Raw genomic sequence first — 115,343 nt, 5'->3', positions numbered from 1 at the left:
GGATTATTGATTCAGAGGGGAAATTTAGAGGTACTGGTGATAATAGATTTACGAAAGGTATTCCGATTAAGATAGGAGTAGAGGAAAGTACCCTTGGTTGTGTTACAGGTGAGATTCCCCCAGGAGAGTGGAAATTAATATTAGAAGTAAAGCAGATTTTAAAAAGATGTATATTAAATATAGTGGTCTTTTTGAATAGGGAGAACACTACAAAAATAGCTGATCCTATTCTTCCTTATACTTCTGTTTTGCGTGAATGGGAAAGTAAAGAGGGTTGGGTAAAAGGTGATTTTCATCTTCATTCTAACCATAGTGATGGAGATCTTTCTATAGAAGAGCTTATTAAATTTAGCATTAAAAGGGGTTTGGATTTTATTTTCTTAACTGATCATAATAAAATTTCAGGATATCACACTATAGAAGATGAAGGGTACCCTATATTTGGAGGCATAGAGTTTACCACTTTTTGGGGACACTTTTTAGGACTTGGGATCTATGATTATATCTCTTGGGATCTTGTAAATCCTGATGTGGGGATAAGGAGATTAGCTGAGAAGGTACATTATCAAGAGGGAATCTTCTGTATTGCCCATCCTTTTACCTTATCTTATCCTATATGTCCTGGTTGTAGATGTGAAATATCTATAGATTATGATTACGTGGATGCCATGGAGGTATGGACAGGTGCCTTTAGTCTTAGAAAATTTGAAATAACCGAGGGAATAAAAGAATGGAGAAGGGTTTTAAAAGAGGGATATAAAGTTACGGCTATTGGAAGTTCTGATATGCATAAAATAGAAGATATAAGAGATGATACTCCTGTAAGTTATGTTTATGTAGATAGTCTTACCCTTGAAAATGTTATAAGGAGTGTAAGGGAAGGTAAAGTATATGTTACTTCTGGACCTAAAGTAGAATTCTATATGAATGATAAAAATATAGGTGAGACTTTAAGAATGGATGATGATATAATTTTGAAATACTCTTGTGAAGAGGAAGCTGATGTGAAGATTATATACAACGGAGAAGAATTTATTAAGATACCTAAAACAAAGAAAGGAGCTTTTCAAATAAGATTTGAGGATAAAGGTTACGTGTATTTAGAATTTTGGCAGGGAAATAGACTTCTTGCCTTTACAAACCCTATATATTTAATATAAAGAGAGGAGCGCCTTTGCTCCTCTCTTTTTTATACGCCTGAAAAAGCATTAAATCCACCATCAATTGGGATTATTGCACCTGTTACAAAAGAACTGGCTGGAGAAGCAAGCCAAATAATTGTGCCAATTAGTTCTTCAGGCTCTCCAAATCTTCCCATTGGTGTATGATCTATTACTGCTTTTCCACGGGGAGTTAAAGATCCATCTTCATTTAGAAGTAAATATCTGTTTTGATTTGTAATAAGGAAGCCTGGGGCTATAGCATTAACTCTGATCTTAGGAGAAAATTCTTTTGCTACATATACTGCAAGCCACTGAGTAAAGTTTGCAACTGCTGCTTTTGCAGCTGAATATCCTACTACCCTTGTAAGAGGTCTAAAAGAGGACATGGAAGCAAAGTTTATAATTACTCCACCATCTGGATTTTCTAACATCATCTTGCCAAAGACTTGACTTGGAATTATAGCTCCTGCAAATAGGTTTATGTTTACAACTTTTTGTATTGATTCTACTGGAAGATCCCAAAAAGTTACCTTATCAGATGTAACTGCTTCTGGTATATTTCCTCCTGCAGCATTAAGAAGAATATCTACTCTTCCAAAGATGCTTTTTACTTTTTCGGCTACTTCCTCCACATTCCTTTTATCTAAGGCATTCATTTCGTATCCTTCTGCAGTAATTCCCATACTTCTTAATTTCTCAACCTGATTCATAAGAGCTTGTTCATTGATATCTGTAAGTACAATTTTAGCTCCTGCTTTTCCTAAACCCTCAGATATGGCAGAGGCTAATATACCTCCACCCCCTGTGAAAAAGGCTACTTTATCTTTTATATTGAAAAGCTCTTCCACATAACCCATTTTATTCACCTCCTACTCTAATTTTTCCCATTCAGTATGGAAGATGCCTTCTTTATCTGTTCGTTCATAGGTATGGGCTCCGAAGAAATCTCTTTGAGCTTGAATAAGGTTGGCAGGAAGATTCTCAGAAGATAAAGCATAATAGTAGTCAAGAGTAGAATTTAGAGCAAGGAGAGGAATAGATAGAGATCTTCCAATTTGAGATATTCTTTTTACTGAGGAAATTTTATCTTTTATAAAATCTATGGCCAAAGGAGATAGTAATAGATTAGCATTAGCAGGATTTTCTTTTATTATTTCCCTTAAGAAATTTAAGATTTTTGCTCTAATTATACAGCCCCCCTTCCATATTCTAAGCACCTCAGAGAGATCTATTTCGTATCCAAAGGTTTTTGAAGCTTCGTCAATTAGCCAAAGACCTTGAGAAAAGGATATAAATATTCCAAAAAGTAAGGTTTTTTCTAAATCTTTTATAACCTCTGTTTTATTTAAATCTATATTCTCCATCTCTTTATAGGCTATTTGAGATAGTTTTACTCTAACTTCTTTAAAATGAGAGATGATTCTTCCTTCTACAGCAAGATTTAAGGTGGGGGTTGGTATACCTAAATCTAAAGCAGTTTGAGCTGTCCATTTTCCAGTACCTTTTTGCTCAGCTTTGTCCAGTATAAGCTCAACCAAAGGTCTTCCTGTTTCTGGATCTTTGTATCTCATAATCTTATAGGAGATTTCCATAAGAAATGAGTTAAGTTCTCCTTTATTCCATTCCTCAAAAAGGACACCTATTTCTTCTGATGTCATCTTTAATCCTTTTCTCATAATATCGTAAACTTCAGAAATGATCTGCATAATTGCATATTCAATTCCATTATGGACCATTTTTACAAAATGACCTGCTGAATCATGTCCTACATATGTACAGCATGGACCATCTTCAGTTTTTGCTGCTATTTTGAGAAGCATTTCCTCTACTAAACTATAGGCTTCTTTTGTCCCACCAGGCATTAAAGAGGGACCATATAAAGCTCCATACTCTCCTCCTGAAACCCCCATACCTAAAAATAGAATATTTTTTCCTCTTAATTCTTGGAGTCTTCTTGAAGAATCTTTATAATGAGAGTTACCTCCATCTATAATAAGATCTCCTGGTTCTAAATAAGGAAGAAGTTCATTTATAACATCGTCTACTGGTTTTCCTGCCTTTACCATAAGAATTATTTTCCTTGGTTTTTCTATTCCTTCTACAAAACTTTTTATGTCATAATATGGAGAAATTTTTTCATCTTTTACTCTGTTTTTTATAAATTCCTCTGTTTTATCAAGTGTTCTGTTATAAACAGCCACAGTATATCCTTTTCTTGCTATGTTTAAAGCAAGGTTTTGTCCCATTACAGCAAGCCCTATAAGCCCCACAAAACTTTTCATTTTAAGAACCTCCCTTTTTTAATTGAGTATGGATTGAAAAAGCTTCTTTTAAATTTTTTGTAAGATATACAAAAAAGTCAAATCTTTTCTTATAATATTCAACCTTTTCTTCCTCTGGTTTATAAATCTTTTTGATTCTTACCATTTTTTCAGTAGCTGATCTATATGAAGGATATTCTCCTATTATTGTGAAACCTAAGATAGCTGAACCTAAAAGAGCAGGTTCAGCAGTATCAACTACAGCTACATCCATACCCATTATGTTTGAAAGAGTCTGCATCCAGGTATCTGATCTTGCTCCACCCCCACCAGCCCTTACTTCTTTTATCTCTATTCCTAATTCTTTTAAGGTTTCGTATAGCATCCTTATAATATAGGATACTCCTTCCATACCTGCCTTTATTACATGGGCTTTATTGTGATGGGGACGAAGTCCAAATAAAACACCTGAGGCTATGCTTCCTATGTCTGGATTTCTTTCTCCTGTAAGATAAGGAAGGAAGAAGAGGTCATCAGAATCAACATCTTTTGTCATATTAGTTTGCTCCTCATAACTCATATTAAACATATTGTCTCTAAACCATTTTAGAATAATTCCTGCATTGTTTATTCCTCCACCTGGAAACCACTTATTATCAAAGAAATAAGGTACTTGTATTCTCATTTTTTCTGGGTTATCAAAGATAGCCTTAGGATATGGTACTCTAAACATGGCGGTAGTACCAATATTTATTATTCCTATTCCATCTCCAGCTAATGCGCCTATACCTGTACCTACAGCACCACCATCATAAAGTCCTACTCCTAAAAGTACATCTCCTTTTAGACCAAGAAAATCTAAGGTCTCTTTGGGGAGTTTACCTAATATTTTATCTCCTGGTACTACAGTGGGAAGGTTTTCCTCTTTTATACCTAAAAAATCTAAGACATAAGGATCCCAGTTTAGGGTATGAATATTTAGAAGCTGAGTTGAGGAATCTATACTTGGTTCTGTATAGGCTTCTCCTAAGAGTTTATATATGAGAAATGATTTAGAACCTAAATAATATTTAGCAGAATCAAAAATTTCCCTATATTTCTTTTTTAACCAATATATTCTTACAAAAGGATAATAAAGAAGAGGGGGACAACCAGTCCTTTTATATATCTCCTTAAAATCTACCTCTTTTAAAAGTTCATCAAAGATTTCTCTGGATCGGGTATCAAGGAGAGTTATTATTCCTGTAAGAGGCTTTTTGTTTTTATTAAGTGGTAGAAGACCAAACATATAGGAAGAGGTCATTAAGATACTAATTCTTTCTTCAAAACCTTTTACTATTTCTCTCACAACTTCTACAAATGTATTAAATATGGTCTCTGGATTATGCTCTGCCTTTCCTAAAGCATCCTTTTCTAAAGGTAATTCTTTTTGTATAAGGGCTAAAATCCTACCTTCCTTATCAATAATTCCACTTTTTATATTTGTAGTTCCTAAATCTACTGCTAAAACTAAATCTTTCTCCATGGCAATTTCTCCAATACATCTTTATTTATGATTTCATCGGGAATTTCTTTATTGACTATTTTTTCTACATCTAAAACTACTTTGTCTCCCATACCTTTTAAGCACTCATATGTATATGCAGCAATATGGGGTGTTACTACTACATTATCCATATGTAAGAGAGGATTTTGAGGATCTGGTGGTTCGTCCTTCATTACATCCAGGCCTACTCCTGCAACTTTTCCTGATTTTATAGCTTTAATCAATGCTTCTTCATCCATTAATTCTCCTCTTGCTGTATTTACTATAATTACTCCATTTTTCATCATATTAAATTCTTTCTCTGATATCATATACCTACTTTTTTCATTTAAAGAGGCATTAAGAGAGATAATATCTGATCTACTTAATAATTCTTCAAGGGATACTGGCTCTATCCCAATTTGTTTTAATTTTTCATCTGGGATATTGGGGTCATAAGCTATTACTTTTGCATTAAAACCATTTTTAAGGATTTCTCCTACCCTACTTCCAATATTTCCATATCCTATAATTCCTACAGTCTTATCTTTAATTTCCCAACCTATAAAGTTGGCCCTTTCTTCCCATTTACCTTCTCTTGCTTTTAGAGATGCTTCTCTTATTTTCCTCATTACCGCCATTAATAAGGCAATAGCTGTTTCTGCTACAGCTTCTCTTTCTACTACTCCTGGTACTTTAGTTACGATTACTCCCTTCTCTGTAGCAGTTTTTATATCAATGTTGTTATAACCTATACCATGGCGCGTTATAAGCAGGGTTTCATCTTTATATTCAAAGAATTCTCTATCATAAAATGGGGTCACACTTGCTATAATAATATTAAATCCCATAAGTTTTTCTGCCAATTCCTTACCATGCATATCGCCAGGAAGGGTGAATCTTTCTATGTTACCTATCTTTTTGAGTCTTTCTATATGTTCAGGAAAATATTTACCAAAACTACTTGAATTAACGATGGCTATTTTATACATTTTTTCCCTCCTCAAAAAGTTCCTGAAGATGTCTTTTTATATTTTCATATACAAATTTATAATGATCTTCCTCATATTTATCTAATATGGAATATATCTCTTCCCTCTTCTCCTCCAAGAGAGTTCCATATGATATATGGAAAAGTTGTCTTACTTCTTTTTTGGAAAGAAAAGCTAATAGATCTTCTTTTATTTCCTTTGGAAAATCTTCCTTCTTAATATTTACTTTATAGGCTTTTTTGCTTTCTTCTAAACTTTCAAGAGCAATGTTATATAGCTCTAAGAATAAATCTGGCTTAAATTTGGCTATTACTTTAACTGCCTCAAGCCAACTGGTACCTGATGTCTTGATATGGAAATTTTCCTGAGTAATTTTATAAAAGATCTTATAAATACTGAATTTATCGCTTCCTGAATGTAGACTTAATCTATATCCTTCCAAGTTTTTAGCTAATGTATAATGTTTTATAAGAGATTCTTCAAACTCTTTTATATTGCCTTGATAATCAATTCCTTTTTGAAATTCTCCTGGAAATTTAGGAGCAAGACTCTTAAAGTCAATTCCCTTTTGATGTAGGTATTCAACCACAAATACATGATCTTCTGGAGTGGTATCCCTTTCTCCTTCATCAATGGAAATCTCTATATCAAATTCAGTTAGTTTACTTCTTAGGATATCATATACCATTTCTATAAAGGGCATAGCATTTTCGTAAATAATAGCAGATTTGCAAAGTTCATCATAAGAAAGTTCAAAGTAGTGATCTTCAGAGATCTTTACTTTTCTACTAGCATATTTTTCAATTATCCTTTTTGAGATACACGATATTTTTTCAAATTTTTCTTTTAATTCTTTTTGAGAAAGGGAGGATATTTTTTGTATCAGATCACTTATATCTAAGGTATACATAGTGTATCCAGCGTCTATTGCTTCTAAAAGATATTTTTCATCTTTTATGTGATCTGCATCTACACCATATTCTCCTTGATAATTTGCTTCCAAAATTCCTAATACACTTTTAAGCAGTACATCTTTAAAATCTCTATGGGTTTTGATAAGTTCTCTCGGAGATTGTTGGGCAACTATAGGGAAAAGATTATATTCTTTTAGGGCAGAAATTTGAGCTGAGGTTACTAATCCTAATCTATCTCCAGTACCAAAGGAAGTTTTTCTTTTACATATGGAAGGAGATATTTTTATAAAATTATTAATTTTTTTGTAATTGTCAAAATTCAATGGATATAGATTTACATAAAGGTTAAGTTCTTCTATCTTTTTATTCTCAGGAAAATAAGGATCTTGTAGGTAGAAAGAATTAGAATCTGTCAAAAAACCAACCCTTTTTTCCTTGTTTGTTTTTGCTACAAAAATATAAAAACTTTCATTAATTCTTCTTAAAGAGGAAGGATATACAATGATTGAAAGAGATTTTAAAAAATCTTCTAAAAGGTTGGTTGTCATCTTATATGCCCTCCAATTTTTTCATAATTATTAAAAAATAAGCTATATTTTGATTAAATTCTACCATATTTTTACGTACTATACAATAAATCTATTTAAAGAATAAATATAAGATTTCACCTATAATTCCAGAAACAAGCAAGATTCTTGTTAAACTCCATTTTGCCTTATACCCTAAAAATAATGAGATAAAAAATAGAAGTATGCTAAAAGGATCAGATATAGAGTCTTTTAATATACTATAAGTCCCAGACATAATAAGGGCAAAGGTGAGAGGTGAGAGGAGAGAAAGATATAGATCTACTTTTTCTTTTCCAATATTATGGACAAAATAAGATGCCAGATACACTAAGATAAAGGGTGCTAACACAGAGCTAAAAGTTGCCACTAAGCTACCCAATATTCCCCCCATTTTATAACCTATAAAAGTTGCTGCATTTAGGGCAAGAGGACCTGGCGTTACTTGAGATATAGCAACCACATCTATGAATTGAAGGTTAGTAAGCCATTTTGTCTCTTCTACAACTAAATGCCTTATTAGGGCAATGATAGCATATCCACCCCCAAAACCAAAAAGACCTATTTTAAAAAAGACTTTTGCTAATTCTTGAAGTATACCCATAAGATTATTACTATAAGAGATGGAATGATTATATAAATAGGATTGATTTTAAATACAATCAAAATTAATGATAGAAAAAGAAAAGAAAGAAAGCGTAGAGTATTCCACTTTCTTTTTTTGAAAATTTCAAATACTGCAAGAACCATAGCAGAGGCAATGGCAGGTCTTAAACCATAAAAGAATCCTTGTACTATTTTTAATTTTTGAAAATTTAAAAAGAAGATAGCTATGACAAGAATAGATACAAAGGAGGGTATAACTACAGCTAACGCAGATATGATAGCTCCTTTTATTTTTCCTAATTTATATCCTACAGAAACAGCAAGATTAAAGGCTATAGGACCTGGAAAAAGTTGAGCTAGGGTAAGGGTTTTTATAAATTCTTCTTCATCCATATAATTTCTTCTCTTAACAATCTCCTCTAAGAATAGGGGGATCATTACATATCCACCGCCTAAGGTTAACCATCCAATTTTTAAGAATATAAAAAAAAGATCTGTAATTTTCATGGTTAAATATTATATTACACATCTTATTCTGTGGTAAAATATATTAAAGATTAAATAAACACTAAAATTCTTAATTTAAGGGGGCATAGAAATGAAATTTCCAAAAGGAAAGCCTATATACGAGGATACGCCTTCAGCACTAATTAATGTAAAAGAACTTGTAGCGTGGATTCATATGGAAAATTTTAATGGGGTATTAGAGGGAAAAGTTGGAGATATTACTACTCAAATACTTATTACAGATGGTGATCCTCGAAAGGCATTTACCTATACTGATAGTACAATTTTGGTTCAAGATGATGAAGCTATTGAGACTTTTGTTACTGATGCTATGATGAGGGTTTCCTCAATATCTTTATATGTTCTTGAAGATGAAATTATAAAAAGTTTACTTATTAGATTATTTATTAATCCTGTTTTAAGTGGTGATGCTAAGATATTTGATTCTATGGGTATGATAGAAAAACTTATGGAAAGGGAGCAGATAGGGCATATCTTTTTAGATTTTAATACTGAAAAACTTCACTTTCTCTTTTATGATGGGAGATATTTAGGATATTATTCAGAGAAAGATGGTAAGATGCGTCAAGATGAGGATAAGATAAATCTCATAAATTATTTAAATAGTAAATCAGGATTTTTGATGCTTCACATTGTCTCTCTAAAAGATTTTAAAAATTTAAAACTTCCCTCTTTAAGATTTGGTGAGATCGAGAGAAATACAGAATTTATAGCTGAAATTCTTACTTCTTTTCTGAATTATTTGGTCAGAGCCTATACGGGAATTGGAATTTATCCTGAAAAGATAAGGAAAATTATAGAGAGGATATATAATGAAAATGAGGGATTGTGGAAAGATATTTTAAATATAAACAATGGTGAATTCTTACTAAGTAATAACCCCAATGTGAGCTGGTATGAATTAGTTAGCAATTTTGTAATATTGATAAAAAAAATAAATTCAGAGGTTTCAAAACTTTGGGGAAAGAAAATGTCAGATCAAAAATACATAGATGTTTATAGAGAGTTTTATGAAAGTATAAAAAGTAGTCCAGAGATGTCTCAAGTATTTTCATATTTGAATCCTGAAAATCTTGAGAGGGTAGGAGGGTGATATGAAAGACAAAGTGAGACTGGTAGAGATTTTGTTCTTTATAGGGCTTCTTCTTGTTATTCTCTTTTCGACTATTCCCTTATTTAACATTAATATTCCTGAAAATATTTATAATATGGTTTATCTTTTTGTGGAATTTTTAGCTTTTGTTGTGGCTTTATTATTCTTCTTTAAGATTGATAGGAAACAGAAATTGTGGTTTGGTTGGCTTTTTATCCTTTTAGGTTTTTTTATCTATCTTTTAAGTGATTTTCTCGATATAATTTTTAAATTTGAAAATGCTCAAATGTTAAAGCTTTTGTCATTTATACTAAATTTTGTTGCCCTTTTACTTTTTATTATATTCCTAAGCAGTTCTTTAAGGGTAAGATTGAGCTTTAACGAGAATTTTCTTCTTGTAATTAATGCGATTCTCCTCTTTATCTTGATTTTGCAGGTAGGTATATTACCTACTCTACTTAATAGCACAATGCTTCTCGAAGATAAAATTATTAATATATTGTTTTTAATAGGAGACTATATGCTACTTGTTGTTTTTATGATTCTCTTTCTAACTATTACTACTAATTTCTGGGGTGGAGAGATCGCTAAAAATTATTACCTTTTAACTTTAAGTATTGCTCTTCTTTCGGTTGCTAATTTGATATTTTCATATATACTTAGTTCCTATGAACTTTTTAAAATAAATAGGATAATCTATTTAGGAGGGTATATGGTTATAGCCTACTCTATAGTAAAGGAAGGAGTGCTTCATGAAGCATGATTATACGCATATTAAAAGGAGGGAGAATTCTCCCTCCCTTTTTATAGTATTGGTAGATAGGTTTCTAACTCGTAGGTAGTCACTTGTCTTCTGTAATTATCCCATTCAATCTTCTTATTCTCTATAAAGTTTGTAAATACATGATCCCCCAATGTTTTTCTTACTAGCTCACTTTTTTCAGTTATTTCTATGGCTTCAATCAGGCTTCCAGGAAGACTCTCTATTCCTCTTTTTCTTCTTTCCTCTTCTGTCATATGATAAACATTTTCTTCTACAGGATCTGGAAGAGGATATTTCTTTTCTATTCCTTCAAGTCCTGCGGCTAACATTACAGCAAAGGCGAGATAAGGATTACAAGCTGGATCAGGAGCTCTATATTCAATTCTTGTAGCTTCTTCCTTTCCAGGTTTATACATGGGTACTCTAATAAGATCAGACCTATTTCTCATAGCCCAAGATATATAAACTGGTGCTTCATAACCAGGTACTAACCTTTTATAAGAATTCACCCATTGGTTGGTGATTAATGTAATTTCTTTTGCATGTTTTAAAAGACCAGCAATAAAATGTTTGGCAATTGGGGATAAATGGTATGGATCGTTATGCTCAAAAAAGGCATTTTTTCCATCTTTAAATAAGCTCATGTGAACATGCATACCTGAGCCATTTTGTCCAAAAAGAGGTTTGGGCATAAATGTTGCGTATACTCCATTTAGATAGGCTACTTCCTTTATTGCTAATCTTGCGGTCATAACTGTATCTGCCATTGTGAGAGCATCGGAATATCTAAAATCAATTTCATGTTGAGAGGGAGCTACTTCATGATGATTATATTCAACTGTAATACCCATTTCTTCAAGTATTTTAACGGTTTGATTTCTTAAGTCTATAGCTTCATCCCTTGGTATTAAATCAAAATAACCTCCCCAATCTAATACCTCAAGGGGTGGGTTTGGAGATTTGAAATAGAAAAATTCTAATTCAGGACCAACATAGTAAGTAAATCCCATATCTTTTGCTTTCTTTAGCATCTTTTTAAGTACATTTCTTGGATCTCCGTCAAAGAGTTTTCCATTTGGTTCTACTATTGTGGCAAACATTCTTGCTACTTTTATCTCTTTTTGTCTCCAGGGAAGAATTGTAAAAGTTTCTGGTTCTGGAAAAGCAATCATATCACTCTCATCAATTCTTGTAAATCCTCTAACAGATGAGCCATCAAATCCCAATCCTTCTTCAAAGGCTTTCTCAAGTTCGTGGGCTGTTATAGTGAAACTTTTAAGATATCCCAATACATCTGCAAACCAAATCTCCACAAAATAAATGTCATTGTCTTTGATATACTTTAAAACTTCTTCTTTAGTTTTAGGAAAGCTGTTTGTCATTTTTTCCCTCCTTCTAAGATTTATTTACCAAAATTCCTTCATACGTAATTTATTATATGAAATAATATCACATACCACCCTTTCTAATAGTTAATAGAATTTTAAAATTTTTGTAATTATTATCAAAAGTATGTCAATGTTTGATCTTTAGTATGTTATATAGTAAAGAAATGCCTTTTAATTAAAATTCTTGAAAAAATTAATAGGTTGATGTATAAAGATATGTTATGGAGAAAAAAATTTAGTAATAAACTAAATAATGTTAATCTTGAGATTTTGGGGTTAATCTTATCTACCTTCAGTTATATTTTTCAATTACCATATGCTATCTATTTATCCATAGGTTTAAAGGTCAAAGAAGCATTGAGAAATATCTTTTCTGATAAATTGGATAAGGTTCTTATTTTAGGATTTATTCTATCAGGATTTGTTAGCTCTTTAATCTCGGGGAGAAAATTAGAAGCCTTATTGGTCTCCTTTATACCTATTATATTTCTTTGGTTTTATACGTTAGGTAAATATAGAATATTATATCCCCAAAAAGTTATAGATTCTATTTTTAAGGGCAGTTTTTTTGGGTTTAATCTTAACTTTATCTTATGCATTTAAAATTTCTATCCACATTGATAATTTTGGGGTTGTAGGTGGGAATTTTAGTAGGGGACTAGTTTTAGGTGTAGGTGAACAAGGGCTTTCCTTATTCTTGAATTTGGCATTATGGCTGGATTGGGAATTTTAATAAAAGATGGTTTTAAATTGAAAAAATCTTGTTTATTTATTGTTTTGTTTCTTAGGACTTTTTATTACCCAAACGAGAGGAGCCTTTTTAGGGCTTATATTTGGTTTTTTATTTTTGTTTTTTTCAAAGAGTTTTTTTATTTTCTTAAGAAATACTGGTAAATATTTTGGGTTATTCTTTTGATAATTTTTATAAGATTTAACCTTTTTATTCCAAATCTTAAGTATATGTTTTTGCATGTCTTTTCAAAAGGGAGCGAAAGTTCTATTTATGAAAGACTATACATATATAAAGGGATAATAAGAATGGTTAGGGATAATTTATGGTTTGCTGTAGGGCCTGGATGTTTTTTATATTATTTTCCTAAGTATGCTTTAAAAGATGAGCCTAATATTAAAAAGGAAATTTTAGAAATTCTAAGACATGCAGTAACCCCTTGAACAAATTTATAAGGGAATAAGAAGGGATTTTAACCTCGAGAAGAGAATAATCTTATCTATATTAATGGCATATTTTGGACATGTGCTTGTTGACGATTTATTCTCTATACATATTCTTCTTTTAATTGGGATATTACGAAACTATGGTATTCATAGCCATAAGTAATAGGATTTTCTATAACACCAACTCTCCTTTCCATATCTTCTATTTACCCTACATTCTTCAGACTCCTTGACAAAAATTTTTATGGATATATAATATATATAGAAAAAGTTAATATATATCAAAATCTAATGAGGAGGTGAGACTATGTTAAGAAGATATTGGGATCCCTTTGAGGAAATAAGACATCTTCAAAGAGAAATGGATAGATTGTTCTCCGAATTTTTTGGAGAACCAGGAATTGTTGAGGAAAGAAGAGGGAGCTTTACCCCTGCTATAGATATGTATGAGACCAACGAGAATATAGTATTAAAAGTTGAACTCCCTGGCTTCAAACCAGAGGATGTAGATATTAGCGTAACAGAAGATAGTGTAGTTATCCAGGGAGAAACTAAAGAAGAGGAAGAAGTAAAGAAGGAGAACTTTTATAGAAAAGAAAGAAGGCTTGGAAGGATCTATAGAAGAATAGATCTACCAAAGCCTGTACTACCTGATAAGAGTGAGGCTGTATATAAGAACGGAGTACTTACCTTAACATTACCAAAGGCTAAACCTGAAAAGATTGAAGGAATAAAAATTAAGATTAAAGAAGAAAAGTAATTAATAAGACATTAGTGAGGGGAGAGAGAAAAATCTCTCCCCTATATTTTTTTAAAATTCTGTTTTTCCAGTAAAATTAAATTCTAAAACCTTAATTGCAGGTACTCTTGCAAAACCTATATTGGGTACTAAATAGGTTTCTTTTGAGATCTCTTCTACATTACTAAGGACTTCAATAAAACTTTGGGTAAATCTTAAATTTTTAAGGGGTTTTGTAATTTTTCCATTCTCTATGAGAAATGTACCATCTCTTGTCATCCCAGTTGCCAAAACTCTAATAGGATCTAAGAAGGCATTGACATAATGAAATCTTGTAACGAGTATTCCTTTTTCAGTTTCAGATATAATTTTGCTTAATGGTTTTTCTCCTGCAACAAAGAAAAGATTAAAAGGTAATGGATAGGTAGATGGTGGAGGAAGGGCATGTCCTGTAGAGTTCTTTCCTTCTTTTACTGCGGTTGCAGTGTCATATACAGGTCCCATTACTATACCATTTTTAATAAGATCTACGTGTTTTTTAGGCACTCCTTCAAAATCTATAGGAAATATTATTCCGTTAGGATCGTAGCCATTATCATAGATAGTTATATTATCTTTAAATATTTTTTGTCCTTGATATAAGGATATAAAAGATCTTTTTTCTTGTACTGCTTTAGCTGAAAAACCAAAATAGGCTATTTGTTCTAAAAGTTCCCCTACTGCTAAAGGCTCAAGGATCACAGTATAAATTCCTGGATCTATTTCTTGAGGATTTTTGCTATCTATACATTTTTGAAGGGCTCTTTCCGATAGGGATTCATAGTCTATACTATCTACATCTTTCCCTATTTCTTCTTGGTATCCAGATCCATCCCCCATATACATAACCTTACCATGAGAATAGGCGTAAGTACCATATGATTCTAAACCTTTTGAGTTTACTACTGCTATTTCTCCTATTTCTTCTGATATTGCTCCAAAAGTATTTAAATTATGTTTTTCAGCTTTGTCTATAAGTTTTTTAACAATGTCTGCTCTTTTTTCTGGTGAGGGATCAAAAGTCTTTTTCTCATAACTTGGGATAGGTTCTGGATCTGGCAGATATAATTCTTCTGTATCAGGTTGACTTTTTAGTAAAGTATCCAAATCTTTGATAAGATTTTCTAAACTTTTTCCTTCTAAATTACTGGTAGATATAGCAACCTTCTTATTTCCCTCACCTACTCTTATATATAGGTTTAAATTTTCTTCAGCTACATTTTGATGGATAATATTATTGGCATATCTTGTTAATTCTTGGGAATTTATATGTAAACATACTTCTTTTCTTTCATAGGGTAGCTTTTTAATTAAATCTTTAAGAAAACTTAATGCTCTATCTTCTCCCCACATTATTTACCACCTACCTTTACTTTACGAAATCTTGCAGGAGATACACCATGTCCAACTCTGGCTACTTGCATAGGTTCTCCCTTTCCACAATTTGGTACTCCCCAGACTCTCCAAGATTTTTCATCAGCTATAGCATCACAACTTCTCCAAAATTCATAGGTAATACCTGTATAATATGGATTTTTATAAATCTTACCTATCTTTCCATCTTTTATTTCATAAGCTATTTCGCACCCAAAATGGAAATTTAATCTTTTATCATCTATCGACCAATTTTTATTTACTGCCATGTAAACTCCTTCTTCTGTGGAGGCTATTAAGTCCTCAAAAGGTATATTTCCGGGAAGAAGATTAATATTTGTCATTCTTATAATAGGAATTCTATTCCATCCATCCGCTCTCATAGTACCGTTTGATTTTTCTCCTAATATGGTTGCTGTTTCTCTTGAAGTTAAGTATCCTACAAAAATACCATCTTTCACTAAATAACTTCTTTGGGCAGGTATTCCTTCATCATCATATCCAAAACTTCCCAGACCATAAGGATGAGTAGCGTCGGCTACAATATTTACAATCTCTGATCCATATTGGAAGTTGCCTCTTTTTTCTAAGGTTAGAAAGCTTGTTCCTGCAAAACTTGCTTCCATCCCTAATACTCTATCAAGTTCTGTTGGGTGTCCACAAGATTCATGTACCTGTAATGCTAATTGGGTTCCATCTAAAATAAGAGTAGTTACCATTTCGGGTAAGGGTTCGGCGGAAAGGAGGCTAACTGCTTCTTTTGCTATTTTTTCTGCATGTCTAACCAGGTCCAAATCTTCAATAAATTCCCATCCCCCTTTTCTAAAATCACCTCCAAAAGAATTAGGATAGGATCTTCTTTGTATGTCGCTTCCTTCGATTGCATAGGCAGTAATTCCACCACCACTTTCTAATATACTCTGCTCTATTTCTGTTCCTTCGCTACTTAAGAAAACCTTATCTTCTCTAAAAAATGATAGAGAAGATTCTGTAAGGGTGATGCCTTTAACTTCTCTCATAGTTTTATCAGCTGTAAAAAGTAGATCCAATTTTTTTTCAAAAGGTACTAAAAATGGATCTATTTGGTAGCTATTGCTCCATTTGGCCTTTATGATTTCTGCAGGAGCTAAAGTTACCCTTTTTTTATTGGTTTTGGCACTTGCTTTTGCTATTATTAGGGCTTTTTCTGCTACTTTCTTGTATTGGGAGAAGTCAAAGGAAGATGCAAACCCCCATGCTCCATTATAGAGTACTCTTATTCCATATCCGTAGGTTTCGTTTTTTACTGCTGTTTCTAAAATTCCATTTTTAACTTCAATCTCCTCTTTGAGTCTTTTTACAATTCTTACATCTGCGTAATCTACGCCAAGACGAGAAAGGTAATTTAATATTTCTTTCCCGGTTTCAATCAAATTTCTCACTCCTTTCATCATAGATCTATTAAAATTTTTTTTCTTTTCTCAAAGATAGATATTTTTTTAAAACCTAAATCTTTTGCAATCTGGTAAGCTTTTTCTATATCTCTTCCTGCATCTTCTGGGGTATGGGAATCAGCTCCGAAGGTTAGAGGTATATTATATGAAGATATAATTTTTAAAAATTCAGGGGATGGATACAATTCTTTGACTGGTTTTCTCCAGCCAGCAGTATTTAGTTCTAATGACATTTGAGAACTTATAATTACTTTTGAAATCCTTTCATATATGGATGAGATATTCTTAGGAATTCTTCCACCCCAAAGTTTTACAAGATCTAAATGGGCAATTACGTCATAAAGATTACTTTTTATCATCTTTTCTACTTTATCAAAATAATCCTCAAAAATTTCTTCTATATCCTTTTCAGTCCATCTTGGATCGCTGGGATCTATATCAAATCCAAAACCGTGATCAATAAAATGTACCGATCCTAACACATAATCAAAAAAATTATATTCTTCAAGAAGTTCTTTTATCTCTTTTTCTTTTTCAGGGAAGTAATCCATCTCAACTCCTACCTTGATCTTGTATTTCTCTTTTAAAAAAGTGGTAAATTCTCGATATTCTTCTAAGTTACTATCACACCATGGGGCAGTAATAGGAATGTGATCATAAATAGGTCTAAATTCTTTAAATCTATGGCCATGTTCTGTTATGCCTATTTCTTGTATATTTTTCTTTTTCTCTTCTTCCCAAAATTTTAACCACCAATTTTCATCAAAAGGTCCTCTTTCAAGATGCATGTGGTAGTCGATCATCATTTTTTAATCTATTACCTCCAATCTTTTTTATTTTTTTACATAACATCTTTTATTTTATAACAATATATGTTAAACTTTCATTAGGGATTTTTTTTAATTTAGGTGGGGGAAGACTATGAAAGAGTTTATGTATCTTTTAGAAAAAGTGAAGCCTGAGTTTGAGAACCTACCTGCTGCTCTATTAAATGCGGAGAGATTTATTAAAAAGTTGAGAAAGGAAAACTCAACAGGAGTAATTCTCTACACTGATGAGGAGTACAAAGGAGCAATTTTTGTTTATGAAGGGAAGGCATTTTTTGCAAAGGTACAAAACAATAGAGCTATGGAGGGAATAGAGGCAGTAGATTTTATTATGAGGCAGATTCAGCAGGGATTTGGTAAAATTACCTACTACCCTACTGATAAAGTTCTTATACTTGTTCTTTCTGCTGTATATGTGGGAAATCCTCTATATATAGATCTAGATGCTAATACTATAATTCCTGCAAAGTTTTTCTCTGCTCTACAAAATAGGGAATTTAGTGGTGTGGTTTTATACCGAAGTGCAGAAGAAATCAAGTTTTGGATATTTAAAAAAGGGAAGCCTACAAATCCACCTCCTGTAATTTTACCTCCTTATGGATTTATAAGCGTCTATTCTCTTGATACTATTGAAGTTAAAGATTATTTAGAGCTTTGGGAAGAGGAAGCCAGAAAGAAGATTATAGAGTTTTCAGAAAAATTACTTTCTGCTATAGCAAGAACTTTGGCAGAAAAATGGGGACAAAATACTGCAGAACTTATGCTTATTCCATTGGAGAGTTATCAGGGGCCATTAAGTATTAAATTTGATAGAAAGACCTGGAATTGTAAAATAGAATCTAACGAGGAGCTTTATTTCCTTGCAAAAGAGATAGAAAGGGTTTATGCAAGACTTCTAAGGGCAATAAGAGAAAGAGAAGAAAGAGTTGCAGAGAACTTAGAGCTTTACACTTTTAATTTATTACAAGAAGAAAATGTACTTTGGCCCCCAACAGAAGAAAATATATTTAGAAGAGATTAATCAAAAAATAAAATAAGGGGGGAAGATTTACCCCCCTATTTTTTATATTTTCTTATATTTCTTTTAGTATGGTTTCAACTACAGAATCTACATCTAATCCTTGTATCTTGTAAAGAGCATCTGGTTTTCCAGATAGTCCATATTCTTTTACTCCAAATTTTCTAAATTTTATCTTGAAGCCTCCTTCTAAGAGAGCTTCTGCAATTATACTTCCAATTCCAGTATTTACATTGTGATCCTCATAGGTGATTACAAATCCCGTTTTAGCTGCTTCTTCTAAGGCTTTCCAATCTATCTCCTTTGGAGATGTGAAATTAAATACTTTAACTTTGACTCCTTTTTCCTTTAATTTTTCCCATGCTTGTACTGCTCTAAAGACCATAGGGCCACAAGCTATGATTGCCGCTTTATCTCCATCTCTTACTTTTTCCATCTTTCCATATATGAATTCATAGTTCCCACCATATAGAGGATTTCCTTCCTCATCAGTAATTATAGGTGTTACAGATCTTCCCATAGCTACTAAGAAGTTTCCAAATTCTCTTGCCACATATCTTATTACTCTATCTGTTTGATTACCGTCTGCTGGAATTATAATTTTAAAGCCAAAAAGATTTCTAAATGTACCGATATAATCTATACATTGATGGGTTTTTCCATCTTCTCCTACATCGAGTCCACAATGGGTTACTATAACTTTCAAATTTGTATAATTAATATCGTTTAAGCGATGCTGATTATAAGTCTCATCAACTCCAAAGACTCCAAAGTCTGCAAAGAAGGTTATAACTCCTTGAGATGAAAGAGCTCCTGAGAGAGTAGCTGCATTATGTTCTTGTATACCTATCTCAAAGAAGTTTTCTGGAGCAATTTTTCCAAATTCATGGGTTCTTACCGATTCCATAAGATCGCAATCAACTACTGCAATAGGTGTCTTTCCTTCTTTACCAATGTTTAATTTGGCAAGATCTGCCAATGCTTTTCCAAAGGCTCCTCTGTTATCAATCTTTGCATCCTTATCATAGGTGATAGGTGTACCAGTATCAACATTAATAGGATATGGCTCAACAATGTGTTTATCTTTTGGTTTGAAATTTTCCCTCATAACTTTATATTTTTCAAGATCATCTTCAATTCCGAGTTCTTCAATGGCTTTCTTGTATTCATCTGGTTTTAAAGCTCTTCCATGAAATTCAAATTTATTCTCCATAAAGGAAACACCTTTACCCATAACTGTATGGGCTAATATGGCAGTTGGTTTTTCGTCATATACAGCTTGTCTTATAGCTTTATATAACGCTTGTAGATCGTGTCCATCTACCTCTATTACTTCCCATCCATCAGAGAGGTAGTTTTCTTTTATATTTTGAGGCATGATTTCAGATAATGGTCCTGAAAGCTGTAGCTTGTTATAATCAATTAAGACTGTTAAATTTGATAGATTATATTTTTTAGCAAATCTTCTGGCCTCGGATATTTGTCCTTTTTGTTGTTCTCCGTCTCCCATTACTACAAATACATGGAAATCTTTTTTAAGAAGTTTTGCAGAAAGTGCCATTCCACAACCAGCAGAAAGTCCTTGTCCTAAATTACCTGTGCTCCATTCTACTCCTGGTACATATCTTTCCACATGTCCCTCAAATATACTTCCAGCGAGCCTAAAATACGCAATAGCCTCATCTATATTGAAAAAACCAAGATTACCTAAGGCTGAATATACTCCTGGAGAGGTATGACCGTGACTGATAATAATTCTATCTCTGTCAGGATTCTTTGAATTTTGAGGATCTACATTTGCAAAATAATAAAGGGTTAAATACATTTCAATTGATGACATGGAGCCTCCGGGATGACCAGATCCAGCTAATGTGGTCATTTTTAGTATGTCGCCTCTACATTTGTGGGCTAATTGTTTTAGGTATTGTAGATCTTTCTCATCCATTTGGGGTTCGGTAAAACGATTTCTTCTCATTAAAATTAGCACCTCCTTTTTAGTTAATCTAAAGAATTATATCATATTATTTTATAAACTAAGGGTAAGACCCTTTCTCTTAAAGGATTTTTGGATCTAATTCTCAATACAGGTGGGATTTGCCTTCTCTTATATTCACTTTTCTCTACTTTTTCTATAACATTTCTTACTATATTTTTAGGAAACCCCAAATTTATAATTTCTTCTTCTGATTTGTTTTCATCTACATATGCAGTAAGTATAGGATCTAATATGGAATAGGGTGGAAGAGAATCTTCATCCTTTTGATTTGGGTGTAATTCTGCAGATGGTGCTTTTGTAATAATATTTTTGGGTATAACTTCTCTTTCCCTATTTATATATTCTGCCAATTTATATACTGTAGTTTTGTAGATATCACCGATAACCTCTAGACTTCCTGCTGTATCTCCGTAAAGAGTACAATAACCTGTAAGAGCTTCGGATCTATTTCCTGTTGCAAGTACAATGTAATTTTCTCTATTTGATATGAACATCAGCAGATTTCCTCTTATACGGGATTGTAAATTTTCTTCTGCTATATCTATGATAGGAGATTGGGAAGGATTTAATTCTTTTATGTATGAATAAAATATGTCTTTTATGGATAGAATCCTAAAATTTATGTTTAAATTTTTTGAAAGTTCTTTAGCATCTTCAATGCTTTCTTTTGAAGAATATATGGAAGGCATACTTACTCCTAATACTTTTTCCTCACTTAGGGCTTCCTTGGCAATACAAGCTACAACTGCAGAATCTATCCCTCCTGAAAGTCCAATTACAGCTTTTTCAAAACCAGATTTTCTAAAGTAATCTCTTACTCCTAAAATTAAACCATTATATATAAAAGAAATGTCTTCTTCTTTATAAGAAGTTACCGATAGATTTTCCAAATTTATGGTTGTTATATCTTCTTCAAAATTTTTGCCTTCAAAAATCAAATCTCCTTTTTCTGAAATTATAAAACTACCACCTTCAAAGATTAATTCCCCATTTCCCCCTACTTGATTTAAATATATAATTTTTTTATTAAAGTTTTTTGCTATATTTCTTGCATTTTCAATTTTTTCCTTTCTTTTTCCTAAATAATAAAAAGAAGAGGAAATTATAATAATTAGGTCGACTTGATATAGATATTCTTGCAAAGGCGTTATATCATTACACTGTAAAAGATCATCCCCTATAAAGATGCCTATTTTATGGTTATTAAACTCTATAAATTCTGAATTACCACATTGAAAATAAAGATTTTGGTGTAGTGGATCTTTTGTGAAAAGGAATTTATCAACTCTTTTTAAAGTATTTTTATAAAATAAGTAGGCACTATTATAAATGCCATGAGAAGTATAATAAGGAGATCCTATTAAAATACCTATTGGATAATTTTTTCTTAGGATTTTCTCTATACTATATTCTAATTTTTCTTTTATATTTTTCCTTTTTAGTAAATCAAAGGGGGGAAATCCTAATATGGACATTTCTGGAAATATAATTAAATCAGAATTATCTTTGATCCCCTTCTCTATGGTTAATTCTATTTTATTAAAATTTCTCTCAACATCTCCTATGGTGGGGTTAATTTGGGCTATTGTTATTTTCATCTTTTTGTACCTCCTTTTCTAAGGCTAATAAATGGTAAATTCTTTCTGAAGGAGTTGGATGGGAGTAATACCAAGTCCTATATAGTGGATCAGGATAAAGATTTGAAAGATTTTCCTTCACTAATCTTTTTAAGGCATTTATTAGGGGGTAGGAAGTTCCAAGAAGCTCTGCAGAGAATCTATCAGCTGAGTATTCCATTTTTCTTGACAAGAAATTTATTAATGGATTTAAAAAGTAAAAGAAAGATGAAACAAAGATAAAGGCATAGGTAAGGAGTGTAAATTCCTTCTGTATGCCAAAGTATTTACTTAGGGAAGCAGATTTAAAGACAACAAAAGTTAGATAGATATAGAAAACATAAAATATTATTGAAGAAAGCATTAGGATAGTAATATGTCTCTTTTTGTAATGACCCAATTCGTGGGCAAAAATAGCAAGAATTTCCTCTTGAGGATATGAGAGTAACGTATCATAAAGTACTACTCTTTTGGATTTTCCAATTCCTGTAAAATAAGCATTTTGTTTTCTTGTTCTCTTTGATGCATCCATCACAAATACTTGTTTTACATTGAAGCCTACTCTTTCTACAAGCTCTATAATCTTTTTTCTCAAATCCTCATTTTCTAAGGGGGTAAATTTATTGAAAATAGGTGCAATTAATATGGGATAGATATATACCATTATAATTTCAAATATTATTATTACTAAGGCAAATTTCCACCAAAAATTGGGATCAGATTTAATAATGTAAAGAAGTAAAGAGAGTATAGGTGTGCCAAGAATTATAGAAAGGATAATTGATTTGATAAGATCAAGAATAAAGATTTTAGGGGTCATAGTATTAAATCCGTACTTGTTTTCTATTACAAAGATGTAATATATGTCAAAAGGTATTGAAATGATAAGATTTATGAGACCAAATATTCCAAAAAATAGAAGACCTTGAAGAATAAAGGATGATGTTATTGATGAAGCAACTTTTTCAATATATGGATAAAGAAGGAAAATAAATATTAGGTTAAAGATAAAATCAAAGGTTTTAGACCATAAATTGAATATAACCCTATCTTTCAAATAAATTTGTGATTTTTTAAAGTCTTCATCTGTAATAATATCCTTGAATATTTCAGGGACTTCTTTATGAGAAAGGGCATATTTTAGATTTCTTATGTCTAAATAAAAGCTTATTATCTCTTTTAAAAATAAAACTAAAAGAAAGACTGCTAAAAACATGTTTGATCTCACCTCCAATTAAAAAAATCTTTTAAAATTATATAATGAAAGTATAAATATTAATATATTGTTCTTCGTTTTTGCCGGGTATTCCTTACTTGACAAATATTTAAATGGTATATATATATTAAAAGTAGATATAGAATATATGGAGGAATGGAGTATGAAAAGATGCAATGTAAGATCTACAGGTCTTTCTCCTACCTTCTGGTTGAGAGCTTGGATAATAATTTCTTTATCAGATAGAGAGCTTCATGGATATGAACTCATCTCAAGTCTTACCGAGGCTTTCCCAGGTATTATTACACCAGGTATAGGTGGTATGGGAAGAGGTTATAGAATTTTAAGGGAGTTGGAAGAAGAAGGTATTATTATTGGTAGATGGAGCATGGAAGAAACGGGCCCTGCTAAGAAGGTATATCGTCTAACGGATGAGGGAGAGAAGCTTAGGGAAGAGATTATTAAGCATGTAGAAGGTATGAAGAGTTATATAGATAAGTTTTTAGCGCTTGCCTCAAAGCTTTAATTAAAATTCTTCTAATATGGCTATATATGGTAGATTTCTATATTTTTCTTTATAATCAAGACCATATCCTATAACGTAGTAATTTGGTATTTCAAAACCCTTATAATCTACCTCTATATCTATTATTCTTCTCCCTGGGCAATCAAGGAGCGTGCATACTTTTATAGAATTTGGGTTTCTTGCTTGAAGATTTCTTATTAAATAAGATAAAGTTAATCCAGTATCTACAATATCCTCTATTATTATTACATCTTTACCCATTATATTTATATCCAGGTCCTTAGTAATTCTGACAATTCCTTGATTATTCTTAGATGAACCATAGCTTAATATGGAGATAAAGTCTAAAATAAATGGTATTTTAATATTTCTTGTAAGATCAACGGTAAAATATACTGCTCCTTTTAAGACGCAAGCGAGTATAAGATCTTTGTCTTTATAATCTGTGCTTATTTCTTCTCCTAATTCTTTTAGCCTTTTCTCAATATCTTCTTTTGTAAAAAGTATTTTTCCTATTTTTTCCATATTTCTATCTTATTTCTTTAATTCTATATTTTGATAAAAGTTTTTCATATTCTTTACCATAGAATAATTTTATTTTTATATCTGGATATAAATTTTTTAGTTTTTTTATTTTTTTTAGTTTTTCCCCCATAACCCTTGGTCTCTGTAATGTGAGTTCAATATATAGATCAAAATCGGGTAAATAAAAATCTGGGGTAAAGGATTCTATTACATTCCCATCATTATCCCATTCCAATGGAAATGTTCTTGGTTCGTATTCCCACCTTATTTGATAAAAGGTTAATATCTTTGCAAATTCTTCTTCGGTTTTGTTAGCAAATTTAGGCTTTTGGGGAAGAGATAGTTGTTCTGGAGTATATATTTTTGATTCTTGCCTTTCTATTACCTTTTCAATGATAGATTCTATCTCCTCTGCAGTAAAAAAAGATCTGTCAATAGTTAAATGGTATAAAGATGGGTCTTTCCAACTGTTTAAAAATAACGTTTTATAGAAAATCTCTCTTGAAAAGTCTTTTTCTTTTATTAGTTCCAATGCTTTTTCCTCAGAAAGGAGAAATTTATTAGTTAAGAATTTTATTCTATAGCCTAAGGGTGCGATAACGTTAATATGAAAGGAATAATTTTCGTCTTTAAAGAGAAATTGGCCCCCTCTTCCTAATAAAAAAATGATATAATCCTTTTCCATATACTTTTTAACAATCATTCTTACCTGTTCTTTGTAAGTTTCTATGAAATTAGGATCTCTAATTCCTTTTTCCAGTTCTTTCTCTTTATTCTCAAATTCTTGTATATTAAAACCTTCAAGGGCTAATTCTTCATGAATTCTTCTACGGTCTAAAATTTCCCCATTAAATTTCTTTGATATTTTATTTATGATTTCATCTATATCTGTACCGAAATCTCTTGATATGGTTATGAGCCTTATTTTTACCATTTCTACATTACTTCTTGGAAAAGATAATATATATCTTCCTCCCTAACAGGCCTAAGATTGTTTTCTACATTAAATTTTGCTTCTAATGTCCTCTTTACAAGAAGGTCTAAATCAAGAGGTTGAGAGGTAACTTGATTAATTCTGGTTGGTAGATTGAGAGTTTTAAGAAAGTCTTCCATTTTTTCAGCAGGATCTCCATTAAAAAGATTTTTTAGAAACTTTAATTTTTCATCAGGAATAAAAGGGGCATTAAATCTTAAATAAGGAGGAAGTAAAATTCCATTTGCTATTCCGTGGGGTATATTATAGATTCCTCCCAGGGATCTTGACATAGCATGTACTAAAGTGGTTTTTGTATTGTTTATGGCAATACCGGCCCAAAAGGCAGCGTAAGCCATTCTTTCCTTGGCATATGTGGAATTTTCAAGAACTGATTTCGGTAAAAAATTATATATATCCACCAAAGCTGATCTTGAATAGCATTCTACCATGCAATTAGAGTTTCTAGAGAGATAAGATTCAAGGGCATGAGAAAAGGCATCTATTCCTGTAGAGGCAGCTACGAGAGGAGACATGGTAAAGGTAAGTTCAGGGTCTATTATAGAAAGAGTAGGAATTAAAGCTTTTCCCATGAGAATAAATTTATCTTTTTTCTCTTTATCGGTAATTACTGCGAATCTTGTAGCTTCACTACCTGTTCCAGCTGTGGTAGGTACTGATATAATAGGAAGTGCTTCTTCTATTTCCTTGCCCTTATATTCTAAAAGATTAGCTTTTGTTTTTATTCTGAAAGCGATGATTTTAGCCATGTCCATTACACTACCACCACCAATTCCAATTATTCCATCAAAGTTGTTACCTACAATATTATCGCAGAGTTGATGTACAATTTCTAAAGATGGTTCTGGAGGAATTCCTGTAATAAGGATTACATTCAACTTATGCTTTTTGATATCTTCTAAAATCTTATCTAAGACTCCACTTTTTTTAAGAGAATGCTCTCCAGTAAGAAGTAGAAATTTTTCTCCAATTTTTTTAAGCTCTGTGCCAAGAGAATCTATTGAGCCTTTTCCGTAGATTATTTTTTGAGGTAAATCTAAAGAATATATCACAATTCCCTCCTCTTTTAATTTGCAACCTTTATTTATTATAATATACTCTAATGAAATGTAAAGGAGAGGATAGAAATGAGGAAAATAAAAGAGAAGTTTGGAGAAATTATATTATTGCTTAGCTTAATTTTAACTTTTGTTACCTTTTTTTATGCCTTTATATTTTTTGTGACTTATAAGGTGTAAAAAGTGGAAGAAGAGATTTACTTAAATCCACCTACTGAAAGAGAGGTTATAAATAGAGCTCTTTGTCTTTCTATTTTGTTTCTGAGGTCACAGGCAGAGGCAATTTATCTTTCTTCCCCTGTTAAAGAAATTTTCAATATTGAAAGTAATTTTTTCCAAGAAGTATATAAATGGATTGAAGAGGAAAATTTAAAAAATTCTTTTACAGAACAAGAAAGAATACTTCTTGGAAAAGATATAGGAAAATGGGATGAGAATGAAACCTTACTTTCCTTTACCTATCTGGAATCCTTAGGTGTACTTTTCTGGGCTTTATCTCTTATTGATAAACTTCCCCCTTATGATATAGGTTTTAGATTAGGTGATGTGATAGATGTGATTCCAGTATTAAAAAGTAGAGATGAGTTTTTAGGAAAAGTTAAATTAAGACCATTTAAAGAGCTAATAAAGGAAAGAGATATAGCTGAGATATGGTATTTTAGGTGGAAGCTTGGGAGAATGGAAAAGGAAAATTATAAATTAGGAGAAGGAAAATCATATAAAGATGCCTTAAGGCTATTGGTAGAAAAAGCTCTTTCCTCTGGTGCTATCTCTTATACTATAGAAGGTGATTTTCCAGTACAAGGAAAGCCCTTTTATCTTATTACTGGCGAAGATCATCTCTTTCTCTCAGGAATTATTCTTGAGAGGTTTTTAACTCTTAATTGGCTATGTGGTAGCTATAAAAGTTGGGACGAAAGAAAGGAATATTAACCTATCACCTCTATTTTTACTGGTGAAAATAATCCATAAGAATGGAATACGTATGACTTTGTATATTCTTCACCCTCTGGTCTAAAAGAGAGAGCACTTACAAAGTGGATTTTCTTTGCTCTATTATGAAGAGGACCAAGCATATTCCTTAGGCTACCTACTACTTCTAATTCTAATAAATTATTACCGTTTTGTAAGTAATTAGTGATATCTAATTTGTAAAATCTCCATGGGATAAATCCTACTGTTTCTCCATTTAGATTTACTTTAATAACTCCTGCAGAAAAATCCTCAATAGTTAGTAGATATTTTTCATTAGGATCTTTATGGAAAGGTAGTATCTGTTTGTATATAAGGCTTCCTGCATAGTGGGGATATCCTTGAAGAACCCAATCTCCTAAGGTAATTCTATTATTTTCTTTAATTATTTCTCTATCTATATTTACAGCAAAATCACCTATAATATAGAAATCTTCAAGCTCTGTTGAATTTCTATAGTTCAAGAGTATCTCTATAATATTTTCCCCTATCTTAAATTCCTTTAATGGAATCTTTCTTAAAGATCTATCTATAAACCATCCTCCATCTATTATAGGTATCTCTTTATTATTTAGCTTTAAGCTGATCATTTCCTTTATATTTTCTGTTAAAAGATATAAGTCTTTTTCTGGCAGATCTTTTATATTAAATCTCGTTTTTAATTCAATCTTAGTATTATCCTTAGGATGAGGTATATTAACCCATTTCCATCTTTGAATTCCACCATTTAGATCGATATTTTTCATTCCAAGGGTATCTCTAATTTTTCTCTGAATAATCCAGATAGGTGTCTCTTCAGACCATTCTCCATCTAATTTAAATTGAGCAGTATCTATAGTGAGTACATTAGGGTCTAATCTTTTAACCTCGAAGGTAGGTTCTAAAAAGATGGTCCTTTTTATTTTCTTTGGCCTTTCTATTTTCTTGTATTCTCCTTTATATAGTATGTATAATTTGGATTCTGAGGGAGCAAAAGTAGTACGAATATGTTGATATCCTTCAGTTTCTATTGAAAATACATCTTTTATCTCTCCTGTAAGAAGATCCCATTCTTCTATTCTTCCTTTTCCCTCTAAGTATAGATCCACATTATAGGATCTTTCCCTATCATTATTTACTATAAAGAAAATCTTTTTACCATCATAATTTCTCTCCATATATAGAAACTGTTCTACTTCTTGTCCTACCACATCTCTTATGGATATTCTTCTTGGAATTATATTTTTAATATTTTCTGCAAGTTCTTTTCTTCCCTTTACTCTTATTACATTTGGATGATCAAAAAGTTTTTTCAATTCTTCTTTCCCTTTTTCTCCTTCCACATATTCTGGTAATGGCTCCATAATAATTACTTTCCCATCATTATTTAGAAATTCTAAAAGTAAGGAAAGAGTACTTTTTCTTAGGGTAATTACTGGTGGCACTATTACTAATATATATTTGGCTTCTCCTAATATAAACTCTTTTCTTTCCTTATCTATTTTCCCATATTTTTCAATAATCTTTTCATCTCCCAAATCAAAATCATAATGAATTCCTAAAAGGGCATTTATAATCTCTTTAAATTCTTCTCCTCTTTCTTGGGGTACAGATTTATCTCTTCCATTAAATTCACACCAACTACTTTCAATGGGGTGAATAAGAAGAATATCCCTTACAGGTTTACCTAAGGTTAGAATATAGGAAAGTCTTGCAAAATAACCTTCTATAAGATGTTGATACTTCCAAGAAGGGTTGTGATTGAAAGAGGGTGGATAGTCTCTTTTTCTACAACCTCTAAGAGAATACAAAAAAAGATGTTGGCATCTCATATTTACTCCAAGAGCATATTGCCAGTCTGCCACATGTTTTTGCCCTTCAAAGGTAAATTCCCATCCAGTACATCCATAAGTTTCGGAAATAACTCTACTTTTTCCTAATTGATTTGCCACGCTGGTTGCTTGTTTTGCTGTAAGGTATTCATATCTTACCTCGGTTAATATATCTATTCCTGGAATATCCATGTATTCGTAATGAGGCATTATAGATCCACTACATAATATTACATGAGGGAAATTATCTTCTTCTAAATAATGCCCAGTAAATAATATATTATGCTCTTTACACCAATTATAGATATTTTTAGTGTAACTTTCTAAGAAAAGCTCTGAAATGGTTCTCCAATAGTCATATCTTGCCTTTATGGACTTTTCTCCTGAAAAGAATACAAAGGGGGCTATATCAAAAAAATCATATCCTCTTTTTTCTTTAAAATATTCAGGAAATATATCAGTCCAAGGTAATGCATAATATTCTAAATTTCCTCCCCAAAGAAAAGGAAATATATTGGGTTCATCAGTAAATATACCCTTAACTTGTTTTCCAAAATCTGCCTTTAGTCTTTCGTAATATATCTCATGGGTAACTTGTATAAATGTTTTCACACTTTTAGGATTTAGATTATCTGGTGGTGCATCACCATTATACCAATCAGATTTTCCAGCAACGATTCTATATAATGCTAAAATGTTTTCATCTTTACAAAGTCTTAAATTCTCGATATTATTTACTCTTTCTATACTCTTTATGTTTTCACTTTCTATTTTCCCTTTGTAAATAGCCAATTCTTTTCCATTAAGTTCTTTTGCATCTTTCAATATTTTTAAAGTGAGAATTTTAGCTCTTCCTTCATCTCCAATTTTTTCTGCAACCTTACCTCCTGCAAAGCCAGAAGGCCATCTATCTTCATCATAAAGCCATGGATCTATGTCTATTATCTTGGAATTTTTTACTACTTCTTCTACTAAATCTAACCATTCTTCTCCCATATATTCAGTCTCTAAACCTACCCTTGAATGCATGAAGAACCCACCAATACCTTTTTCTTTAAAATCTTTTATTTGGTTTGTTAGTTCTTGAGCATTAAGCTTATCATTCCATGACCAAAAAGGTATCGCCCTATATATTTTTTCAGGATTTTTAAAATTCTTCTTTATCTCTTCCATTTTCCTCCCCCTTTAAACTTTAATAATTTGATAAATCTTTTCTGCTATCCTTTTAGAAGCTCCTTTTTCACCCATTCTTTTTCTTCCATTTATGGATATCTTCTCTAAAAGTTCTTTGTTATTGTGTATCATGGAAAATATTTTAGGAATTTCTTCTGCATTTTTGGCTAAGAAAAGAGAATCACCTAAGAGTCTCTTCTGTAAAAGAGCAAACTTTTTGGTAAATTGAGGCCCTTTACCAAATATGGCAATGGCTGGTTTACCAAGACCTACAAACTGTTCTGTTGCTGTTCCTGCCATGCAAAGTCCTATCTGGGCATTATGAATACAATCGGAGAAGGCATGGGTAAGAATTAGTGCATGACTGTTATTTTTGAAAAGTATATAATCTTTTGTTTCTATATACTTTTTAAAATTTTTGGAAAACAAAATGTTTTCTAATTCCTTTATGGGAATATTAGGAGATATAGCAGTAAGAAAAAGAAATTTTTCCTCTAACCTTGATCTCAAAAGATGTAATATACCCTCAGTAAGGAGCTGAAAATTATAATAAGCTTCTGGTATTTTAGATCCTGGAAGAATCAGAATTTTTATGTAATTGTAAAAATTGTTAATGGGTATTTTGTTTTCAGGTTCTAAGCCATCCATCATAGGATTTCCTAAGTATTCGGAGTTTATTCCTGTTTTTTCCAGAATTAAGTGAGAGAGAAGATCACGTGGAAAAACTTTTAAAAGATTTTCTGATTTCATAAGAAAATATTCCAACAGGTAAGTTCTTATAGCAATTTCCATTGCTTTATTCTTGGAAAGTTTTTGTATATTTACCTTTTTATCATCTTTTAATGTGTAATATACTGATTTTTGAATGCTTACGAAGAAAAATTTTTGGGGGGATAATCTTGCTAAAAAGAGGGGTATAATATCGCCTACTGCTATAATATATCCATTTTTTTTAGACCACTTTTTAATTTCTCCCCACTGTTTCCGATGAAGATTCAATAATCCTTCTTTTAAATCTTTATATAAAATTCTTAGATTAGTTATAAATCCACCTGATGGTAATTTTTTATGAGGTCCTAAAAGAGGTATTTGATTTTTTTTATATAAAAATCCTTCCCCTACAATTGGCAGGGCTTCTATTTCTATTGAACTGTCGATTTCTCTTAACTCTTTTATGATATTGACTGCTACGTAATCTTCTCCATAGCCATTACTAATAAATAAAACTCTCATGTTTTAGATTTTAAGTCTATGAAAAACAATATGTCAATTTTATTTTTACATAAGAAAACGTTTACAAATATATAATATTTGATAAAATAAATATTAGAAATAGAAAAGGCAATAAATAGAAAGGGGAGTGTATTAATGGTAACAATAAAAGATGTGGCAAAAGAGGCTGGAGTTAGTATAGCAACAGTATCAAGAGTACTTAATAATTCTCCAAGAGTAAATGATGAGACAAAAAAGAAGGTATTAGATGCAATAAAAAAATTAGGATATTCTCCTAATGTAGTGGCAAGAAGTTTGGCAAAAAAGTCTTTAAAAACCAATGTTATTTCTATTGTAGTTCCATTTTTTACAAGGGATTTCTTTGTAGAGGTTTTAAGGGGTATAAATAATGTGATATCTAAAACCGATTATTCTATTCATCTATATAATATTGAGAGAATAGAAGATAGAGAGAAAATTTTTTCTCCTGAGCTTTTTAATAGATGTGATGGTCTAATTGTAGTTTCCTTTGATATTAAAAAGGATGAGGCTAAGATCTTAAAAAATGCTCAAAAGCCTGTAGTACTTATTGATAGCTATCATCCTGAGTTTTCCAGTGTATACGTTGATAATAAAAAGGGAGCTTATATGGCTGTAAGATATCTTATTGCTACAGGTAGAAGAAATATAGCCTTTGTTAGTGGTGTAATAAATGATCCTTTAGGGTTTATGGCAAGTTATAGGAGATATGAAGGCTTATTAGAAGCGTTAAAGGAGGCTGGAATTCCTTTTAATCCTCTACTCCATATTCAAACTGGATTTTCCTTAGAGAAAGGGTATAGAGCAGGTAAGACTTTAATTAGTCGAGGAATTCCCTTTGATGCTGTTTTCTGTGCGTCAGATACTCAAGCTATAGGGTTGATGAGAGCACTTTTAGAGGAGGGAATAAAGGTACCTGAAGATGTAGCTATAATTGGTTTTGATGACATATCGGATGCCAGATATTTAGGTCTTTCTACAGTAAAACAACCAATGACTGAAATGGGAGAAGTAGGAGCAAAGATACTCCTTGATTTGTTATTGGGGATTGAAACCTCTTTTACCCATTTAGAGCTTCCTTTAGAACTTATTATTAGATTGACGTCTTAAGATTTAAATTGAAGATATTTTTATCGTTATAATTTTTTATATACCCCTTGACTTATTTTTTATTTTATGATATTTATCATCCTGTAAAAGCGCTTACACAAATAAAAAGTAATTAAATTAGGGAGGTGATGAAAGGGTAATTAGGGTTTAAAGCTATGGTTCTGGGGGCTCTGTTTAAAAAAATATTTGGAAAGGGGGATAAGATTAAATGAAAAAGTTTTCAATTATAATATTATTCATTCTGATGCTTTCTCTAGTAGGCCAAACTGTTATATTTTCTCAAGTACTTCCTAAGGTTCCTCGTCATGAAACACTTATAGTCGATGCCCTACATGGAAGATTAGCTAATCCAAAAGATTTTAATTTCTGGAAACCGGGAGTATCAGTAGGTAATGGGGCTCAACAGATGTTATTTGATGGTCTTTGGTACTTAGATTCACAAACAGGTAAAGTAATCAATGCTTTAGCTCAATCTGAACCAGTATATGAAAATAATTTTAGAAAAATGACAGTTAAGTTGAGAAAAGGAATATATTGGAGTGATGGAAAGCCTTTCACTGCTGATGATGTTGTATTTACTGTAGATTATCTTATGAAACATCCTGGAATGTCTTATAGTGATGCTTTCAATAGATATGTATCTAAGGTATATAAGAAAGATAACTACACTGTAGTGTTTGAACTAAAAGAGTCAGTACCGGCTTTTCATTATCTCTTTACCTCTATTGTCTATGCTACCTGTTATATTATGCCTAAACATGTGTTTGAAAAAGTAGCAGATCCTTTAAAGTTTGAATTTAACCCACCTGTTTCTTTAGGACCCTATGTTTTGAAGCAATATGATCCTCAAGGATATTGGTGGTTATTTGAAAGAAGAGTTGATTGGAGAAGGACAAGTGTAGGCCAGATATATGGTATGCCTCAGCCTAAATATGTACTTTTTATTTACTATGGTCCTGATGAAAAGAAGGTAATGGCACAAGCTCAACATCAATTAGATTTAATATTTGACTTAACTCCTGAATCTTGGGAGATTCTAAGAAAAAGCAACCCCTATTCAAGGGTATGGTATAAAGATTTTCCATGGGCTTGGATGGATGATGTAAGGGCAAGAATAATGGCTATGAATTTAGAAAAGCCACCATTCAATAATAAAGATGTAAGATGGGCTTTAACATTAGCTACAGATATAGTTGATGTAGTAACATCTGGATTTGATGGAATTGCAAGAGTCAATCCTTTATGGATATGTGCAACGGAATCTCTATTAAAAGAGTACTATTTACCTCTGGAGAATTGGTTGAAGAATTTTACTTTAGAAGATGGATTTAAACCCTGGGATCCAACAGTCCCAGATAGAATTGTAGATTATGCAAAGAAGAGAGGTTATACAGTAACAGGTAATCCAAGAGAAATCTTTGGTATAGGTTGGTGGAAATATGCTCCTGAAGTAGCTGAGAAATTACTAGTAAAGAATGGATTTAAGAGAGTTGGAGGAAAATGGTACTTACCAGATGGAACTCCTTGGAAGATAACTATTACTGCTCCTGCTAATTTTGAAATACATGCTACAAGACTTGCTTTTGCAGTAGCTGATCAGTGGAGAAAGTTTGGTATAGATGTAAATGTAGAGACAGTAGAGGCAGGACCATTCTGGAATAAGTGGAACCTTGGAGATTTTGAGGTTGGTTCTTACTGGGAAGTACCAGCAACTGATTTCTACACCTTTGTACAAGGTTATCATTCCAGATTCTATAAACCAACAGGGCAGGTGGCTACTGCGGGGAACCAGATTAGGTGGAAGAATGCTAAGTTAGATAAACTCCTTGATGAGTTAGTAAACTTACAGCCAGAATCTCAAAAGGCAAAGGCTATAGTAAGTGATATATTGAAGCTTTATGTAGAAGAAATGCCAGCACCGGTCTTTATAATCAATTTGAAGTTTAATTCACAGGATCATTATTATTGGACTAACTTCCCAACATCAGACAATTCATATATGGCACCTGTGTGGTGGTGGGGTCAATTTAAGTTTATCTTACCGCAAATAAAGCCAACTGGAAGAAAGTAATAAGATAATATTTGGGGTTTCCCCCTCTAAACGAGGGGGAAACCCTGTTTTAGGGAGGGAGAAAATTATAAAATGAATTTATTGAAAAGATATATAATTCCCAGATTGATTCAATATTTTATTGTTATATTTATAGGTGTGACTGTAGTTTTTTTAGTTCCAAGATTTACCCCTTTAGATCCTGTTGTAACAGTTCTTAATAGAATGACATCTTACGGTGCTCAATATCTTGATCCTTCTGCAATAGAGAAATTGAAGGATACTATGATGGAGTTATATGGATTGAAGGGGAGTATATGGGAACAATATTTAGGTTTTTGGAAGAGGTTATTTAAGGGAGATTTTGGACCTTCTTTATCAATATTTCCAACACCTGTAATATCTATAATCGCAAATTCTTTACCATGGACTGCAGGTCTTTTAGTTGTTGTTGCTATCCTTTCATGGGTAATAGGTAATATTCTTGGGGGAATAGCAGGATATTATGCCGATAAAAAATGGTCAAAGTTAATGTCTATAATTGCCATGTCAATTTACCCAATTCCCTATTATATAATGGCTTTGGTACTTTTAATTCTTTTTGCCTATATTTTTCCTATTTTTCCAATGGTAGGAGGATACAGCATAGGTCTTACACCATCTTTATCTTTAGAATTTATATTTAATGTAATTAAGCATGCTACTCTACCAGCATTATCTCTTATCCTAATAGGTATTGGTTGGTGGTTTCTGAGTATGAGATCTTTAACATCTACTATTGTAGCTGAAGATTTTGTAACATATGCTGAAGTAATGGGGATTCCATCAAGGAAGATACTGTTTCAATATGTTATGAGGAATGGTTTGCTTCCTCAGATAACGAATTTAGCCTTACAAATAGGTGGTATTTTTAGTGGATCTTTGATTACAGAGACAGTTTTCTCATATCCTGGATTAGGACAACTTCTTTATATGGCAATTAATAACGGTGATTTTAATTTAATTATGGGAATAGCTGTACTTTCTATTATAGGAATAGCCACAGCAGCCCTTTTAATTGACTTATTATATCCTCTCTTTGATCCTCGTGTACGTTACAGGTAAGGAGGAAAGATATAGTTATGTTATTAGTGATAAGAGATTTATATAGGAGTGATAAAAAGTTTGCCTTTGGTTTTACAGTTATATGTTTGTTAATTTTTTTAGCTTTACTTTCTTTTGTCTCCCCTTTTGATCCAAAATTATGGAATGTGGTTCCTAAAAATCAGCCTCCCTCTTTTCGTTATCTATTGGGTACAAATTCTATGGGACAAGATATATTCTGGAATTTAACACATGCTATAAGAAATTCTGTAATCCTTGGGTCTCTTACTGCAGTAATATCAATTGTAATTGGTACCTTTGTGGGGCTTCTTTCTGGTTACAGAGGTGGAAGTCTTGATAGATTTCTAATGTCTGTAAATGATAGTTTTATTGTTATTCCCAGTCTACCTATTCTTATTCTTATATCCTCAATAATAAAACAGCATATCAGTCTTATTCTAATTGCCTTTATACTTTCTTTATTCTCCTGGCCCTGGGGAGGAAGACAGGTAAGAGCTATTGTATTAGGTCTTAGAGAAAGAGAATTTACATATACAGCAAATTTCTCAGGAATGAGTACTTTTCAGATTATTATGACAGAGCATCTTCCTTTTGTTATACCATGGGTAATGGCTAACTTTATAAACACAATTTTATGGGCAATTGGAATGGAAACTACCCTTGCTATTTTTGGACTTTCAAGTTTGGAAACTCCTACTATAGGGACGACTATTTACTGGGCATTACAATATCAAGCTCTTCTAAGAGGAATATGGTGGTGGATTTTTACCCCTGTAATTTTAGCTATACTTCTTTTCATAGCTCTTTATACTCTATCGGTGAGTATTAGTAATTATCTTGATCCACGAACCAGAATTCAAAGAATGAGGATGAAAGAAGGAGGCCAAGAAGCCTAATGTATGCTTTAAAAGTGGAGAATTTAAAGGCTTATTATATTACTTCCTTATATGGTATTGAGAGAAAAGTAAGAGCAGTTGATAATGTGTCTTTTCAGGTTATGGAGAATGAGATTTTGGGAATAGCTGGAGAGTCTGGATGTGGTAAAAGTACTCTATTGAAAACCCTTATTGGGCTTATTAAACCTCCCTTAAGCGTGATAGGAGGTGGGATACATTATAAATATGGTGGTAGAGAAGTAGATATATTAAAGGATATTAATGTTTTAAAAGAATTAAAATGGAGGGTTTTTTCCTACGTACCTCAAGGCTCAATGAGTGTACTAAATCCAACACGAAAAATCATAAAGACTTTTGAAGATGTAATAAAGGTACATCTTAACATCACAAAAAGTAATGTAATTAGGGATATGGTAGGAGAACATTTAAAGAGTTTGGGTCTTCCTTTTGAAGTTTTGAATTCATTTCCTCATCAACTCTCAGGAGGTATGCGACAGAGAGTTACTATAGCTTTAAGTACTATACTTAAACCTAAGGTGATTATAGCTGATGAAGCAACTACAGCCTTAGACGTGGTAGTGCAAAGAGGTGTAATACAACTTTTAAAAAGGATTCAGTCGGAGTTTAAAAATACAATAATTATGGTAACTCATGATATGGGAGTTCATGCTAATATGGCTGACAGAATAATTATTATGTATGCAGGAAAGTTGGTGGAAATAGGTAGCGTAAAAGATATTTTTAAGAATCCTCTACATCCATACACTAAATATCTTATTGAATCCCTTCCTAAGATAGGTGATAAAACCTTGAAAAAGAGTGTCCCAGGAGCTCCTCCGTCTCTTTTAAATCCTCCATCTGGTTGTAGATTTCATACTCGTTGCCCTTATGCAATGAAGGAATGTAAAGAGATGGTGCCAGACTTAGTAGAGGTAGAGAAAGGACATAAAGTGGCCTGTTTTCTTCACAGCAAGGAGGTTGAGAAAACATGATAGAACAAGATTTTTTGTTATACGTTAAAGATTTAACCAAGATATTTGTAATTGGGGGAAGATTTTTAGGGGTAAAATTAGTAGCAGTGAATAAAGAAAGTTTTTATTTACCTTTAAATAAGCCTGAAATACTGACTATTGCTGGGGAGACAGGATCTGGAAAAACTACCTTAGCTCGTATGATATTAGGTTTAATTGAACCAACATCCGGAGAAATATATTATAAGGGGGAAAGAGTAACTGATTTAAGTTCTAGAAAAAATAAACTTAAATTTATGAAAGAAGTACAGCCCATATTTCAAAATCCTTTTGAAGCTTTTAATCCTTTAAAAAGAGTAGATTCCTATCTTTTTAATACAGCTATCAATTTTGGTCTTGCTAAGAATAGGCAAGAAGCGATGGATATTGTTGATATGAGTTTACAAGCAGTAGGCTTAAATCTAAAAGAGATAGAAAAAAGATATCCTCATGAACTTTCTGGGGGACAGCTTCAAAGAGTTTCTATTGCGAGAGCGCTTATAACAACTCCGTCTTTGCTTGTGGCGGATGAGCCAGTTTCTATGGTTGATGCTTCTTTAAGGATGTCCATAGTTAATCTATTCAAAGAACTTAAGGAAAAATATGGTGTTTCGGTATTATATATAACCCATGATTTGACTACTGCCTATTACATAAGTGATTGGATTGCCATTATGTATAGAGGAAATATTGTGGAAATGGGACCTGTAGAGAAGGTTATGCTTAAACCTCTACATCCTTATACCAAGCTCTTAATTGACTCTGTGCCAGAGCCGGACATAGATAAACGTTGGGAAGGTGATATAAAACTTTCTACCCAAGAGGTTAAAGAATTTTCTAAACTTGGTTGTAAATTTTCAGATCGTTGTGATGATGCAAAAGATATATGTTTTAGAGAAGAGCCTAAAAAGATTCTTATAGATGATCGTTGGGTAATGTGTCATAAATATATTTCTTAAAAAATTTAAATTAAGGAGGTAGTTTTATGGTAAAAATAGCTATTATTGGTGCTGGTAGTGTAGCCTTTTCTATGAAGCTTATCCAAGATCTTAATTACTATAAAGATCTTTCTGGAAGCACAGTAACCTTTATGGATATTAATGAGGATAGGCTTGATCTTGTTTATTCTTTAGCTGATAAGTATAGAAAAGAAGCTGGTACTAATTTAAAACTTGAAAAGACCACAGATAGAAAGAAAGCATTAGATGGAGCTGATTTTGTAATAAATACAGTAAAAATAGGCGGATATCATAATATGGAAAAGGAAAGAGAAATTGCTGAAAGTTTAGGTTATTACAGGGGAGTGGATGATAAAGTAAGTGATTACTATGGGGGATTTGCTGCCTATGAACAACTAAAATTTGTAAGAGATTTGGTTAAGGATGTAGAAAAGTTGGCTCCTAATGCATGGTATATGCAGGTTTCTAATCCTGTTTTTGAGAGTACAAATTTAGCTTTAAGAGAGTCTGGCCTTAAGGTGGTTGGTTTTTGTCATGGATATTTAGAACTTTTCCATTTGGTAAAAGCTTTAGGTTTGGATCCTAAGGATATAGAAGAGCAAGTAGCAGGGTTTAATCATTGTATCTTTTTGACGAAATTTAAGTATAAAGGGCAAGATGCCTATCCCTTAATAGATAAATGGATAGAGGAAGAAGCTCCAAAGATTTGGAATTCTTATGATTATATGATATCTCCTTGGGAATATACTCAATTTTCTCCTGCAAGTGTAGAGATGTATAGACTTTATGGTTTATTCCCTATCGGAGATACTCCAAGAAGTGTTTCACCTTGGTGGTTCCATACAAGCTTGAATGAGAAGAAAAAATGGTATCCTGCAGGAGGTCCAGATTCCGAGATAGGATGGACCATGTATCTTTATGGATTAAAGCTTAGATTGCAGCAAATGGAGAGATTGGCAAGAGATCCTAATGTGTCAGTAGTAAAAGAATTACCGATAGAAGAAAGTATGGAATCTATAATACCTTTTGTAGATGCTATAGTAAACAATAACAGAAGAAGATTGGTTATTAATGTACCAAACAATGGTGCTATTCCTGGAATCCCTGATGATGTAATTGTGGAGATACCAGTATATGTAGATAAGAATGGAATTGAAAGAGAGAAGATTGAGAAAATTCCATCCCGTTTGATGCTTTATGTATTAATACCAAGATGGTTAAGAATGGAAAGAATACTTCAAGCTTTTCGTGAGGGAGATAGGAAGAGTCTTCTTCTTATGGTTATGGATGACCCAAGAACTCAAAGTTTTGAACAAGGGAAGAATCTTGTAGAGACTCTTCTCTCACAACCTTGGAACGAAGAGATGAATAAGCACTACAAATAAAAAAAGGGGGGATTTTTATCCCCCCTTTTTCTAAAATTGTGTTATAATCTATTTCATGAGAATGGAAGAGGTAATATATATATTTGGATTTCTTTTGGGAATGGGTGGGGGAACATTTGGATTTATTATATATTTTTTTTCTCGTATTCTAAAAATTAGAGAGATTAGTTTTAAGGATATAGATTCAATTTTAATCTTTTTTGTTATTTCTTTTTTTCTATCCTCCTTATTTTCTCCTTTTAGAGAATTTTCATTATTAAATTTTTTGGTACTGCTGTTTTTGATTTTATGTTACTTGTTATTAATTAAGGAAAGTCTTTTTTCTTCATTGATTGATAACGGTTTAGACTACTTTATTTTTGGTGCTACCTTACTTGCTTATTCTGGCATAAATATATTTTTTTATAAAGGTTATTATGCCGAAACTCCTTTTTTAGGAAAAAATGGTTTAGGTACTGTTTTAGCTACTACTATTCCCTTAGTACAATTGAAAATGTTTTCTTCTAATAATAAGCTGTGGTATTTTATATCTTTGATTATTCTTATAACTGGTCTTATCCTTAGTATGTCACAAGGAGCAATTTTAGGATTAATTTTGGCTGAGATCTTAATATTTATTTTAGGGGATAAAGAGCTTAAAAGACAGATCTTTTATATAAGTATAATAACAATGTCTATTTTAGCATTTTTTCTCATAAGATCTATTTTAGTAAAGGACAATTTATTTTCCTTCTTCTGGACAAGAGTTGATCCGTACTCAAATTCAAAAACCCAAAGAATCTATATATGGAAATCTGCTTGGAAAATGTTTTTAGATCATCCTATTTTTGGGGTAGGCTTTTCTGCTTTTAGTAAGACATATTCTTATTATAGATTACCCCAAGCTATAGGAGAAAATGTATCTTTTGCTCATAATCTTCCCCTGAATCTTCTTGCAGAAACTGGTATATTGGGTTTTGTATCTTTTTCTTTATTTATCTTTCGATTTTTTTATTGGGGGATAAAGACTTATTTAAGGGACAGAGATTTTCTTTCTTTAGCTATTCTGGGTGGGTTTACAGCATATATGGGGCATCAGTTTTTTGATGGTACTATGTGGTCACTGCATCTTGGAATTATATTTTTCTTCTTTGGAGCTATTTTCAAGAGGTTATATGAAAAAGATACTTTTTCTTCTTCCATACTTTAATCTTGCAGGTACAGAAAAACATGTAATAGAGCTTATTAAGGCTTTAAAGGATGAGTATGAATTTTTAGTAACAGCTCCTCAAGGGGGAGGAATAACCATATTAAATAGCAACAATATACCTTATAGAGAAATTCCATATCTTAGCCTTTTTAATGTTAGGGAATATAAGGAGAGACTTAGAGAAATAATTAATGATTTTAAGCCTCATTTGATTCATATACATGGAGCTCATGAATTGATATTTATTGCTAAAAAGTTATTTCCAGATATTCCTGTTGTATTTACTTGTCATGGTTACCCACCCACATTTTTTTATTTAAATTATTCTCTATCTGTTTTTTTTAGTAAGTGGGCTGATAGGGTTATATGTGTGTCTAATTATGATAAAGAAATTCTTATTAAAAAAGGTCTTTCAAAGGATAAGGTTGTAGTTATTCATAATGGAATCTCAGAAAGAAATGAAAGGAAAAATTTGCCTATTAAAGTGAATGGGTTTATTATAGGGACAGCTGCCCGATTAACAAGGACGAAAGGTATTAAATACTTAGTTTATGCTTTCAATGAAGTAGTGAAAAAATATGATCATTTAAGATTGGTAATAATAGGGGATGGAGAGGAGAGAAAATCATTAGAGAATTTAGTTAATAAATTAAATATTAGAGATAAAGTGTGCTTTTTAGGAAATATGCCTGGGGCAAGAGATTACATAAAGAATTTTCAAATATTTGTTTTGCCTTCACTTTTTGAGGCTTTTGGATTAGTCATATTAGAGGCTTTTTCAGTCAAAGTACCTGTTATTGCAACGAGTGTAGGTGGGATACCAGAGATTATAAGTGATGGTATTGATGGTATTTTGGTACCTCCTAAGAATATTAATGCTCTTTCTAATGCAATTGTAACTCTTATTGAGAAGGAAAATATGAGGAATAAGTTAGCTCAAAAAGGATATGAAAAATTTATAAATGAATTTACTTCTACAAAAATGGCTAAAAGAACAAGAACAGTTTATGAGGAAATTTTGTCCAATTCATCTAAATAGACCTTATTTAGTACTCCTGAAAGAAAAATTTGGGATAGTGTATGATATCCTTTTTTTTCTGCAAAATTAAACCACTTTTCTATATTCTTTTCATTTATTAATCCAAATAATCTTTGAATAAAGTTTCCTATTTTATAAATTCTTCCCATTTGTATCATCATTTTAACTTCTAAAGTAGGATGTTTTTTATAAAAATAAATAGCTGACCTTGCCCTTTCTCTCTCTTTATTTAGTAGATATGGTAAATTAGTAAGATCAGGAGGAATACTAAGATGCCAAACAATAACTTTTTCTGATTTTACCATTTTTACTCCCAGTTTCTTAAGTCTTATTCCTAATTCTAAATCCTCCCAACCATAGAAGGTAAAATTTTCATCAAAAAAGCCAGTAATGGAAAGAAGTTCTTTAGAAACACTTGCATTTCCTGTAGCGAAAAAGGCGGATGAAATATCTCTTAACTTGAATTTTTCTGTCCACGGTTCTTTCCAGTTATATGTGTTTATCACAGGTCCTTGTACTATTACATTAAAATTATTTTCTTTTTGGATATCATAGTGATTTTTAAGAAAATCCTTCTTAACGTATATATCACTATCTATAAATACTATAAGCTTACCTTGAGAGATATTAAGTGCCATATTTCTTGCATGGGCTGGTCCTTTTCTTTCCTTACTCTTTATATATTTCAAGTTAGGGTACATTTTTTGAAAGTTATTAATCAGCTCACTAGTATTATCAGAAGACCCATCATCAGAGATAATAACCTCATATTCCCCTTCAAAATCTTGATTAAGAATTTGAGGAAGAATGATCTCCAATAGATTTTTTCTATTATATGTTGGCATAATCACACTTATATCCATGATTTTAAATTATATCAGATTTTTGTGATATACTTAAACTATGCGTATTCTTGTGGTGGAAGATGATAAGAAAATAGCAAATCTGTTAAATCTTGAGCTTACCCATGAAGGATATGAGGTAAAGGTAGTCTATGATGGTTATGATGCCCTTATAGAAGCAGAAGAATTTAAGCCAGATTTGGTAATTCTTGATATAATGTTGCCTGGAATGTCTGGAAAAGAAGTAGCAAAAAGATTGAGGTATAAATATCCTGATATGGGTATTATAATGCTTACCGCTCTTCACGAAGTTAAGGATAAAGTAGAAGCTTTTAATTTTGGGGCGGATGATTATGTAGTAAAACCTTTTAGTATAGAAGAGCTTTTAGCAAGAATTCAGGCTGTCTCAAGAAGAAAGGAAAAGAAGGAAGAAGTAATTGAAAAATATGGTATTTCAATCTTCCCATCAGAGTATAGAGCTTTAGTTGATGGAAAAGAGATAGTGTTATCTAAAACTGAATTCTCTCTTTTTTGTTTTTTAATGAGAAATGCAGGGATGGTTCTTTCTAAGGATATGATTTTGTCATATGTATGGGGAGATTATGATGATGAGAGAAAAAATTTAGTAGAGGTATACATAAATTATCTGAGAAAAAAAACTGGGGGATAAAGGTAAATATATAAAAACCATAAGAGGAATTGGATATTCTTTTAGGGAAGATTAATTATGAAAATAGCTTGGAAGATCACTCTAACTTATACTTTTGTTATAGTAACTTTTATTTCTCTTTTTTCTTTGATTTTTTACGAGAATTCTAAAAATACCATTATGGATGAGCATAAAAAGGATCTGTATAAGAGTTTTTTTGGCTTTTCCTATGGAAGAGGATTTATGATGGGAAGGGGAATGGGAAGAATTTCTTCCTACTATATTGCCCAAAATGGAGTGGTTATTCAAGATCACTTTAGTTTGGGTGAAGTGAAAGAAGAAGGTATATATAATACTAATGATGGATATTATGTACTCATAGTTAAAAGAGATGAATATCTTATTGGTAAGGATATTACATCTACCATATATGCCCTTGATAGGTTAAAAAGAAATTCCATACTTTTTGCTTTACTTTCCATAATTCCTTCCATGGCTATTGGTTATTTTTTATCCAATAGATTTTTATCTCCTATAAGGAGAATAATAAAAGAGGCAAAAAAGGTGGATATAAGAAGACAAGATAGGATAGAGTTTCCCAGGACAAAGGATGAACTTTGGGAGCTTGTGAATACATTGAATATGATGCTTGATAGGATAGAAAAGGTTTATAAACGGGAGGAAGAATTTTCTTCGGATGTTTCTCATGAATTGAAGACTCCTCTTACTTCTATTCTGGGGTATATAAAAATGTTAAAAAGGTGGGGAAAAGAGGATAAAAAAGTTCTTGAGGAATCATTAAACATATTGGAGGAAACAACTCAAGATATGGTAAATATGGTAGATACTCTTCTTGAAACAGCAAGGGTCTCAGAAGATATAATTTTCAATAAATTTTGGGTAAGGGAGTTTTTGGAAGAGATAAAGGAGAAATATTCAAAGATTTATTCAGAATATGAATTTCATATAATTCTAAATAAAAATGAAGAAGTGATTTTTCCAAAGAAAGTTCTTGAAATTATTTTGGGAATTTTTATTGAGAATGGAATAAAAAATTCTCTTGATAAAAAGTTAATTGATATAGGTTATAATGATGGTAAATTTTTCGTAAGAGATTATGGGAAAGGTATACCTGAGGAAGAGATTTCTAAGATTTTTGAAAGATTTTATAAATTGGATAAGTCAAGAAGTAGTAGGGGATATGGGCTTGGTCTTTCTCTTGCTAAAAAGCTTTCAGATGTGGCAGGTCTTGAGATAGAGGTGGAAAGTAAAGTTGGAGAGGGAAGTATATTCTATGTAAAAAGGAGAAAATAGAGTTTATGAAAAGGATTTTTATTCTTCTACTTATTATGGCGTTATTCTTATCAGGATGTGCACGTACTGTTACTATAAGACCGAAAGGACTTTTAAAAATTCAATTAGAGTTTTATAATCCTTTAAGTTTATACGATGTTAGTAATTACTATTCCCTTGTGATTCCATTTAATAAAGATGGATATGTAAGTAATGATCTAAGTACATGGCAATACTTCATATGGTGTGATGGAGATAGGGATATATTGAACTTTAAGTGGGGCAAAAATGGAGATCTGTCAACTCTTCAACTATTTTCTTTGATACATGCTCAACTTAAAGGTGAGATTTCAGGATATAAAACTACTTTGATTTTTCAAATTCCATTGATTGTTTTTGGGGGATCTCTAAGTAAGCTTTATATGAAGATATATTTATACAAAATATTAGGAAGCCCATCATACATACAAGGTTTAGCTGATCTTCTATGGAGTGTTCCACAGGAAGATATATATATAGATTTAACCAATCCTATCAGTGGAAAAATATTGTATGATGAATATTTTTCTGATCAAGTAAGTTATATAAAAATATGGTTAGAGTAAACAAGTTCAGAATTTTTATATATCTTTTTATATCTATACTCTTTTATATTCTCTCTTTTCCTCCCTTTAATTTCTCATTTCTTATCTTTTTTACCCTTATACCTCTTTTTTCCCTTCTTCCGGAAATTACTCAAAAGAAAGCTTTTATCTTGGGTTTTTTATATGGAATTGGATTTAACAGTGTTAACTTTTATTGGATACCACGCTTGGTATCTCATTTTACAAGTATAGGTCTCTCCATATTTGTGTATCTTCTTCTTATTATTTATCTTTCTCTATATTATGGAGTTTTTCTTTGGGGAGTAAAAAGAAAAGAGAATTCTATATTTTTTCCAGCCTTTTTTATGGTATTTATACAATGGATAAGATCCCATGGACCTCTTGCCTTTAATTGGGGGTCATTTGGAGAGCCTTTGGTTCATATTTATCCTCTTCTTCAATGGGCAAGTATATTTGGCGAATTGGGTTTAGTTTTTTTAGTTGTTTTAGTTAATACTGTAATAGCAAGATTTAGAGAATTGGTTTTTAAGATGAAGATTTCTTTTATTTTGGTTTTTATCTCTCTATTTATTGTAGGATTTTTTATAGGCAGGGGAGATTACAATTCATTTATGAAGGTGGGGGCGGTACAAGGAAGTTATGATAGCTTTTCCAAATATTTTTATACCAATATTTATGACCAATTCCAGGTTCATAAAGATCTAACATTAAATCTTCCTGATAATTTGGATTTAGTGGTATGGGCGGAGAGTGTACTTTTTTGCTTTTTAAATCATTCTCCCATATATCTCAAGGAGTTGAGAGAGCTTGCAGAGTTTAAAAATACTAATCTACTTTTAGGATCCTTGGAGATGAAGGGAAGAAATTTTTATAATTCTGCATATCTCATAACAAAGGATGGTAGATATGATGTGCATAGGAAGGTACAACTTGTGCCTTTTGTTGAGGAAGTTCCCTTTCCTTTCAATTATGTAATTCCAGAGTATTTTAGGGGACTTATTGGAAATTACAGTAGTGGTCCTGGTTTTTATCCTTTATCTATTGATGGTAAGAAAATGGGTGTACTTATATGTTTTGAATCTTTATTCTCAGATCCATCAAGAATACTTTCTCAAAGACATAGTGATATAATTGTGGTTATAACTAATGATGGCTGGTTTCAAGGGACACCAGCAGTCTATCAGCATAAGAATCAGTCTCTTCTTAGAGGAGTAGAAAATAGGAGACCTATAATTCAGGTAGCAAATACGGGGATTACGTTTTTCGCTGATCCTTATGGTAGGATTATAAAAGAAACGAAAGAAGGGGAAAAAGTTGCTATTTATGGGGAAGTTCCCAAAGGTAGCTTTTCTCTTTATACTTTTTGGGGTGATATTCCTATATTTTTAGGATTTTTAATATTTCTTTTGATAAAATTGATTAAAGAATGAGACGGACAATTTTTCTTAGTATATTGATATTGGTGGTTCTTATCGCTTGGGGAGGAAGTTACTATATTTTTCCTCCACAAAAAGAAGAAGTATCCTCTAATTATGAGAAGACTGGTATTTATGCAAAAAAGGTACATTTGAAGGGTAGAGATAAGGGAAATCTGAGTTGGGAGATCTCAGCTGATAATTTAAGTATTGATTTAAATTATAGAAAATTTCTCTTTGAGGGGAATATAGATGGTAAGGTATATAGAGATAATAAATTGTCTTTGTATATAAAAACAGAAAAAGCTGAGGTAGATAGGGATAAAAAGATAATGAAAATACCAGATAGATTATATTTTGAAACTGAGGATGGTTATGTAGGTGAGGCAAGAGAAGGGGTATGGTATTTTGATACAGGGGAATTTGTTAGTACAAAGGGAAGGGTAAGATTTGAGAAGAGAGGAGAGTTTAAGGCCGAAGCAGATATTTTTAGATTTGATTCAAAGGAAGGAAAAGCTGATTTTGAAGGTAATGTGGTGATAGAAGTATTATATTAAGAGGGGAGGAAAAACATGAAAAAGATAATTGGAATTTTTTTAATCTTTGTGCTAATTATAGGAATCGGTTTTTCACAAACTAAGACTCCTATTAAGATTTCTGCCCAAAAAATATCTTATGATTTTGGGAAAAAGGTGACTCGAGCTGAAGGAAATGTTACTGTTATATATAAACCTGGACAAGAGGATGAGACAAAGATTACAAGCACAATGATATTTTATAATCAAGATACCAGTATTGTGGAAGCTCCAGGAAAAGTAAGTATTACTCAAAAAGATTTATCAATTGTTGGGGAGGATTTAAAGGTAGATCTTAGAAAGGAGATCTTGGAGTTAAAGAAAAATGTAAATGTGGTTTTGCAGAGGAAGAGTGGAGACAAAATAGAAATTACAAAACTTTTTTCTCAGGGAATAGTTTACTCTTTGAGGAATAAAACAGGAAGTTTAACTGGAAGTGTAAGAATAGAAAGGGAAGATCTTATAGTAACTGCAAGTAGTGCAGACTTTGATACTGATAAAGAGGTTTATACCTTTTTAGATAATGTAAAGATGTTGGATAGTGATAAGAATGAAATAAATTGTAAAAAGCTTGTAGTATATGTAAAGGATAAGAGGGTTGAGGCAGAAGGCAATATAGATACTACCTTTTACGTAAAAGAATGATAAGAATAAAAACTTATCACAAGTATGTATTAAGTGAATTATTAGGCCCCTTCTTCTTAGGAATATTTGGATTTATATTAGTAATGCTAATCCAAATACTTTATGAGTTTTCTGATTTTATTATTTTAAGAAGGGTCAGTTTAGAAGTAGTATTGAAACTTCTTTACTATAAGATCCCATCATTGTTAGTATTTGTAATTCCTGTGTCTCTTCTTTTCGCTATAATTTTTTCCTTTGGAAGACTTATGAGAGATGGCGAAATATTTGCTATGAGATGTAGTGGAATTTATTTCTTCTCTCTGACAATTGTACCCCTTTTGTTTTCCCTATTACTTTCCATAATTCTTTGGCTTTTTACTTATTCTCTTATTCCAGAATCTAATTTTCGTGCTAATAAATTGATTCAAAAATACTTTTTTTTAAATCCTGCTCCTGTAAAGGGTGAAAATGTTTTTTTTCATGATGAAGAGGGAAGATATTATTACGTTAAAAAAATAGTAGAAAAGAGTAATAAAATGGAAGATGTACTTGTATATGATACCTCAAATTCCAATAAATTTCCTGTTATTTACACTGCAAAGGAGGCTATTTGGAATAGAGATTCACTTATATTGAAAAATGGCATTGTGCATTATTTAGGAGAGGATTCCTTTGTGGCATGGGAGGGAAATTTTGATGAGTTTAAGATAAATCTTCCTCAAGATTTTATGTTAATCTTTTATAGAGATAGAACTCCTCAAGAGATGCCTACTAATGAACTTAAGAAAAGGATTGAAGTTTATAGAAAATCGGGAATATCTGCCAGATCCTATCTTGTAGAGGATTATCTAAGGATCGCCCAAAGTGTTGCATTACCTATATTTGCTCTCCTTGGATTTAGTGTAATCCTTATTACAGGAAGAGGGGGAAGACTTTGGGGAACTGCCTTTAGTATTATTATTGCCTTCTTTTATTATGGCTTCAACATTATCGCTCGATCCTTAGGAGAGCATGCCATTTTTTCTCCTTTTATCTCTGCATGGTTACCTAATATTACCTTAGGAAGTATCAGTTTGGGAGTATTTATATGGAAGATAAGAAAATGGTAAAAAGATTAGTTTTTATTACTATAATACTATATTTTATCCTACATATAGCTTTTGCCGAGACTCCTTGGAAAATAAAGGCAGAAAAAATATCTTTTAATTGGGAAACCCAATTTTTTAAGGCGGAAGGTAATGTGGAGTTTTCTGGAAAAGATGTGTTAATAAAGGCAGACAGATTAGAGGGGAGTATAAAGGAAGCCTTATTTATAGCAGAAGGTAATGTTTATTTTAAAGATAGAGAGGGAGAATTTTGGGCAGAAAGTATAGAGTATTTTTATAAGGAAGAGAAAGCTAATATAAAAAATGTGAAATTAAAATATAAGGTACTTGACTCTCAGGAAAAGATGTATATAAAAGGAGAAGATTTAATATGGAAGAAGGGAGATATATCCCTTAAGAAAGGTGCTTTTACTACTTGTTCTTATGAAAATCCTCATTATTTCCTTTCTGCATCTCAAATTGAATATTATCCTAATGATAGAATAGTTTTTATTAATGTGATTTTCTTTTTGAGATTTCCATATCCTGCTTTTTATCTACCAATTTTTTATGTTCCCTATTATGTAATTCCTCTCACCAAGGAGCCTTCTCCATTTCCTCAGATTGGTTATGATTCTAATCTTGGATTATATCTTACCTATCCTTTTACATATAATCTTTGGGGAATTCCTGGTGTTCTTACTTTTCTTATATCTCAAAATCAAGGGTTTAAATTCTCTCTATCTCAAAAATATAGTTTTTCAAATCTTTCTGGAAATGTAGATGCCCACTACCTTTATAATTATAATCTTAATACTGATGAATTAAGACTTAATATTACTGGTAAATATTCTCTTCCTTCTCTTTCCTTAAATTTTAATTCCATATATTTTTCTTATCCTTATTCTGGTAATTATTCATTGCAAAACTCAGTTAATTTAACCTATACTTTTGGAATATTAAGAACTAATATACTTGGTACTTGGAGTAGTAATCCTAACCTTGATAATAAGGGGGTAAGTATTAATACTACTATCAATTTCAACAAAAATCTAAAATTGCAGTCCGATGTAAGATATAGCAATCTTTCTTATACTTTGGGAAGTAGACAGGAGGATTTGCAGGGAAATATTAATCTTGATTACAATGATACTGTTCAAAGGTTTTATATATATGCCAATGAAAGATGGACTAATACTGCAGATTTATTATTAAAGAAGGTACCAGAATTTTATTATAGTAGAAAATTATCTCTTGCAAGTATTCCATCAAGGCTGGAATTACTTTTTGGAAATTATATTGAGCCAGGTATTCCTTTTACTATCAATACATGGAAAATAGGATTTTCTTTAACTTTATCTCCCAAGTTATCATTTTCTACTGGAAATATCTCTTCAAATCTTGGATTTAAGCAGGAATTCTATGGTACTCAAGATGCACGTTATCTTTTATTTGGAAATATAAGTTATAGCTATAGACTTTCATCTTTAATATCAGGATCTCTAAATTATAATTTCCAATGGTTAGGAAAAGATATTGTAACTGGAGATTCTGGGAATACTCCTTTCTATTTCGATTATTTAACTAATATCAACAATATAAGTTTCCAAGCTACTATTGGAAACCCCAATATAAATATATCCTTACAGCAAGGCTATAATTTTATCAATAATACACCTACATCTTTATCTATTTCAGGAATACTAAAACTGGGAAAAACGGCAACCTTTTCTGCTAAGACGTCTTATCTTTGGAATACACAAACATTCACGCCTCTTTTTATCCAAGGTATTTTTCAGAATCCAAACTTTTATTTTTCTTTCGGTAGTCTATATGATTTAAATGCTAATGTAATTAAAAGGGTGGATTATAAGGTAGGAATTAATATAACCGGAGATTGGCATTATGCTGGTAAACTTAGTCTTTTAGGTTATTATCTACCCATCTTAGGGAATACCTTTTATTCTCTCTCCTTAGAGAAGGATCTTCACTGTTTTAATATGAAAGCTACATATTATTTTGCTACCCAAAGTTTCCAATTTAGCATATATCTCAAGGCGTTTCCATCAAAAGGATTGGAACTTATGGGTAGACCTGAGGGATTTACCTTGTTACCAAGTTTTTAATAGAAATACTTGTAGTTTTTTGATATAATTTAAAACTGAAAATAAATTTTAATAAGGGGGTTAAGTTTATGACAAAATATAGATGTATAGTATGTGGGTACATTTATGATCCAGAGGAAGGAGACCCTGATGGGAATATTCCACCAGGAACACCTTTTGAAGAGATTCCAGACGATTGGGTATGTCCTGTTTGTGGTGCGGATAAAAGTATGTTCAAACCAGTATAAGTTATAGTACTATGAAATATTTTATTATTGGTAACGGGGTTTCAGGAATAACTTCAGCAGAATTAATAAGAGAAAAGGATGAAGAATCTGAAGTAATTGTTATTTCTGAGGAAAAATATCCCTATTATGCAAGGCCACAACTTATAGAATTTTTAGCAGGAAATATTAAAAAAGAAGAAATTTTCTTTTATACTGACGACTGGTACAAAAGTAAAAAGATTAATGTAATATTGGGGGAAAGAGTATTAAGGATAGATATTGCTAAAAAAGAAGTTGAAACGAATAAGGGAAAATACAATTATGATAAACTGCTTATTGCTTCTGGAGCAAGACCTCAAATACCTCCTCTTGAAAACATAAATGTAGAAGGTGTTTTTACCCTTAGAACATTAGATGATGCCTTAAATATTCTTTCCTATATAAAGGGAAAAGAAACAGCAATACTTTTAGGTTGTGGCCTTTTAGGTCTGGAGACAGGAAGGGCTTTATATCAAAGAGGTCTAAAAATTATTGGATTAGAGTTTTTCCCAAGACTTTTACCTAGACAGCTTGATGATGAAGGTAGTAAAGTACTTCAAAATATTATTCAATCTAAATTTGGTTTTAGCTTTTATCTTGGAGTAAAGGCAAAGAAAGTATTAGAAAATAATGGAAAATTTGTAGGGATTGAATTAGAAGATGGCAGAATAATAAATGGCGATCTACTTATAATTTCTGCTGGTATTATACCCAATGTGGAATTTGCAAAAAATTCGGGAATAGGAGTAAATAAAGGAATATTTGTAAATGACTATATGGAAACAAGTGCGGAAGGAATTTTTGCTGTGGGCGACTGTGTAGAGCATCAAGGAAGAATTTATGGCATTATTCCAGCATGTTTGGAGCAAGCCAGGGTAGCTGTAGAGAATATAATGGGAAGAAAAGTGGAATATAAAGGTACTATTCCTCTTAATTCCTTGAAAGTTACAGGAATAGATCTTACTTCTATTGGAGAGATTAATCCAGAAGGAGAAGTTTATGAAATAAAGGTTAATAAGAATAAAGAAGGTTTTTATAGAAAGCTAATATTTAAGGATGATAAGCTTGTTGGAGCTATTCTTCTTGGTGATAAAAGGAAATATGTTAACAAAGTTGTGACTCTAATAAAGAATCAAGAGATCGTTGAGGATAAGGAAAAGTTACTGTATGAGGAATAAATTACTTTGTATTTTATTATTCCTTTTATTAGTTTTCCTTTGTTGTGGTTTGTCTTTAGATTTTCAAGAATTTGCTAAAAGAATAAAAAATATGGATGATGATGTATTATATTTTAAGTCCTATGATGGCACTTCTATTGCATATAGAATAGTAAAAACGGATAATTCAAAGGCAACTTTGATATTTATTCATGGTATTTCTGTTTATGGTAAGTATTACCTCCCTTTTGCAAAAGCCTTGGCTGATTTAGGGATAAAGGTTTATCTTCCTGATATAAGAGGACATGGAAGGTCAGAAGGAAGAAGAGGAGATTCCCCTGATTTTAAGTCTCTTTCGGAAGATATGTATAGATTTTACGAGATTGTAAGGATGGAAAATCCTGGTTTACCAGTTTACATAGGTGGCCATAGTATGGGAGCAGCTTTGACCCTAAAATACTTTATGGAGTATAATTTAAATCCTGCAGGTTTGATTCTAATATCTGGTGGATTACCAGTAGAAAAGATCTCTACTAATAGTAATAATATTTTGAAAATAAAGAATACTACCAAAATATTTCAATTCTTATCTTTTTTATTCCCTCATTTTAGGATTATTTCATGGGATCTTCCTGAGGGAGTGGAGGATAAACTTTTAGTTAATAAATACTCTTTAGCCTTTTTTAAATCTGCCTTTCCAGATTCTGTTAAGAAGATATGGGATAGTCTGTATGTTCCTACTCTTGTGGTGGTGGGAGATAGGGATGAATTTTATAATAGGGACGAATTATTTAAAATAGCAGAAAAATATAAAAGGAATAACATTACCTTTGTAATACTTCAGGAGACAGATCATTTTGATGTTTTAGAGAAAAGTATAGGGAAGATTTATTATTGGATTTTAGGGGGTTCAAAAGATGGAAGCCTATGAAAAATTTTTAGAAGCATACTCTAATGCTTTGGTAAGGGTAGTGGAAAAAGTAAGTCCTGCTGTTGTTAATATTGATCTAAGTCAAAGTACTTTTATCCCATTCTTTTTTGGCCCTCAAGAGATTAAAGGCTTTGCCTCTGGTTTTATCTTTACTTCTGATGGATATATCCTTACTAATAGCCATGTTACTCGCCAAGCTACAAAAATTCAGATAACTCTTTCAGATAGAAGATCATATAATGCAGAGCTTGTGGGAGAAGATCCTCAAACAGATCTTTCAGTGCTTAAGATCCCTGAAAAAGACCTTCCTTATTTGGAATTAGGGGATTCTGATGCTTTGAAGGTAGGACAGATTGTTCTTGCCATAGGAAATCCTTTAGGATTTGGGCATAGTGTTACCAGTGGGGTAATAAGTGCTTTAGGGAGATCATTAAGAAGTTATAGTGGGCATCTTATGGAAAATATTATCCAAACAGATGCATCCCTTAATCCTGGAAGTTCTGGAGGACCATTAGTGGATATATATGGAAAAGTTATAGGAGTGAATACAGCAATAATACAGGGTGCTCAAGGAATATGTTTTGCTATTCCTGTTAATACTGCAAAATGGGTAGCTGGTCTTCTTATAAAGGAGGGTAGGGTAAGAAGAAGTTATCTTGGTATTATAGGTCAAAGTGTAGTAATCCCAAGAAAATTGAGGGATATGTTAAATTTGAAGCAAGAAGGTGGAGTATATATTATAAGAGTAGCTCCATCAAGCCCTGCTCAAAAGGGAAACTTACTAAGTGGTGATATAATAATTATGGCTGGTAATGAATTAATAAACAATATTGATGATTTACATAGATTTTTGAGTCATACACCGCCAAACAGTAAGGTTATATTCAAGGTTATAAGAAACGAAAAGATAAGGGAGTTAGAGATAATACTTGGAAGCGAATGAATCTTGTAGAAAAGTATCTAACAGTTGAAAGTGAAAAAACCTTTGAAGTAAAAATTCAAAGATCTCTTTTTATAGGCATAATAAAACCATTGGAAACAAATCCCTCTGATATATTAAAAGGTGTGAAAGAAAACTACAAAAATGCCACCCATTATTGTTATGCTTATAGAAAGGTAACGGGAGAAGAGTACTTTTCTGATGGTGGAGAACCTACTGGTACAGCAGGAATTCCTATATTGAATGCCTTAAGAGAAAAAGATTTATATAATATAATAGGTATTGTGGTGAGATATTTTGGTGGGATTAAATTAGGTGTAAGAGGACTTATTGATGCTTACCGTTTTACAATGGAGAAAACTATAGAAAAGGCTAAAATTGTAAAAAAGATAGTTACTGTCAACTATAGAATTAAGGCTACATATAAAGATTTCCCTAATATAAAGAGGGAACTTATTAAAAATTTTTCTTGTGAGATAAATGAGAATTTTGGCGAAGATGTGGTTTTGGAAGTAAAGGTACCTATATCTTTAAAGAAGGAATTTAGGGAATATATTTCTAAAAGGGGGGTAGAAATTGAAGAATACAGAGAGTAGTTTTATCTGGGGAGAAGAATCTTTACTCTATTCCTTTCCAGAACCTCATCCTATGAATAGAAGAAGATTGGAATCCTTTAAGGAAGAATTAGAAAGAAGAGATACTTTGATAAAAAGAGAAACTCCCCAAATAAGTTCCTATGATAATTTACTACTTTTTCAAACAAAAGAATATGTAGATTTTGTGATTGAGAAATCAAAGACAGGAGAGGGTTATTTGGATTATGGAGATACGCCTGCCTTTTTAGGTTGTTATGAGGCAGCCTCTTATGTAGTAGGTTCTTCCTTAAAAGGGATAGATCTCATAATGGAGAGAAAATATAAAAGAGTTTTTGTACCTATGGCAGGTTTGCATCATGCAAGAAGAAATACTGCTGCGGGTTTTTGTATATTCAATGATATTGGAGTGGGTATTGAGTATTTGAGAAAAAAATATAACATTCAAGATATTCTCTATATAGATATTGATGCCCATCATGGGGATGGGGTTTTTTACGAGTACGTGGAAGATCCTCATCTATACATTGCAGATGTCCATGAAGATGGTAGATTTCTCTATCCAGGTACAGGAAAAAGAGATGAGAGAGGAAAAGGAAATGCTTTTGGTACTAAGTTGAATATTCCTTTGCTTCCTGGAGCTTCCGATGATGAGCTTTTACTTGCTTTAGAAGAGATTAAAAATTTTGCTTGGGAAATTAAGGTTGATTTTGTAATTCTACAAGCTGGAGTAGATGGACTTTCAGGTGATCCAATTACCCATTTAAATTACAGTGTGGAAGGTTATGGGAAATTTGTAAAAGAAATAATAGATCTTTCAAATATGGTGTGTAATGGAAAACTATTGATACTTGGCGGTGGTGGTTACAACCCTGAAAATACTAAAAGAGGTTGGATTAAAATTATAGAAATACTGGAGAAGGAGGATTAAAATAATGCTCTATGAAAAGATCACGAAAGATTATATGATCGCTCTAAAAAACAAAGATAATTTTAGGGCAGAAGTTTTAAGCACTTTAAGATCTGCAATTAAATATAGAGAAATTGAGTTAAGAGAAAAGGGTAAAGAATTAGATGATGGAGAAGTGTTAGAGGTAATTAAGAAGGAGCTTAAAAAAAGAAGAGAAGCTATTGAAATGTATAAGCAGGGTGGGAGGCTTGATCTTGCTGAAAAAGAAGAGAAGGAATTAAAGATTTTAGAGGAATATGTACCAGCAGAGCTCTCAGATGAAGAATTAAGGATAAAGATTAAGGAAATAATAGAGAAAGTTGGAGCTACTAATATCAAAGATATGGGAAAGGTTATGAAAGAAGCAATGTCGGGATTAAAAGGATTGGCTGAAGGAGAAAGGATAAGAAAGATAGTAGAGGAGCTTCTCAAAGGTTAATGAAGCATAATCTCCATGTAGTACTTATAGAACCACAGATACCTTATAATACTGGTAATATTGGCAGGTTATGTGTGGCAACTAATTCTAAGCTTCATTTAGTTGGTAAGCTTGGGTTTTCCTTGACAGATAAATATTTAAAAAGGGCAGGTCTTGATTACTGGGGTTATCTTGATTACGAAACTTACAAGAGTTGGGAAGATTTTTATGAGAAGAATAAAAAGGGAAGGTTTTTCTTGGTTGAATTTCCTGCCTATAAATTTTATACTGAAGTAGAGTATAGAGAAGGAGATTATCTGATATTTGGGTCTGAAGATGAAGGAATTCCAGAGGATATTGTCAATAAATATTGGGAGAATTCAATAACTATTCCCATGTTTGGGCCAGTTAGATCTTTAAATTTATCAAATTCAGTAGCTATAGTGGTTTATGAGGCGTTGAGACAGATAAAAAGATTTTGATTTTAAAAAAAATGAATAAAAAGAAACCTAAAAACATTTGGGAGATATTTAATTTTACTTTTGCCCTTGGAACAGGGCTTCTTGGTTCTTTATTGGTTAGCATCTTTATAGGATATTATTTAGATAAAGTTTTCGGTACATCACCTGTTTTTCTTCTAGGATTTACAGTTCTTGGAATATGGGTGGGTTTCCGTGATATCTTTAGATTTCTACGGTAAATATTTGAAGATTGCCTTTATAGGAGTACTGATAGGACTTGTTTTCTTCTTTTTATATCCTCCAATATCCTCTTTGATTTTTGGATTATGTGGTAGTATAATTACTTTTTGTTGGTTAGCTTATGATTTAAAAAGGTATGGAATAGGAGGATATAATAGAAGTATAATAAAAAGATATGGGGTTTTGATTTTGGCTTTTTTATTAAGTTTGAGAGCTGGCTTTATAGGAATCATATTATTTTTAATTGGCTATTTAATAGGGCAAGGATATATGATGATAATAACTTGGAGGAATAAGGATGGAAAAAGGGCCTGAAATAGGACCTCGGATTATAGGAGAGCTCTTTGGTATACCTATTACTAACACTTTCGTATCCCTCCAGATTGTATCTCTAATAGTTCTTGCTCTTTTATTTTGGTTTAGTTATAAACCCAGAGAAGAGCTTACCACTAAAGAAAATATTGTTGAAACTTTTGTTGAAATGTTCAAAAGATATATTACTGGTTTTTTACCAGAGGATGTAGCAGATAGACACCTTGCTTTTTTTGGGACTCTTTTTTTATTCATCCTTTTATCAAATTGGTCCGGCTTTATACCGGGTTTTACTTCTCCTACATCCGATATTAATGTAACAGCAGGTCTTGCTATAGGTACTATTTTGTATATTCAATATGCAGCCTTCAAAGAGAAGGGAATAGAATATTTTAAGAGTTTTATCTCTCCTTCTATCCTATTTCTTCCTATAAATATCCTTGAGCAGATAACCCGCCCTGTATCTCTTGCACTGCGACTTTTTGGAAATATCTCGGGTGAACATATTGTTCTTGGAATAATTACTATTCTTGCACCTTTGATTGTTCCTGTACCTATTATGGCCTTGAATATGTTTATGGGATTTATTCAAGCTTTTATATTTACAAGCCTTAGCGCTGCATATCTTGCAGCAGCATTAGAAGAGTAAAGGAGGTAAAGAATATGATCGTATGGGTAATTATTGTTTCTATTGTTACAGCAGGTTTTTCTGTTGCATTAGTAGGTATGAATGCTACAAAGGCTCAGGGAAATGCAGCTGCAAGTGCTTTTGAAAGTGTGGCTCGACAACCAGAGGCTGCTGATCAAATTAACCGTATGCTTCTTTTTGCCCTTGCCTTTATTGAGACTATTATGATATTTACATTAACTGTAGCTCTTATACTTCTTTTTGCAAATCCTCTTTTGGGAAAAATCTCATAAATTAAGAAGGGAAAAATATGTTTTCATTTAGTCTTCTTACTATAATATCTACTATTGTAAACCTGATTGCTCTTGCCTGGCTAGTTAAGAGATATCTTTTAGGTTCTATCATTAGGATAATGAATGAAAGAAAACAAAAGATAGAAAGTGCAATTTTAGAGGCAGAGACTAAATTAAAAGAGGCAGAAGAATTGAAAAAACAAAGGGAAGAACAGCTTTCTCGTGCAAGAGAGGAGGCATCTAAAATTATCCAAGAGGCAGTGGATACTGCTGAGAAGATGAAAAGGGATATACTCCAGAAGGCAGAAGAAGAAGCAGAGAGAATTATTATAAGAGCTCATGAAATATCGATGGCAGAAAGAAAAAGAGCCTTGGAGATAGCTAAAAAAGAGATTTTGGATCTATCCAAGATTATTATAAAGGAATTCTTCAGAAGATTCTTACCAGAAGGTACGGAAGAACTCCTTATAATTAAATTCGTTAATGATGTTAATTTAGTAATTTCTCAGGTAAAACCAAATAATTTGGAGGAAGTTAAATTTATTTCTTCAGATAATGTTAAACCCTCTTTGAAAGCTCAGATTGAAGAAAAATTGAGGTCAATTCTTCCAGGAGGTTATAAACTTTCTTTTGAGGTAGATCCTAATATAGGTCTTGGTTTTAAATTATTGATAGGAGAATTTCTTATTGATAATTCCTTAGAGTATCATCTTTCACAAATTTATGAATCCCTAAAAGAGGTTGAGAATATATGAGGGGGGAAATATTACGCTTTCCTATAGAAAGAATTGAAGAAAAATTAAAAGAATATGATTTTTCTCCAAGAATATCTAATATTGGTTATGTAAAAAGTGTGGGGGATGGAGTAGTACGGGCTACGCTTTTGAACTCAGCTTTTATAGGAGAGATGGTTGTCTTCGAATCTGGGGTTGAGGGTCTTGTACTTAGTTTGAAAGAAGATACAGTTGGAATAGTTCTTTTTGGAAAAGACGAATATGTAAAAGAAGGAGATATAGTATACTCCACTGGTAAAATATTACAAGTGCCAGTTGGTAGGGGATATTTGGGAAGAGTAATAGATCCTCTTGGAGATCCATTAGATGATGGTGGGCCTATTTTTCCTGAGACATATATGCCTGTTGATAGGGAAGCGCCAAGTATTTTTGATAGAGAGCCTGTAAAAGAGCCTTTGTATACAGGTATAAGAACGATAGATGCTTTAATTCCTATTGGACATGGGCAAAGAGAGCTAATATTAGGGGATAGACAGACTGGAAAAACTACAATTGCTATTGATACTATTATAAATCAAAAGAATTATGGCACCATCTGTATTTATGTAGCTATTGCTCAAAAAAGGACAAATATTGCAAGGCTTGTGCAAACTCTGAGAGAATATGATGCTCTCTCCCATACTATAGTAATAGCAACCTTTCCTGATGAAGCACCCGCATTAAGATATATTGCTCCTATGGCAGGATGTGCCATGGGTGAGTATTTTATGCATCAAGGGGAAAAGGTACTTGTAGTTTATGATGATCTTACAAAACATGCTAATACTTACAGAGAAATAGCATTACTATTGAGAAGAACACCTGGAAGAGAGGCTTATCCTGGGGATATTTTCTATCTTCATGCTCATCTTTTAGAGAGAGCTGCCAAATTAAATAAAAGATTAGGTGGAGGAGCTCTTACTGCTTTACCAATTGCAGAAACCTTAGCAGGAGAAATTGCAACTTATATTCCTACAAATCTCATATCTATAACTGATGGACAAATCTATCTTGATACATCTTTATTTAATTCAGGAATTCGTCCTGCCATAAATGTGGGACTTTCGGTATCAAGGGTAGGTGGTTCTGCTCAACCAAGAGGAATGAGACAAGTTGCTGGAAGATTAAGACTTGATCTTGCTCAATATAGGGAATATGCAATGTTCCTTGAATTTGGTACAGAACTTGATATGGCTACTCAGAAAAAGATAGAAAGAGGCAAAAGAATTGAGGAAATTCTTAAACAAGGTGCTCATGAGGTACAGCCAATAGAAGAACAAATTATAACCTTTTATCTTGCTAATGGTGGATTTCTGGACTCTTATCCTGTAGAAAAAGTTAAGGATGTGGTAGTTAAATATATTGCTTATCTAAAACTTAAGGCTTCGTCTCTATTGGTTTTACTAAGACAGCAATTAGAATTATCAGATCAAATAATTTATCAACTTCATACTACATTTCAGGAATTTCAAAAAGAATATGCCAACCTTACAACAACTCAGGCGTAAAGTAAAGACCATACAAAATATAACTCATATTATCCATTCTATGGAAACCCTAAGTATGGTAAAGATTAGGGCTCTACAGGATAAAGCTTTAAGATTGAAGCCTTACACAGAAGAGCTTTATAGGATATTAGAAGAGATGGTTGTTAGAATTCCTGATGAGTATTTGAATCATCCTTTTATAAAAGAAAGACCTATATTCAAAACAGGAATCTTAGTTGTTACATCTGATCTTGGATTTTGTGGAAGTTATAATTTACAAATTATAGATGCTTTGGAAAAATTTTTAAATAATAGAAAGCTTCAAAACTTAAACTTTTATGTAATTGGGTCTTATGCTAAAAGGTATCTTTCTCAGAAAAAGCTAAATATTAAGAAAACCTACTTAAAATTTTTAGAGGATACATCCTTCTCCCATGCTCGGGTTCTTGCAAGAGAACTTATTAATGATTTTCTTGAAGAAGAGATAGATGAGCTTTATGTTATTCATTTTGATTTTATAAATATTGTGAGACAAGAGGTTAAAGTACATAGAATTCTTCCTATGATTCCTATAAATTTGGAAAATAAAAAAGAAGAATTTTTTATATTTTTGCCTTCCTTATCTTCCATATTAGATCCTCTTCTTAATGACATAATAGAGACTCAAATTCACCAGATAATTCTTGATTCAGCAGCCAGTGAACAAGCTTTTAGAAGATTTGCCATGAAAAGAGCACATGAGAATGCACAAAAGGTATACTCAAGATTGTTATTTCAGCTAAACCAAGTCAGACAAACGCAAATTACCAGAGAGCTTTTAGATATAACTTCCAGTATGGAAACTTTAGAAAAAGAGGTGAAATGATTTGGAAGGAAAAGTTGTGGCTGTAAATGGTCCTGTTGTTGATGTTTATTTCCAATATGATCTACCCAGCATATATGAAGCTCTAGAAGTAGAGAACCCAGTCAAGAAGGAAAAGCTTATTCTTGAAACAAGAATTCTTTTAGGGGAAGGAAAAGTGAGAACAGTGGCTTTAGGTTCTACAGAAGGTATAAGAAGAGGTCTTATGGTGAAAAGGACCTTTCATCCTATAAGAGTACCAGTAGGAGAAGATATTTTAGGAAGAGTAGTTAATGTTTTTGGTGAGCCAATAGATGGGGGAGATAAGATTGAAGGAGAATTATCCTCTATAATAAAGTCAGCCTCTGAGTTTAGGAGAGTACAACCCTCCTATGCTATCCTTGAAACAGGAATAAAGGCGATAGATTTACTTACACCCTTCCCCAAAGGTGGTAAAATAGGACTTTTTGGTGGTGCTGGGGTTGGAAAGACAGTATTAATTATGGAATTAATACATAACGTAGCAGTAGCTCATGGTGGGATATCAGTTTTTGCAGGTATAGGAGAAAGATCTCGTGAAGGGAATGAATTGTGGTTAGAGATGAAGGAATCAGGGGTTTTATCTAAGGCAGCTCTTATTTTTGGGCAGATGAATGAACCCCCTGGAGTTAGAATGAGAGTACCTCTCACTGCTCTAACTATTGCTGAATATTTTAGGGATTATTTAGGTAAAGATGTACTACTTCTTATGGACAATATTTTCCGTTATGTTCAAGCTGGGTCTGAAGTTTCTTCAATGTTAGGAAGAATTCCTTCTGCTGTAGGTTATCAACCTACTCTTGTTACAGAGCTTGGTGAAGTGGAAGAAAGAATTTTATCTACAGATACTGGTTCTATTACAGCTGTCCAAGCAGTTTATGTTCCTGCAGATGATTTAAGTGATCCAGCTCCTGCTACTATCTTTTCTCATCTTGATTCTACCCTTGTCCTTTCAAGAAGTATTGCAGAAATGGGTATTTATCCTGCAGTGGATCCTCTTGCTTCTTCTTCTCAAATATTAGAGCCAAAGTTTGTAGGATATGAGCATGCAGAGGTGGCAAAAAAAGTAGTAGAGATATTACAACATTATGAAAGTCTTAAAGATATTATTTCCATATTGGGAGTGGAAGAACTTTCTGAAGAGGATAGAATTATAGTAAATAGAGCAAGAAAAGTACAACTTTTCTTATCTCAGCCTCTTTTTGTTGCAGCCCATTATACAAATATACCAGGGGTCTATGTACCAAGAGTGAAGACTATTGAAGGTTTTAAGGCTATTGTTGAGGGAGAATTGGATGATCTCCCTGAAGATGCTTTCTATATGGTTGGTACTTTAGAAGATGCCAAGAAAAAAGCTGAAGAGCATGGTGCTCTCATGTATTAGCCATGAAAGAAGATGTTAAGAAGGAAGTATATTTAGAGATTGTAACACCAGTAAAAGTAATATATAGGGGATATGTAAATTCCATTATTGTACCGGTAGAGGATGGCATGATTGGAATCTTACCAAGACATGTAAATACATTGGCAAGAATTATCCCAGGAATTCTTATTTCAAAAACTGATAAAGGATCTTCTTATTTTGTAGTAGGTAAAGGATTTATGGAGTTTATTAGAGATAAGGCATATGTTATTACCGATAACGCAGAGATGATAGAGAAAATTGATTTTCATACTTTAGAAAAGGAAGAAAAAGAGCTAAGAGAGAAACTAAAAGAAACCCCAGATAAAGAAACCCGCGAAGAGATTAAATATGCTCTTCTTTTAAACTCTTATAAGAAAAGAGCTCTCCAATTATTCTTAGAGACTAAAGATTCCACAAAGTGAAAGAAGTTGTAGATATAGCTGTTGCTCCTGCTGCAAGAATTTCCTTTGCTTCTTCTGGAGTTCTTATTAATCCTCCTGCAATTAATGGGTATGGAATCTGACTTTTTAGCTCTTCTCCTAAATGAATAAAGATGATTCCAGGAAGGATTTCTACAAGATCAGGTTCTGCTGTTTGCATGATCTTTACACCGGTGGCTAAGGCGGAAGAATCAAGTACAAAGAATCTTTGTATGGCTATCAAATCTTCTGCTTTTGCTTGCTGTATTAAATTGGATCTTGTGGTAATAACCCCATCTATTCCTACCACATCTCCCAAATATCTTAAAGCATATTTGTCTTGTGCCAAACCCTCTAATAAATCTAAATGGATAAATACTAATTTATTATGAGCTTTTATCTCTTGTACAATATTGGGTAAAGTTAGGACATTTGTTTTTAACAAAAATAAGACCTTTGATTTACTTTGAAGAGCTTGAGGAAGTCTTTCCTCTTCTCTAACAGCGGCAATAATAGGACTTCCCTTAATAACGTCCAGGAATTCTTTCACACTGATTTTTTTATTTTCCATTTCTCTCCCCTCTTACAAAGATTTTTAAAAAACTTATAATCTCTTGTTTTTATTATATCAGAAAAAGCAAGGAAGTGTAAAGGATTAAAGAAGTTTAATGGGGTTAATAAGGATTTTTGTGATATAATATCAACAAATTCTTAAGATTGAGAATAATTAGGGGAGGGATTTATGTATAGAAAAGTTTTATTTTTAACAATTTTTTTATTTTTAATTATTGATTATACTTTAGCTCAAACTATTACTTGGCAATCCGGTTATCCAAAACCCCTACCTGGGGGAAGTATCGAATTAAGATGGAATGCTGTTTCTGGAGCTACAAGTTATACAATTTATAGAATTGAAGGTGATGGAAATCCATATCCATCTTATACATACTTTACTGTAACTTCTAATGTATACACAGATACAAATACCACAGATGGCGTTTTATATAGTTATGTTGTAGCAACTAAAGTATCAGGGACAACATATACTTCTCCTATTGTTTCTGTTAAAGCTGACAGGACAAAACCATCTATTGAGAATCTCTCTGCGTCTCCTAATCCATTTTCTCCTGATGGGGATGGTTTTAGAGACAAAGTTTATATATCATTTTATATAAGTGAATATGCTACAGTAACAGTTACTCTTAGAGATATTAATAATGCAACTTATACATTACTTGATTGGAATGGAAAAGTTTGCACAGCACCTGGTACATATAATGTGGAATGGGATGGCTATTTTGGGAGTTCCCTAGCTAAGGAAGGAGTAATTACTTACACTATAACTGCTACTGATTATGCAGGAAATGTTAATACAGCATCTAGTAAATTGATCTTAGATATTCCTGATGTGGAAGTTTCTAATCTTATAGGAACACCTAATCCTTTTTGTTCTATGTTAGATCCGAATAAACCATTTTATAAGGCTACGTATACCAAACCTTTTACAGACACCTATGGGAATGAATTTAACAGGGATCCATCTTTTTATCTTGATCAAGAAGGTATAACCATAGGTAGTATAGCTCTAAGCTTTGACATAAATCCTTATACAGCATCTTTGACAAATGTGAAAATATCTGTTGTTGATGGTAATAACAATGTGGTAAGAACTATGGCTTTTGAGAATGTAACAAGTCCTGCAACATTTTATTGGTATGGTGAAAAGGATTTAGAGCTTGTTAAAGAGAAACCGGAAGATCTAACTACTTGGTATTATAAGATTGTGGGAAATCCTCCAGGAAATTATAAAGTTATTTTAGAGCCAATATATACTATCATAGATTCTACCAGTAATACTGTTATTAATGTTCCCCTAAAACCTTTAATAACAAATATCACTTTAGGAGAAGTTATAGTTGTACCAGAAGATATAACTCCTCCTAAAGTCCTCTCAATATATCCATCTTCGGGATCTTTAGTGAGTAATATATCCAGTGTTTTTGCTATTTTAGATGATGGAGGAGGTATTGGTCCAGATTTAGAAAAATCTGCTATAAGGGTAAGAGATAATATTGGAAGATATGTAGGGGGAATTCAATCTCATAATGGTCATGATACAATTTATTGGACATTTGCTAGTGCTCTTACAACTGGACATTATACTATAGAAGTAGAACCAATAGATAAAAAGGGAAATAAAGGAAGCTTGGTAACTTCAAGTTTTATTATAGATAATTCTTCCCCCCAATTTATAGATGTAGAGCCTAAAGGGGCTATAATTGGGACATCGGAGATAAGAGTTAATTATAAGGATGAAGGATCTGGTTTAAATCTTTGGGATAATTATCCTTATTCTCCTGTAGGCTCTTATATTGAACTCTTTACTCCAAATGGAAATTCTCAAAAAATATTATTTAATAAAGATAAAACCACATCTATATTAGCTGTAGCTGATATACCTTCATCTATAAATATGATTGATGGAATATATAATATGGGCATCTATTTAATAGATAAAGCTGGAAATTCTACATTTACCACATCCACCTTTTTATTAGATACGACCCCACCTTATGTTATAAATTCTTCTTTAAATTCTACTACCCTAAACTATACATTTACTCAAATTCAAGTATCAGTTGGGGATGCTGGTGTCGGAATAGATTTATCTCCTGTAAAAACCTTTGTAAAAATTTCCTCAGCATCTGGTACTATCATAGCAGGGCCTGAAATAGCTGGAACTTATACCTATACCTCTACTACTCCTAATAATGCAACTCTAATATTAAATATCCCTTCAGGCTATAATCTTACAGAAGGAGATTATTATCTAACTATAAGACTTACCGATCTTCTTGGGAATCCTTTCTTTACTACCACAAAAATTACAATAGATTTGAGCCGTCCCGTTATAATTTCAGTCTTGCCAACTGGCAATGTATCAAAAGTTGAAAAAATAGAAGTAAAATATATAGATACAGGTACAGGAATTGATATTACAAAGTCTGGAATAAACTTAGTTACACCCATAGGTAATTTTTCTTTAGCTTTTGATCCTACTTTATCTGATAAGAACCTACTTGTAGTACCTATATCATCTGATATTTTGGCTCAAGACGGAGTTTATAATATGGCTATAACTCTATATGATATGGCAGGAAATTATACTATCACCTATACTTCCTTTACATTAGACATGAGTAAACCTTATATAGAAAGTACCTATCCTACAAAGAATGCTATACTCGTATTACCGCCCTCTCAAGTATCAGTGGTAGTAAAAGATAATACTACTGGAATTGATACTAACATTTATAAGACATACATAAAGCTTAGAGATCCTAATGGAATGGAAATTGGGACATATACATATCAGATTTCCTCAGATTCTCGTACAGCTACTCTTACTGTAAATACTACTTCTTATACATGGACTAAAGGCATTTATACTGTAATCTTAAGGGCTACAGATAATACTGGTAACTCTGTAGATGATACCTATACTTTTACCTTAAATTTAGAAGCTTCTCCAACTGCTTCTGGAGATGTTATTGTAACGCCATCTATCTTTTCTCCTAAGAAAGGGTTACTTAGAATAGATTTCCAAGTACAGGCTTCTTTTGGAAATATATCAGAGGTTAAAATAGATATATACAGTATGAACGGTACATTGGTAAAGACCATATATAGTAGAACTTTTAATAGTGTGCAAGCTCAAGATACTGTAACATGGGATGGTAAGGACAATTTAGGTAGATTAGTGCCTAATGGCTATTATCTCGTAAAGATTACAATTAAAGAGTCAAATGGGGCGATTAAATATAAATTTAAGGGATTTGTTGTAGTTAAGTGATAATTTTTAGGAGGAGAGTTAAAATGCGAAAAATAGTGTTTCTTATTTTAGCTATAACAATTTTATCTTCTGTATCTTATGCTCAGACCTATGGGGGTTTTTCTGAAGGACCTTATCTTTCATGGAGTCCAAGGGCTATGGGTATGGGAGGTGCTTTTATAGCAATAGATGGAGATATTAATGGTGTTACATATAATCCTGCCTCAATTGCAAGGCTTTATAACTCTCAATTTTTTATGGCCTATAATTATTTGGGTTTAAATCCAGAAAACCTTGGATTTAGCGGACCTAACATAACGGGAACTATTATATCCTTTGCTGTACCTGATAAGGGAATGTGGGCAAGTGCATTATATTATAGTAGAATTTCTCCTGATGAAGAATTAGGAGTACCCTATTCTGAGAATGTGTTAGCCTATTCTATAGGTAAAGTTTTGTTTTCTAATCTTTCTGTAGGAATGAATATAAAAAGAATGTGGGCAGTTTTACCATCTCCTTATAATTCAGAAGGCTTTGGTATAGATTTAGGAGTAATATTTAAACTTACTCCTCAAGTTAAAATTGGAGCTGTAGTTTATAATCTTTATAATAATGTGTCATGGTCTGATGGAACAGAATCTTATGATGAACCAATAAAACCAAATATCAAGGTTGGGCTTTCATATCAATCAGAAAATTTAGTAGTATCTGGAAATGTTAGTATTCCATCTTTAAGTTTCCAGATTGGTGGGGAATATTTGTTTAGGAAAGTCATATATGTGAGATTAGGATGGAATGTAGATTCTCCTACTTTTGGCCTTGGTTTTAAAAAGGATAATATAGTAATTGATTATGCTATTTTATACTCTTTAAACTTGGGAGGATTTTACCATAGAGTAGGGCTTTCTATGAGTTTTTGAGGAAACTATTTTAAAGGGGAAGGACACTTATGTCCTTCCCTCCTTTTTATCCTTTAATTACAGCTAATGGTTTCATCTGAGCAACTCTTTTTGAAATTTCTGCGTTATGTACTACATTTACCACATCTACTACATTTTTGTAAGCTTCTGAAGCCTCTTCTACTATAGAAGCCTTAGATGCTGCTTTTACTATAATCCCTCTTTCAAGTAGCTCTCTTTCAATATCTGAAGCTCTTAAGCCACTTTTTAAAAGCTTACTTCTGCTTTGGGTTCTTCCTGCTCCGTGGCAAGTAGATCCAAAGGAGATTTCCATTGCCTTAGGAAGACCTATAAGAAGAAAAGAAGATCTTCCCATATCTCCAGGTATTATCACTGGCTGACCTATATCCTTGTAATCTTCTGGAAGGTCTGGATGTCCTGCTGGAAAGGCTCTTGTAGCTCCTTTCCTATGTACTATTACCTCTTCTATTTTTCCATCAATATCGTGTTCCTCTAATTTGGCAATATTGTGGGCCACATCATAAATAAGCCTCATTCCTAAGGATTCAGCCCCCTCCCTAAATACTTTTTCAAATACCTCTCTCACCCAGTGGGTTATCATTTGTCTATTTGCCCAAGCAAAGTTGGCTGCGCAAGACATGGCTGAGAAATAATCTTGACCTTCAGGAGAATCAAAGGGAGCACAAGCAAGTTGTTTATCAGGTACTTCAATGCCATATTTTCTCATGGCATTAGACATTACTCTGATATATTCTTCTGCTACCTGGTGTCCAAGACCACGAGATCCTGTATGTACCATAATTACTATCTGATCTGAAAAGATTCCTAACTTGTCAGCTATTTCTGGCTCGAAAACTCTGCTAACTACCTGAATTTCCAAGAAGTGGTTTCCTGAGCCCAAAGTACCTAATTGATACTCTCCTCTTTCCTTTGCTTTTTTGGATACCTTATCTGGATCTGCATATGTTAGTCTTCCTCTTTCTTCTATATGTTCTAAATCTTCTTTCCATCCATAACCCTGTTTTACAGCCCATTGAGCACCTTTTTCAAGTACCTCATCAAGTTCTTTACCTTTTACCCTCAGATCTCCTTCTGAGCCTACACCAGCTGGTATCTTATCAAAAAGCTCATCTACCAACTCTCTTATCTTTGGTAAAACATCTTCTTTTGATAGATTAGTTCTTATCAATCTTACACCGCAATTTATATCGTATCCTACACCTCCTGGAGAAATAACCCCTCCCTTTTTCTTCATAGCTGCCACTCCACCTATAGGAAATCCATATCCCCAATGGATATCTGGCATAGCTAAAGAATATTTTAGTATGCCAGGTAGTGATGCAACATTGGCTACTTGTTCTGGAGATTGGTCTTTAACGATATCTTCCATTAATTTTTCATCAGCAAATATAATCCCCGGTACCTTCATAAAAGGCTTATAATCCTCAGGTATCATATATCTATAATCATCTATCTTAATAAGTTTTCCTTTCCATTCATTTCCCATTTTTTATTACACCTCCTAAAACTTTTATATTTCTAAATCTTCCTAATATTTATTATAATGAAAAAATAGGAAAAATAAAAAGAAGGGAGGAAAGCAGGCTTATGTTTTACGAAATCTCTGTATCTACTCCTCAAAAGGTGGCTCTTGTAGATATAACAGATAAGATTGAAGAAGCTATAAAGAAAAGTAATGTAAAAAATGGAATTTGTTTCATTTTTGTCCCTCATACTACAGCAGGAATATTAATAAATGAAAATTATGATCCCAGTGTGGTGAGAGATATTATATCTACTTATGATAAGATAGTTCCCTCTAACATTCCCTATGCTCATGCTGAAGGAAATTCTCCTGCTCATATTAAGAGTACCATTGTAGGAGCTAATACTTTTCTGTTTGTGAGGGAAGGGAAGCTTAAGCTTGGAACTTGGCAAGGGGTTTTCCTTGCTGAGTTTGATGGACCAAGGTATAGAAAAGTGTGGGTTGACATATGGGAAGATAAGGAATAAACTTATATATAGTTTGTCCTTATAGAAAGGGGGGAAGATAAGATGGCGTGGTATTGGTGGGTATTAATAGTTATTGTGATTATTCTTCTCATTTGGTATTTCATGAAGGGGAAGAAATAGGATTTTAATTTTCTAATTTTTAGATCATTCTTGAAGGAAGGTCTATAGAGGCCTTCCTTCTTTATTTATATTTTTTATTGTTATTGTTATAATAGAAATCAAAGAGAATAGAAAGGGGGAGTATGATGCGTCCTGCTTTAATTATAGTGGATATGGTAGTAGATTTTGTTACAGGAAAGTTTGGTAATCCATATGCTCAAGAGATAGTTCCTAATATTAAGCTTCTTATTGAAAAGGCTCATGAGAAAAATATACCTGTTATCTATTTAAGAGATTCTCATTCTGAGGAGGATAAAGAGCTTTCCTTATGGGGAAAACATGCCATGGAAGGAGATAAAGGTTCTGAGATAATACCTGAACTTGCCCCTTCTCCTCAAGATTATGTAATAAAGAAAAAAGTTTATAGCGGTTTTTATAAAACAGATCTTGAAGATGTTTTAAAGAAACATAATGTGGATACAGTGATACTTACAGGTACAAGCACCCATATATGTGTACTTCACAATTCTGCTGATGCCTTTTTTAGAGGATTTGAGGTGATTGTTATTTCCGATGCCACAGCATCTTTTGTCCCCGAAGAGCATGAAAGAGCTTTAAAATATATGAAAGATATTCATAATGCAAAGATATATACAACTCAAGAATTTATAGAAAAATGGGAGGAGATAAATTGAAAGAATTTTTGATTGCAAGACCAGAAGAAATAAAGAGTGGTTTATGTACTGATGCCTATTTTTTAAGGACTGAAGAGGTATTAGATGGCTTAAATAAAAATCCACAAGTAGTGATGGAACTTTTTACAAAAAGTTTTCCTGATGAAAACTATCAGTTTGGAATAGTTCTTGGAATATATGAAGTAGCAAAGCTTTTAGAAGGTCTTCCAGTGGATGTTTATGCCATGGAAGAGGGAGAGATATTCTTCCCTTATGAGCCTGTGCTCCAAATAAGGGGAAAATATAGAGATTTTGCAAGGTATGAAACGGCTATATTAGGGTTTATCTGTTTCATGTCAGGTATCGCGACAAAATCAGCACGTGTAAGAATTGCAGCAGGAAACAAAAAGATATATAGTTTTGGGACCAGAAGACAACATCCATTTTTAGCTCCAGTGGTAGAGTATGCCACATATGTGTCTGGATTTGATGGAGTATCTAATGTGTTAGGGGCAAAGTATATTTATAAAACTCCTGTTGGTACTATGCCTCATGCATTAATTTTGGTTATAGGAGACGAAAAAGAAGCTTTTTCAGCTTTTGATCGATATGTAGATCCTAAAATACCAAGAATTGCCCTTGTAGATACCTATGGTTCTCCTACTATAGGTGCATTAAATGCTTTGGAAGCTTTGAAAGATAGGCTTCAAGGTATAAGAATAGATAGTAAGGATTTTTCTTATCTTATAAAAGATATTAGATGGGAATTTGCAAGAAGAGGTTATAATAATATTCAGATATTTTTGAGTGGGGGTCTTGATGAGTATGAAGTAGAAAAATACAGAGACTTAGTAGATGCTTTTGGAATTGGAACAAGAGTAGCTAATGCTCCAGTTATAGATTTTGCATTAAAAATCGTAGAAGTAGATGGGAAACCAATTGCTAAAGTGGGTAATATGCCAGGTGCAAAACAGGTTCAGAGAAGTGAAAATTTTAACGATACTGTAAGACTTCATAATTCAGAATTACTTTCTGGTAAAAAGCCTCTTTTAAAGCCTCTTATATCTCAAGGTAAGATCATAAGAGACTTTGAAGAGACAGATAATATTAGAAAGAGAATATTAAATAATATCAATTCTTTACCCGAGGAATTTAAGATTATAAAAGGAGGAAAGAAATACATTCCCGAGTTTTTACCTTGACGATAAAAGCCTTTTTTGTTAGTATTACTTTGTATCCCTAGAAATACAGAAATTTTTAAAGAAAAGGAGAGGGTAAGGAATGAAGAGGACTTATCAGCCTAAAAAACATCATAGAAAAAGAGTCCATGGTTTTCTTGCCCGTATGAGAACTCCCGGTGGTAGAAGAGTTATAAAAAGAAGAAGAGCGAAGGGAAGAAAGAGATTAACAGTATAATTGAGACTTTATTCATTTCCAAAAGAAGAAAGGTTAAAAAGACAAGAAGATTTTTTACGTATTTTAAGAGAGGGAAGACCTTATTCCCTCTCTAAGAATTTTGTTGTTTATATAAGAAGAGGAGAAAAAAGAAGAATAGGGATAAGTGTAAGTAAAAAAGTAGGGCCTGCAGTTGTTAGGAATAGAATAAAGAGACTTATAAGAGAAGTATATAGACTTCATAGACCTTACTTAAGTGATGATGCAGAGATTCTTGTAATAGTTAAGCCAGGAGAAAATATAGAAAATATTAATTATCATAAAATGAAGGATATGCTATTAAATATATGGATAAAAGCTGGTATTTTAAGGGATGCTTAAGAAATTGTTAGTTTTAGTTATAAAAATATATAAAAGATTTATATCTCCTATTTTACCTTCTTCCTGTCGTTTTTATCCCACATGTTCTTCCTACGCCTTAGAAGCCATAGAAAGGTTTGGGGTTTTTGAGGGGAGTATTCTTGCTATAAAGAGAATTTTGAGGTGTCATCCTTTTAATCCAGGTGGTTATGATCCTGTACCTACAAAAGAAGAATTATTAGAATTGAAATTGCAAAGGAGGAATAAATAAATGATAAATGCTTTAGCAAATGGTTTAGGATATCTTTTGGAGCTTTTTTACAGTTGGACTGGGAATTATGGGGTTGCCATAATATTTTTAGTGATTCTTGTAAGGATTATTTTATATCCATTAACTCATGCCCAATTAAGAAGTATATATCTTCAGCAAAAAATACAGCCTGAGATAAAAAAGATTCAGGAGAAATTTAAAGATGATCCTCAAGAAATGAATAAGCAGATTATGATACTTTATCAGCAGTATAGAATTAACCCGATGATGGGGTGTTTACCTCTTCTTATCCAATTTCCAATTCTTATTGCTTTGTACCAGCTTTTATTGAATTATAAGTATACTGTAACTCCCAGTTTTTTATGGATGTCAGATCTCACTAAGCCAGACTATCTTCTTTTGATTATCATGGCTATTGTAACTTATTTTTCTGGGATATTGTCTTCTTTGTCTTCAACACCAGAGCAAAAGAGACAGCAGCAAATTATGAATATCTTTACGACCTTACTTTTTACTGGAATGTTTCTGCTTTATAAAGTACCTGCTGGTGTGATGCTTTATTGGCTTGTATCTAGTTTATTCCAGTTACTGCAACAGTATATAGTATTTAGGCTCCATAAGGAGGGCTAATACTGATATGAAGGAGATTGAGATAGAGGGCAAGACCTTAGAAGATGCTCTTCTCAAGGCTAAAGAGATTTTGGAAGTTCCTCTTGATAAGATAGATTATAAAATTATTGAGTATGGAAGAGAAGGAATTTTAGGGATAGGAGCAAGGCCTTTTCGCATATATGCTTGGATAAAGGAAATTCCTGAAGATATATTAAGGAATTTTATAAAAGAAATCTTAAAAATATTAAATGTTAAAGCCAAAATAAAGATATTAAAGGAAGAAGGGAATATAAAAATAAGTATTGAAGGGGATAATTTAGGAGAATTAATTGGTCCTGCAGGAAGAACACTTTCATCCTTAGAGTATATAATCCGTCTTTATGCCTCTAAAATGCAGATAACCGATATTATTACCTTGGATATTGATCATTATAGAGAAAGGAGAGAAAAGTATTTAGAAGAGTTGGCAAAGAAGATAGCTGCTAAGGTAAAAAAAGAAAAGAAAGAGTACAAACTAAAACCTATGACTCCAAAAGAAAGAAGAATAATTCACTTAACTTTGCAAAATGATCCTGATGTAATTACATATAGTGAAGGAGAAGATCCAGAAAGGTATGTGGTTATAGCACCTAAGGAAAAATGAAAGATACAATTACAGCTATAGCTACCCCTCTTGGTTATAGTGCTATTGGGATAATCCGAATAAGTGGACCACAGGCTATAGGAATTGCCAAGAAAATTTTTTTACCTTTCAGAGAGAAGGATCTTGAAAAAGTACCTTCTCATACTTTGCATTATGGAAGAATCTACTATAATGATGAGTTCATTGATGAGGTACTTTTAGCTGTTTACAAAGGTCCAAATTCCTATACAGGCGAGGATATGGTAGAGATATTTACCCATGGTAGTCCTATTATTCTTGAAGAAGTTTTAAAAATTGTCATTAATGAGGGTGCTCGAATAGCAGAAAAAGGTGAATTTACCAAAAGAGCCTTTTTAAATGGAAAGATTGATCTTCTCCAAGCAGAAAGCATAAATGAAATTATAAGGGCAGAAAGTAAAGCGTCATTAAGGATAGCTCTATCAAAATTGGAAGGTGACACTTCCAAAAGGATAAGAGAATTAAAAGATAGAGTAGAATTTTTAAGAGTACAATTGGAAGCCTCCATAGATTTTCCTGAGGATGTGGAAGAAAAGGAGAAATCAGAGTGGATAAGAATATTGGAAGAGATTAAAAGAGAGGTAGAGGAACTTTTATTAAAGGGAGAGAAAGGTGATTTAATTAAAGAAGGCTATAAAGTTATATTAGTAGGAAAGCCGAATGTGGGAAAGTCAAGCCTCTTTAATTCTTTAATGAAGGAAGATAGGGCAATAGTAACACCAATACCAGGTACTACAAGGGATTATATCGAAGGAGAGATTTATTTATCTGGTTATCTTATAAAAATTTATGATACTGCGGGTCTTTCTATTCCCCGTGATATATTGGATAAATTGGGAATGGAAAAAACTAAAAAGATCCTTGAAAAATCAAATATTATTCTTTTTGTACTTGATGGAAGTCTTGAAATTACTGAGGAAGAAAAGAATCTTTTTCAAGGGATAATGAGTTATGAAAATAAGAAAGTTTTGTTAGTTATCAATAAAATAGACTTACCTTTGAAAATTGATTTATCCTTTTTCCCTGAGAATATAGAAAGGGTATACGTGTCTGCTAAAAATAATATAGGTATTGATAGATTAGAAGAGAAACTCAAAGAATATATAATTGCAGAAGAATCTATAGATGGATTGTTTCTAAATATATATCACAAAGAAGAGCTAAAAAAAATAAATAACTTAATAGATGAGTCAATAAAAACCTTGAAAAATTTTAATGCTATTGATATACTTGGGTCTTTTCTTTATGATATTGAAAGATCATTAGGGAATATGTTAGGTGAGGAAGTATCCTTAGATATTGTGGATAAGATATTTGAAAACTTCTGTGTTGGTAAATAGGAGGTTTTTATGGAATTTTGGGTAATAATTTTAGGTATTGTCCAAGGAATAACAGAATTTTTACCCATAAGTAGTACCGCCCATTTAATTTTAATTCCCTATTTATTTAAGGTGCCCGATTTTGGGTTAACATTTAATGTGGGATTACATCTTGGTACTTTTCTTGCTGTATTTTTATATTTTATAAAAGATTGGATAGAGTTTTTAATTGCCATATTTAAAGGAGGGGAAAAAAGAAATCTTCTTGGACTTATAATTCTTGCCACTATTCCAGCTGGTATTTTTGGGGTTTTGTTAGATCCGTTTGTGGAGAAAATTTCAGAGCCTCAAACTTATCCTTTTGCAATATGGATCATTTTGGCGGGAGTAGTAGTCTTTGGTATTATCTTTCTCCTATTGGAAAGGTATAAAAGTAAGACCTTGGAGCTTAAAGATTTAGATATAAAAAAGGCTATAATTATTGGAGTTTGGCAAGTATTTGCCCTCTTTCCTGGAGTTTCAAGGTCTGGTTCATCTATATCAGGTGGAATGTATGTAGGATTAAGAAGAGATGAAGCCACAAAATTCTCTTTTTATATGTCCCTTCCTTTAATAGGTGGGGCAGTATTCTTTAAGTTTATAGACCTTTTTAAGGGCAACCAAACAGGGGAGTTTACATATATCTTATACGGAGCTTTAGTATCCTTTGTTGTAGGAATCTTCAGTATTCATATTCTTTTAAATTATGTGAAAAAATCATCTTTAAGGGTTTTTTCATATTATAGATTTATTCTTGCTTTTTCTATAATATTAGCTTTTTATGGTTTTCAACTACCTTCTATTTTAGTTTTTATAGCTCTTATAATCTATCTATTTTGGAGTTTTTATAAACCTAAAAAAGAGACCATTTAATATTTTTGAGAAATTGTGTTTTATTGACATAAAGGATTTATCTTTTTTATAATAAACAGAACGACGTTCGTTCGGATATAGGTAATGAATATGAGAATAAGCAAAGAGCCTGAAATAAGAAAGAAAGAAATTATTGAAACTGCTCTTCGCCTTTTTCTCAAGAAGGGTTATGAGAAAACCTCGGTAAGAGATATATTGAAAGGGATAAAGGGCTCTCCCGGTATGTTTTATTACTACTTTTCTTCCAAAGAGGAGCTTTTTGAGGAAGCAATAAAGTATTATGTTGAGAATTATATAAAGGGACTTATAGAAATACTTGAAGATGAAAGAATCTCTTTAGTGGATAAATACAATAAGATTGTAAGCTCAGTGATAAAGGCTTTTGAGGATTTAAGATCCTTTTCTAAGATCTATTATAGTCCTCAATATTTTCCATTAAGGGTTAAGATATCGTTTGAGATATTAGATAAATTAGTAGATCCATTTACTCAACTTATTGAGAAAATAAAAAAAGATCCACAGCTTGATTCTAAAAGGTTTGCCCTCCTTATACTTTATGGGGTTTACGGTCTTTTGCATGAGAACTTAGAAGTTGATAGTAGCTATATTCAAAGGGCCATGGATTTTATACTTCATGTTACCGAAAAAATGTTGGGAATTTCTGGGGAGGGATAAGTTATGAAAAGGATTTATCTTTTTTGTTTTAGACATTCCAAGATTATAACCATTTTATCATTGGTATTATTTATTTTGTCCTTTTATCTTAGTTTAAATATTAAGGTAAACTATGACATTTATTCTCTACTTCCTAATGATATTCCTTCAGTTAATGCTTTAAATAAACTGCGTAATACTTTTAAATTGGGCGAAGAAGCATTTATATTACTTCGTTTTAATGATCCTTATGATGTGGATTCTTTAAAGAAAAAGGTGTCTCAAATAAAAGGAGTATCAAAGGTTTCATGGATTTCAGATTTTCAAGATATTTTTTTGCCTGATTATTTTTGGGATCAAAATATAAAAGATAAGTTTATAAAAGAGGGATATACATTTTTGAAAGTTGAGTTTATAGAATCCTCCCAGAGTCCTTTAACAAAATCAGCAATAAAAGAGATAAATTTGATTCTTCCAAAGGGAAGCTATTTTACAGGTAATGCGGTTATTGCTCAAGATTTAAGCAATTTAACTCAAAGAGAAACCATTCGTTATCTTCTTATTGGTAGTATATTGGTCATAATATTTTTATTTTTCCTTGTACCCTCAATGTATGTACCCCTTCTTATCTACTATACCATCTTTCTTTCTATTCTTATAAATACTGCCATCTCTACTCTTTTAGGGCAAGAGATAAGTTTTATATCTCGGATGATTGTGGGAATTTTACAACTTGGTGTTACTATGGATTATGCCATATTTTTGTACCATAGATATGAGGAAGAATCAAAAACAAAAAGTAAGGAAGAAGCAGGATGGGAAGCAGTTAGAACTACAGCTACAAGTATTGTGGCAAGTTCAGCTACTACTATGGCTGGTTTTCTTGCTATGACTTATATGAGATTTGGGCTCGGTAAAGATCTTGGATTTATTTTGACAAGAGGTGTATTGGTATCTTTTATTTCTTCTCTTACTATTCTTCCTGTACTCCTATATGAATTTCATCATAAATGGTCAAGTTCTAAGAGGTGGGTCTTAAGAATACCTGGAGAAAAGTTATTCAATTTTGTAATAAGATGGAGGCCTGTAATATTTGTTATATTTCTTATTGGTGCTTTTTCCCTTTTTATTATTCCTAAGTTTCCTGTAGATTATAAGCTTTTAAGAGGACTTCCAGAAAATATACCTTCCATGATAGGACAAAGAAAGTTAGAAGACATATTTGAAAAAAAGTCTACCATTTTTGTTATAGGTAAAGAATCACCAGATAATTGGCAAGAAATTATAAAAGTATTAAAGAAAGATCCTTATGTGACAGGTATCATGGGGTACTATGAAATGGTAGATCTATTACTGCCAGATTATATGGTGCCAGAAAGTGTGAAGAAAAGTTTCTTTAAGGATGGAGTTTCTTATCTATCTTTAGATGCAAATTTTTCCTATGGTTCCCCAGAATCTTATGATTTTATAGAAAGAATGAGAGAAAAAATAGAAAAAAGATATAATGTTACTTTTACAGGAATTCCTGTTTTAAATTATGATCTTAAAGATGTAACCACTAATGACTTAAATAAGGTAAACGTTATATCTACAATAGCTATTTTTATGGTTGTAGCTTTCTCTTTTCTTTCCTTACCTATTCCCATCCTTCTTGTTCTTGTTATAGAGATTGCCATAACGATTAATCTTCTTATAGATTACCTAACATATGGTTTTATCTTTTTCTCTTCTAATCTTTTTATAGGGGCCATCCAACTTGGAGCAACTATAGATTATGCTGTGCTTTTAACCTCTAGATATTTGGAAGCAAAGAGAAAAGAGTTTGATAGAATTACCTCTGCCCATTTTGCCTTTGAAGGTATAAATAGTATCATAATTAGTGCAGGTACCATGTTTTTAATCTCCTTTCCTTTAGGTATTTTTTCTGATATTTTTATGGCAAAGAATTTAGCTATGCTTGTCAGCAGAGGAGCTATTATTAGTGTATTATTTGTAACCTTATTGGTGGTCCCTATCCTTGTAACTTTGGATTCTTTTCTTGATAAATTAGGTTTTATGAGGAAGGAGGAGAGAAGGTGAAAAGAGGAATTATCATATTAATATTGATGGGTATAATTTTTAGTATTTCTTTGGGACATTCTTTAGGGATTAAAAATGATGAAACCATTTATGTCCTTCTTGGAGCTGAAGGTAAAGCTAAAAGGGTAGATCTTGTAAATTGGATTAGTATAGAAGGAAAGGGAAATTTTAATATCATAAAAGATGGAAAATATATTAAAAATGTAAAGTTGCACACTAACGATCTAAAAATGAAGGTAGAAAAGGGTAACATAGTGATTTATGGAGAATCTTCTGACAATAAGAATATATATTTAACAGGAGAAGTTAATAAAAAGGTTCCTTTAGATTTTAAAATTACTTATAAATATAATGGAAAATTAGTACAACCGAAGGATTTTTTAGGGAAATCAGGAGATTTAGATATAGAGATTTATATGAAACCTAATGAAGATATTCCTTTAAGAGTAGTAATGTCTACTGAGTTTTCTGCCGATGATTTTGTACTTAGGAATCCCAATGATTTTATGATAATGGTATTGGGGAAAACAGTTAGGCTTACAGGTTTTACATATCCTATTCCTGATGCAAAATTAAGGCTTTCTTTGAGAGGTAAAAAATTGAAGGTACCTGCTATTACCTTCACTGCACTTCCATCCCTTCCTCCTGTTGATTTACCAATGAAAGAGCAACTTAAATCTATTAATGAGGGAATTGAAGGCTTTCTTTTACTTAATCAAGCTCATCAAAAAATTCTTAAAGGAATCCTTGAAGGTATAGAGAAAAATACTCCAACTATCCCTCAAGAATATCTTACTTTACCATTTACCCTTATGGCTAATCAAAATAAAGCCTATTTAATATCAAAAAATTTAAAAGAGTATCCCAAAAGCTTTAATAATTTATATGGATTTATAAAGGGGAAAGCAGAAAGTAGTAATGATGAAGATTGGAAAAAGGCATTGATGATGGCAGAAGAGGTAAAGAAAGAGATAGAGACTAATAGTTTCTCGGATGATATAAAAAATATTGGAGATTTTATTGGAGATCTTGCTTTTCAAAGTAAAAAGGCTATGGACATAATTGGGACTTCTTTGCAAGGTATTCAGAATATAGAGAATATGTTAAATTTAATGCTTTATGGGGGAGAAATTGAGGGGAAAAAGCTTTTAGGACTTGTTGAAGTGGAGAAGAATTTGAAAACTATGAAGAAGAAAATTGGAGATAACCTTTCTCTTTTGGAAAAAGGAGAAGAAAAACTAAATTCTTGGAAGAAGAGATTGGAAAAATATGTATTTGCAGGTCAAATTCCAAATGCAAAATCAGTAGTCAGGTTCTACTTTAGACTTAATGAAATAAAATGATCTAAAAAATCATATTACTAAATAGGGTAAGCATTGATACAATGCAACTTGCAAATATAACACCTAAGGTTATGGTAAAAAAGGCTTCTTTAAAATTTAGGCCTAAGACTCTGGCTAATATAGCACCAGTAAAAGCTCCTGTTCCAGGAAGAGGAATTCCTATAAAAATTACCAATGAAAAAGCAAGGCCAGATGGATATATTTTTAGCTTTCTCAATTTTCTTTTTAAAAATCTTTCATAATAACTTTTTAAGGGCTCTCTACTAAGGAGAGCTCTACTTATAAAATCAATAGTAAAATATATCGCTATACCCATTAATGTATTTCCTAAAAAGCTTATTAAAAAAGTTTCCCAGGGAGAAAGACCATTATATATTCCATATGGTATGGAAACTCTGCATTCTCCAATAGGTGTTATTGAAAGAAGAAAAACTTTTATTATTAATTTTAGGTTCATATATTAAATTCCTCCCATGTTCCATAAGTTACCGGAGATTTAATGTTTTGGGCTATAAATAATTTTCTTTCTCTTGGTAAATAAATAATACTTTGTAATGTTAACCTCGTACTTACACTTTTAAGAATTTCTTTGGCGTATTCCACATCTATATTATTAACTTTTTCTATTTTTTCTCTTATTATTTTCTCCCTTTCCCTTGTATCTATCTGGTGAACATAAGACCCATCTTTAAGGGGGATAGGCATTTCTTCAACAAGTCTTTGTGCTTGTTCTGATATCATTTCAGGATGTTGATAGTGATTTGTAGCTATTAGGAAGCCTTTATCCCTTAAATCCCTTATGTATTTCATCTTTGGACTTATTTCAAGAATAACTGCATTATTTTTATCTGAGACAAGTACATTTAATCCTTGAAAAGTATATGGAGCATTATTTAAAGCATCATCTAAGTTGTTGGAGTATTGAATTATTTTGCGGGTTAGGAGAAATTCTGGAGCTCCCATCTCTTTTCTTTTACTTTGGGATACATTTATTGAAACGAATAAATTGTCTGATATACCAGTATAAGACCCAGCAAGGGCAGGCCAAGAAATAGCTATAAAGGAATTTCCTTTTTCTGGGTAATATTTAAAAATAGTAGTGCATAATGGAAGTTCATCTATGAATACCCCATAATCGAGATTTCTTCCTATAATTAAACTTCCATCTTTATTTCTAAAAACAAAGGATGAACAGCTTTTTCTCATGCTTTTACCAATATAGTAAGTAGATATTTCATCGGTAAGATTGAAAAGAAGAATTTTTTCATAGGGTACATGGCTGGCATCAGAAATTCCCTTCATTTCTTCAAAAAATTCCTTGGATTCAGGGTAAAAATTAAGTATCTTTTTCTCAAAATCTTTTGCAGTTTTAAGCATTAATCTATAAAATAATTTCCCTTTTATCTTGCCTTGAAAAAGACATATTAAATTCTCAAAGTTATCATTAAAATATTGAATCTCGTCTTTAAGAGCTATTCCATGCTGATAGCCTATCTCATAGGGACTACCTTTAAGCTCTACCACTCTTATGTTGTCTTTTTGGGAAAAATACATGGTTTCAAAATTTTTTTGGATAAACATATTACTGTGGATATGGTCCTGTGTTACCTTCTTCATTTATTTTTATCACATAAACATCATATCCTCCTGATCCAAAAGACAATGTAAATCCTGCTATAATATATCCCCCATCACATGTTTGCCAGATAGAAAGTGCCTCATCACGATCTATTCCTCCATAAGTTTTTTCCCAGGCTTTATTCCCATTTTTATTAAGTTTTATAATGTAAACATCCTTTCCACCAAACCCAAAAGATTCAGTAACCCCTGCAACAATATAACCACTATCATTTGTTTGCTGTATTGATAATCCCCAATCATTATTTTTTCCACCAAAAGTTTTTTCCCAAACTTTGTCTCCATTTTCGTTAAGCTTTATTATGTAAACATCACTTCCCCCCTTACTAAAGGATTCTGTCCAACCTACAACAATATATCCTTTATCTTTGGTCTGCTGGATAGAATATGCTTCATCATAATTTTTTCCACCAAAAGTTTTTTCCCATTCCTTACTTCCATTTTTATTTAGCTTTATGATATAAAAATCACCATTACCTGCCCCAAATGAATCTGAAAATCCTGCAACAATATAACCTCCATCTATTGTCTGTTGGATTGAAAAGCCTTCATCCCAACCATTTCCTCCATATATTTTATCCCATACTTTATTACCATTTCTATCAAGTTTTATAATGTAAACATCCTTTCCTCCTGAGCCAATGGAATATGTTAAACCTGCAACAATATATCCTCCATCTTTTGTTTGCTGAACAGAATATGCTTCCTCATTCTTACTTCCTCCATAAGCTTTTTCCCAAATTTTATTTCCATTTTTATCAAGTTTTATTATGTAAAAATCAACATTGCCTGATCCAACGGATTTTGTTCCACCAACAGCAATAAACCCATTATCTGTTGTTTCATAAATTGAGTTTCCTTTATCCCAAGATTTTCCCCCATAAGCTTTTTCCCAAATTGTATATCCATTTTTGTCAAGCTTCATTACATACAAATCAGACCCCCCATTCCCAAAAGACCATGTATGTCCTGCAATGATGTACCCTTCATCTTTTGTCTGCTTTACAGAATACCCATAATCATCATTTTCCCCACCAAAAGTTTTCTGCCAGACCTTATATTGAACTTTATTTTCTTTTTTTACATTGATACTAAAGCTTTTAGTAGTTACTATCTTTTCATAAAATTTAACAGCTTCTCCTAACTTATTTCCATTTATATTGGATTCAAGTTTTAATACCTTTTTAACTGATATCTCAGAAAAACTTATGGAAATAAAAAGAGTAAGGATTAAAATAGTAATCAATAATTTTTTCATTTTATTCTCCTTTCTATATATCGTAACTATTCCATATTATAACATTTTATCTTTGTTACAATTATCGATAAAAATTTATGAAATCAAGTTTCTTTTCTTCAAAAGTTTACCTTTTAAAATGCTATAATTATGTTAAACTTTACATAATTTTAGGAGGAGACATGAATAAGATTTTTAAATTCTTATTAATCCTTCTTTTATTATTTACCATATCTTATGGAAAGGAATATAGAATAAGAGAAGCAAGAGTATATTACAATATTTTGCCAAGTGGAGAGATAGATGTTAAAAATCAATTAACCTATGATTTTTCAGGATCTTTCTCAAGGGCATGGATTACTATACCAAGAGGAAAATATACTTTGGAGGATGTATCCGTAGGTGAGATAGTTGGGGGATCTCTAAAGAATTATACCTATCATCCTGAAACATCTGAGAGGATTCCAGCTACTTTTGATGTGGTTGAGAATAGTAAAGAGTATAAAATTAGTTGGTTTTATAGAGCAAATTATACGGAAAAGACTTTTGTAATAAGCTATAAGTTAATCAATGCCCTAAAAGTATATAATGACGTGGCTGAATTCTATTGGAAAGTATGGGGAGGAGATTGGGATATAGGACTTCCAGCTTTGTGGGTAGAAGTTAATTTACCCTCTGAAATAAAATCCAAAAATGATATAAATTATTGGCTCCATCCTAAGGTAGAGGGAAAGATAGGAATAAAAAGAGATTACAAAGGCATAATTGCATATGCTGGAAGTATACCACCTCATCAATGGGTAGAGGTAAGAGTAGTATTTCCAAGAGGTTATTTGACCAATTTAGATCCGTTTAAGGTTGAGTTAATAGCTAAAAATGGTAAAGATTTAATCTTAAAAGAAGAGGAAAGGTGGCAAAAGGAAGAAAAAAGAAAACAGCTTATACAAGCTATTTTAACGATTATCTTTGGTATACTGTCAGTAATATTCTTACTTCTTGGTTTTGTTTTGCCCCTTCGTATATATTTTAAATATGGTAGGGAGCCTGTGGTACAATATGATAGAGAATATGAGCATGAGCCACCTTCAGATATACCACCAGCATGGGTAGATGCTCTTATAAATCAGACACCTACTCTTTCTACTAATTCTATTGTGGCTTCAACTCTTGAGCTGGCAAGAAGAGGATATCTCAAGTTTAAAGAAGAGATTAAAGAGGGGTTTTTAGGTATAAAGCATAAAGATTATAAGATTATCATAATGGATAAAGAAGTAGAGAAAGATCTTTCTGGAGAATTAAAACTTCTTCTTAATAAATTTAAAGAGTTTGGTAAAGAATTCTATGTTTCTGATTTAAAGAAAAAAAATTTAAGTAGTTTCAAGAAAGATTTTGATAAGGAAGTAGAAAAAGGTGTCTTTCAAGAGAAGAAATGGATAATTGATGAAGGAAAAAGAAAATTATTATACTTAATGATTTTGTGGATTGTGGTAGAGGTTTTTTTGGGAATTTTGACCTCTATACTACACTCTTGGAGTATACTTATGCTAATGTTAATTATAGGTATAAACATTGTTATTTCTATTATTTTTATGCATTCAGCACAAAGATATTCTCCTGAAGGGAAATTACTTGCTTTAAGATGGAAGGCTTTTAAGAGGTATTTGAAAGATTTTTCTCTTATCTCAGAGCGACCACCCTCTTCTTTAGTTCTTTGGGAGAAGTATTTGGTCTATGGTACTGTGTTAGGAGTTGCTAAGGAAGTTTTAAAGGCAATGCAGATGTTAAGTATCCCTGTAGATCAGATAACATGGTATGCTCCCGCTTATGCAGGGAGTATAACGGGCTTATCAGATTCTATTCAAAGTTTTAGTTCTTCTCTTGAGAGTTTTAGCAATGCCTTTTCAAGTAGTGTAGCTTCCTCTACATCTTCCTCCTCTTCTTCTGGAGGAGGTGGAGGAGGTGGGGGCGGTGGTGGAGGGGCTGATTAAAAATTTAAGAAAGGAGTTGATATTATGATTGAAAAGTTAAACGAGTATTGGAGAGCTTGCTGTTATATTTCAGCTGGGATGATTTATCTTCTTGATAATCCTCTTTTAAAGGAACCATTAAAGCCTGAGCATATAAAGGAGAGGCTTCTTGGACATTGGGGGGCAAGTCCTGGACTTTCCTTTGTATATGTTCATGGTAATAGGGTAATAAAAAAATATGATCTTAATTGTATATTTATTGCAGGTCCTGGACATGGAGCACCAGGTGTTATTGCACCAGCATATTTAGAAGGAACTATAAGTGAACTTTATTCTCAGTTTAGTCAAGATGAGGAGGGAATGAAAAATCTTTTTAAAGCCTTTTCATTTCCGGGAGGTCTTGGTAGCCATTGTACTCCAGAACTTCCTGGATCTATACAAGAGGGTGGAGAGCTTGGTTATAGTTTGTCTCACGCTTATGGTGCTGTTTTTGATCATAAAGATCTTATAGCCATTACTGTGGTAGGTGATGGTGAGGCAGAAACTGGTCCTCTTGCTACCAGTTGGCATTCAAATAAATTTTTAAACCCTGTTAAGGATGGAGCAGTACTCCCAGTATTACTTCTTAATGGATATAAGATAAATAATCCTACTATTTTGGCAAGAATAGATAATGAAGAGCTTTTGAATCTTTTTAAAGGATATGGATATGAACCATATCTTGTGGAAGGTGAAGATTCTCTTGAAGTACATGAAAAGATGGCAAAGACTATGGATTCTTGTATAGAAAAAATCTTGAATATATGGGATACTGCCAGATCTCAGGATAAGCCATTTAGACCTTACTGGCCTATGATTATTTTAAAGACTCCAAAGGGTTGGACTGCTCCAAGGAAGGTTGGAAATCACTATATTGAGGGATATTGGAGAGCTCATCAAGTGCCTTTTTCTGATGCAAAGGAAAATCCTGAAAGTTTGAAGGTTTTGGAGGCTTGGCTGAGAAGTTATGAGCCTGAAAAATTATTTACTCCTGATGGAAAACTAAGGGAAGATTTAAGGGAGATAGCCCCATCTGGAGAGAAAAGAATGAGTGCTAACCCATATGCTAATGGTGGATTATTAAGAAGAGAATTAAAACTTCCTAATCTTAAGGATTATGCAGTGGAGGTGAATAAACCCTTTGAGGATAAGGCAGAAAATACACGTCCTTTAGGTGTGTTTTTAAAGGAAGTTATAAGATTGAATCCAGATAATTTTAGGGTCTTTGGACCTGATGAAACAAAATCAAACAGATTAGATTCAGTATTTAAATATGGAAAGGTTTTTATGGGGAAGATTCTTCCTGAAGATGAGGATGAAGGATATCTTACACCCTTTGGAAGAACTATGGAGATGCTTTCAGAACATACCTTGGAGGGATGGCTTGAAGGGTATCTTCTTACTGGAAGACATGGATTTTTAAATACATATGAAGGATTTGCCCCCATAATCTCCTCCATGGTAAATCAATTTGGAAAATGGCTTGATATCTCTTCTGATGTACCTTGGAGAGCTCCTATCTCATCATTAAATTTACTATTAACCTCTGTAGTTTGGAGACAAGATCATAATGGTTTTACTCACCAAGATCCTGGTTTCATAACATCTATTGTGGATAAGTGGCCTAATGTGGTAAGAGTATACTTCCCCCCAGATGCTAACACATTACTTTGTACCGTATGGCATTGTTTCCAAACCACTAATAGAATAAATATTATAGTCATAGATAAACAGAAACATCCTCAATATCTTTCTATGGATGATGCATTTAAACATGCTATGAAAGGTATTGGAATATGGGATTTTGCAAGTAATCATCCAGAAGAAGATCCTGATGTTGTTATTGCAAGTTGTGGTGATATCCCAACAAAAGAGGCTATCTATGCTGTTAAGCTTTTAAAAGAGTTTTTCCCTTATCTAAAGATAAGATTTGTAAATGTGGTAAACCTTTTTACTCTTACACCTAATACAGAGCATCCAGATGGACTGACAGATAAAGAGTTTGATTCTTACTTTACAAAAGACAAACCTATAATATTTAACTTCCATGGTTATCCATGGCTTATACATAGGTTAACCTATAGGAGAAATAATCATAGAAATATTCATGTGAGAGGATATAGGGAAAATAGAAAAATAGGAATAGATGCTGGATATCTTGCACCTTTCTTAAAAGGAAGAGGAGGTATAACCACACCTCTTCAACTTGCTATATTGAACCAGATAGATCGTTATAGCATAGCCATGGATGTTATTGAAAGGGTAGAAGATTTGCAGAATAAAGGAGGTTATTACAAAGATTTATTGAAGAATATGCAGATAGAAGCCCTTGAATATGCATACAATCATGGGGTTGATAAGGAAGAATAGAGGAGGTAGGAATAAAATGAAAAGTTTAAAAATAATTTTACTATCTATATTTATACTTACCTTGATCTCTGTTTTCTCCTTTTCTCAAAATGAGGCTGATGCAAGTATAGTTATCTCTCAAGAAACTCTAAATAAATTTTTGTCTGCGATTGGAGAGATAAAAAGAACTGAGAGCTTTAATGTTTCTGGGATTAAAAGTGAGTATACCTGGATTGTTAAAAATCCAAGAATAATTTTAGATGACAACAAGGCAAGATTTGAAGCTGATGTTTCTGTATCTATAAAGTTTCCTTCTGTGAGCTATACAACACCTGCTTATGGAGAGGTTTTGGTAAAGTATTTATTGAATGAGAATAGGATTTATATTAAAGTGGAAAAAGTAGCTTTTGAAGTAGCTTTTAGTATTCTTGGGAAAAAGGTTAAGGTAGGTGAGGTCGATGTATCTAAGATTTATCAAATTGCCTTTTCCTTCTCAGGCCCAAAACCTTTTGAATCAGTGGTTTCAGTAAGTATGCCTGATGGCAGTATTAAAATGATTAAGATAGAGACTATACCAGTATTAATGATTGAAAAGGGGAAAATTGTAGTAGGATCACAGATAAATTATCTTCCTGTAAAGTAAAAATTTGATATTTTAGGGAGTTTTAGAAAATAGGGAGAGAAGGTAGTGCCAAGGAAGACCTTTTTTAATTTGTCTGAAGAAAAAAGAAAGAAAATAATAGACACACTTATAAAATATTTTGCCACGAGGCCTTATAGTAAGGTAGATATTGAAGATGTAGCAAGAGAATGTAAAGTGGCAAAAGGAAGTATGTATCAATATTTTGAGAATAAAAAAGATATGTATTTTTATGTTATAGAAGAATCGACAAGAAGGTTGTTAGAAGTTGTAAGCATCTATGATTTTGAAAAGATTAGTCTTTTTGAATATGTGGAAAGATCTTTTGATGATACTTGGAAATTTCTTAAAGAACATCCTTATGAATACATGCTTCTTGAAAAAACTGCTTTTAATGATGATTCACCCTACAAAGAAGAAATACAAGAATTTTTAAAAGCTAAAACTAAATCTTTTCTTTACGAATTGATTGTAAAAAATCAAAAAGTTGGATTGATTAGAGAGGATATTTCTCCTGAATTAATTTTAATTTTTATTGAGTCTTCATCATGGGGGTTAAAAAGATTTTTTATTGAGATGGCTAAATTGCAGGGATTAAATGTATATGATCTTCCAAAGGACTATGTTAAAAAAACAGAAAATGATTACCTTAAACTTTTAAAAGAGGGGATAGGGAAAAAATGAAATTATCTTGACAAATTATGACTGAATAGTCATAATTGTATTGAAAGGATATAAGGATATTTTTAGGGGAGGTTTTTATGTTTATTCAAGTAGAAAATGTTTCTAAGGTCTATCAAGTGGGAAAGTTTAAAGTAAATGCTCTTAAGAACATTAATATGTCATTAGAAAGAGGTAAGTTTTATGTAATACTTGGTCCTTCGGGATCTGGAAAAACTACATTTTTAAACATAATTGGAGGAATAGACAGACCTGACGAAGGAAAAGTAATAGTGGATGGGGAAGAGATAACAGGATATGATGATAAAGCTTTAACAAATTATAGAAGAAGAAAACTGGGTTTTGTTTTTCAATTCTATAATCTTGTAAATTCCCTTACTGTTTATGAGAATGTACTCTCTACTAAGTATCTTTCTGAAGATGGATTAGACCCTAAAGAAGTCTTAGAAGTGGTAGGAATGTGGGAGCACAGAGATAAGTACCCTTTTGAAATATCAGGGGGAGAACAACAAAGGGTTGCTATAGCAAGGGCAGTAGTAAAAAATCCAGCAATTATTTTGTGTGATGAGCCTACCGGAGCCCTTGATTTTGAAAATGCAAAGAAAGTTTTGAGGCTTTTGGAAGATATTAATAGAAAGTATGGAACTACCATCATTATAGCCACACATAATACTGCTATATCTCAAATGTCTCGCAAAATTATTAAATTAAGAAGTGGAGAACTTACTGAATTTATTGATAATGCCACTCCTCTCTCTGCTGAGGAGGTGGTTTGGTAATGCTCAATAAAATACCATTAAGGATAATGTGGAGAGATAAGTCCCATTTTATAGGAATAATTCTTTTAGTTTTTCTTGCCTCTTTTGTATACAATATTTTTAGCGTAACTATGACAAATGTAGATATCAATTACAAAAATTTTGTTGAGAAATACAAACAAGAAAATTTTCATTTTATTACCTTTTTCCCTATTGATATAGAAGAGATTGAGAAAAAATATAATGTGGAGATAGAGGAAAAATTTACTTTTGATTATAACTATGATGATAAAACCATTAGATTTTTCAATATTACCGAGAGGGTAAATAAGCCATTAATATTGGAAGGTAAAATGCCAAGTTTAGGAGAGGTAGCTATTGATCCCAATTTTTCTCAAAATAACAATTTGAAGATTGGAGATACTATAAATATAAATGGATTACCTTTTAAGATTTCTGGATATGTGGCTCTTCCTGATTATATCTATATTACAAAAAATGAAACTGATATTTTACCAGATCCGTCTCATTTTGGTGTTGGAATAATGAATATGGAAGATATGAAAAAATTTATCTCCAGTGTAGCTTATAGATATTACATGGTAAGAGGTAAAATCAATGATGTAGATTCTTTCAAGGCAGATATAAATTCAAAATATAATTTACTCTCTTTTCAAGAAAAAGATGAAAATTGGAGAATTATTGTTACTGAGAGAAAGGTAGAAAGTGGAAAGCCTCTTTCATATGTTATGGCGTTTACTATTCTTTTAATCTCCTCTTTGCTTCTTTTTATTGTTTTGAGAAGATTAATTAATTCTATGCATAGGGAGATAGGTACTCTTTATGCTCTTGGATATAGTAAGGGTGAAATTACTAAGTTATATATGTTATTTCCTTTTTTTATATGGCTTTTTGGGGCTATTACAGGTGGAATTTTAGGCTATATCTATTCCGATAGTTTTATAAATTTATATGTATCTTTCATTAGTGTACCAATTGTGGAAAAGATCTTTCCTGTAAAAGATCTTTTTGTGGGTATATTTTTGCCAATAGTTTTTATGGGGTTTTCTGGATTCTTTGCTATAAGAGATCTATTAAGGAAAAAAGTAGTTGAGATAATAAAAGGAGAAACAGAAAAGACATTTAAAGTTAGGTTTCGTATAGGTTTTTTAGATAAATTCTCTTTTAAGCTTGGGATAATGATAAAGCATGCTCTTCTTCATCCTTCGAGAGAGATTGTAATTATTTTGGGTGTTGCTTTTTCTACTTTGATATTAATGTATGGTATTACTGCTAGATCAGCTCTTTCAAACCTTGTTTATGATACATTTCAAAATACTTTCAGATATAACTATATGTATGTTTTTAATTTCTATCAGAAAGATCATAGATATCCTAATTCTGAAAGATTCAATATGTTATCCTTTTATAAGGAAGGGACAAAAACAAGGATTACAATTTACGGAATAGAGAAGAAATCCCAACTAATTGTGTTAAGAGATAACAAAGGAAATAGGGTAGATTTAGAAGGGTTTGTTATATCACAAGCCCTTGCTGATAAGCTAAATTTAAAAGAAGGTGACATGTTAAAGGTAATAAATACAATTGATGGGAAGAGATATTCTCTTAAGATTTCAAAAATAGTAGATCTTTTTGTAGGAAATACTGGTTATATGAATCTTGAAGAATTTAATAAAACCTTTGGATTAGAAGATGGGGCTTTTATTGGGCTATATTCCATCGATAAATTAAATATCCCTAATGAAGAATTAATTGTATCCATGAGCAAATCAGATTTGATAAAAGCCTTTGATGATTCTACTGAAAGTGTGAACCAGATATTGCAGATGATGTACATTGTGTCTTTCTTTATGGCCTTTATTATTATCTATATACTTTCTTCCCTTATTGTTACTGAAAATAGGAAGGCATTAAGTATATTTAAGATACTTGGTTTTAGAGATGGAGAATTAAGTACTATGTTTTTAGGATTTAATAATGTTTCTTTTCTTCTTGGATTTTTAATAGGCATTCCTTTATATAGTTCGTTCATTAAGTATATCATTAATGTGGCTTTAAGAGACCTTGATTTTTCATTGAAGATGTATGCAGGATTTAAGGATATATGTCTAACTTTTATTATTCTTTTTGGCGCTTTTATACTATCTAAATATTTAAGTAGAAGAAGAATAGGAAAGATTTCACCAGCAATTGTAATAAAGGAACAGACAGAATAATATTTAGAGGACTTCATTTCTGTATGATATAATAAATGGCATTAAATATTTATCTCATGTAGTTTGGGAGGTGTTATAGTGAGAAGATTAATCTTATTTGTTTCAACTCTAATTTTCTTGTTTTCAGTGACTTATGCAGGAAATTTTGGGGTAGGTATAATTGCTGGTGAGCCAACAGGAATCTCTTTGAGGCTTTGGCAAAATAAGGTAAATGCTTTTGATTTTGGCATTGCTTGGAGTATAGATGCCAATATATTGCATATCTCAGCCGATTATGTAACCCATAATTATGGAATATTTAAACCCACATCAGGTACTATGCCTTTTTATTATGGTATAGGATTAAGAATACTTGCAAAGGATAATACAAATTTTGGTGTAAGAGTTCCCTTAGGGATAGTTTTTATACCAAAAGGAACAACCTTAGATTTCTTTTTTGAAATAGTCCCTACCCTTAATCTTGTGCCTGCTACTAATTTGGATGTAGATGGAGCAATAGGATTTAGATATTATTTCTAGCTAAGGAGAAGGATAAACTATGGAATATTTAAAAATAATACTTCTTGTTGTTATTCTTCTTTTTATTGCAGGTTGTACAAAACAATCATCTACCAATGACGGTACTGTTATGCCAACAGGAAATTTTGAGTGTAATATTACAATAGATCCTTATCAGGGTAGGACTGAAATAAGTCCTTACATATATGGGGTAAATCAGGATATAGAAGGGGTCAAAGCTACAGCAAGAAGGATAGGAGGGAATAGGTTAACAGGGTATAATTGGGAGAATAATGCTTCTAATGCAGGGTCAGACTGGTATCATAGTAGTGACTATTACTTACCTTGGGTTTTGGGAATTCTACAAAGTGATTATAATAAACCTGGCATAGTATTTACTACTTTTCATGATAAATCTTTGAATATGGGAGCAATAAGTCTTATTACTCTTCAAATGGCTGGATATGTAGCGAAAGATGCAAATGGAACAGTTTCAGAAAATGAAACAGCTCCATCTGCAAGATGGGCTGAGGTGAAATTTAGAAAAGGATCTTCCTTTTTTTTAAATCCTGATACAAATGATAATTATGTGTATATAGATGAACTTCTAAATTTTCTTATAACAAAGTACGGAAAATCAGATTCCCAAACAGGTATAAAAGGATATCTTTTAGACAACGAACCAGATCTTTGGAATAGTACTCATCCAAGGATTCATCCCCAAAAAGTAACATGTAATGAGCTTATTACAAAATCAATTGAGCTTGCAAAGGTAATAAAAGAAATGGATCCAAATGCTATGGTTTTTGGTTATGAATCCTATGGTTTTATGGGATTTTACAGTTTACAGGATGCTCCAGATTGGAATAATTTAAAAGGTAATCATAAGTGGTTTATAAGCTATTATCTGCAGAAAATGAGAGAGGCTTCTGAGCAGTTTGGAAAGAGACTTCTTGATGTTTTGTCTATTCATTGGTATCCCGAGGCAAGATCTTCTTCTGGAGTTAGAATATGTTTCGATGGGGAAGGGACAGAAGATAAAGATATATCTATAGCAAGGATGCAAGCTCCAAGAACTCTCTGGGATCCAACCTATAAAACTTCTTTGAAAGGGCAGATAACTTCTGGTGAGAATAGTTGGATAAATCAATGGTTTCCAGAATTTTTACCTCTTATACCGAGAATAAAGGAGGATATAGATACTTATTTCCCAGGAACAAAGCTTGCTATTACAGAATTTGATTATGGTGGAAAAGATCATATATCAGGGGGAATTGCTCTCGTGGATGTACTTGGCATTTTTGGAAAATATGGGGTTTATCTTGCTACAAGATGGGCAGAGAGTGGTTCCTATGCTGCTTCAGCCTATAACATCTATCTAAACTATGATGGTAAAGGCTCAAAGTATGGGGATATATGTGTAAAAGCAGACTCATCAGATGTGGAGAAGATGCCTGTATATGCATCTATACACAAAGATGATCAAAATAAGTTGCATATTATTTTGATAAATAGAACGTGGGATGAGGAAGGAATTGCTAAGATAAAGATTCACGGGGACTATACTTATACATCTTGCACCATTTATGGATTTGATTATAGGTCTCCTGAAATTAAGAAAATAGATACTATTAGTAATATTGAGAATAACTATTTTGAATTAAAAGTGCCTCAATTAACCGTTTATCATCTTGTATTTTAAAAATTTAGGGGAAGAAAGTTTATTCTTTCTTCCCCTTTAAGGAGAAAAGATGATGAGACTTGATAGATTTCTTGTAAATCAAGGTTTTGGAAGTAGAAAGGAAGTACAAAAACTTATAAAATCAGGAGTTGTTAAGGTAAATGAAGAGGTTATAGACGACCCTTCATATCATATTGATCCCAATAAGGATATAGTGAATATTGATGGTGAAGAAATAGAGTATAAAGAAAATTTTTATTTTATGCTTAATAAACCAAAGGGATACATTACTGCAACTTATGATGAAAAATACCCAACAGTTATGGATTTATTTTCTTCTGAACCAATGATTGATAAACTATTTCCTATAGGAAGGCTTGATATTGATACAGAAGGACTTCTTATAATAACTTCAGATGGACAACTGGCTCATAGAATTACCCATCCTAAGTGGAATATAGAAAAAGAATACTTTGTAGTTGTTGATGGTGATGTATCAGATATTGATTTTTCAAGATATGAAAAGGAAGGAATATATTTAAGGAAGGAAAAGTATAAAACAAAACCTTTCAAAGTGAAAGTTTTAAAAGCTTCTCCAGAAGAATCAGAAATACTCATTACTATAACAGAGGGAAAATATCATATAATAAAGAACATGATGGCTGAACTTAAACATGAAGTAATTTATTTAAAAAGAGTAAGAATAGGACCTTTGAGGCTTGACGAAAATCTTGCCCCTGGTGAATACAGAGAGCTAACAAAAGAAGAGATAGATATGATAAAAAGGTCTGTAAAAATGTAAATTAATTTTTAAAAATTATTATTAATCCATTCTAAAGCCTTGAATATGTATTTATTCCAGAATTGCCAGTCATGGGTACCATCATCTTCCACATAGGTTACATCTATTCCTTCTTGTTTTAATGAGTTATATAGATCTCTGTTTTCTTGAATAAGAAAATCGTCTTTTCCGCATGCCATATATATTTTGGGAATACTTTCTCCTTTTTCTTTTAACCTTTTAGCAAGAGCTGTTATATCTTTATCACTACCAATTAAGGAATTTAAATCTCCAAATACGTGTCTATAGTATTTATAACTTGCAATGCCATTGTTATAATCGGGAGTGATGCCTGATATCTTGTTAATTATAAGGGCTGAGGATAGAGCAATTATTCCTCCAAAAATATTATTATAAACAAGGCCATTTCTCAATGCTCCATATCCTCCCATGGATAATCCTCCAATAAAAGTTTTTTCTCTTTTTTCCGGTATAGGAAATATATTTCTTGTAAATTCGATTAGTTCTTCGCCTATAAATCTACTGTAATAAGCTTCTCTATCCTCATCATCTAAATAAAAACTATTCTCCCCAGATGGCATAAATATTGCTACATTGTAACGTAAAGATAATTCTACTATTTGGGCTCCATATAACCAATCCATATGATTTCCTGCATATCCATGCAAGAGATATATTGTCTTCATTGAATCAATATCTGTGTTTTTGGAAAAGCTTCTATCAAATCTATCTACAGGTAATACAGCCATTAGTGTTGTACTTCTTTTAAGCATCTTTGAATAAAAATTAATTTCCATGATGGCCATTATAAGATTCCTCCTTCGAATTTATACATTAATATATAAGGATATTAGTATCCCGGGATCTTGCTATCATCAAGTCCTATGTATGTAGGTGTTTCATCTTTAATTTTTGACAATTCATACAATGCTACTGCGTTTTTACCAAGTTTTATATTGAATGTTATGTATCCATTGTTTGCTTTCATTCGCCATGTGGTAATGTAGGGTTGAGCTACTTCTTTCAAGGTTTTTATTTGCTCCTTTGATGGAAATCTTGGTCTACCCATATCGATCCATGTCTTCCATGGATTACCATGATTCTCATCTATTAATTTTTGCTTTACAAATATGTCTTCGAATTCTACTGGTATTTCGAGCTTATATTCTCTTTCTTGTTCTGCATCTTTGCTCATAACCTCATTCCATGCAACAATAGCAATAGATCCATCTTCTCTTTGAGTTACTAAAATATGTTCATCTCTATACAATATCTTTTTGCCCATTGCATTGAAAAATGTAAACATATGGAATACAGGTTTCGGGATGTTATTAAATGCCACTAACCCAAAGCCACCATGAAAAATTGATCTTGGCACATCTGCCTCTTCAAAGACATCGCTAAATGTCCAGTAAGAGAAGGAATCTACATAATCCCCGCCCTTACTTAAAACCCTTGCAAGGTATGCAGCATTAAAGGGAGTGTCATGTATAGGGCATAAAGGATTATAAGAGCTATTGTATTCGGTTATGTGGATGGGTAAATTAGGGAAAGGTGAATTTTTTACTTGATTTCTTACCTCTCTAAATTCCCTTATCATGTAATCAATAGGATTTACATCATGATAAGCAAAGTGTGGTGTATATTCTGGGGTTTTTGCCGTGTATGAATGGCGTGTGACAAAATCTACTGGTACATTATTTTTATAACAAAAATTTAGAAAGTCATCTATCCAATGTTCTCCTCCTCCACAAATAGCGGGTCCACCAACTTTTATGTTTTCATCTACCTCTTTTATAGCTTTTACTGTGACCTCGTATAATTTAAAATACTCAGCTTGATTGGCATCTTTCCAGAATCCACTCAGGTTAGGTTCGTTCCATATTTCAAAGGGCCACTGTTCTACCTCTTTTTCTCCATATCTTTCAATAAAATGTTTAACTACTGCTTTAATGAGTTTTTCCCATTTATTATAATCACTGGGAGGAGTAACATTTCCTCTCCAATAGAATATAGTTTGTGTACCAGAAGCAAGTTTTGATGGCATGAAGCCTATTTCTACAAAAGGACGTATACCAAGTTCTAAAAATGTATCGTAAATTCTATCAATATATGTAAAGTTGTAAAAAGGTTGAACTTTATCTCCTACTATGTCTTCACGGTATATTCCCACATCATCATGAAGGAGTCCGTGGGCTCTTAAATATTTAAATCCAATATGCTGTTGTACATAAGTTAGAGCATCAATATATTCTTTTTGAAGAGCAAGACCTATTCGACCACTACCAACACAAAATTTCCAATTGTCAGGAAAAGTTCCTATTTGTTTGTCTTTTTCAATTTTAATATGAGTCATTATTTATTAACCTCCAATATTTATAAATTTTCTTTTTACTTTACAAATCTCCATGTATCCATATCAAATAAATTAACTGCTTTTTCACCTTTAAAAACAAAATATAAGTCGTGAGTACCTGTTATGTTGTTGATATCTGCTTCCACTTTAATCCATCTTGATGAATTATTATTTTGTGGAGTAATCTCTATAACAGAAATTGGTTTATTGTCTATAGAATCTAATCTAATTTCTATATAACTTTTCCCATTGATATTAGAAACCATGGCTTCAAATTTCTTCGGTGGTGTGTTTCCAAAATCAACTTTTGATAGTGCAATCCAATCCCCATTATCTATATTTGTTAAACACATGTTATTACTTGCGTTTTCTTTCTTTGTAGAAATTCCTGCACACCATGCGAACGTTTCTGCTTCAACGGTTTTATAAGGATCAAATGGTTTTATTTGAGATACTCCCTTGTAATCTGCTATAACTTCTTTAATCTTTCCGTTTTCAATTTTTACTTCATTTATATGAGGTGATCTATAACCTTTTGCAACTCCCATGTCTAACGCAAGAGTCTGGGCATGATATGCAATATACCATTTACCTTTAAATTCGAAAAGCTGATGATGATTATTACTACCAACAATAAAGAAGTATCCTGGATTTTTCAATATTACTCCTTGGTATTCCCAGGGTCCCATAGGGTTTTTACTTGTCATGTATGCTATAGCTCCTGCAGGAGGACTTCCTACTGGCTTTGGTCCACTGTAAAAATTTGTACAATAGGAGTAGTAATATAAACTATTTATTTTATTAATCCCTGAGTCTTCAAACATAAAGGGAGCTGGTATTACTTTTGCTTCTCCTATAACGCTTATCATGTCATTGCCAAGCTGCATAACTCTTGCTGTGTTAGGCATTTCTTCTTTTCCTTTTGGAACTCCCCCACCAAAATAAATATATGCTTTTCCATCATCATCTACAAGTACAGCAGGATCAAATAACCATACAACTCCCAATACACCGGGAGTATACCAAGAAATAAGAGCCTTTCCAAGAGGATCTGTCCAAGGACCAATTGGTGATTCTGATGTCAAGACACCAATACCACTGGCATTGTTTGAAAAATAAAGGAAAAATTTATCTTTACCATTTATTTTTTTACATACTACTGCAGGAGCCCAAGAATTCATTGCCCATTTAGCAATGCCATTAGATCCGGCTACCTCAATTTCACCATGATCAGTCCAATTGGCAAGATCTTCTGATGATATAACAGTGATCTTGTTAATTTTACTATATGAGTTTTCTTTTACATTACCATTAATATCATATTCTAAAATGTCATTAGTAAGATATATGTACACTCTATCGTTATATACAAGAACAGCTGGATCTGCACCAAATTTGTGGGATATTAATGGATTCCCATTAGTCGGTTTTTTACCAATAGGTTTTTTAGGTATAACTATAATATCCGCACTAAGCGTAGCGCTTGTTTCTGCCTTTAATGGAATTAATGATAAAAGGAAGATAATAATAAAAACGATTGTATACATAGTACTAAAAAACCTTTTTATATTACCTTTAGTGACGAACATTTTAACCATCCCTTTTTATAAATATTTAGTAGAAATTTTAATATAATTTGTAGACATAAGTCAATATATTGTTTTTTAACATTTTAACCATCATATCAATTTCCCTTTTTATGTATAACTTTAATTGACTTTCTCTTGATTTTGTCCTACTATATATTTTATGAATAACCATAAATTTCTTGTAGAAGTCGAAGATCTAAGAAAATATTATGGTAATGTTAAAGCAGTAGATGGTGTAAGCTTTAAGATAAAACAAGGGTCTATTTTTACTCTTTTAGGGCCTAATGGGGCAGGAAAGACGACAACACTTGAAATAATTGAAGGTTTAAGAACCCCAGATAGTGGCAAGATTACTATATTTGGAAGACAAGTTGATAGAATTGGGAGAGAAGAGAAAGAGTTAATAGGTGTTTCTTTACAGGAGACTAATCTTATTTCTCATCTTACTGTAAGGGAAACTCTTTCTATGTTTAGAAGTTTTTATAAGCGCGGACTAAGGGTAGATGATGTACTTGACTTTGTTAATTTAAAAGAAAAAGAGAAAAGTTATGTGGAGAAACTTTCGGGTGGTCAAAGACAAAGACTTGCTATAGGACTTGCTATTATTAATGATCCTCTTCTTTTATTTTTAGATGAACCAACAACTGGCCTTGATCCTCAAGCAAGAAGAAGTGTATGGGATCTTCTTTTGGATCTAAAGAAGAAAGGTAAAACTATAGTTCTTACAACACATTATATGGAAGAAGCAGAATTTTTAGCTGATTGGGTATGTATTATGGATCATGGAAAAATAATAGCAGAGGGTACGCCAGAAGATCTAATAAGAAGTATAGGAGGGGAAAGTGTAATTGAGGTGGATGTGGAAGAAAATCATAGCTTTTTAGAAGATTTAAATAATATGGGATTGAATTATGTATTTAATTCTAAGAATAAGCGTCTTGTGATTAAGACAAACAATGTTTTAGAGGCTATTGAGAACCTTTTAAAGATAGCTAAAGGAAAAGGTATAAAGGTTAGAAATGAGACTATAAGACAGCCAAATTTAGAAGATGTGTTTTTAACATTAACAGGAAGACAGCTTAGAGAAGAATGATGATTATTAAAAATTCAATCTATTTTTTTAAATCTGCTATAAGGGAAAAAGCTTATATTTTTTGGTGTATCGCATTTCCAGCAATCTTAATGATGATTCTTATAACTATTTTTTCATCTTTATATGAAGTAAAGAGGGTTAATTTTGATATTTATTTGGTAAAAAATGAATCAGGAGATTTTTCAAATATTATTTACAACGTATTTGAAGATCTAAGTAAAGGAGAAGAAAAGATATTTAATTTAAAAATTTTTAAAAATATTAGTATTGGAGAAAAACTACTTGAAGATTTGAAAAAGGGTAAGACAAAACTTATAGTAGAAATTCCCGAAGGATTTGATTCTTTAATACTTTCTAATATTACTATGAGAATTTTTGGGGCTGATGTAAATCCAGTACCAATTAGAGTTTATACCTTGAGGCATAGTCTTTCTTCTCAAGCTGCAAGTATGGTTGTAAGAAGTATTATAGATAGAATGAATTTAGAATTTGTAAAAAGGCTAACAGATATTCATGAATATAAGGTAAAAAGCGAAATATTAGGTAGCAAAAAGGGATTTTCATATGTTGATTTCATATTTCCGGGGATGATTATAATTGCTATATTTTTTACAGGAATGTTTGGAATTGGGCAAGAACTTTCCTGGTATAGGGAAGGTAAAATATTAAAAAGATTTCAGTTAACCCCTATTTCACCTCTTAATTTTTTCCTATCTTATTTTCTCTCTCGCTTTTATTTTTTTATTCTTCAGATTTTGGTTCTCTCCTTTGTGGGAAAGGTGATTTATAAAAGTTCTGTTAATCCTTTCTCTTTCTATTTTATTTTTTATGTATTTCTTACCATGTTTACCATTTCTACCTTTGGATTTTTTATATCAGCGGTAGCTAAAAACACCAATTCAGCTAATGTGATAGGGCAGATTCTTAATTTTCCATTACAATTTCTTGGGGGTATCTACTTTCCTGTGAATGATGTGCCGTGGTTTGTAAAGTGGATTGTTGTTATTAATCCTATCACGTATTTGGCTGCGGGTATAAGGGATACGCTTGGTATTATGCCTTCACCATATCCTATATATTTAACTATTTTGATTCCTTTAGTTTACTTTTTAATCTTTTTGCTGATATCTATTAAAAAATATAGAGATATGGAATTAACATGAGAGCATTTATTAATATTGCATTTTATAGAATAAAAAGTTTTTATAGAGATACCTTTACCTTTCTCTTTACCATTATACTTCCTCTTATCTTTGTCATAATATTTGGCTTTGTTTTTGGTGGAAGTGCTGCAGGTACTAACGAATATGGTATTTCTTTAGGAATTATTAAAGATAATAGTGATCTTGTTCAAGTATTAAAAGAGTTAGGAGATATGAAAGTTGTATTAGTAGATAATGAGGAAGAATTAAGGAATCAGGTATTAAAGGGGTATATAGATGGGGGAGTGATATTTGACAAAAGTGAATTTAATTTATTAATTAACTTTTCAAGTTTTCAGCAGAAACCATTCTTAAGGACTCTTGGAGAAAATCTCGCTAATGTTTATGCGCTCCATGAGATAGGCAAGGGAAGGGGAATTGTTAAAGTTGAAGAAGAATTTATTGAGCCTGGTAAAGCTCGTGTAACAAGCTTAGGATATAGCATTCCTGGTGTTTTAAGTTTTTCTATTTCAGGATCTATATTTACTATGATTGCTCTTTTTGGATATTATAGGAAAAGGAAGGTATTAAAAAGATTTGCAATAACTCCAATAAGCCCTTTATCATTTGTATCAGGTATGGTTTTTGCTAATGTTATTTTAAGTATTTTATCGTGTATACTTGTTCTTTTTGTAGCCCAAATTATTTTTAATCTTAACTTTTCAGTCAATTGGGGTGTCTTTTTATTGTCTTTATTCTCTTCAATTCTTGGTATGATGGCATTAGGTATTATAATAACTGCTTTATTTAAAGAGCCACAAACTGCAAATAATGTAGGGAACTTACTTGTAAATATAATGCTTTTCTTTTCAGGTGTATATTTTCCTCTTGATTTTCTGCCTAATTATCTGAAGATTTTAGCTCGTTTTTTGCCCCTTTATTATGTGGGTAAAGCTTTAAGAATATCTGTAGGTGTTGAAGAGGGTGATTTAGGTTTTATATATACTTTATCCACTATAATGGTTTTGATTTTTGTTCTTCTCATCTCCATTTTTGGAAGAAAAATTTTATCTTTGGAGGAAGATTAATTTATCCTCTAAATATATGTTTTGCTAATAAACTTTTTTCAAGTCTGATTGATTCTTGGGGGCAAAGTTCATGACAACAAAAACAAGATATACATTTACTGTAATCTATAAACATTTTATTATTTATTAAAGATATAGCTTTCTTAGGACAACCATTCTCACATATTCTGCATTTTATACATTTGGTATCATCAATAACAGGATATTGTCGTATTAGTTTGTTAAATAAAAAAGAAGCTATATTACCCATAAAAGATGGTAAATTTTTTGTTATGGAGTAGAAGTTTTTAACCTTTGCTACATTATGATTGTAAAGTTTATCTTTTTCTTCACCGATAATCTCAATTTTCTCTATATCTATCTCTCCAAGTCCCTTCTTATAGGCTATCAAATTTGTGAATATTTCTTGAGGACTATATCCAAGGATTATACTTGATATTACATCTACCGCAACTGCATCATCTCCTATTATTAATTTCCCAAATCTTCTTGGATTACCAGCAGATGGTCCTTCTCCTTCCATACCTATAATTCCATCAACGATATTTATTAAGGGGTTTACTTCTTTAAATATATCCACCAAAATATGGGCAAACTTCTCAGGATTTATTGCAATAGCATGCATTTTTGATTTATTCATGCCGGGTACAAGACCAAATGTGTTTTTTATAGCACATGTAATTAGCATAAAGGTATGGGTTTTTAACTTTGGTACATTTATTATGTAATCCACTTCTTTTATAAATTTTGTTATTGGTATTTCTCCTGCAAGATCACTCTTAATATTCATAACTCCATAGGTATATAAATTAACAAGATTTGCTCCTTGTCGTTCTGCAACTTCTTTTAACCCTGTTATTCTATATAGATGATCCATATTTGTAGCTGTGTTTCCAGGGGTGTCCCCAATATATACGTCCTTTACTCCTTTTTCTTTAAGTACTTCTATTAAAGATTCTATTAAAATTGGGTGAGTTGTAATAGCTTTTTCTGGAGGTGCAGCCATAAGAAGATTAGGTTTAATAAAAATCTTTTTTCCTTTAAAATCTGGCAGCTTAAAATGATCAAAAGCTTTTAAAATTTTTTCTTTTAATTCATCTTTATTATAATCTGCGTTATACACTGCTACTTTACTCATGAAATTATTCTCCTTCCTAATTCTTAGATTTTAACAAATTCTTGGTAAAAGATCCTTTTTTAGAGGATCTATTACCCTTTTTGTCCCCATTTTAGTTTTTAAGTAAACTCTTTTTCCCATACCCTTTATTTCTCCAATTACCTGTGCTTTTTGTCCTAAAGGGTGATTTCTCAGAAATTCCATGATTTTTTTCTCTTCTTTTTTATCTGCAACGATAATTACTTTTCCTTCATTAGCAGAGTATAGGGGATCTATACCAAGAATCTCACTGGCATTTTTAACCCATGGTTTTACAGGAATTTTTTCCTCGTCTATCTCAATTTCCACATTATATCTTTGAGCGATTTCATTTAGTATACCAGCAACTCCTCCTCTTGTTGGGTCCCTCATAAATTTTATTCCGCTACTGATTTTTAAAAGTGGAAGAGTTAGGTTATGTAGTGGAGCAAGATCTGATTCTATTTCTTCGGTTTTTATTCCCAATCTTTCCAGCATTATTGATAATCCATGTTCTCCAATCTCTCCATTTATAATTACAATATCACCTTCTTCTATCTTTCTACCATGCCAGCTTGCTCCATCCTCTATTACTCCTATACCCGTTGTGTTTATATAAATCTTGTCTCCTTTTCCTTTCTCTACCACTTTTGTATCGCCGGTTACTACTTTAACATCACATTCATCTATAGCAGATCTTATAGATTCTAATATTTTTCTAAAATCCTTTAGAGATAGACCTTCTTCTAAGATAAATCCTACACTTATATAAAGAGGTTTTGCTCCCATTACTGAGAGGTCATTTATGGTACCGTATATGGAAAGTTTGCCAATATCTCCACCCTTGAAGAAGATAGGAGATACTACAAAAGAATCCGTAGTAAAGGCAATTTTCCCTTTTATATCTATAAGAGCAGAATCTAATAGTTCTTCTAAGATTTCATTTCCAAGGTATTTCAATATCTCTTCTTCTATAAGTTTTCTTGTTGCTTCTCCCCCATTTCCATGAGAAAGAAGGATAATATCTTCCATTTATTCTCCTCCATAAATGTAATAGGCTGAACATGTGCCTTCTGAGGATACCATGCAAGGTCCCTTTGGACTTTCAGGTGTGCAGGATTTTCCAAAAAGAGGACAATCTGTAGGTTTTATCACTCCTCTTAACACTTCTCCGCATCGGCAATAATTGTTTTTTGATTTTAAACTCTTTGGTTTTTGAGGATATATTTTTCGGATATCAAATTCTTCAAATATTTCATTTAAAACAAGTCCACTTTCATCTATAATACCTAAACCTCTCCAACTGGCGCTTTCTTTTTTAAATACTTTATACATATATTCTAATGCGGTTTTGTTTCCTTCTTCTTTTACACTTTTTTCATAGGCATTGATAAGAGCTGGCTTTTCTTCTTCTATAATTTTTACCAAACAATAAAGTCCGTATAATATTTCTTCAGGTTTAAATCCCATTATTACAAAAGGAATTTTATATGTATTAAATAGTTCTTCCCATCCTTTTCTGCCAATTATTGTAGATACATGTCCGGGGCCAATAATCCCATCAATTTTAATTTCTCCCATATCAAGGATAGCTTTCATGGCAGGAGGTGTTAGTTTGTGTAATGAGAGAAAATATAGATTTTTGATATTTTCCTCCTTAGCTTTTATTAAAGTAAAGGCTAAATTAGGGGCTGTAGTTTCGAAACCTATGCCTATAAGTAAATATTTTTTATTTGGTTTTTGTTTAGCTATATTTACAGATTCTAAAGGAGAATATACTACTATTACTTCTTTACCTTTGGCTCTTAGATAATTTAGACTGCCATTGTTTCCTGGTACATTTATTAGATCTCCAAAGGTTATAATGCTTAAGTCATGATTTTGGGCAAGTTCTATTATATAATCAATATCTTCTTCGGATGTTACACAAACTGGGCATCCAGGTCCTGATAAAAGATGGATGTTTTCAGGTAAGAGTTGTCTAATTCCATAACGAAAGATTTCATGAGTGTGAGTACCACAAAATTCCATTATATTTATCTCTTTTTTTGATATCTTTTTTATTCTTTCTACTACTTCCTTAATATCCACTTTACTTTTCAATCTCTTCTAATGCTAAGAATATATCATTAGCCTCTTCTTCGCTTAGAATACTAATAGAAAAGCCAGCATGTACTAAAACATAATCTCCTACTTTTACCTCAGGGGTAAAGATAGTACTTATCTCAAGAGTAGGACCTCCCATGTCCACAAGAGCAGTGTTATCTTCTCTAACTTCCACAACTTTTAATGGTACTCCAAGACACATATGTTTCCTCCTAAATTATTTCTTTGTATTTTAAGATTATACCATATTTTATACCTTATAATGGGTATGATCTGAGATATAATTAAACAAAAATAAGATAGGGGGTATATTGTATGGAACTTGATGTTTTAACTGTAGGTGAAATACTTGTAGAGATGATGGCCAAAAATTTGGATCAGGATTTTTTGCATCCTGGAGAGTTATTAGGTCCTTACTCGAGTGGTGCTCCTGCAATTTTTATTGATCAGATTGTAAAATTAGGGCTCCGAGGGGGAATAATAGGATGTGTTGGGGAAGATGATTTTGGAGAAATGGTTTATCAAAGGTTAAAGAGGGACGGGATTCAAACTGATCTGATAAAAAGAACTGGAGAATATATAACTGGTATTGCTTTTGTTACTTATTTTTCAAATGGGGAAAGAAAATTTATTTTTCATCTTCCTCATTCAGCAGCAAGTCAGGTTTTTTCAGAAGATATTACAGAGGATTTGATAAAAAATGTAAAATGTTTACATATTATGGGATGTTCTTTGGCAATAAGTAAAAATATGAAAGATGCTATAATGAAGGCTGTTGATTTGGCTTATTCATTTGAGAAAATGGTATCTTTTGATCCCAATATTAGGGTTGAATTGGGTTTATCCCCAGAATATTTAAAAACTCTCAAGTATATTCTTTCTAAATCAGATATAGTTTTGTCAGGAGAGATAGAGATTTTGACTATAACTGAATCTCAAAGTATGGAAGAAGCTTTGGATAAGCTGAGAGAATTTGGGATAAAAATCATTGTAATAAAGAAAGGAAAAAGGGGAGCAGAAGCTTATTATGGAGAGGAACATTATAGGGTAGATCCATATCCAGTAGATGAGGTTGATCCTACGGGAGCTGGTGATTGTTTTGATGCAGGATTTATAGCAAGTATATTGCAAGGATATAATATTAAGAAGGCATTAAGACTTGCAAATATTATTGGAGCTTTGAGTGTAACAAAGAAGGGACCTATGGAGGGAGTGGTAGATGGAGAAACTTTAAAAAATTATATATGAATTGCATAGTGATAATCTTCTAAGGTTTTTTTAATTTCGTGCTTTATTATATCTATTACTTTATTTTTAATTTTTCCCTCTCTTATGAGATAATATTCGTCATAAAAATATTGATATATAAATCTCATATCTATATTTTCAGAGAGGTTTTTCAATAAAATTTGAAGAGATCTTTTAATTTCAGGAAATTCCCAATAATATCTTATCCTGTCCAATAGGCTATATAAAATATCCTTATCAGTATTTTCTTCTTTATAATATTTAGACCAATATTTATCATTCTTCTTCATCACATGTAGAACAATTTCTTTAAGATTTGATCTTTTTTCTTTTGGTATCAGTTCGTTTTCGATTAAGTTTAAAATAAAAAGGGTTCTTCTGAAGGACGCAGTAAGAGCAGGGCCTACTTTTAAAATTCTTATACCATCTTCTACCATCTTTTTTAAATGTATTTTAGTTTGATAATCAGTAGAATGGGCCTCAATAAATAAATCTTCTTCCCTAACTTTATTTAAAAGATTTATAACTTTTTTTCTATCATAATCGAAAACCTTATCATTATCAAAACCTATGCCCAACATTACTACAAACCCTATAATTCTATCCCATATATGGGGAAAACTCTGAAAGGATTTTTTAAAGGCAGAGAGAGATTTTTTAAATTCATCTATTGAGGTTATTCCTTCTTTCTCACCTCCACCTGCTACAGGTACATCTGTCCCTACCACATAAACTGGTTTAATATTAAGCCTTTCTGCCGCATTTTCTGCTACTTCTAAAAGTTCTTTTTCTCTTTCTGCAATAGTTTCCATATTTAATATGGGAGGATCATCTCCTAAGGGCATACTACAATCTAAATGTATTTTTTTATATCCACTTTCAACAAATAATTTTACAAGATCTTTTGCTTTTTTCATTGCTGAAGAGGCTTTTTCTTCTTGCCAAGGTAGAGGTCCTAAATGGTCTCCACCTAAGATAACTCTTTCTTCTTTTATGTTCTTTTCTTTCAGCAGTCTATGAACAAAGTTTTTAAAATCTTCAGGAGTCATTCCTGAGTATCCTCCATATTGATTTACTTGATGGGGTGTAACTTCAATCAGTATATAATCATCATTTTCTTCAGCATATTCTAAGGATGTCTCTATCACAAAAAAGTTCGATGTACATATGGAATATACTCCTTTTTTCCTTAAATAATCCTTATTAAGCCACATATTGAATTCCTCCTATTTTCTTTCAAACATATCTCCTAAATATTTTTTATGGGCTTCAAGTAGTTCATCTACCAATTTATGGATTTTTTCAGGGGATAGGAGAGAAGAAGCTACAGGATCCAAAAGGGCAGCATAGTAAATATAATCTTTATTACTTTCTATTGCTCCTCTTACTGCTAATCTTTGTACATTTATTTGCATAATATTTAATGAAGCAAGTTGGTCTGGAATTTTACCAATATGGAGAGGGGAAATTCCATTTCTGTCTACATAGCATGGTACTTCTACCATACAATCATATGGATAGTTTTCTATAATTCCTTTATTTCTTACGATACCATATACTTGTTTAGACTCATTGGTTTCATATGCATGAATAATCTGAACTGCGTATTCTTTAGAGGTATCTGTATTGTCATCACCATAAAATCTTTTTATTAAATTATATTCTTCTTTTATATTTCTCAAATAATAATTCTTAAAAGCCTCAAAGACTTTTTCATTCTCTTCCACTCTTCTTATGTATTCTCTTATAGGGATATTGAGTTTTTCAATCAAATCATTGTCCCTTAAGAAGTATGGGAAATATTCTGCATTATGCTCTGAGGATTCAGTTACAAAATAATGAAATCTTCTTAATATTTCAAATCTTACTGAGTCTTTTTTATAAATTTCCTTTTTCTCCATTGCTTTAAATAGGTAGGGATATAAATTTTCACCTTTTCTTTCAAAAACTAAGACCCATGCCATATGGTTTATTCCTGCTACCTTGTAATTTATTTCTTCTACGGGCACATCTATGTAGCTTGCTAATTGCTCAATAGTGTATGGTATGGAATGGCAAAGACCTATATTTTTAATATTTGATATTTCATTTATGAACCACTGATTCATGGACATAGGATTTGTAAAATTAATAAGTAATGAGTTAGGAGCATATTCTTCAATATTTCTTACTAATTCTTTAAAGAATGGTGCTGTTCTTAGAAATCTCATTATTCCGCCAATACCATGAGTATCTCCTATGGTTTGTCTTAAACCATATTTCTCAGATATATCAAAATCTACATATGTAGCTTCTTTTCCTCCTATTTGTACTGTATTTATGACATAACTTGAGCCTTTTATGGCCTCTTTCATTTCTAAATAACTTTTTATAGACCATTTTAGTTTTTTAGTTTCTTTTATCTCTTCTGCTATTTTTTTAGCTACTTCTAATCTCTCTGGATCTATATCCATTAAGACGATTTCTAAATCTTTAAATTCTGGAAATAAACTTAAGTCTTTTAGAAGATTTCTTGTGAATACTACACTACCTGCACCAATAAAACATATTTTCATTCTTTAGCACCTCCTTAATCTACTTAAGACCACTAAAGGCTATTCCTTCTATGAAACTCTTTTGGGTGAATAGAAATAATATAATTGGTGGAAGTGATGCAATAATACCTCCTGCCATTATAACTCCCCAATTACTGAAATATTGCCCTTGTAATAAGGCTATTGCTATAGGGAGGGTTCTCTTCTCAGGGGATGTAATAACTATAAGGGGCCATAGGAATAAATTCCATGCATATATGAAGACTAAAAGTCCAAAGGATAAAGTAATAGGTTTTGATAAAGGCATTATAATATGCCATAATATTTTCCATATACTTGCCCCATCTACAATTGCTGCCTCTTCCATTTCAATGGGTAGAGAAAGAAAGTGCTGTCTATAAAGAAATATGCCAAATTCACTAAATATTTCTAGAAGAATGACTCCTGTTAAAGTGTTAATTAATCCTAAATTTTTTAGAATAATATATCTGGGTATAAGGAGTACAATTCCGGGTAGCATAATTACTGAAAGAAATATTAGGAAAATGGCATTTTTATACGGGAAATAAAGCCTTGCAAAAGCATAGCCTGCTAAAGAACAAAGAAATATTTGGGAAAATACTAAAGTTAAGGTAACAAAAAGAGAATTTAAAAAATATCTAGCAAAATCTAATTTAATAAATATTTCTTTATAGTTATTAGTAATAGGATTCAGGGGAAAGAGTCGAGGGGGAACAGAAGATGCTTCCTCTATGGTTTCGAAGGATACTATTAGCATGAACCAGTATGGAAGAAACATGAGAATAGCTCCAATCAATAGAATTATAGAAATGAATTTTTTACTCATAATATACCCATCTCCTTTGAAATCTGAATTGAATAATTGTTAAGATAAGTAAGATGAAATAAAGAATCCAAGAGAGGGCTGTGCCGTATCCCATTCGGAACCAGTTAAAGCCATTTCTGTAAATATAATATACTATAGTATATGTGGAGTAACCAGGACCACCGCGAGTCATAATAAATACGCTTTCAAACATTTGTACTGTACTTATGATCTGCATGATGAGTATAAAAAATATAATAGGAGTCATAAGAGGTATAGTTATATTTAATAGAATATCTTTCTTAGTAGCCCCATCGAGTTCTGCAGCCTCGTAATATGTAATGGGTATGTTTTGAAGCCCTGCTAAAAATAAAATTATGTTATAGCTTAGGCTACCCCATATACCCACTAAGGCTAAAGAAAATAGGGCTATTCTAGGATCTGTTAACCAATAAATTTTTTTTAAACTCAAAAGGCCAAGTACTGTATTTAATAGGCCATATTCAGGATTGAAGAACCATAACCATACAAAGTTTATAGCTACAGATGAGGTAACTGTAGGTATAAAATAAAATACTCTTAATGTTCTTATAAATTTTGAATTTTGATTAAGGCCAACTGCAATAAGGAAACTTAATACTAAAGAAGCAGGTACTACATATAAAGTATATAAGAATGAATTTTTCAATGAAATCCAAAATATCTTGTCTTGTAATATTTTTTTGAAATTCTCAAGACCAACAAATTCTGGAGGTGAAATGGCATCGTATTTGGAAAGGGCAAGTTTAAAGGATATTCCAAAAGGAATATAATAGGCTAATAACGCAAATATAAGAGAAAGAAGAATGAAAAGAAAAAAATATAATCCTTGTATACTTCTCTTTATACCTCCAAGCTCTCTCATGAAAAGTTCCTCCTAAGATAAAGAGGGGAAAGACAAAATCTTTCCCCTCTTATAATATTTTTATTCCCCTTTAGCCTTAATAATGATATCTTTTATTTCTTGTACAGCTTGCCTTAGGCCATCTTCAACTGGCAATCTTCCAGATATAATTTCAACAATATAATAGGTTTCCCATCTGTCAAACCATTCACTTGCTCCTTCTGTCTGAGGCCATGGATTAGTGAATTTTACAGAATCAATAAATACCCGAGCATCCTTTTCCTTTCCGAATTTCTTAAATCCTTGTACCCAGAGTTTATCTGCATCTTTATAGGCTGGAATTACAGTCCCAGTCTTGCCAAGTATTTCAGCTGCTTCTTTCCCAGCCATCCATTTTACAAAAGTCCAAGCAGCATCTAAATTTTTAGTTTTACTCCAAATTACATTACCTAAGGAATCTGATATGGTAGCCCTCTTTCCTAATTTGGATTTTGGAAGCATAACTACTCCAAAATTAAAGGCTTTAATATTTTGAGCATAATATCCAAGCATCCATGATCCACCAAAATTCATAGCACTTCTTCCGGCTATAAACAAATCTTCAGAAGTAACGCCAGGTTTAGGTGCAAAACCATTTTCAGTTAATTCTTTTGCAAAAGAAAGTGCTTCTACAGCTGGAGGGGTATCTAAAACTACTTTTCCTTCTTTGTCTACTAATGATCCACCAAGAGATAGAATCAATGGGAATAGAAATCCTTGAGAAACAGCTAATGCTCCGCCGTCAGCTGTTATACCATATCTTACTACAGATCCTTTTGCATCTTTCTTCGTTAATTTTTCTGCAGCCTTCTTTACGTCTTCCCAAGTCCAATTAGTATCTGGATACTTTAGTTTAAGTTCGTCGAAAGCCTTTTTATTAAAATACATAGCGATAGTATCATAGTCTCTTGGAAGAGAATAATATCTTCCGTTTATGTTATGAAGCTTAAGAATTCCAGAAGGATAGACACTAAGATCAATTTTATCTTTTTCTATGAACGATGTAATATCTACTATGGTTTTCTTAGCCACATAATCTTTTATATAGAATCCATTATCCATAGTGAATACATCCCAGCAATCTCCACCTGCTATCATGGTTTGTAACTTAGTCCAATATTCTTCCCATGGTACATGTTCAAGTTTTACTTTGATATTAGGATATTTTTTTTCAAAAGCAGAAATTTGTGCTTTAATGCCATCTATTTGTTCACTCATCCATACTCCATATCTAATTGTGATTGTTTTTTGACCAAAAGAAGTAGTGATCAAGAGTAAAGAAAGGAAAGTAATAAGGAGGACCACTATTTTTTTCAATTGAAACACCTCCTTTTATTTTTTGTTCATTATTATATCAATTTTGGTCTAAATAAACAATGTGTTTTGAATGTTACAGATAAGAAATTTATAAAAAGAAGAATTTTTTGTCTCTTTACAATCATTTTTGGATCAAATATAATAAGGAACAAATATCAAAATACTTATAGAATGGGGTTTTATTAATATGAAAGAATATAGATTTAATAAAATAATTAAACTTATTAGAGAAAGAGGATATATCACTGTTCCTGAAATAGCTAAGGAACTTGGTATCTCTGAGATAACTGTAAGAAGAGATTTAAGATTTTTAGAAGGTCAAGGATTGATAAAGAGAGTAAGAGGAGGAGCTACCCTTACAGGAATTACTTCTGAAAATTCTTTTTTTGTTAAATTGGAAGAAAATAAAGAGGCTAAAAGAGAAATAGGTAAAAAGGCCTTATCCTTATTAAAAGATGGATCAATAATTGCCTTGAGTGGAGGAACAACCATATATTATATGGTGCAAGCATTAGATGAAAGTCCTATAACTGATCTTACTATTTTAACTAACTCTATAACTTCTGCTTGGGCTGTTATTAATCTGAGGAAATCTTTTAAACTTATTCACTCTGGAGGTACTACAAAGGAGAAATCTTTTGAATGTATAGGTGGATATGTTATAAAGTTTTTCCAAGAGATAGGTAAGATTGATTTTTACTTTTTAGGAGCAAATGGTGTTGATATAAAAAGTGGTATTACCTTTTTTGATATGGAGGAAGCAGAGGTTGCAAAAACTATAATATTAAAGGCAGACAAGGTGGTTTTATTGGCAGATAGTAGTAAATTTGCTACTTCTGCACCCTTCCGTGTATGTACGCTTGAAAAGGTAGATTATATTGTGACAGATATAATACCTGATGAGTTTAAAAATATTCCAGATTGGCATTTAAAGTTTATTGTATAATTTTAGATAATTATGAACGGGAGTGAGGGTTTATGCTTGAGATAAAGGATATGTTAAATTTAATAGGTAATGAATTGAAGGATGGAAGTGAACAGACGAAAAAATTTAGAGAGTTTATTGAGAAAGATAAATGGCCTTTGGAAACAATAAAGAGCTGGCTTGATGAATGTATAAAAGAAAGTTCAGGATCCCATGATCCCTATAATAAAGCATTTCAAGATTTGATTGTATCTTTAGGTAAGAGGTTAGGATTTAATATTGAATACGGTAAATATTTAGGTAAATCTGGGGGAGATAACTATGATGGTATCTGGAAAAGGGAAGATGGAGATATTATAGTTATAGAAGTAAAAACAAGTACATGGCCTATCGGAAGTGTTTCACAACTTGGAGAATATATTGTTCAACTTGAGAAAAAGTACGATAATGAAAGGGTTTTTGGGTTATATGTTATTGGTAAAGGTGATGTTCAACCTTTGATTGAACAAATAGTTGGAAGTAAGTATAAAGACAAAATACGAGTAATATTATATACTGACCTTATTGATTTAGTTAATTTAAAAATAGAATTGACTCCTGTAGTAGGTGAATCAAAGGCTATAGAAAAAATTCAAAGTCTTATATTCCCGATTGAGAGTGTAAATATTGGAAATATAATTAAATTGATAAGAGAAATAGCAGAAGCTATATCTGAACAGAGTATAGAGGATGAAAATGAAGAGAAAGAATCAGAAAAACCATGGACAAAAGATGAACTTTTAGAATTTTTGAAAGGATGTACTCACTATCAAAAAGTATTAATAGCTGCTTTGGCTCAAGTTGAAAGATATCCTATACAAAAAAAGTATTTACTTGTTTTAATGAATGAAATTGCTAAGGAAAAAGCATTTTTAGGTATTGGAAAAAAATTATCAGGAAAAGAGATTGCTGGGGCACGTGGAGGGTTGAAGCTAAAAAGAAAACTATTGGGTAAAGAGGATTTTATAGAAGGCTATTGGGATAAATCAGAAAAAGATTATGTGTATAGAATAAAGGATGAATATAAAGATATTATTCTTGAATGGGTTAAAATTGAAAATTTAGAAATATAATTTTTAATAGGGTCAAGCCTCAAGGCTTGACCCTATTTATTTAAGGCTCTACAAATCTTCCCATAAAGAGTATGGTATTTGTTTTAATATCACGAATTATAAAAAAGAATGGTCTATCTGCTTTAAAGATAGTAATTGTTGGAGCTACAGATTTTAGTGACATTATTACTGCTGTTGCTGCTGCAGCTTCTGTACCTTCCTCATTAACCTCAATAAAAGATTGATGTATTACCTTACTTATATATAAATCTTTACTTTCTGTCATTCCTGAAAAGTCAGCAAGACTCATATCGAAAGCATCTTTCATACCAAGTTCAATAAGAGGTTTATTTAATATATATCTTTTTTCCATTTTGAATTTGGGGATATATACATCAACTTTTTCTGGGGTTAAATTTGATATTAATTTATTTATTCTTTCAATAGAAAGCTTTTTTTCAAAGTCTGAAAGTTTTTTGTCTTCTTTTGGTAGAAATATAACCATTGATAATTCATTTTCTGAATATGGTAATTCTAAAACTTGTACTTCATCATCTTCGGTATAATTAAATCTTCCTTCTTGATGCATCATTGGTACATTTACTTTCTTTTTATTTTCTAAATTAAAAGGCATATCTCTTGTCTCTTGAGGGTCAAATTGATTTTGCCA

The 115,343-nt window shown here is 32.1% G+C and carries 110 protein-coding genes and 1 pseudogene (2 of these 111 running past the window's edge); 73 read left to right on the top strand and 38 right to left on the bottom strand.

All coding sequences use genetic code 11. The features are described 5' to 3' along the window. A protein-coding gene (locus ACY3JJ_RS01085; protein ID WP_463091968.1) for a CehA/McbA family metallohydrolase crosses the window boundary here: on the top strand, positions 1-1,160 show its 3' portion. Its footprint begins 277 nt before the window's first position; only the last 1,160 of its 1,437 coding nucleotides appear in the window; its start codon lies beyond the left edge, outside the window; the stop codon is at positions 1,158-1,160. A gap of 29 nt (positions 1,161-1,189) precedes the next feature. On the opposite strand, the gene ACY3JJ_RS01080 is transcribed toward ACY3JJ_RS01085, so the two are convergent. The 7 genes from ACY3JJ_RS01080 to ACY3JJ_RS01050 all read right to left on the bottom strand — a co-directional run bounded on the left by ACY3JJ_RS01080 (position 1,190) and on the right by ACY3JJ_RS01050 (position 8,534). Then, entirely contained in the window at positions 1,190-2,020 is an 831-nt protein-coding gene (locus tag ACY3JJ_RS01080) for an SDR family oxidoreductase (protein ID WP_463091967.1), read from the bottom strand. Between the two features lie 12 nt (positions 2,021-2,032). Next, complete coding sequence (gene gndA / locus ACY3JJ_RS01075) at positions 2,033-3,445, bottom strand: NADP-dependent phosphogluconate dehydrogenase (protein ID WP_463091966.1); 1,413 nt, start codon at positions 3,443-3,445, stop codon at positions 2,033-2,035. A gap of 1 nt (position 3,446) precedes the next feature. Then, positions 3,447-4,949, bottom strand: coding sequence for a gluconokinase (locus ACY3JJ_RS01070; RefSeq protein ID WP_463091965.1), 1,503 nt, complete (start codon positions 4,947-4,949; stop codon positions 3,447-3,449). After that, entirely contained in the window at positions 4,934-5,941 is a 1,008-nt protein-coding gene (locus ACY3JJ_RS01065; RefSeq protein ID WP_463091964.1) for a D-isomer specific 2-hydroxyacid dehydrogenase family protein, read from the bottom strand. Before ACY3JJ_RS01065 ends, ACY3JJ_RS01070 begins: the two co-directional genes overlap by 16 nt. Continuing rightward, entirely contained in the window at positions 5,934-7,403 is a 1,470-nt protein-coding gene (locus ACY3JJ_RS01060; RefSeq protein ID WP_463091963.1) for a tagaturonate epimerase family protein, read from the bottom strand. The genes ACY3JJ_RS01065 and ACY3JJ_RS01060 overlap by 8 nt, the downstream gene beginning before the upstream one ends. 91 nt (positions 7,404-7,494) lie before the next feature. After that, entirely contained in the window at positions 7,495-8,025 is a 531-nt protein-coding gene (locus ACY3JJ_RS01055; RefSeq protein WP_463082947.1) for a chromate transporter, read from the bottom strand. Beyond that, a complete protein-coding gene (locus ACY3JJ_RS01050) occupies positions 8,004-8,534 on the bottom strand; it encodes a chromate transporter (protein WP_463091962.1) in 531 nt (176 codons plus the stop codon). Before ACY3JJ_RS01050 ends, ACY3JJ_RS01055 begins: the two co-directional genes overlap by 22 nt. Positions 8,535-8,625: 91 nt before the next feature. Between ACY3JJ_RS01050 and ACY3JJ_RS01045 the strand changes: the two genes are divergently transcribed. Both ACY3JJ_RS01045 and ACY3JJ_RS01040 read left to right on the top strand, forming a co-directional pair. Beyond that, the gene (locus tag ACY3JJ_RS01045) at positions 8,626-9,648 is read left to right on the top strand and encodes a hypothetical protein (RefSeq protein ID WP_463091961.1); all 1,023 of its coding nucleotides are present in this window, start codon (positions 8,626-8,628) and stop codon (positions 9,646-9,648) included. A gap of 1 nt (position 9,649) precedes the next feature. Then, positions 9,650-10,411, top strand: coding sequence for a hypothetical protein (locus ACY3JJ_RS01040; RefSeq protein ID WP_463082944.1), 762 nt, complete (start codon positions 9,650-9,652; stop codon positions 10,409-10,411). 41 nt (positions 10,412-10,452) lie between these two features. On the opposite strand, the gene ACY3JJ_RS01035 is transcribed toward ACY3JJ_RS01040, so the two are convergent. Continuing rightward, positions 10,453-11,793, bottom strand: coding sequence for a glutamine synthetase family protein (locus ACY3JJ_RS01035; protein WP_463091960.1), 1,341 nt, complete (start codon positions 11,791-11,793; stop codon positions 10,453-10,455). Positions 11,794-12,003: 210 nt separating this feature from the next. Between ACY3JJ_RS01035 and ACY3JJ_RS01030 the strand changes: the two genes are divergently transcribed. From ACY3JJ_RS01030 to ACY3JJ_RS01020, 3 genes are all read left to right on the top strand, one after another. Then, positions 12,004-12,402, top strand: coding sequence for a hypothetical protein (locus tag ACY3JJ_RS01030; protein WP_463091959.1), 399 nt, complete (start codon positions 12,004-12,006; stop codon positions 12,400-12,402). A 435-nt stretch (positions 12,403-12,837) separates the two neighbouring features. Beyond that, positions 12,838-12,972, top strand: a complete 135-nt coding sequence (locus tag ACY3JJ_RS01025; protein ID WP_463091958.1) for a hypothetical protein — start codon at positions 12,838-12,840, stop codon at positions 12,970-12,972. Positions 12,973-13,282: 310 nt separating this feature from the next. Continuing rightward, entirely contained in the window at positions 13,283-13,735 is a 453-nt protein-coding gene (locus tag ACY3JJ_RS01020; RefSeq protein ID WP_463082940.1) for an Hsp20/alpha crystallin family protein, read from the top strand. A 51-nt stretch (positions 13,736-13,786) separates the two neighbouring features. Here the strand turns inward: ACY3JJ_RS01020 and ACY3JJ_RS01015 are convergent, their stop codons facing one another. Genes ACY3JJ_RS01015 through ACY3JJ_RS01005 form a run of 3 tightly spaced genes read right to left on the bottom strand, consistent with a single transcriptional unit; the run spans position 13,787 to position 17,366 of the window. Then, entirely contained in the window at positions 13,787-15,106 is a 1,320-nt protein-coding gene (locus tag ACY3JJ_RS01015; protein WP_463091957.1) for a TldD/PmbA family protein, read from the bottom strand. Further along, positions 15,106-16,539, bottom strand: coding sequence for a TldD/PmbA family protein (locus ACY3JJ_RS01010; protein ID WP_463092610.1), 1,434 nt, complete (start codon positions 16,537-16,539; stop codon positions 15,106-15,108). Before ACY3JJ_RS01010 ends, ACY3JJ_RS01015 begins: the two co-directional genes overlap by 1 nt. Positions 16,540-16,556: 17 nt before the next feature. Further along, positions 16,557-17,366 (bottom strand): histidinol-phosphatase, encoded by an 810-nt coding sequence (locus ACY3JJ_RS01005; protein ID WP_463091956.1) that lies wholly within the window; start codon positions 17,364-17,366, stop codon positions 16,557-16,559. A 115-nt stretch (positions 17,367-17,481) separates the two neighbouring features. Between ACY3JJ_RS01005 and ACY3JJ_RS01000 the strand changes: the two genes are divergently transcribed. Next, positions 17,482-18,408, top strand: a complete 927-nt coding sequence (locus tag ACY3JJ_RS01000; RefSeq protein ID WP_463082937.1) for a hypothetical protein — start codon at positions 17,482-17,484, stop codon at positions 18,406-18,408. Between the two features lie 52 nt (positions 18,409-18,460). Here the strand turns inward: ACY3JJ_RS01000 and ACY3JJ_RS00995 are convergent, their stop codons facing one another. Genes ACY3JJ_RS00995 through ACY3JJ_RS00985 form a run of 3 tightly spaced genes read right to left on the bottom strand, consistent with a single transcriptional unit; the run spans position 18,461 to position 23,233 of the window. Beyond that, positions 18,461-20,380 carry a transketolase gene (locus ACY3JJ_RS00995; protein WP_463091955.1) on the bottom strand — a complete coding sequence of 640 codons (1,920 nt, stop codon included), beginning with the start codon at positions 20,378-20,380 and terminating at the stop codon, positions 18,461-18,463. Between the two features lie 41 nt (positions 20,381-20,421). Then, positions 20,422-21,999 (bottom strand): NAD+ synthase, encoded by a 1,578-nt coding sequence (locus tag ACY3JJ_RS00990; protein ID WP_463091954.1) that lies wholly within the window; start codon positions 21,997-21,999, stop codon positions 20,422-20,424. Next, complete coding sequence (locus ACY3JJ_RS00985; RefSeq protein ID WP_463091953.1) at positions 21,974-23,233, bottom strand: M48 family metallopeptidase; 1,260 nt, start codon at positions 23,231-23,233, stop codon at positions 21,974-21,976. The genes ACY3JJ_RS00990 and ACY3JJ_RS00985 overlap by 26 nt, the downstream gene beginning before the upstream one ends. Positions 23,234-23,396: 163 nt before the next feature. Between ACY3JJ_RS00985 and ACY3JJ_RS00980 the strand changes: the two genes are divergently transcribed. Then, complete coding sequence (locus ACY3JJ_RS00980) at positions 23,397-23,759, top strand: PadR family transcriptional regulator (RefSeq protein ID WP_463091952.1); 363 nt, start codon at positions 23,397-23,399, stop codon at positions 23,757-23,759. On the opposite strand, the gene hpt is transcribed toward ACY3JJ_RS00980, so the two are convergent. The 3 genes from hpt to ACY3JJ_RS00965 are packed head-to-tail and all read right to left on the bottom strand — an operon-like array spanning position 23,760 to position 26,330. Continuing rightward, complete coding sequence (hpt, locus tag ACY3JJ_RS00975; RefSeq protein ID WP_463091951.1) at positions 23,760-24,284, bottom strand: hypoxanthine phosphoribosyltransferase; 525 nt, start codon at positions 24,282-24,284, stop codon at positions 23,760-23,762. It abuts the gene before it with no gap. A gap of 4 nt (positions 24,285-24,288) precedes the next feature. Beyond that, positions 24,289-25,218 (bottom strand): cytidylate kinase family protein, encoded by a 930-nt coding sequence (locus ACY3JJ_RS00970; RefSeq protein ID WP_463091950.1) that lies wholly within the window; start codon positions 25,216-25,218, stop codon positions 24,289-24,291. A gap of 2 nt (positions 25,219-25,220) precedes the next feature. Continuing rightward, on the bottom strand, positions 25,221-26,330 hold the full coding sequence (locus ACY3JJ_RS00965) for an iron-containing alcohol dehydrogenase family protein (protein WP_463091949.1): 1,110 nt from the start codon (positions 26,328-26,330) through the stop codon (positions 25,221-25,223). A gap of 189 nt (positions 26,331-26,519) precedes the next feature. Between ACY3JJ_RS00965 and ACY3JJ_RS00960 the strand changes: the two genes are divergently transcribed. After that, a complete protein-coding gene (locus ACY3JJ_RS00960) occupies positions 26,520-27,269 on the top strand; it encodes a DUF4272 domain-containing protein (RefSeq protein WP_463091948.1) in 750 nt (249 codons plus the stop codon). Here ACY3JJ_RS00960 and ACY3JJ_RS00955 read toward each other — a convergent pair. Next, complete coding sequence (locus ACY3JJ_RS00955; protein WP_463091947.1) at positions 27,266-30,292, bottom strand: glycosyl hydrolase; 3,027 nt, start codon at positions 30,290-30,292, stop codon at positions 27,266-27,268. The two genes, ACY3JJ_RS00960 and ACY3JJ_RS00955, sit on opposite strands and share 4 nt — an antisense overlap. A 12-nt stretch (positions 30,293-30,304) precedes the next feature. Continuing rightward, positions 30,305-31,525: a lipid-A-disaccharide synthase-related protein gene (locus ACY3JJ_RS00950; RefSeq protein WP_463091946.1), complete on the bottom strand. Its 1,221-nt coding sequence runs from the start codon at positions 31,523-31,525 to the stop codon at positions 30,305-30,307. A gap of 135 nt (positions 31,526-31,660) precedes the next feature. On the opposite strand from ACY3JJ_RS00950, the gene ACY3JJ_RS00945 reads away from it, so the two are divergent. From ACY3JJ_RS00945 to ACY3JJ_RS00905, 9 genes are all read left to right on the top strand, one after another. Next, complete coding sequence (locus ACY3JJ_RS00945; protein WP_463091945.1) at positions 31,661-32,653, top strand: LacI family DNA-binding transcriptional regulator; 993 nt, start codon at positions 31,661-31,663, stop codon at positions 32,651-32,653. A gap of 208 nt (positions 32,654-32,861) precedes the next feature. After that, entirely contained in the window at positions 32,862-34,724 is a 1,863-nt protein-coding gene (locus tag ACY3JJ_RS00940) for an ABC transporter substrate-binding protein (RefSeq protein WP_463091944.1), read from the top strand. Between the two features lie 72 nt (positions 34,725-34,796). Further along, entirely contained in the window at positions 34,797-35,807 is a 1,011-nt protein-coding gene (locus ACY3JJ_RS00935; protein WP_463091943.1) for an ABC transporter permease, read from the top strand. A 17-nt stretch (positions 35,808-35,824) separates the two neighbouring features. Beyond that, positions 35,825-36,703 (top strand): ABC transporter permease, encoded by an 879-nt coding sequence (locus ACY3JJ_RS00930; protein WP_463091942.1) that lies wholly within the window; start codon positions 35,825-35,827, stop codon positions 36,701-36,703. Then, positions 36,703-37,695, top strand: a complete 993-nt coding sequence (locus ACY3JJ_RS00925) for an ABC transporter ATP-binding protein (protein ID WP_463091941.1) — start codon at positions 36,703-36,705, stop codon at positions 37,693-37,695. The genes ACY3JJ_RS00930 and ACY3JJ_RS00925 overlap by 1 nt, the downstream gene beginning before the upstream one ends. Continuing rightward, positions 37,692-38,672, top strand: coding sequence for an ABC transporter ATP-binding protein (locus ACY3JJ_RS00920; RefSeq protein WP_463091940.1), 981 nt, complete (start codon positions 37,692-37,694; stop codon positions 38,670-38,672). The genes ACY3JJ_RS00925 and ACY3JJ_RS00920 overlap by 4 nt, the downstream gene beginning before the upstream one ends. A 26-nt stretch (positions 38,673-38,698) precedes the next feature. Further along, positions 38,699-40,057: an alpha-glucosidase/alpha-galactosidase gene (locus ACY3JJ_RS00915; RefSeq protein ID WP_463091939.1), complete on the top strand. Its 1,359-nt coding sequence runs from the start codon at positions 38,699-38,701 to the stop codon at positions 40,055-40,057. Positions 40,058-40,112: 55 nt separating this feature from the next. Further along, complete coding sequence (locus tag ACY3JJ_RS00910) at positions 40,113-41,246, top strand: O-antigen ligase family protein (RefSeq protein ID WP_463091938.1); 1,134 nt, start codon at positions 40,113-40,115, stop codon at positions 41,244-41,246. Beyond that, positions 41,212-42,285: a glycosyltransferase family 4 protein gene (locus ACY3JJ_RS00905; protein ID WP_463091937.1), complete on the top strand. Its 1,074-nt coding sequence runs from the start codon at positions 41,212-41,214 to the stop codon at positions 42,283-42,285. Before ACY3JJ_RS00910 ends, ACY3JJ_RS00905 begins: the two co-directional genes overlap by 35 nt. Here the strand turns inward: ACY3JJ_RS00905 and ACY3JJ_RS00900 are convergent. Then, positions 42,252-43,148 (bottom strand): glycosyltransferase family 2 protein, encoded by an 897-nt coding sequence (locus tag ACY3JJ_RS00900; RefSeq protein ID WP_463091936.1) that lies wholly within the window; start codon positions 43,146-43,148, stop codon positions 42,252-42,254. The two genes, ACY3JJ_RS00905 and ACY3JJ_RS00900, sit on opposite strands and share 34 nt — an antisense overlap. Before the next feature lie 40 nt (positions 43,149-43,188). Here ACY3JJ_RS00900 and ACY3JJ_RS00895 point away from each other — a divergent pair. The 25 genes and pseudogenes from ACY3JJ_RS00895 to atpC all read left to right on the top strand — a co-directional run bounded on the left by ACY3JJ_RS00895 (position 43,189) and on the right by atpC (position 63,633). After that, a pseudogene (locus ACY3JJ_RS00895) lies at positions 43,189-43,852 on the top strand (response regulator transcription factor). 2 nt (positions 43,853-43,854) lie between these two features. Next, positions 43,855-45,090: a sensor histidine kinase gene (locus tag ACY3JJ_RS00890; RefSeq protein ID WP_463091935.1), complete on the top strand. Its 1,236-nt coding sequence runs from the start codon at positions 43,855-43,857 to the stop codon at positions 45,088-45,090. Positions 45,091-45,095: 5 nt separating this feature from the next. Beyond that, positions 45,096-45,674 (top strand): hypothetical protein, encoded by a 579-nt coding sequence (locus tag ACY3JJ_RS00885; protein WP_463091934.1) that lies wholly within the window; start codon positions 45,096-45,098, stop codon positions 45,672-45,674. Then, complete coding sequence (lnt, locus tag ACY3JJ_RS00880; RefSeq protein ID WP_463091933.1) at positions 45,662-47,104, top strand: apolipoprotein N-acyltransferase; 1,443 nt, start codon at positions 45,662-45,664, stop codon at positions 47,102-47,104. The genes ACY3JJ_RS00885 and lnt overlap by 13 nt, the downstream gene beginning before the upstream one ends. Continuing rightward, positions 47,101-47,646: an LPS export ABC transporter periplasmic protein LptC gene (lptC, locus tag ACY3JJ_RS00875; RefSeq protein ID WP_463091932.1), complete on the top strand. Its 546-nt coding sequence runs from the start codon at positions 47,101-47,103 to the stop codon at positions 47,644-47,646. Before lnt ends, lptC (ACY3JJ_RS00875) begins: the two co-directional genes overlap by 4 nt. A 15-nt stretch (positions 47,647-47,661) precedes the next feature. After that, positions 47,662-48,309: an LPS export ABC transporter periplasmic protein LptC gene (lptC, locus tag ACY3JJ_RS00870; protein WP_463091931.1), complete on the top strand. Its 648-nt coding sequence runs from the start codon at positions 47,662-47,664 to the stop codon at positions 48,307-48,309. Continuing rightward, entirely contained in the window at positions 48,306-49,397 is a 1,092-nt protein-coding gene (locus ACY3JJ_RS00865; RefSeq protein WP_463091930.1) for an LptF/LptG family permease, read from the top strand. Before lptC (ACY3JJ_RS00870) ends, ACY3JJ_RS00865 begins: the two co-directional genes overlap by 4 nt. Next, positions 49,376-51,499: an LPS-assembly protein LptD gene (locus tag ACY3JJ_RS00860; RefSeq protein ID WP_463091929.1), complete on the top strand. Its 2,124-nt coding sequence runs from the start codon at positions 49,376-49,378 to the stop codon at positions 51,497-51,499. Before ACY3JJ_RS00865 ends, ACY3JJ_RS00860 begins: the two co-directional genes overlap by 22 nt. Positions 51,500-51,567: 68 nt before the next feature. Continuing rightward, positions 51,568-51,726: a rubredoxin gene (gene rd, locus ACY3JJ_RS00855; RefSeq protein ID WP_463091928.1), complete on the top strand. Its 159-nt coding sequence runs from the start codon at positions 51,568-51,570 to the stop codon at positions 51,724-51,726. Between the two features lie 11 nt (positions 51,727-51,737). Then, on the top strand, positions 51,738-52,922 hold the full coding sequence (locus tag ACY3JJ_RS00850; protein ID WP_463091927.1) for an NAD(P)/FAD-dependent oxidoreductase: 1,185 nt from the start codon (positions 51,738-51,740) through the stop codon (positions 52,920-52,922). Beyond that, on the top strand, positions 52,912-53,832 hold the full coding sequence (locus ACY3JJ_RS00845; RefSeq protein ID WP_463091926.1) for an alpha/beta hydrolase: 921 nt from the start codon (positions 52,912-52,914) through the stop codon (positions 53,830-53,832). The genes ACY3JJ_RS00850 and ACY3JJ_RS00845 overlap by 11 nt, the downstream gene beginning before the upstream one ends. After that, positions 53,819-54,775: a S1C family serine protease gene (locus ACY3JJ_RS00840; protein WP_463091925.1), complete on the top strand. Its 957-nt coding sequence runs from the start codon at positions 53,819-53,821 to the stop codon at positions 54,773-54,775. The genes ACY3JJ_RS00845 and ACY3JJ_RS00840 overlap by 14 nt, the downstream gene beginning before the upstream one ends. Further along, positions 54,772-55,368 carry an IMPACT family protein gene (locus ACY3JJ_RS00835; protein ID WP_463091924.1) on the top strand — a complete coding sequence of 199 codons (597 nt, stop codon included), beginning with the start codon at positions 54,772-54,774 and terminating at the stop codon, positions 55,366-55,368. The genes ACY3JJ_RS00840 and ACY3JJ_RS00835 overlap by 4 nt, the downstream gene beginning before the upstream one ends. Further along, on the top strand, positions 55,349-56,296 hold the full coding sequence (locus ACY3JJ_RS00830) for an acetoin utilization protein AcuC (RefSeq protein ID WP_463091923.1): 948 nt from the start codon (positions 55,349-55,351) through the stop codon (positions 56,294-56,296). The genes ACY3JJ_RS00835 and ACY3JJ_RS00830 overlap by 20 nt, the downstream gene beginning before the upstream one ends. A gap of 4 nt (positions 56,297-56,300) precedes the next feature. Beyond that, positions 56,301-56,753, top strand: a complete 453-nt coding sequence (locus ACY3JJ_RS00825) for a GatB/YqeY domain-containing protein (protein WP_463091922.1) — start codon at positions 56,301-56,303, stop codon at positions 56,751-56,753. Beyond that, positions 56,753-57,214, top strand: a complete 462-nt coding sequence (locus ACY3JJ_RS00820) for a tRNA (cytidine(34)-2'-O)-methyltransferase (RefSeq protein ID WP_463091921.1) — start codon at positions 56,753-56,755, stop codon at positions 57,212-57,214. The genes ACY3JJ_RS00825 and ACY3JJ_RS00820 overlap by 1 nt, the downstream gene beginning before the upstream one ends. A gap of 11 nt (positions 57,215-57,225) precedes the next feature. Then, a complete protein-coding gene (locus ACY3JJ_RS00815; RefSeq protein ID WP_463082900.1) occupies positions 57,226-57,432 on the top strand; it encodes an AtpZ/AtpI family protein in 207 nt (68 codons plus the stop codon). Then, complete coding sequence (locus ACY3JJ_RS00810) at positions 57,407-57,748, top strand: hypothetical protein (RefSeq protein WP_463091920.1); 342 nt, start codon at positions 57,407-57,409, stop codon at positions 57,746-57,748. The genes ACY3JJ_RS00815 and ACY3JJ_RS00810 overlap by 26 nt, the downstream gene beginning before the upstream one ends. After that, a complete protein-coding gene (gene atpB, locus ACY3JJ_RS00805) occupies positions 57,732-58,394 on the top strand; it encodes a F0F1 ATP synthase subunit A (RefSeq protein WP_463091919.1) in 663 nt (220 codons plus the stop codon). Before ACY3JJ_RS00810 ends, atpB begins: the two co-directional genes overlap by 17 nt. 14 nt (positions 58,395-58,408) lie before the next feature. Continuing rightward, a complete protein-coding gene (locus tag ACY3JJ_RS00800) occupies positions 58,409-58,666 on the top strand; it encodes an ATP synthase subunit c family protein (RefSeq protein ID WP_463084930.1) in 258 nt (85 codons plus the stop codon). A gap of 17 nt (positions 58,667-58,683) precedes the next feature. Further along, positions 58,684-59,421, top strand: a complete 738-nt coding sequence (gene atpF, locus ACY3JJ_RS00795) for a F0F1 ATP synthase subunit B (RefSeq protein ID WP_463091918.1) — start codon at positions 58,684-58,686, stop codon at positions 59,419-59,421. Then, positions 59,418-60,947: a F0F1 ATP synthase subunit alpha gene (locus ACY3JJ_RS00790; RefSeq protein WP_463091917.1), complete on the top strand. Its 1,530-nt coding sequence runs from the start codon at positions 59,418-59,420 to the stop codon at positions 60,945-60,947. The genes atpF and ACY3JJ_RS00790 overlap by 4 nt, the downstream gene beginning before the upstream one ends. Then, positions 60,919-61,791: an ATP synthase F1 subunit gamma gene (gene atpG / locus ACY3JJ_RS00785; RefSeq protein WP_463091916.1), complete on the top strand. Its 873-nt coding sequence runs from the start codon at positions 60,919-60,921 to the stop codon at positions 61,789-61,791. Before ACY3JJ_RS00790 ends, atpG begins: the two co-directional genes overlap by 29 nt. Position 61,792: 1 nt before the next feature. Continuing rightward, complete coding sequence (gene atpD, locus ACY3JJ_RS00780) at positions 61,793-63,190, top strand: F0F1 ATP synthase subunit beta (protein WP_463091915.1); 1,398 nt, start codon at positions 61,793-61,795, stop codon at positions 63,188-63,190. Positions 63,191-63,192: 2 nt separating this feature from the next. Then, complete coding sequence (gene atpC / locus ACY3JJ_RS00775; RefSeq protein WP_463091914.1) at positions 63,193-63,633, top strand: ATP synthase F1 subunit epsilon; 441 nt, start codon at positions 63,193-63,195, stop codon at positions 63,631-63,633. Here the strand turns inward: atpC and ACY3JJ_RS00770 are convergent. Beyond that, complete coding sequence (locus ACY3JJ_RS00770; protein ID WP_463082891.1) at positions 63,614-64,201, bottom strand: glycerol-3-phosphate responsive antiterminator; 588 nt, start codon at positions 64,199-64,201, stop codon at positions 63,614-63,616. The two genes, atpC and ACY3JJ_RS00770, sit on opposite strands and share 20 nt — an antisense overlap. A 171-nt stretch (positions 64,202-64,372) precedes the next feature. On the opposite strand from ACY3JJ_RS00770, the gene ACY3JJ_RS00765 reads away from it, so the two are divergent. Then, positions 64,373-67,483 (top strand): FlgD immunoglobulin-like domain containing protein, encoded by a 3,111-nt coding sequence (locus ACY3JJ_RS00765; protein WP_463091913.1) that lies wholly within the window; start codon positions 64,373-64,375, stop codon positions 67,481-67,483. 23 nt (positions 67,484-67,506) lie between these two features. Then, complete coding sequence (locus tag ACY3JJ_RS00760; protein WP_463091912.1) at positions 67,507-68,382, top strand: PorV/PorQ family protein; 876 nt, start codon at positions 67,507-67,509, stop codon at positions 68,380-68,382. Positions 68,383-68,428: 46 nt separating this feature from the next. Here ACY3JJ_RS00760 and ACY3JJ_RS00755 read toward each other — a convergent pair whose 3' ends face one another. Further along, positions 68,429-69,889 carry an RtcB family protein gene (locus ACY3JJ_RS00755; RefSeq protein ID WP_463091911.1) on the bottom strand — a complete coding sequence of 487 codons (1,461 nt, stop codon included), beginning with the start codon at positions 69,887-69,889 and terminating at the stop codon, positions 68,429-68,431. A gap of 101 nt (positions 69,890-69,990) precedes the next feature. On the opposite strand from ACY3JJ_RS00755, the gene ACY3JJ_RS00750 reads away from it, so the two are divergent. The 13 genes from ACY3JJ_RS00750 (at position 69,991) to ACY3JJ_RS00690 (ending at position 80,774) form a co-directional block, all read left to right on the top strand. Beyond that, the gene (locus ACY3JJ_RS00750) at positions 69,991-70,395 is read left to right on the top strand and encodes a secondary thiamine-phosphate synthase enzyme YjbQ (RefSeq protein WP_463091910.1); all 405 of its coding nucleotides are present in this window, start codon (positions 69,991-69,993) and stop codon (positions 70,393-70,395) included. A 245-nt stretch (positions 70,396-70,640) separates the two neighbouring features. Continuing rightward, entirely contained in the window at positions 70,641-71,189 is a 549-nt protein-coding gene (locus tag ACY3JJ_RS00745) for a cysteine hydrolase family protein (RefSeq protein WP_463091909.1), read from the top strand. Then, positions 71,186-72,370 (top strand): nicotinate phosphoribosyltransferase, encoded by a 1,185-nt coding sequence (locus ACY3JJ_RS00740; protein ID WP_463091908.1) that lies wholly within the window; start codon positions 71,186-71,188, stop codon positions 72,368-72,370. Before ACY3JJ_RS00745 ends, ACY3JJ_RS00740 begins: the two co-directional genes overlap by 4 nt. Positions 72,371-72,449: 79 nt before the next feature. Beyond that, on the top strand, positions 72,450-72,584 hold the full coding sequence (gene rpmH, locus ACY3JJ_RS00735) for a 50S ribosomal protein L34 (protein ID WP_012547104.1): 135 nt from the start codon (positions 72,450-72,452) through the stop codon (positions 72,582-72,584). Next, a complete protein-coding gene (rnpA, locus tag ACY3JJ_RS00730) occupies positions 72,585-72,944 on the top strand; it encodes a ribonuclease P protein component (RefSeq protein WP_463082884.1) in 360 nt (119 codons plus the stop codon). It abuts the gene before it with no gap. Next, a complete protein-coding gene (yidD, locus tag ACY3JJ_RS00725) occupies positions 72,937-73,194 on the top strand; it encodes a membrane protein insertion efficiency factor YidD (RefSeq protein ID WP_463082883.1) in 258 nt (85 codons plus the stop codon). The genes rnpA and yidD overlap by 8 nt, the downstream gene beginning before the upstream one ends. Next, complete coding sequence (locus tag ACY3JJ_RS00720) at positions 73,195-73,824, top strand: YidC/Oxa1 family membrane protein insertase (protein ID WP_463082882.1); 630 nt, start codon at positions 73,195-73,197, stop codon at positions 73,822-73,824. 7 nt (positions 73,825-73,831) lie between these two features. Continuing rightward, complete coding sequence (gene jag, locus ACY3JJ_RS00715) at positions 73,832-74,449, top strand: RNA-binding cell elongation regulator Jag/EloR (protein ID WP_463091907.1); 618 nt, start codon at positions 73,832-73,834, stop codon at positions 74,447-74,449. Continuing rightward, on the top strand, positions 74,446-75,807 hold the full coding sequence (gene mnmE, locus ACY3JJ_RS00710; protein ID WP_463091906.1) for a tRNA uridine-5-carboxymethylaminomethyl(34) synthesis GTPase MnmE: 1,362 nt from the start codon (positions 74,446-74,448) through the stop codon (positions 75,805-75,807). The genes jag and mnmE overlap by 4 nt, the downstream gene beginning before the upstream one ends. 9 nt (positions 75,808-75,816) lie before the next feature. After that, a complete protein-coding gene (locus tag ACY3JJ_RS00705; RefSeq protein WP_463091905.1) occupies positions 75,817-76,698 on the top strand; it encodes an undecaprenyl-diphosphate phosphatase in 882 nt (293 codons plus the stop codon). A gap of 84 nt (positions 76,699-76,782) precedes the next feature. Continuing rightward, positions 76,783-77,373 carry a TetR/AcrR family transcriptional regulator gene (locus ACY3JJ_RS00700; protein ID WP_463091904.1) on the top strand — a complete coding sequence of 197 codons (591 nt, stop codon included), beginning with the start codon at positions 76,783-76,785 and terminating at the stop codon, positions 77,371-77,373. Between the two features lie 3 nt (positions 77,374-77,376). Continuing rightward, a complete protein-coding gene (locus tag ACY3JJ_RS00695; RefSeq protein WP_463091903.1) occupies positions 77,377-79,431 on the top strand; it encodes an efflux RND transporter permease subunit in 2,055 nt (684 codons plus the stop codon). Beyond that, positions 79,428-80,774, top strand: a complete 1,347-nt coding sequence (locus ACY3JJ_RS00690; RefSeq protein ID WP_463091902.1) for a hypothetical protein — start codon at positions 79,428-79,430, stop codon at positions 80,772-80,774. The genes ACY3JJ_RS00695 and ACY3JJ_RS00690 overlap by 4 nt, the downstream gene beginning before the upstream one ends. Position 80,775: 1 nt before the next feature. Here ACY3JJ_RS00690 and ACY3JJ_RS00685 read toward each other — a convergent pair whose 3' ends face one another. From ACY3JJ_RS00685 to ACY3JJ_RS00675, 3 genes are read right to left on the bottom strand one after another with little or no spacing between them, the layout of a single operon-like run. Continuing rightward, positions 80,776-81,231 (bottom strand): COG2426 family protein, encoded by a 456-nt coding sequence (locus tag ACY3JJ_RS00685; protein ID WP_463091901.1) that lies wholly within the window; start codon positions 81,229-81,231, stop codon positions 80,776-80,778. After that, a complete protein-coding gene (locus ACY3JJ_RS00680) occupies positions 81,228-82,391 on the bottom strand; it encodes a C45 family autoproteolytic acyltransferase/hydolase (RefSeq protein ID WP_463091900.1) in 1,164 nt (387 codons plus the stop codon). Before ACY3JJ_RS00680 ends, ACY3JJ_RS00685 begins: the two co-directional genes overlap by 4 nt. Next, positions 82,357-83,670 (bottom strand): hypothetical protein, encoded by a 1,314-nt coding sequence (locus ACY3JJ_RS00675; protein ID WP_463091899.1) that lies wholly within the window; start codon positions 83,668-83,670, stop codon positions 82,357-82,359. The genes ACY3JJ_RS00680 and ACY3JJ_RS00675 overlap by 35 nt, the downstream gene beginning before the upstream one ends. 161 nt (positions 83,671-83,831) lie before the next feature. Here ACY3JJ_RS00675 and ACY3JJ_RS00670 point away from each other — a divergent pair, with 161 nt between their 5' ends. The 9 genes from ACY3JJ_RS00670 to ACY3JJ_RS00630 all read left to right on the top strand — a co-directional run bounded on the left by ACY3JJ_RS00670 (position 83,832) and on the right by ACY3JJ_RS00630 (position 95,301). Continuing rightward, positions 83,832-85,637, top strand: a complete 1,806-nt coding sequence (locus ACY3JJ_RS00670) for a DUF2207 domain-containing protein (protein ID WP_463091898.1) — start codon at positions 83,832-83,834, stop codon at positions 85,635-85,637. Between the two features lie 24 nt (positions 85,638-85,661). Beyond that, positions 85,662-88,025 carry a phosphoketolase family protein gene (locus ACY3JJ_RS00665; RefSeq protein ID WP_463091897.1) on the top strand — a complete coding sequence of 788 codons (2,364 nt, stop codon included), beginning with the start codon at positions 85,662-85,664 and terminating at the stop codon, positions 88,023-88,025. Between the two features lie 16 nt (positions 88,026-88,041). Then, a complete protein-coding gene (locus ACY3JJ_RS00660) occupies positions 88,042-88,647 on the top strand; it encodes a hypothetical protein (RefSeq protein WP_463091896.1) in 606 nt (201 codons plus the stop codon). A 45-nt stretch (positions 88,648-88,692) separates the two neighbouring features. Then, on the top strand, positions 88,693-89,328 hold the full coding sequence (locus tag ACY3JJ_RS00655) for a TetR/AcrR family transcriptional regulator (protein ID WP_463091895.1): 636 nt from the start codon (positions 88,693-88,695) through the stop codon (positions 89,326-89,328). A 77-nt stretch (positions 89,329-89,405) separates the two neighbouring features. Next, positions 89,406-90,104, top strand: coding sequence for an ABC transporter ATP-binding protein (locus ACY3JJ_RS00650; protein ID WP_463091894.1), 699 nt, complete (start codon positions 89,406-89,408; stop codon positions 90,102-90,104). Then, positions 90,104-92,320 carry an ABC transporter permease gene (locus ACY3JJ_RS00645; RefSeq protein WP_463091893.1) on the top strand — a complete coding sequence of 739 codons (2,217 nt, stop codon included), beginning with the start codon at positions 90,104-90,106 and terminating at the stop codon, positions 92,318-92,320. The genes ACY3JJ_RS00650 and ACY3JJ_RS00645 overlap by 1 nt, the downstream gene beginning before the upstream one ends. 78 nt (positions 92,321-92,398) lie before the next feature. Next, a complete protein-coding gene (locus ACY3JJ_RS00640) occupies positions 92,399-92,839 on the top strand; it encodes a hypothetical protein (protein ID WP_463091892.1) in 441 nt (146 codons plus the stop codon). A 19-nt stretch (positions 92,840-92,858) separates the two neighbouring features. Next, positions 92,859-94,520, top strand: a complete 1,662-nt coding sequence (locus ACY3JJ_RS00635; protein WP_463091891.1) for a glycoside hydrolase family 44 protein — start codon at positions 92,859-92,861, stop codon at positions 94,518-94,520. A 52-nt stretch (positions 94,521-94,572) separates the two neighbouring features. Next, positions 94,573-95,301: a pseudouridine synthase gene (locus ACY3JJ_RS00630; RefSeq protein ID WP_463092609.1), complete on the top strand. Its 729-nt coding sequence runs from the start codon at positions 94,573-94,575 to the stop codon at positions 95,299-95,301. Between the two features lie 8 nt (positions 95,302-95,309). On the opposite strand, the gene ACY3JJ_RS00625 is transcribed toward ACY3JJ_RS00630, so the two are convergent. The 3 genes from ACY3JJ_RS00625 to ACY3JJ_RS00615 are packed head-to-tail and all read right to left on the bottom strand — an operon-like array spanning position 95,310 to position 99,246. Continuing rightward, positions 95,310-96,107, bottom strand: a complete 798-nt coding sequence (locus tag ACY3JJ_RS00625; RefSeq protein WP_463091890.1) for an alpha/beta hydrolase — start codon at positions 96,105-96,107, stop codon at positions 95,310-95,312. Between the two features lie 44 nt (positions 96,108-96,151). Next, a complete protein-coding gene (locus tag ACY3JJ_RS00620) occupies positions 96,152-97,657 on the bottom strand; it encodes a GH39 family glycosyl hydrolase (protein WP_463091889.1) in 1,506 nt (501 codons plus the stop codon). 35 nt (positions 97,658-97,692) lie between these two features. Further along, positions 97,693-99,246, bottom strand: a complete 1,554-nt coding sequence (locus tag ACY3JJ_RS00615; RefSeq protein WP_463091888.1) for a glycoside hydrolase family 43 protein — start codon at positions 99,244-99,246, stop codon at positions 97,693-97,695. 160 nt (positions 99,247-99,406) lie between these two features. Here ACY3JJ_RS00615 and ACY3JJ_RS00610 point away from each other — a divergent pair, with 160 nt between their 5' ends. The 3 genes from ACY3JJ_RS00610 to ACY3JJ_RS00600 are packed head-to-tail and all read left to right on the top strand — an operon-like array spanning position 99,407 to position 102,569. After that, a complete protein-coding gene (locus ACY3JJ_RS00610) occupies positions 99,407-100,339 on the top strand; it encodes an ABC transporter ATP-binding protein (RefSeq protein ID WP_463091887.1) in 933 nt (310 codons plus the stop codon). Further along, a complete protein-coding gene (locus ACY3JJ_RS00605; RefSeq protein WP_463091886.1) occupies positions 100,336-101,502 on the top strand; it encodes an ABC transporter permease in 1,167 nt (388 codons plus the stop codon). Before ACY3JJ_RS00610 ends, ACY3JJ_RS00605 begins: the two co-directional genes overlap by 4 nt. Further along, complete coding sequence (locus tag ACY3JJ_RS00600; RefSeq protein WP_463091885.1) at positions 101,499-102,569, top strand: ABC transporter permease; 1,071 nt, start codon at positions 101,499-101,501, stop codon at positions 102,567-102,569. The genes ACY3JJ_RS00605 and ACY3JJ_RS00600 overlap by 4 nt, the downstream gene beginning before the upstream one ends. 1 nt (position 102,570) lies before the next feature. On the opposite strand, the gene ACY3JJ_RS00595 is transcribed toward ACY3JJ_RS00600, so the two are convergent. The 4 genes from ACY3JJ_RS00595 to ACY3JJ_RS00580 are packed head-to-tail and all read right to left on the bottom strand — an operon-like array spanning position 102,571 to position 106,012. After that, positions 102,571-103,707, bottom strand: coding sequence for a DUF362 domain-containing protein (locus ACY3JJ_RS00595; protein ID WP_463091884.1), 1,137 nt, complete (start codon positions 103,705-103,707; stop codon positions 102,571-102,573). A gap of 30 nt (positions 103,708-103,737) precedes the next feature. Next, complete coding sequence (gene hypE, locus ACY3JJ_RS00590) at positions 103,738-104,736, bottom strand: hydrogenase expression/formation protein HypE (RefSeq protein ID WP_463091883.1); 999 nt, start codon at positions 104,734-104,736, stop codon at positions 103,738-103,740. Beyond that, a complete protein-coding gene (gene hypD / locus ACY3JJ_RS00585) occupies positions 104,737-105,807 on the bottom strand; it encodes a hydrogenase formation protein HypD (protein ID WP_463091882.1) in 1,071 nt (356 codons plus the stop codon). Next, positions 105,797-106,012, bottom strand: coding sequence for a HypC/HybG/HupF family hydrogenase formation chaperone (locus tag ACY3JJ_RS00580; protein WP_463091881.1), 216 nt, complete (start codon positions 106,010-106,012; stop codon positions 105,797-105,799). The genes hypD and ACY3JJ_RS00580 overlap by 11 nt, the downstream gene beginning before the upstream one ends. Positions 106,013-106,125: 113 nt before the next feature. On the opposite strand from ACY3JJ_RS00580, the gene ACY3JJ_RS00575 reads away from it, so the two are divergent. Continuing rightward, a complete protein-coding gene (locus ACY3JJ_RS00575) occupies positions 106,126-107,058 on the top strand; it encodes a sugar kinase (protein WP_463091880.1) in 933 nt (310 codons plus the stop codon). Here ACY3JJ_RS00575 and ACY3JJ_RS00570 read toward each other — a convergent pair. From ACY3JJ_RS00570 to ACY3JJ_RS00550, 5 genes are read right to left on the bottom strand one after another with little or no spacing between them, the layout of a single operon-like run. Continuing rightward, positions 107,049-108,272, bottom strand: coding sequence for a class II D-tagatose-bisphosphate aldolase non-catalytic subunit (locus ACY3JJ_RS00570; RefSeq protein WP_463091879.1), 1,224 nt, complete (start codon positions 108,270-108,272; stop codon positions 107,049-107,051). The two genes, ACY3JJ_RS00575 and ACY3JJ_RS00570, sit on opposite strands and share 10 nt — an antisense overlap. A 12-nt stretch (positions 108,273-108,284) precedes the next feature. Beyond that, positions 108,285-109,613, bottom strand: a complete 1,329-nt coding sequence (gene melA, locus ACY3JJ_RS00565; RefSeq protein WP_463091878.1) for an alpha-galactosidase — start codon at positions 109,611-109,613, stop codon at positions 108,285-108,287. Between the two features lie 19 nt (positions 109,614-109,632). Beyond that, the gene (locus ACY3JJ_RS00560; protein WP_463091877.1) at positions 109,633-110,439 is read right to left on the bottom strand and encodes a carbohydrate ABC transporter permease; all 807 of its coding nucleotides are present in this window, start codon (positions 110,437-110,439) and stop codon (positions 109,633-109,635) included. Beyond that, positions 110,432-111,322 carry a carbohydrate ABC transporter permease gene (locus ACY3JJ_RS00555; RefSeq protein ID WP_463091876.1) on the bottom strand — a complete coding sequence of 297 codons (891 nt, stop codon included), beginning with the start codon at positions 111,320-111,322 and terminating at the stop codon, positions 110,432-110,434. The genes ACY3JJ_RS00560 and ACY3JJ_RS00555 overlap by 8 nt, the downstream gene beginning before the upstream one ends. A gap of 60 nt (positions 111,323-111,382) precedes the next feature. Beyond that, on the bottom strand, positions 111,383-112,657 hold the full coding sequence (locus tag ACY3JJ_RS00550; RefSeq protein ID WP_463091875.1) for an ABC transporter substrate-binding protein: 1,275 nt from the start codon (positions 112,655-112,657) through the stop codon (positions 111,383-111,385). 187 nt (positions 112,658-112,844) lie between these two features. Here ACY3JJ_RS00550 and ACY3JJ_RS00545 point away from each other — a divergent pair, with 187 nt between their 5' ends. Together ACY3JJ_RS00545 and ACY3JJ_RS00540 are read left to right on the top strand one after the other, a co-directional pair. Continuing rightward, on the top strand, positions 112,845-113,603 hold the full coding sequence (locus ACY3JJ_RS00545) for a DeoR/GlpR family DNA-binding transcription regulator (protein ID WP_463091874.1): 759 nt from the start codon (positions 112,845-112,847) through the stop codon (positions 113,601-113,603). Between the two features lie 32 nt (positions 113,604-113,635). After that, a complete protein-coding gene (locus ACY3JJ_RS00540) occupies positions 113,636-114,694 on the top strand; it encodes a hypothetical protein (protein ID WP_463091873.1) in 1,059 nt (352 codons plus the stop codon). Between the two features lie 40 nt (positions 114,695-114,734). On the opposite strand, the gene ACY3JJ_RS00535 is transcribed toward ACY3JJ_RS00540, so the two are convergent. Next, positions 114,735-115,343: the 3' portion of a serpin family protein gene (locus ACY3JJ_RS00535; protein ID WP_463091872.1), read on the bottom strand. It continues 591 nt past the right edge of the window; only the last 609 of its 1,200 coding nucleotides appear in the window; its start codon lies off the right edge, out of view — the gene reads right to left on this strand; its stop codon occupies positions 114,735-114,737.

It is taken from the genome of Dictyoglomus sp. DH, from assembly GCF_055181375.1.
The sequence above is the reverse complement of the archived record's forward strand: the minus strand, read 5'-3'. Positions and strand labels throughout refer to the sequence as shown.

What these genes read in the sequence shown, in the direction of transcription:
- ACY3JJ_RS01060 (WP_463091963.1), bottom strand. Translation starts at nt 7,403, where the DNA reads ATGACAACCAACCTTTTAGAAGATTTTTTAAAATCTCTTTCAATCATT.
- ACY3JJ_RS01005 (WP_463091956.1), bottom strand. Translation starts at nt 17,366, where the DNA reads ATGATGATCGACTACCACATGCATCTTGAAAGAGGACCTTTTGATGAA.
- atpF (WP_463091918.1), top strand. Translation starts at nt 58,684, where the DNA reads ATGTTTTCATTTAGTCTTCTTACTATAATATCTACTATTGTAAACCTG.
- ACY3JJ_RS00570 (WP_463091879.1), bottom strand. Translation starts at nt 108,272, where the DNA reads ATGTGGCTTAATAAGGATTATTTAAGGAAAAAAGGAGTATATTCCATA.
- ACY3JJ_RS00935 (WP_463091943.1), top strand. Translation starts at nt 34,797, where the DNA reads ATGAATTTATTGAAAAGATATATAATTCCCAGATTGATTCAATATTTT.
- ACY3JJ_RS00980 (WP_463091952.1), top strand. Translation starts at nt 23,397, where the DNA reads ATGAAAAGATGCAATGTAAGATCTACAGGTCTTTCTCCTACCTTCTGG.
- ACY3JJ_RS00845 (WP_463091926.1), top strand. Translation starts at nt 52,912, where the DNA reads ATGAGGAATAAATTACTTTGTATTTTATTATTCCTTTTATTAGTTTTC.
- ACY3JJ_RS00635 (WP_463091891.1), top strand. Translation starts at nt 92,859, where the DNA reads ATGGAATATTTAAAAATAATACTTCTTGTTGTTATTCTTCTTTTTATT.
- ACY3JJ_RS00930 (WP_463091942.1), top strand. Translation starts at nt 35,825, where the DNA reads ATGTTATTAGTGATAAGAGATTTATATAGGAGTGATAAAAAGTTTGCC.
- ACY3JJ_RS00955 (WP_463091947.1), bottom strand. Translation starts at nt 30,292, where the DNA reads ATGGAAGAGATAAAGAAGAATTTTAAAAATCCTGAAAAAATATATAGG.
- ACY3JJ_RS00675 (WP_463091899.1), bottom strand. Translation starts at nt 83,670, where the DNA reads ATGAAAAAATTATTGATTACTATTTTAATCCTTACTCTTTTTATTTCC.
- ACY3JJ_RS00625 (WP_463091890.1), bottom strand. Translation starts at nt 96,107, where the DNA reads ATGGCCATCATGGAAATTAATTTTTATTCAAAGATGCTTAAAAGAAGT.
- ACY3JJ_RS00645 (WP_463091893.1), top strand. Translation starts at nt 90,104, where the DNA reads ATGCTCAATAAAATACCATTAAGGATAATGTGGAGAGATAAGTCCCAT.
- ACY3JJ_RS01040 (WP_463082944.1), top strand. Translation starts at nt 9,650, where the DNA reads ATGAAAGACAAAGTGAGACTGGTAGAGATTTTGTTCTTTATAGGGCTT.
- lptC (WP_463091932.1), top strand. Translation starts at nt 47,101, where the DNA reads ATGAGACGGACAATTTTTCTTAGTATATTGATATTGGTGGTTCTTATC.
- ACY3JJ_RS01070 (WP_463091965.1), bottom strand. Translation starts at nt 4,949, where the DNA reads ATGGAGAAAGATTTAGTTTTAGCAGTAGATTTAGGAACTACAAATATA.
- ACY3JJ_RS00665 (WP_463091897.1), top strand. Translation starts at nt 85,662, where the DNA reads ATGATTGAAAAGTTAAACGAGTATTGGAGAGCTTGCTGTTATATTTCA.
- ACY3JJ_RS00650 (WP_463091894.1), top strand. Translation starts at nt 89,406, where the DNA reads ATGTTTATTCAAGTAGAAAATGTTTCTAAGGTCTATCAAGTGGGAAAG.
- ACY3JJ_RS00540 (WP_463091873.1), top strand. Translation starts at nt 113,636, where the DNA reads ATGCTTGAGATAAAGGATATGTTAAATTTAATAGGTAATGAATTGAAG.
- ACY3JJ_RS00800 (WP_463084930.1), top strand. Translation starts at nt 58,409, where the DNA reads ATGATCGTATGGGTAATTATTGTTTCTATTGTTACAGCAGGTTTTTCT.
- ACY3JJ_RS00545 (WP_463091874.1), top strand. Translation starts at nt 112,845, where the DNA reads ATGAAAGAATATAGATTTAATAAAATAATTAAACTTATTAGAGAAAGA.
- ACY3JJ_RS01080 (WP_463091967.1), bottom strand. Translation starts at nt 2,020, where the DNA reads ATGGGTTATGTGGAAGAGCTTTTCAATATAAAAGATAAAGTAGCCTTT.
- ACY3JJ_RS00670 (WP_463091898.1), top strand. Translation starts at nt 83,832, where the DNA reads ATGAATAAGATTTTTAAATTCTTATTAATCCTTCTTTTATTATTTACC.
- rpmH (WP_012547104.1), top strand. Translation starts at nt 72,450, where the DNA reads ATGAAGAGGACTTATCAGCCTAAAAAACATCATAGAAAAAGAGTCCAT.
- ACY3JJ_RS00900 (WP_463091936.1), bottom strand. Translation starts at nt 43,148, where the DNA reads ATGGATATAAGTGTGATTATGCCAACATATAATAGAAAAAATCTATTG.
- ACY3JJ_RS00925 (WP_463091941.1), top strand. Translation starts at nt 36,703, where the DNA reads ATGTATGCTTTAAAAGTGGAGAATTTAAAGGCTTATTATATTACTTCC.
- ACY3JJ_RS00745 (WP_463091909.1), top strand. Translation starts at nt 70,641, where the DNA reads ATGCGTCCTGCTTTAATTATAGTGGATATGGTAGTAGATTTTGTTACA.
- ACY3JJ_RS00920 (WP_463091940.1), top strand. Translation starts at nt 37,692, where the DNA reads ATGATAGAACAAGATTTTTTGTTATACGTTAAAGATTTAACCAAGATA.
- ACY3JJ_RS00560 (WP_463091877.1), bottom strand. Translation starts at nt 110,439, where the DNA reads ATGAGTAAAAAATTCATTTCTATAATTCTATTGATTGGAGCTATTCTC.
- ACY3JJ_RS01015 (WP_463091957.1), bottom strand. Translation starts at nt 15,106, where the DNA reads ATGTGGGGAGAAGATAGAGCATTAAGTTTTCTTAAAGATTTAATTAAA.
- ACY3JJ_RS00990 (WP_463091954.1), bottom strand. Translation starts at nt 21,999, where the DNA reads ATGAAAATAACAATAGCCCAAATTAACCCCACCATAGGAGATGTTGAG.
- ACY3JJ_RS00945 (WP_463091945.1), top strand. Translation starts at nt 31,661, where the DNA reads ATGGTAACAATAAAAGATGTGGCAAAAGAGGCTGGAGTTAGTATAGCA.
- jag (WP_463091907.1), top strand. Translation starts at nt 73,832, where the DNA reads ATGAAGGAGATTGAGATAGAGGGCAAGACCTTAGAAGATGCTCTTCTC.
- ACY3JJ_RS01035 (WP_463091960.1), bottom strand. Translation starts at nt 11,793, where the DNA reads ATGACAAACAGCTTTCCTAAAACTAAAGAAGAAGTTTTAAAGTATATC.
- ACY3JJ_RS01050 (WP_463091962.1), bottom strand. Translation starts at nt 8,534, where the DNA reads ATGAAAATTACAGATCTTTTTTTTATATTCTTAAAAATTGGATGGTTA.
- ACY3JJ_RS00760 (WP_463091912.1), top strand. Translation starts at nt 67,507, where the DNA reads ATGCGAAAAATAGTGTTTCTTATTTTAGCTATAACAATTTTATCTTCT.
- ACY3JJ_RS00985 (WP_463091953.1), bottom strand. Translation starts at nt 23,233, where the DNA reads ATGTTTTTAGCAGTCTTTCTTTTAGTTTTATTTTTAAAAGAGATAATA.
- ACY3JJ_RS00620 (WP_463091889.1), bottom strand. Translation starts at nt 97,657, where the DNA reads ATGACTCATATTAAAATTGAAAAAGACAAACAAATAGGAACTTTTCCT.
- ACY3JJ_RS00555 (WP_463091876.1), bottom strand. Translation starts at nt 111,322, where the DNA reads ATGAGAGAGCTTGGAGGTATAAAGAGAAGTATACAAGGATTATATTTT.
- lnt (WP_463091933.1), top strand. Translation starts at nt 45,662, where the DNA reads ATGGTTAGAGTAAACAAGTTCAGAATTTTTATATATCTTTTTATATCT.
- ACY3JJ_RS00755 (WP_463091911.1), bottom strand. Translation starts at nt 69,889, where the DNA reads ATGGGAAATGAATGGAAAGGAAAACTTATTAAGATAGATGATTATAGA.
- mnmE (WP_463091906.1), top strand. Translation starts at nt 74,446, where the DNA reads ATGAAAGATACAATTACAGCTATAGCTACCCCTCTTGGTTATAGTGCT.
- ACY3JJ_RS00840 (WP_463091925.1), top strand. Translation starts at nt 53,819, where the DNA reads ATGGAAGCCTATGAAAAATTTTTAGAAGCATACTCTAATGCTTTGGTA.
- ACY3JJ_RS00820 (WP_463091921.1), top strand. Translation starts at nt 56,753, where the DNA reads ATGAAGCATAATCTCCATGTAGTACTTATAGAACCACAGATACCTTAT.
- ACY3JJ_RS00630 (WP_463092609.1), top strand. Translation starts at nt 94,573, where the DNA reads ATGAGACTTGATAGATTTCTTGTAAATCAAGGTTTTGGAAGTAGAAAG.
- ACY3JJ_RS00700 (WP_463091904.1), top strand. Translation starts at nt 76,783, where the DNA reads ATGAATATGAGAATAAGCAAAGAGCCTGAAATAAGAAAGAAAGAAATT.
- ACY3JJ_RS00575 (WP_463091880.1), top strand. Translation starts at nt 106,126, where the DNA reads ATGGAACTTGATGTTTTAACTGTAGGTGAAATACTTGTAGAGATGATG.
- ACY3JJ_RS01000 (WP_463082937.1), top strand. Translation starts at nt 17,482, where the DNA reads ATGAAAGAGTTTATGTATCTTTTAGAAAAAGTGAAGCCTGAGTTTGAG.
- ACY3JJ_RS01045 (WP_463091961.1), top strand. Translation starts at nt 8,626, where the DNA reads ATGAAATTTCCAAAAGGAAAGCCTATATACGAGGATACGCCTTCAGCA.
- ACY3JJ_RS00615 (WP_463091888.1), bottom strand. Translation starts at nt 99,246, where the DNA reads ATGTTCGTCACTAAAGGTAATATAAAAAGGTTTTTTAGTACTATGTAT.
- ACY3JJ_RS00905 (WP_463091937.1), top strand. Translation starts at nt 41,212, where the DNA reads ATGAAAAAGATACTTTTTCTTCTTCCATACTTTAATCTTGCAGGTACA.
- ACY3JJ_RS00680 (WP_463091900.1), bottom strand. Translation starts at nt 82,391, where the DNA reads ATGAAGAAGGTAACACAGGACCATATCCACAGTAATATGTTTATCCAA.
- lptC (WP_463091931.1), top strand. Translation starts at nt 47,662, where the DNA reads ATGAAAAAGATAATTGGAATTTTTTTAATCTTTGTGCTAATTATAGGA.
- hpt (WP_463091951.1), bottom strand. Translation starts at nt 24,284, where the DNA reads ATGGAAAAAATAGGAAAAATACTTTTTACAAAAGAAGATATTGAGAAA.
- yidD (WP_463082883.1), top strand. Translation starts at nt 72,937, where the DNA reads ATGCTTAAGAAATTGTTAGTTTTAGTTATAAAAATATATAAAAGATTT.
- ACY3JJ_RS00825 (WP_463091922.1), top strand. Translation starts at nt 56,301, where the DNA reads ATGCTCTATGAAAAGATCACGAAAGATTATATGATCGCTCTAAAAAAC.
- ACY3JJ_RS00885 (WP_463091934.1), top strand. Translation starts at nt 45,096, where the DNA reads ATGAAAAGGATTTTTATTCTTCTACTTATTATGGCGTTATTCTTATCA.
- ACY3JJ_RS00580 (WP_463091881.1), bottom strand. Translation starts at nt 106,012, where the DNA reads ATGTGTCTTGGAGTACCATTAAAAGTTGTGGAAGTTAGAGAAGATAAC.
- ACY3JJ_RS00970 (WP_463091950.1), bottom strand. Translation starts at nt 25,218, where the DNA reads ATGGTAAAAATAAGGCTCATAACCATATCAAGAGATTTCGGTACAGAT.
- ACY3JJ_RS00790 (WP_463091917.1), top strand. Translation starts at nt 59,418, where the DNA reads ATGAGGGGGGAAATATTACGCTTTCCTATAGAAAGAATTGAAGAAAAA.
- rd (WP_463091928.1), top strand. Translation starts at nt 51,568, where the DNA reads ATGACAAAATATAGATGTATAGTATGTGGGTACATTTATGATCCAGAG.
- atpC (WP_463091914.1), top strand. Translation starts at nt 63,193, where the DNA reads ATGAAAGAAGATGTTAAGAAGGAAGTATATTTAGAGATTGTAACACCA.
- ACY3JJ_RS00950 (WP_463091946.1), bottom strand. Translation starts at nt 31,525, where the DNA reads ATGAGAGTTTTATTTATTAGTAATGGCTATGGAGAAGATTACGTAGCA.
- atpB (WP_463091919.1), top strand. Translation starts at nt 57,732, where the DNA reads ATGGAAAAAGGGCCTGAAATAGGACCTCGGATTATAGGAGAGCTCTTT.
- ACY3JJ_RS00835 (WP_463091924.1), top strand. Translation starts at nt 54,772, where the DNA reads ATGAATCTTGTAGAAAAGTATCTAACAGTTGAAAGTGAAAAAACCTTT.
- ACY3JJ_RS00770 (WP_463082891.1), bottom strand. Translation starts at nt 64,201, where the DNA reads ATGGAAAATAAAAAAATCAGTGTGAAAGAATTCCTGGACGTTATTAAG.
- ACY3JJ_RS00890 (WP_463091935.1), top strand. Translation starts at nt 43,855, where the DNA reads ATGAAAATAGCTTGGAAGATCACTCTAACTTATACTTTTGTTATAGTA.
- ACY3JJ_RS00695 (WP_463091903.1), top strand. Translation starts at nt 77,377, where the DNA reads ATGAAAAGGATTTATCTTTTTTGTTTTAGACATTCCAAGATTATAACC.
- ACY3JJ_RS00605 (WP_463091886.1), top strand. Translation starts at nt 100,336, where the DNA reads ATGATGATTATTAAAAATTCAATCTATTTTTTTAAATCTGCTATAAGG.
- ACY3JJ_RS01065 (WP_463091964.1), bottom strand. Translation starts at nt 5,941, where the DNA reads ATGTATAAAATAGCCATCGTTAATTCAAGTAGTTTTGGTAAATATTTT.
- ACY3JJ_RS00940 (WP_463091944.1), top strand. Translation starts at nt 32,862, where the DNA reads ATGAAAAAGTTTTCAATTATAATATTATTCATTCTGATGCTTTCTCTA.
- ACY3JJ_RS00865 (WP_463091930.1), top strand. Translation starts at nt 48,306, where the DNA reads ATGATAAGAATAAAAACTTATCACAAGTATGTATTAAGTGAATTATTA.
- ACY3JJ_RS00660 (WP_463091896.1), top strand. Translation starts at nt 88,042, where the DNA reads ATGAAAAGTTTAAAAATAATTTTACTATCTATATTTATACTTACCTTG.
- ACY3JJ_RS00860 (WP_463091929.1), top strand. Translation starts at nt 49,376, where the DNA reads ATGGAAGATAAGAAAATGGTAAAAAGATTAGTTTTTATTACTATAATA.
- ACY3JJ_RS00720 (WP_463082882.1), top strand. Translation starts at nt 73,195, where the DNA reads ATGATAAATGCTTTAGCAAATGGTTTAGGATATCTTTTGGAGCTTTTT.
- ACY3JJ_RS00915 (WP_463091939.1), top strand. Translation starts at nt 38,699, where the DNA reads ATGGTAAAAATAGCTATTATTGGTGCTGGTAGTGTAGCCTTTTCTATG.
- ACY3JJ_RS00995 (WP_463091955.1), bottom strand. Translation starts at nt 20,380, where the DNA reads ATGAGAAGAAATCGTTTTACCGAACCCCAAATGGATGAGAAAGATCTA.
- ACY3JJ_RS01025 (WP_463091958.1), top strand. Translation starts at nt 12,838, where the DNA reads ATGGTTAGGGATAATTTATGGTTTGCTGTAGGGCCTGGATGTTTTTTA.
- ACY3JJ_RS00850 (WP_463091927.1), top strand. Translation starts at nt 51,738, where the DNA reads ATGAAATATTTTATTATTGGTAACGGGGTTTCAGGAATAACTTCAGCA.
- ACY3JJ_RS00910 (WP_463091938.1), top strand. Translation starts at nt 40,113, where the DNA reads ATGAGAATGGAAGAGGTAATATATATATTTGGATTTCTTTTGGGAATG.
- hypE (WP_463091883.1), bottom strand. Translation starts at nt 104,736, where the DNA reads ATGGAAGATATTATCCTTCTTTCTCATGGAAATGGGGGAGAAGCAACA.
- ACY3JJ_RS01055 (WP_463082947.1), bottom strand. Translation starts at nt 8,025, where the DNA reads ATGGGTATACTTCAAGAATTAGCAAAAGTCTTTTTTAAAATAGGTCTT.
- ACY3JJ_RS00815 (WP_463082900.1), top strand. Translation starts at nt 57,226, where the DNA reads ATGAATAAAAAGAAACCTAAAAACATTTGGGAGATATTTAATTTTACT.
- ACY3JJ_RS00610 (WP_463091887.1), top strand. Translation starts at nt 99,407, where the DNA reads ATGAATAACCATAAATTTCTTGTAGAAGTCGAAGATCTAAGAAAATAT.
- ACY3JJ_RS00765 (WP_463091913.1), top strand. Translation starts at nt 64,373, where the DNA reads ATGTATAGAAAAGTTTTATTTTTAACAATTTTTTTATTTTTAATTATT.
- ACY3JJ_RS01020 (WP_463082940.1), top strand. Translation starts at nt 13,283, where the DNA reads ATGTTAAGAAGATATTGGGATCCCTTTGAGGAAATAAGACATCTTCAA.
- atpG (WP_463091916.1), top strand. Translation starts at nt 60,919, where the DNA reads ATGCCAACCTTACAACAACTCAGGCGTAAAGTAAAGACCATACAAAAT.
- ACY3JJ_RS00595 (WP_463091884.1), bottom strand. Translation starts at nt 103,707, where the DNA reads ATGAGTAAAGTAGCAGTGTATAACGCAGATTATAATAAAGATGAATTA.
- ACY3JJ_RS00600 (WP_463091885.1), top strand. Translation starts at nt 101,499, where the DNA reads ATGAGAGCATTTATTAATATTGCATTTTATAGAATAAAAAGTTTTTAT.
- ACY3JJ_RS01030 (WP_463091959.1), top strand. Translation starts at nt 12,004, where the DNA reads ATGTATAAAGATATGTTATGGAGAAAAAAATTTAGTAATAAACTAAAT.
- gndA (WP_463091966.1), bottom strand. Translation starts at nt 3,445, where the DNA reads ATGAAAAGTTTTGTGGGGCTTATAGGGCTTGCTGTAATGGGACAAAAC.
- ACY3JJ_RS00685 (WP_463091901.1), bottom strand. Translation starts at nt 81,231, where the DNA reads ATGAACCTAAAATTAATAATAAAAGTTTTTCTTCTTTCAATAACACCT.
- ACY3JJ_RS00705 (WP_463091905.1), top strand. Translation starts at nt 75,817, where the DNA reads ATGGAATTTTGGGTAATAATTTTAGGTATTGTCCAAGGAATAACAGAA.
- melA (WP_463091878.1), bottom strand. Translation starts at nt 109,613, where the DNA reads ATGAAAATATGTTTTATTGGTGCAGGTAGTGTAGTATTCACAAGAAAT.
- ACY3JJ_RS00750 (WP_463091910.1), top strand. Translation starts at nt 69,991, where the DNA reads ATGTTTTACGAAATCTCTGTATCTACTCCTCAAAAGGTGGCTCTTGTA.